Annotated in this window: 109 protein-coding genes, 2 tRNA genes, 2 rRNA genes, 1 other RNA gene and 4 pseudogenes (1 of these 118 running past the window's edge); 56 read left to right on the forward strand and 62 right to left on the reverse strand. The window is 60.5% G+C overall.

All coding sequences use genetic code 11. The features are described from left to right. The 4 genes from LPU83_RS38560 to LPU83_RS73925 form a co-directional block, all read left to right on the forward strand. Nucleotides 1–1,262: ribosomal RNA gene (locus tag LPU83_RS38560) — 23S ribosomal RNA — on the forward strand (it extends 1,640 nt beyond the left edge of the window). Between the two features lie 182 nt (nt 1,263–1,444). Further along, nucleotides 1,445–1,559: ribosomal RNA gene (gene rrf, locus LPU83_RS38565) — 5S ribosomal RNA — on the forward strand. A 135-nt stretch (nt 1,560–1,694) separates the two neighbouring features. Continuing rightward, nucleotides 1,695–1,771 (forward strand) — tRNA-Met (locus LPU83_RS38570). Between the two features lie 34 nt (nt 1,772–1,805). Then, nucleotides 1,806–2,033, forward strand: a complete 228-nt coding sequence (locus LPU83_RS73925; protein WP_225039765.1) for a substrate-binding domain-containing protein — start codon at nt 1,806–1,808, stop codon at nt 2,031–2,033. A gap of 368 nt (nt 2,034–2,401) precedes the next feature. Here the strand turns inward: LPU83_RS73925 and LPU83_RS38580 are convergent, their stop codons facing one another. Next, the gene (locus LPU83_RS38580) at nt 2,402–2,881 is read right to left on the reverse strand and encodes a GNAT family N-acetyltransferase (protein ID WP_024316213.1); all 480 of its coding nucleotides are present in this window, start codon (nt 2,879–2,881) and stop codon (nt 2,402–2,404) included. A 579-nt stretch (nt 2,882–3,460) separates the two neighbouring features. Between LPU83_RS38580 and LPU83_RS73930 the strand changes: the two are divergent. Further along, nucleotides 3,461–3,650, forward strand: a pseudogene (locus tag LPU83_RS73930) (hypothetical protein). A 635-nt stretch (nt 3,651–4,285) separates the two neighbouring features. On the opposite strand, the gene LPU83_RS38590 reads toward LPU83_RS73930, so the two are convergent. Then, a complete protein-coding gene (locus tag LPU83_RS38590; protein WP_024316214.1) occupies nt 4,286–5,992 on the reverse strand; it encodes an adenylate/guanylate cyclase domain-containing protein in 1,707 nt (568 codons plus the stop codon). Nucleotides 5,993–6,302: 310 nt separating this feature from the next. Between LPU83_RS38590 and LPU83_RS38595 the strand changes: the two genes are divergently transcribed. The 3 genes from LPU83_RS38595 to LPU83_RS38605 all read left to right on the forward strand — a co-directional run bounded on the left by LPU83_RS38595 (nt 6,303) and on the right by LPU83_RS38605 (nt 9,235). Further along, a complete protein-coding gene (locus LPU83_RS38595; RefSeq protein ID WP_024316215.1) occupies nt 6,303–6,596 on the forward strand; it encodes a hypothetical protein in 294 nt (97 codons plus the stop codon). 58 nt (nt 6,597–6,654) lie between these two features. Continuing rightward, entirely contained in the window at nt 6,655–7,764 is a 1,110-nt protein-coding gene (locus tag LPU83_RS38600) for an AI-2E family transporter (protein ID WP_065814340.1), read from the forward strand. A 586-nt stretch (nt 7,765–8,350) separates the two neighbouring features. Beyond that, nucleotides 8,351–9,235 (forward strand): DUF2971 domain-containing protein, encoded by an 885-nt coding sequence (locus LPU83_RS38605; RefSeq protein WP_024316217.1) that lies wholly within the window; start codon nt 8,351–8,353, stop codon nt 9,233–9,235. Nucleotides 9,236–9,595: 360 nt separating this feature from the next. Here LPU83_RS38605 and LPU83_RS38610 read toward each other — a convergent pair whose 3' ends face one another. After that, nucleotides 9,596–11,395: a diguanylate cyclase gene (locus LPU83_RS38610; protein ID WP_024316218.1), complete on the reverse strand. Its 1,800-nt coding sequence runs from the start codon at nt 11,393–11,395 to the stop codon at nt 9,596–9,598. A 276-nt stretch (nt 11,396–11,671) separates the two neighbouring features. On the opposite strand from LPU83_RS38610, the gene LPU83_RS38615 reads away from it, so the two are divergent. Together LPU83_RS38615 and LPU83_RS38620 are read left to right on the forward strand one after the other, a co-directional pair. Then, nucleotides 11,672–12,376 carry a GntR family transcriptional regulator gene (locus LPU83_RS38615; RefSeq protein ID WP_024316219.1) on the forward strand — a complete coding sequence of 235 codons (705 nt, stop codon included), beginning with the start codon at nt 11,672–11,674 and terminating at the stop codon, nt 12,374–12,376. A gap of 122 nt (nt 12,377–12,498) precedes the next feature. Then, complete coding sequence (locus tag LPU83_RS38620; RefSeq protein ID WP_024316220.1) at nt 12,499–13,461, forward strand: dihydrodipicolinate synthase family protein; 963 nt, start codon at nt 12,499–12,501, stop codon at nt 13,459–13,461. Nucleotides 13,462–13,508: 47 nt separating this feature from the next. On the opposite strand, the gene LPU83_RS38625 is transcribed toward LPU83_RS38620, so the two are convergent. Both LPU83_RS38625 and LPU83_RS38630 read right to left on the reverse strand, forming a co-directional pair. Further along, the gene (locus LPU83_RS38625) at nt 13,509–14,846 is read right to left on the reverse strand and encodes an IS4 family transposase (RefSeq protein WP_197901939.1); all 1,338 of its coding nucleotides are present in this window, start codon (nt 14,844–14,846) and stop codon (nt 13,509–13,511) included. Between the two features lie 94 nt (nt 14,847–14,940). Next, complete coding sequence (locus tag LPU83_RS38630; RefSeq protein WP_024316221.1) at nt 14,941–15,978, reverse strand: Ldh family oxidoreductase; 1,038 nt, start codon at nt 15,976–15,978, stop codon at nt 14,941–14,943. A gap of 150 nt (nt 15,979–16,128) precedes the next feature. Between LPU83_RS38630 and LPU83_RS38635 the strand changes: the two genes are divergently transcribed. From LPU83_RS38635 to LPU83_RS38670, 8 genes are all read left to right on the forward strand, one after another. Then, nucleotides 16,129–17,646, forward strand: a complete 1,518-nt coding sequence (locus LPU83_RS38635; RefSeq protein WP_024316222.1) for an aldehyde dehydrogenase (NADP(+)) — start codon at nt 16,129–16,131, stop codon at nt 17,644–17,646. 185 nt (nt 17,647–17,831) lie between these two features. Continuing rightward, a complete protein-coding gene (locus tag LPU83_RS38640) occupies nt 17,832–18,641 on the forward strand; it encodes an ABC transporter substrate-binding protein (protein WP_024316223.1) in 810 nt (269 codons plus the stop codon). A 68-nt stretch (nt 18,642–18,709) separates the two neighbouring features. Beyond that, complete coding sequence (locus tag LPU83_RS38645) at nt 18,710–19,375, forward strand: amino acid ABC transporter permease (RefSeq protein WP_024316224.1); 666 nt, start codon at nt 18,710–18,712, stop codon at nt 19,373–19,375. A 12-nt stretch (nt 19,376–19,387) separates the two neighbouring features. Then, nucleotides 19,388–20,041: an amino acid ABC transporter permease gene (locus tag LPU83_RS38650; RefSeq protein ID WP_024316225.1), complete on the forward strand. Its 654-nt coding sequence runs from the start codon at nt 19,388–19,390 to the stop codon at nt 20,039–20,041. Further along, nucleotides 20,034–20,756, forward strand: a complete 723-nt coding sequence (locus tag LPU83_RS38655; RefSeq protein WP_024316226.1) for an amino acid ABC transporter ATP-binding protein — start codon at nt 20,034–20,036, stop codon at nt 20,754–20,756. The genes LPU83_RS38650 and LPU83_RS38655 overlap by 8 nt, the downstream gene beginning before the upstream one ends. Beyond that, entirely contained in the window at nt 20,756–21,997 is a 1,242-nt protein-coding gene (locus LPU83_RS38660; RefSeq protein ID WP_024316227.1) for an NAD(P)/FAD-dependent oxidoreductase, read from the forward strand. Before LPU83_RS38655 ends, LPU83_RS38660 begins: the two co-directional genes overlap by 1 nt. A gap of 87 nt (nt 21,998–22,084) precedes the next feature. Beyond that, nucleotides 22,085–23,776 (forward strand): cis-3-hydroxy-L-proline dehydratase, encoded by a 1,692-nt coding sequence (gene lhpI / locus LPU83_RS38665; RefSeq protein ID WP_024316228.1) that lies wholly within the window; start codon nt 22,085–22,087, stop codon nt 23,774–23,776. Between the two features lie 9 nt (nt 23,777–23,785). Next, nucleotides 23,786–24,814, forward strand: a complete 1,029-nt coding sequence (locus LPU83_RS38670; RefSeq protein WP_024316229.1) for a trans-3-hydroxy-L-proline dehydratase — start codon at nt 23,786–23,788, stop codon at nt 24,812–24,814. 196 nt (nt 24,815–25,010) lie between these two features. Here the strand turns inward: LPU83_RS38670 and LPU83_RS38675 are convergent, their stop codons facing one another. The 11 genes from LPU83_RS38675 to LPU83_RS38725 form a co-directional block, all read right to left on the reverse strand. Continuing rightward, nucleotides 25,011–25,994 (reverse strand): ABC transporter ATP-binding protein, encoded by a 984-nt coding sequence (locus LPU83_RS38675; RefSeq protein ID WP_024316230.1) that lies wholly within the window; start codon nt 25,992–25,994, stop codon nt 25,011–25,013. Continuing rightward, nucleotides 25,987–26,994 carry an ABC transporter ATP-binding protein gene (locus LPU83_RS38680; RefSeq protein ID WP_024316231.1) on the reverse strand — a complete coding sequence of 336 codons (1,008 nt, stop codon included), beginning with the start codon at nt 26,992–26,994 and terminating at the stop codon, nt 25,987–25,989. The genes LPU83_RS38675 and LPU83_RS38680 overlap by 8 nt, the downstream gene beginning before the upstream one ends. Before the next feature lies 1 nt (nt 26,995). Next, complete coding sequence (locus tag LPU83_RS38685; protein WP_024316232.1) at nt 26,996–27,913, reverse strand: ABC transporter permease; 918 nt, start codon at nt 27,911–27,913, stop codon at nt 26,996–26,998. Next, nucleotides 27,910–28,833, reverse strand: coding sequence for an ABC transporter permease subunit (locus LPU83_RS38690; RefSeq protein WP_024316233.1), 924 nt, complete (start codon nt 28,831–28,833; stop codon nt 27,910–27,912). The genes LPU83_RS38685 and LPU83_RS38690 overlap by 4 nt, the downstream gene beginning before the upstream one ends. A 48-nt stretch (nt 28,834–28,881) precedes the next feature. After that, nucleotides 28,882–30,462, reverse strand: coding sequence for a peptide ABC transporter substrate-binding protein (locus tag LPU83_RS38695; RefSeq protein ID WP_024316234.1), 1,581 nt, complete (start codon nt 30,460–30,462; stop codon nt 28,882–28,884). 655 nt (nt 30,463–31,117) lie between these two features. Beyond that, nucleotides 31,118–32,347, reverse strand: a complete 1,230-nt coding sequence (locus LPU83_RS38700) for a class I SAM-dependent methyltransferase (protein ID WP_024316235.1) — start codon at nt 32,345–32,347, stop codon at nt 31,118–31,120. A 4-nt stretch (nt 32,348–32,351) separates the two neighbouring features. Next, nucleotides 32,352–33,422, reverse strand: a complete 1,071-nt coding sequence (gene rfbG / locus LPU83_RS38705; protein ID WP_024316236.1) for a CDP-glucose 4,6-dehydratase — start codon at nt 33,420–33,422, stop codon at nt 32,352–32,354. Next, nucleotides 33,419–34,186, reverse strand: a complete 768-nt coding sequence (gene rfbF / locus LPU83_RS38710) for a glucose-1-phosphate cytidylyltransferase (RefSeq protein ID WP_024316237.1) — start codon at nt 34,184–34,186, stop codon at nt 33,419–33,421. Before rfbF ends, rfbG begins: the two co-directional genes overlap by 4 nt. 40 nt (nt 34,187–34,226) lie before the next feature. After that, a complete protein-coding gene (locus LPU83_RS38715; RefSeq protein WP_082321159.1) occupies nt 34,227–35,012 on the reverse strand; it encodes a cephalosporin hydroxylase family protein in 786 nt (261 codons plus the stop codon). Further along, nucleotides 34,990–36,060, reverse strand: coding sequence for a class I SAM-dependent methyltransferase (locus tag LPU83_RS38720; RefSeq protein ID WP_225039769.1), 1,071 nt, complete (start codon nt 36,058–36,060; stop codon nt 34,990–34,992). Before LPU83_RS38720 ends, LPU83_RS38715 begins: the two co-directional genes overlap by 23 nt. 2 nt (nt 36,061–36,062) lie before the next feature. Next, on the reverse strand, nt 36,063–36,884 hold the full coding sequence (locus LPU83_RS38725) for an NAD-dependent epimerase/dehydratase family protein (RefSeq protein WP_024316240.1): 822 nt from the start codon (nt 36,882–36,884) through the stop codon (nt 36,063–36,065). 125 nt (nt 36,885–37,009) lie between these two features. Here LPU83_RS38725 and LPU83_RS38730 point away from each other — a divergent pair, with 125 nt between their 5' ends. Together LPU83_RS38730 and LPU83_RS38735 are read left to right on the forward strand one after the other, a co-directional pair. Further along, nucleotides 37,010–37,540 carry a dTDP-4-dehydrorhamnose 3,5-epimerase family protein gene (locus tag LPU83_RS38730; protein WP_024316241.1) on the forward strand — a complete coding sequence of 177 codons (531 nt, stop codon included), beginning with the start codon at nt 37,010–37,012 and terminating at the stop codon, nt 37,538–37,540. Between the two features lie 95 nt (nt 37,541–37,635). Then, nucleotides 37,636–38,091, forward strand: a complete 456-nt coding sequence (locus LPU83_RS38735; RefSeq protein ID WP_024316242.1) for a GFA family protein — start codon at nt 37,636–37,638, stop codon at nt 38,089–38,091. A gap of 65 nt (nt 38,092–38,156) precedes the next feature. Here LPU83_RS38735 and lepA read toward each other — a convergent pair whose 3' ends face one another. Continuing rightward, nucleotides 38,157–39,989 carry a translation elongation factor 4 gene (gene lepA / locus LPU83_RS38740; RefSeq protein WP_024316243.1) on the reverse strand — a complete coding sequence of 611 codons (1,833 nt, stop codon included), beginning with the start codon at nt 39,987–39,989 and terminating at the stop codon, nt 38,157–38,159. Nucleotides 39,990–40,131: 142 nt separating this feature from the next. Here lepA and LPU83_RS38745 point away from each other — a divergent pair, with 142 nt between their 5' ends. Together LPU83_RS38745 and LPU83_RS38750 are read left to right on the forward strand one after the other, a co-directional pair. After that, a complete protein-coding gene (locus tag LPU83_RS38745; RefSeq protein WP_024316244.1) occupies nt 40,132–40,698 on the forward strand; it encodes a helix-turn-helix domain-containing protein in 567 nt (188 codons plus the stop codon). Between the two features lie 22 nt (nt 40,699–40,720). Further along, the gene (locus LPU83_RS38750) at nt 40,721–41,239 is read left to right on the forward strand and encodes a GNAT family N-acetyltransferase (protein ID WP_024316245.1); all 519 of its coding nucleotides are present in this window, start codon (nt 40,721–40,723) and stop codon (nt 41,237–41,239) included. Nucleotides 41,240–41,248: 9 nt separating this feature from the next. Here the strand turns inward: LPU83_RS38750 and LPU83_RS38755 are convergent, their stop codons facing one another. The 4 genes and pseudogenes from LPU83_RS38755 to LPU83_RS38765 all read right to left on the reverse strand — a co-directional run. Next, complete coding sequence (locus LPU83_RS38755) at nt 41,249–41,716, reverse strand: group III truncated hemoglobin (protein WP_024316246.1); 468 nt, start codon at nt 41,714–41,716, stop codon at nt 41,249–41,251. A gap of 94 nt (nt 41,717–41,810) precedes the next feature. Then, nucleotides 41,811–42,293, reverse strand: coding sequence for a carbon-nitrogen hydrolase family protein (locus tag LPU83_RS73940; protein ID WP_244656131.1), 483 nt, complete (start codon nt 42,291–42,293; stop codon nt 41,811–41,813). 20 nt (nt 42,294–42,313) lie between these two features. Beyond that, on the reverse strand, nt 42,314–42,646 hold the full coding sequence (locus tag LPU83_RS73945) for a nitrilase-related carbon-nitrogen hydrolase (RefSeq protein WP_244656132.1): 333 nt from the start codon (nt 42,644–42,646) through the stop codon (nt 42,314–42,316). Nucleotides 42,647–42,745: 99 nt separating this feature from the next. Continuing rightward, a pseudogene (locus LPU83_RS38765) lies at nt 42,746–43,252 on the reverse strand (LssY C-terminal domain-containing protein); the annotation flags it as partial. Between the two features lie 401 nt (nt 43,253–43,653). On the opposite strand from LPU83_RS38765, the gene recF reads away from it, so the two are divergent. The 3 genes from recF to LPU83_RS38780 are packed head-to-tail and all read left to right on the forward strand — an operon-like array spanning nt 43,654 to nt 46,069. After that, nucleotides 43,654–44,778 (forward strand): DNA replication/repair protein RecF, encoded by a 1,125-nt coding sequence (gene recF, locus LPU83_RS38770; protein ID WP_024316247.1) that lies wholly within the window; start codon nt 43,654–43,656, stop codon nt 44,776–44,778. 47 nt (nt 44,779–44,825) lie between these two features. Beyond that, on the forward strand, nt 44,826–45,599 hold the full coding sequence (locus tag LPU83_RS38775; protein WP_051166695.1) for a molybdopterin-synthase adenylyltransferase MoeB: 774 nt from the start codon (nt 44,826–44,828) through the stop codon (nt 45,597–45,599). Beyond that, nucleotides 45,596–46,069: a GNAT family N-acetyltransferase gene (locus LPU83_RS38780; protein WP_024316249.1), complete on the forward strand. Its 474-nt coding sequence runs from the start codon at nt 45,596–45,598 to the stop codon at nt 46,067–46,069. Before LPU83_RS38775 ends, LPU83_RS38780 begins: the two co-directional genes overlap by 4 nt. On the opposite strand, the gene LPU83_RS38785 is transcribed toward LPU83_RS38780, so the two are convergent. After that, nucleotides 46,066–47,067: a 2-hydroxyacid dehydrogenase gene (locus LPU83_RS38785; RefSeq protein ID WP_024316250.1), complete on the reverse strand. Its 1,002-nt coding sequence runs from the start codon at nt 47,065–47,067 to the stop codon at nt 46,066–46,068. The genes LPU83_RS38780 and LPU83_RS38785 overlap by 4 nt on opposite strands. Before the next feature lie 181 nt (nt 47,068–47,248). Here LPU83_RS38785 and LPU83_RS38790 point away from each other — a divergent pair, with 181 nt between their 5' ends. Next, nucleotides 47,249–47,788 (forward strand): SH3 domain-containing protein, encoded by a 540-nt coding sequence (locus tag LPU83_RS38790; protein WP_024316251.1) that lies wholly within the window; start codon nt 47,249–47,251, stop codon nt 47,786–47,788. Here LPU83_RS38790 and LPU83_RS38795 read toward each other — a convergent pair. From LPU83_RS38795 to LPU83_RS38815, 4 genes are all read right to left on the reverse strand, one after another. Next, complete coding sequence (locus LPU83_RS38795) at nt 47,781–48,773, reverse strand: adenosine kinase (RefSeq protein WP_024316252.1); 993 nt, start codon at nt 48,771–48,773, stop codon at nt 47,781–47,783. The two genes, LPU83_RS38790 and LPU83_RS38795, sit on opposite strands and share 8 nt — an antisense overlap. A gap of 201 nt (nt 48,774–48,974) precedes the next feature. Beyond that, nucleotides 48,975–49,526 carry a hypothetical protein gene (locus tag LPU83_RS73950; protein ID WP_244656133.1) on the reverse strand — a complete coding sequence of 184 codons (552 nt, stop codon included), beginning with the start codon at nt 49,524–49,526 and terminating at the stop codon, nt 48,975–48,977. 691 nt (nt 49,527–50,217) lie between these two features. Beyond that, entirely contained in the window at nt 50,218–50,757 is a 540-nt protein-coding gene (locus LPU83_RS38810) for a hypothetical protein (RefSeq protein WP_024316254.1), read from the reverse strand. A 51-nt stretch (nt 50,758–50,808) separates the two neighbouring features. Then, nucleotides 50,809–51,018 carry a cold-shock protein gene (locus LPU83_RS38815; protein ID WP_024316255.1) on the reverse strand — a complete coding sequence of 70 codons (210 nt, stop codon included), beginning with the start codon at nt 51,016–51,018 and terminating at the stop codon, nt 50,809–50,811. Nucleotides 51,019–51,531: 513 nt separating this feature from the next. On the opposite strand from LPU83_RS38815, the gene LPU83_RS38820 reads away from it, so the two are divergent. Next, nucleotides 51,532–52,479, forward strand: a complete 948-nt coding sequence (locus LPU83_RS38820) for an AEC family transporter (protein WP_024316256.1) — start codon at nt 51,532–51,534, stop codon at nt 52,477–52,479. 57 nt (nt 52,480–52,536) lie between these two features. On the opposite strand, the gene LPU83_RS38825 is transcribed toward LPU83_RS38820, so the two are convergent. Then, nucleotides 52,537–53,112, reverse strand: coding sequence for a c-type cytochrome (locus LPU83_RS38825; RefSeq protein WP_024316257.1), 576 nt, complete (start codon nt 53,110–53,112; stop codon nt 52,537–52,539). A gap of 154 nt (nt 53,113–53,266) precedes the next feature. Here LPU83_RS38825 and LPU83_RS38830 point away from each other — a divergent pair, with 154 nt between their 5' ends. Further along, a complete protein-coding gene (locus LPU83_RS38830; protein WP_024316258.1) occupies nt 53,267–54,022 on the forward strand; it encodes a 3-deoxy-manno-octulosonate cytidylyltransferase in 756 nt (251 codons plus the stop codon). Between the two features lie 10 nt (nt 54,023–54,032). Continuing rightward, nucleotides 54,033–54,893 (forward strand): prephenate dehydratase, encoded by an 861-nt coding sequence (locus LPU83_RS38835; RefSeq protein ID WP_024316259.1) that lies wholly within the window; start codon nt 54,033–54,035, stop codon nt 54,891–54,893. Nucleotides 54,894–54,932: 39 nt separating this feature from the next. On the opposite strand, the gene LPU83_RS38840 is transcribed toward LPU83_RS38835, so the two are convergent. The 5 genes from LPU83_RS38840 to LPU83_RS38860 all read right to left on the reverse strand — a co-directional run bounded on the left by LPU83_RS38840 (nt 54,933) and on the right by LPU83_RS38860 (nt 57,780). Beyond that, nucleotides 54,933–55,301 (reverse strand): VOC family protein, encoded by a 369-nt coding sequence (locus tag LPU83_RS38840; protein WP_024316260.1) that lies wholly within the window; start codon nt 55,299–55,301, stop codon nt 54,933–54,935. Nucleotides 55,302–55,404: 103 nt separating this feature from the next. Further along, on the reverse strand, nt 55,405–55,629 hold the full coding sequence (locus LPU83_RS38845; RefSeq protein ID WP_231052202.1) for a hypothetical protein: 225 nt from the start codon (nt 55,627–55,629) through the stop codon (nt 55,405–55,407). Between the two features lie 72 nt (nt 55,630–55,701). Next, nucleotides 55,702–56,385, reverse strand: coding sequence for a helix-turn-helix transcriptional regulator (locus tag LPU83_RS38850; protein ID WP_024316262.1), 684 nt, complete (start codon nt 56,383–56,385; stop codon nt 55,702–55,704). Nucleotides 56,386–56,410: 25 nt separating this feature from the next. After that, a complete protein-coding gene (gene nudC / locus LPU83_RS38855) occupies nt 56,411–57,373 on the reverse strand; it encodes an NAD(+) diphosphatase (protein ID WP_024316263.1) in 963 nt (320 codons plus the stop codon). Then, entirely contained in the window at nt 57,370–57,780 is a 411-nt protein-coding gene (locus LPU83_RS38860; RefSeq protein ID WP_024316264.1) for an HIT domain-containing protein, read from the reverse strand. Before LPU83_RS38860 ends, nudC begins: the two co-directional genes overlap by 4 nt. An 88-nt stretch (nt 57,781–57,868) precedes the next feature. On the opposite strand from LPU83_RS38860, the gene ffs reads away from it, so the two are divergent. The 4 genes from ffs to LPU83_RS38880 all read left to right on the forward strand — a co-directional run bounded on the left by ffs (nt 57,869) and on the right by LPU83_RS38880 (nt 60,909). Beyond that, nucleotides 57,869–57,965, forward strand: an RNA gene (gene ffs / locus LPU83_RS38865) — signal recognition particle sRNA small type. 47 nt (nt 57,966–58,012) lie between these two features. Then, nucleotides 58,013–59,881 (forward strand): DNA polymerase III subunit gamma/tau, encoded by a 1,869-nt coding sequence (locus LPU83_RS38870; protein ID WP_024316265.1) that lies wholly within the window; start codon nt 58,013–58,015, stop codon nt 59,879–59,881. Nucleotides 59,882–59,903: 22 nt separating this feature from the next. Continuing rightward, complete coding sequence (locus LPU83_RS38875; protein ID WP_024316266.1) at nt 59,904–60,227, forward strand: YbaB/EbfC family nucleoid-associated protein; 324 nt, start codon at nt 59,904–59,906, stop codon at nt 60,225–60,227. Nucleotides 60,228–60,297: 70 nt separating this feature from the next. After that, nucleotides 60,298–60,909 carry a LysE family translocator gene (locus LPU83_RS38880; RefSeq protein WP_024316267.1) on the forward strand — a complete coding sequence of 204 codons (612 nt, stop codon included), beginning with the start codon at nt 60,298–60,300 and terminating at the stop codon, nt 60,907–60,909. Nucleotide 60,910: 1 nt separating this feature from the next. Here LPU83_RS38880 and LPU83_RS38885 read toward each other — a convergent pair whose 3' ends face one another. Then, nucleotides 60,911–61,438, reverse strand: a complete 528-nt coding sequence (locus LPU83_RS38885) for a DUF992 domain-containing protein (protein WP_024316268.1) — start codon at nt 61,436–61,438, stop codon at nt 60,911–60,913. Nucleotides 61,439–61,521: 83 nt separating this feature from the next. Further along, on the reverse strand, nt 61,522–62,004 hold the full coding sequence (locus tag LPU83_RS38890; protein WP_024316269.1) for an Lrp/AsnC family transcriptional regulator: 483 nt from the start codon (nt 62,002–62,004) through the stop codon (nt 61,522–61,524). Nucleotides 62,005–62,113: 109 nt separating this feature from the next. Between LPU83_RS38890 and LPU83_RS38895 the strand changes: the two genes are divergently transcribed. Then, the gene (locus LPU83_RS38895) at nt 62,114–62,650 is read left to right on the forward strand and encodes an RBBP9/YdeN family alpha/beta hydrolase (protein WP_024316270.1); all 537 of its coding nucleotides are present in this window, start codon (nt 62,114–62,116) and stop codon (nt 62,648–62,650) included. Here LPU83_RS38895 and LPU83_RS38900 read toward each other — a convergent pair. Next, on the reverse strand, nt 62,647–63,270 hold the full coding sequence (locus LPU83_RS38900; protein ID WP_024316271.1) for an MOSC domain-containing protein: 624 nt from the start codon (nt 63,268–63,270) through the stop codon (nt 62,647–62,649). The genes LPU83_RS38895 and LPU83_RS38900 overlap by 4 nt on opposite strands. A gap of 56 nt (nt 63,271–63,326) precedes the next feature. Between LPU83_RS38900 and recR the strand changes: the two genes are divergently transcribed. Continuing rightward, nucleotides 63,327–63,932, forward strand: a complete 606-nt coding sequence (recR, locus tag LPU83_RS38905) for a recombination mediator RecR (protein ID WP_024316272.1) — start codon at nt 63,327–63,329, stop codon at nt 63,930–63,932. Between the two features lie 8 nt (nt 63,933–63,940). Further along, a complete protein-coding gene (locus LPU83_RS38910; RefSeq protein ID WP_024316273.1) occupies nt 63,941–65,194 on the forward strand; it encodes a lytic murein transglycosylase in 1,254 nt (417 codons plus the stop codon). Between the two features lie 2 nt (nt 65,195–65,196). On the opposite strand, the gene LPU83_RS38915 is transcribed toward LPU83_RS38910, so the two are convergent. Both LPU83_RS38915 and LPU83_RS38920 read right to left on the reverse strand, forming a co-directional pair. Continuing rightward, nucleotides 65,197–65,652, reverse strand: coding sequence for a GNAT family N-acetyltransferase (locus LPU83_RS38915; RefSeq protein ID WP_024316274.1), 456 nt, complete (start codon nt 65,650–65,652; stop codon nt 65,197–65,199). 8 nt (nt 65,653–65,660) lie between these two features. Continuing rightward, the gene (locus tag LPU83_RS38920) at nt 65,661–67,292 is read right to left on the reverse strand and encodes an MFS transporter (protein ID WP_024316275.1); all 1,632 of its coding nucleotides are present in this window, start codon (nt 67,290–67,292) and stop codon (nt 65,661–65,663) included. Between the two features lie 225 nt (nt 67,293–67,517). Here LPU83_RS38920 and rimP point away from each other — a divergent pair, with 225 nt between their 5' ends. From rimP to LPU83_RS38970, 10 genes are all read left to right on the forward strand, one after another. Next, a complete protein-coding gene (gene rimP / locus LPU83_RS38925; protein ID WP_024316276.1) occupies nt 67,518–68,123 on the forward strand; it encodes a ribosome maturation factor RimP in 606 nt (201 codons plus the stop codon). 60 nt (nt 68,124–68,183) lie between these two features. Then, the gene (nusA, locus tag LPU83_RS38930; RefSeq protein ID WP_024316277.1) at nt 68,184–69,788 is read left to right on the forward strand and encodes a transcription termination factor NusA; all 1,605 of its coding nucleotides are present in this window, start codon (nt 68,184–68,186) and stop codon (nt 69,786–69,788) included. Next, a complete protein-coding gene (locus LPU83_RS38935) occupies nt 69,788–70,477 on the forward strand; it encodes an RNA-binding protein (protein ID WP_029710177.1) in 690 nt (229 codons plus the stop codon). The genes nusA and LPU83_RS38935 overlap by 1 nt, the downstream gene beginning before the upstream one ends. A gap of 100 nt (nt 70,478–70,577) precedes the next feature. Continuing rightward, entirely contained in the window at nt 70,578–73,316 is a 2,739-nt protein-coding gene (gene infB, locus LPU83_RS38940; protein WP_024316279.1) for a translation initiation factor IF-2, read from the forward strand. A 75-nt stretch (nt 73,317–73,391) separates the two neighbouring features. Next, nucleotides 73,392–73,802: a 30S ribosome-binding factor RbfA gene (gene rbfA, locus LPU83_RS38945; RefSeq protein WP_024316280.1), complete on the forward strand. Its 411-nt coding sequence runs from the start codon at nt 73,392–73,394 to the stop codon at nt 73,800–73,802. Nucleotides 73,803–73,814: 12 nt separating this feature from the next. Continuing rightward, nucleotides 73,815–74,747: a tRNA pseudouridine(55) synthase TruB gene (gene truB, locus LPU83_RS38950; RefSeq protein ID WP_024316281.1), complete on the forward strand. Its 933-nt coding sequence runs from the start codon at nt 73,815–73,817 to the stop codon at nt 74,745–74,747. A 129-nt stretch (nt 74,748–74,876) separates the two neighbouring features. Then, nucleotides 74,877–75,728 carry an alpha/beta fold hydrolase gene (locus LPU83_RS38955; RefSeq protein WP_024316282.1) on the forward strand — a complete coding sequence of 284 codons (852 nt, stop codon included), beginning with the start codon at nt 74,877–74,879 and terminating at the stop codon, nt 75,726–75,728. A gap of 157 nt (nt 75,729–75,885) precedes the next feature. Continuing rightward, nucleotides 75,886–76,155 (forward strand): 30S ribosomal protein S15, encoded by a 270-nt coding sequence (gene rpsO, locus LPU83_RS38960; RefSeq protein WP_016552226.1) that lies wholly within the window; start codon nt 75,886–75,888, stop codon nt 76,153–76,155. 319 nt (nt 76,156–76,474) lie between these two features. Then, nucleotides 76,475–78,616, forward strand: coding sequence for a polyribonucleotide nucleotidyltransferase (pnp, locus tag LPU83_RS38965; protein ID WP_024316283.1), 2,142 nt, complete (start codon nt 76,475–76,477; stop codon nt 78,614–78,616). 75 nt (nt 78,617–78,691) lie between these two features. Further along, nucleotides 78,692–79,708: a class I SAM-dependent methyltransferase gene (locus LPU83_RS38970; RefSeq protein WP_024316284.1), complete on the forward strand. Its 1,017-nt coding sequence runs from the start codon at nt 78,692–78,694 to the stop codon at nt 79,706–79,708. A 27-nt stretch (nt 79,709–79,735) separates the two neighbouring features. Here the strand turns inward: LPU83_RS38970 and LPU83_RS73370 are convergent, their stop codons facing one another. The 5 genes from LPU83_RS73370 to fabA form a co-directional block, all read right to left on the reverse strand. After that, on the reverse strand, nt 79,736–80,494 hold the full coding sequence (locus LPU83_RS73370; protein ID WP_197901941.1) for an IS4 family transposase: 759 nt from the start codon (nt 80,492–80,494) through the stop codon (nt 79,736–79,738). Beyond that, nucleotides 80,376–81,065 carry a transposase domain-containing protein gene (locus LPU83_RS73375; RefSeq protein WP_197901942.1) on the reverse strand — a complete coding sequence of 230 codons (690 nt, stop codon included), beginning with the start codon at nt 81,063–81,065 and terminating at the stop codon, nt 80,376–80,378. Before LPU83_RS73375 ends, LPU83_RS73370 begins: the two co-directional genes overlap by 119 nt. An 83-nt stretch (nt 81,066–81,148) precedes the next feature. Next, nucleotides 81,149–81,955 carry an enoyl-ACP reductase FabI gene (gene fabI, locus LPU83_RS38980; RefSeq protein WP_024313346.1) on the reverse strand — a complete coding sequence of 269 codons (807 nt, stop codon included), beginning with the start codon at nt 81,953–81,955 and terminating at the stop codon, nt 81,149–81,151. A 1-nt stretch (nt 81,956) separates the two neighbouring features. Further along, nucleotides 81,957–83,183, reverse strand: coding sequence for a beta-ketoacyl-ACP synthase I (gene fabB, locus LPU83_RS38985; RefSeq protein WP_024313347.1), 1,227 nt, complete (start codon nt 83,181–83,183; stop codon nt 81,957–81,959). Between the two features lie 59 nt (nt 83,184–83,242). After that, nucleotides 83,243–83,758: a 3-hydroxyacyl-[acyl-carrier-protein] dehydratase FabA gene (fabA, locus tag LPU83_RS38990; RefSeq protein ID WP_024313348.1), complete on the reverse strand. Its 516-nt coding sequence runs from the start codon at nt 83,756–83,758 to the stop codon at nt 83,243–83,245. 303 nt (nt 83,759–84,061) lie between these two features. Between fabA and irrA the strand changes: the two genes are divergently transcribed. Further along, a complete protein-coding gene (gene irrA, locus LPU83_RS38995; RefSeq protein ID WP_024313349.1) occupies nt 84,062–84,481 on the forward strand; it encodes an iron response transcriptional regulator IrrA in 420 nt (139 codons plus the stop codon). Nucleotides 84,482–84,483: 2 nt separating this feature from the next. Here the strand turns inward: irrA and LPU83_RS39000 are convergent, their stop codons facing one another. Next, nucleotides 84,484–85,119 carry a trimeric intracellular cation channel family protein gene (locus tag LPU83_RS39000; protein ID WP_024313350.1) on the reverse strand — a complete coding sequence of 212 codons (636 nt, stop codon included), beginning with the start codon at nt 85,117–85,119 and terminating at the stop codon, nt 84,484–84,486. A 125-nt stretch (nt 85,120–85,244) separates the two neighbouring features. Between LPU83_RS39000 and LPU83_RS39005 the strand changes: the two genes are divergently transcribed. Continuing rightward, nucleotides 85,245–85,727 (forward strand): hypothetical protein, encoded by a 483-nt coding sequence (locus tag LPU83_RS39005; protein ID WP_024313351.1) that lies wholly within the window; start codon nt 85,245–85,247, stop codon nt 85,725–85,727. 5 nt (nt 85,728–85,732) lie between these two features. Here the strand turns inward: LPU83_RS39005 and LPU83_RS39010 are convergent, their stop codons facing one another. The 3 genes from LPU83_RS39010 to LPU83_RS39020 all read right to left on the reverse strand — a co-directional run bounded on the left by LPU83_RS39010 (nt 85,733) and on the right by LPU83_RS39020 (nt 87,699). Then, the gene (locus LPU83_RS39010; protein WP_024313352.1) at nt 85,733–86,518 is read right to left on the reverse strand and encodes a YdcF family protein; all 786 of its coding nucleotides are present in this window, start codon (nt 86,516–86,518) and stop codon (nt 85,733–85,735) included. Nucleotides 86,519–86,582: 64 nt separating this feature from the next. Beyond that, entirely contained in the window at nt 86,583–87,293 is a 711-nt protein-coding gene (locus tag LPU83_RS39015; protein WP_024313353.1) for a YoaK family protein, read from the reverse strand. Between the two features lie 106 nt (nt 87,294–87,399). Beyond that, nucleotides 87,400–87,699: a hypothetical protein gene (locus LPU83_RS39020; protein ID WP_024313354.1), complete on the reverse strand. Its 300-nt coding sequence runs from the start codon at nt 87,697–87,699 to the stop codon at nt 87,400–87,402. Nucleotides 87,700–88,144: 445 nt separating this feature from the next. Between LPU83_RS39020 and LPU83_RS39025 the strand changes: the two genes are divergently transcribed. After that, complete coding sequence (locus LPU83_RS39025) at nt 88,145–88,333, forward strand: hypothetical protein (RefSeq protein WP_141652536.1); 189 nt, start codon at nt 88,145–88,147, stop codon at nt 88,331–88,333. A gap of 112 nt (nt 88,334–88,445) precedes the next feature. Here the strand turns inward: LPU83_RS39025 and LPU83_RS39030 are convergent, their stop codons facing one another. From LPU83_RS39030 to LPU83_RS39045, 4 genes are all read right to left on the reverse strand, one after another. Further along, complete coding sequence (locus tag LPU83_RS39030) at nt 88,446–88,886, reverse strand: GNAT family N-acetyltransferase (protein WP_225039781.1); 441 nt, start codon at nt 88,884–88,886, stop codon at nt 88,446–88,448. A gap of 75 nt (nt 88,887–88,961) precedes the next feature. Further along, entirely contained in the window at nt 88,962–89,237 is a 276-nt protein-coding gene (locus tag LPU83_RS39035) for a type II toxin-antitoxin system TacA family antitoxin (RefSeq protein ID WP_024313357.1), read from the reverse strand. Between the two features lie 318 nt (nt 89,238–89,555). Next, a tRNA-Ala gene (locus LPU83_RS39040) sits at nt 89,556–89,631 on the reverse strand. Nucleotides 89,632–89,779: 148 nt separating this feature from the next. Beyond that, nucleotides 89,780–90,169 carry a TIGR02300 family protein gene (locus LPU83_RS39045; protein ID WP_024313358.1) on the reverse strand — a complete coding sequence of 130 codons (390 nt, stop codon included), beginning with the start codon at nt 90,167–90,169 and terminating at the stop codon, nt 89,780–89,782. A gap of 239 nt (nt 90,170–90,408) precedes the next feature. On the opposite strand from LPU83_RS39045, the gene LPU83_RS39050 reads away from it, so the two are divergent. The 3 genes from LPU83_RS39050 to rpsA all read left to right on the forward strand — a co-directional run bounded on the left by LPU83_RS39050 (nt 90,409) and on the right by rpsA (nt 93,577). Further along, nucleotides 90,409–91,050, forward strand: a complete 642-nt coding sequence (locus LPU83_RS39050; RefSeq protein WP_024313359.1) for an FMN-binding negative transcriptional regulator — start codon at nt 90,409–90,411, stop codon at nt 91,048–91,050. Nucleotides 91,051–91,058: 8 nt separating this feature from the next. Next, nucleotides 91,059–91,706, forward strand: a complete 648-nt coding sequence (cmk, locus tag LPU83_RS39055) for a (d)CMP kinase (RefSeq protein ID WP_024313360.1) — start codon at nt 91,059–91,061, stop codon at nt 91,704–91,706. 167 nt (nt 91,707–91,873) lie between these two features. Continuing rightward, nucleotides 91,874–93,577 carry a 30S ribosomal protein S1 gene (gene rpsA, locus LPU83_RS39060; protein ID WP_007798943.1) on the forward strand — a complete coding sequence of 568 codons (1,704 nt, stop codon included), beginning with the start codon at nt 91,874–91,876 and terminating at the stop codon, nt 93,575–93,577. 90 nt (nt 93,578–93,667) lie between these two features. On the opposite strand, the gene LPU83_RS39065 is transcribed toward rpsA, so the two are convergent. The 3 genes from LPU83_RS39065 to LPU83_RS39075 all read right to left on the reverse strand — a co-directional run bounded on the left by LPU83_RS39065 (nt 93,668) and on the right by LPU83_RS39075 (nt 96,943). Then, on the reverse strand, nt 93,668–95,206 hold the full coding sequence (locus tag LPU83_RS39065; protein WP_024313361.1) for a hypothetical protein: 1,539 nt from the start codon (nt 95,204–95,206) through the stop codon (nt 93,668–93,670). A 229-nt stretch (nt 95,207–95,435) separates the two neighbouring features. Further along, entirely contained in the window at nt 95,436–96,062 is a 627-nt protein-coding gene (locus tag LPU83_RS39070; protein ID WP_024313362.1) for a ribonuclease D, read from the reverse strand. 74 nt (nt 96,063–96,136) lie between these two features. Continuing rightward, nucleotides 96,137–96,943, reverse strand: coding sequence for a MerR family transcriptional regulator (locus tag LPU83_RS39075; RefSeq protein ID WP_024313363.1), 807 nt, complete (start codon nt 96,941–96,943; stop codon nt 96,137–96,139). 194 nt (nt 96,944–97,137) lie between these two features. Between LPU83_RS39075 and LPU83_RS39080 the strand changes: the two genes are divergently transcribed. Both LPU83_RS39080 and LPU83_RS39085 read left to right on the forward strand, forming a co-directional pair. Then, on the forward strand, nt 97,138–98,415 hold the full coding sequence (locus LPU83_RS39080) for a 4-aminobutyrate--2-oxoglutarate transaminase (protein ID WP_024313364.1): 1,278 nt from the start codon (nt 97,138–97,140) through the stop codon (nt 98,413–98,415). 35 nt (nt 98,416–98,450) lie between these two features. Further along, nucleotides 98,451–99,932 carry an NAD-dependent succinate-semialdehyde dehydrogenase gene (locus LPU83_RS39085; protein WP_024313365.1) on the forward strand — a complete coding sequence of 494 codons (1,482 nt, stop codon included), beginning with the start codon at nt 98,451–98,453 and terminating at the stop codon, nt 99,930–99,932. Between the two features lie 83 nt (nt 99,933–100,015). On the opposite strand, the gene LPU83_RS39090 is transcribed toward LPU83_RS39085, so the two are convergent. Together LPU83_RS39090 and LPU83_RS39095 are read right to left on the reverse strand one after the other, a co-directional pair. After that, entirely contained in the window at nt 100,016–100,459 is a 444-nt protein-coding gene (locus LPU83_RS39090) for a PACE efflux transporter (RefSeq protein ID WP_024313366.1), read from the reverse strand. 115 nt (nt 100,460–100,574) lie between these two features. Next, nucleotides 100,575–100,784 (reverse strand): SlyX family protein, encoded by a 210-nt coding sequence (locus tag LPU83_RS39095; RefSeq protein WP_024313367.1) that lies wholly within the window; start codon nt 100,782–100,784, stop codon nt 100,575–100,577. Nucleotides 100,785–100,963: 179 nt separating this feature from the next. Here LPU83_RS39095 and uxaC point away from each other — a divergent pair, with 179 nt between their 5' ends. Both uxaC and LPU83_RS39105 read left to right on the forward strand, forming a co-directional pair. Next, nucleotides 100,964–102,379 carry a glucuronate isomerase gene (gene uxaC / locus LPU83_RS39100; RefSeq protein WP_024313368.1) on the forward strand — a complete coding sequence of 472 codons (1,416 nt, stop codon included), beginning with the start codon at nt 100,964–100,966 and terminating at the stop codon, nt 102,377–102,379. Then, nucleotides 102,376–103,830 carry a mannitol dehydrogenase family protein gene (locus tag LPU83_RS39105; RefSeq protein WP_024313369.1) on the forward strand — a complete coding sequence of 485 codons (1,455 nt, stop codon included), beginning with the start codon at nt 102,376–102,378 and terminating at the stop codon, nt 103,828–103,830. Before uxaC ends, LPU83_RS39105 begins: the two co-directional genes overlap by 4 nt. 136 nt (nt 103,831–103,966) lie before the next feature. Here the strand turns inward: LPU83_RS39105 and LPU83_RS39110 are convergent. The 7 genes and pseudogenes from LPU83_RS39110 to LPU83_RS39140 form a co-directional block, all read right to left on the reverse strand. Beyond that, nucleotides 103,967–105,625 (reverse strand): annotated as a pseudogene (locus LPU83_RS39110) (GcvT family protein); the annotation flags it as partial. Continuing rightward, a pseudogene (locus LPU83_RS39115) lies at nt 105,625–106,161 on the reverse strand (protein kinase family protein); the annotation flags it as partial. The pseudogenes LPU83_RS39115 and LPU83_RS39110, both read right to left, overlap by 1 nt. A 65-nt stretch (nt 106,162–106,226) precedes the next feature. Continuing rightward, nucleotides 106,227–107,306, reverse strand: a complete 1,080-nt coding sequence (locus LPU83_RS39120) for an ABC transporter ATP-binding protein (protein ID WP_024313372.1) — start codon at nt 107,304–107,306, stop codon at nt 106,227–106,229. 24 nt (nt 107,307–107,330) lie between these two features. Then, the gene (locus tag LPU83_RS39125) at nt 107,331–108,404 is read right to left on the reverse strand and encodes a Gfo/Idh/MocA family protein (protein ID WP_024313373.1); all 1,074 of its coding nucleotides are present in this window, start codon (nt 108,402–108,404) and stop codon (nt 107,331–107,333) included. A 22-nt stretch (nt 108,405–108,426) separates the two neighbouring features. Next, complete coding sequence (locus LPU83_RS39130; RefSeq protein WP_024313374.1) at nt 108,427–109,311, reverse strand: carbohydrate ABC transporter permease; 885 nt, start codon at nt 109,309–109,311, stop codon at nt 108,427–108,429. Then, entirely contained in the window at nt 109,304–110,260 is a 957-nt protein-coding gene (locus LPU83_RS39135; protein ID WP_024313375.1) for a carbohydrate ABC transporter permease, read from the reverse strand. Before LPU83_RS39135 ends, LPU83_RS39130 begins: the two co-directional genes overlap by 8 nt. A 5-nt stretch (nt 110,261–110,265) precedes the next feature. After that, complete coding sequence (locus tag LPU83_RS39140) at nt 110,266–111,552, reverse strand: ABC transporter substrate-binding protein (protein WP_024313376.1); 1,287 nt, start codon at nt 111,550–111,552, stop codon at nt 110,266–110,268. Nucleotides 111,553–111,688 lie beyond the last annotated feature (136 nt).

The following is a 111,688-nucleotide window of genomic DNA, read 5'->3' on the forward strand; positions in this document are numbered from 1 at the left end:
GTACCCGAAACCGACACAGGTGGTCAGGTAGAGTATACCAAGGCGCTTGAGAGAACTATGTTGAAGGAACTCGGCAAATTGCACGCGTAACTTCGGAAGAAGCGTGACCCCATGATACGCAAGTATGGTGGGGTGGCACAGACCAGGGGGTAGCGACTGTTTATCAAAAACACAGGGCTCTGCGAAGTCGCAAGACGACGTATAGGGTCTGACGCCTGCCCGGTGCTGGAAGGTTAAGAGGAGAGGTGCAAGCTTTGAATCGAAGCCCCAGTAAACGGCGGCCGTAACTATAACGGTCCTAAGGTAGCGAAATTCCTTGTCGGGTAAGTTCCGACCTGCACGAATGGCGTAACGACTTCCCCGCTGTCTCCAACATAGACTCAGTGAAATTGAATTCCCCGTGAAGATGCGGGGTTCCTGCGGTCAGACGGAAAGACCCCGTGCACCTTTACTATAGCTTTACACTGGCATTCGTGTCGGCATGTGTAGGATAGGTGGTAGGCTTTGAAGCGGGGACGCCAGTTTCCGTGGAGCCATCCTTGAAATACCACCCTTATCGTCATGGATGTCTAACCGCGGTCCGTTATCCGGATCCGGGACAGTGTATGGTGGGTAGTTTGACTGGGGCGGTCGCCTCCGAAAGAGTAACGGAGGCGCGCGATGGTGGGCTCAGACCGGTCGGAAATCGGTCGTCGAGTGCAATGGCATAAGCCCGCCTGACTGCGAGACTGACAAGTCGAGCAGAGACGAAAGTCGGTCATAGTGATCCGGTGGTCCCGCGTGGAAGGGCCATCGCTCAACGGATAAAAGGTACGCCGGGGATAACAGGCTGATGACCCCCAAGAGTCCATATCGACGGGGTTGTTTGGCACCTCGATGTCGGCTCATCGCATCCTGGGGCTGGAGCAGGTCCCAAGGGTTTGGCTGTTCGCCAATTAAAGCGGTACGTGAGCTGGGTTCAGAACGTCGTGAGACAGTTCGGTCCCTATCTGCCGTGGGTGTAGGAATATTGACAGGATCTGTCCCTAGTACGAGAGGACCGGGATGGACATATCTCTGGTGGACCTGTTGTCCTGCCAAGGGCATAGCAGGGTAGCTACATATGGAATGGATAACCGCTGAAGGCATCTAAGCGGGAAACCAACCTGAAAACGAGTATTCCCTATCAGAGCCGTGGAAGACGACCACGTTGATAGGCCGGGTGTGGAAGCGCAGCAATGTGTGAAGCTTACCGGTACTAATAGCTCGATTGGCTTGATCGTTCTCATTGACCATGCTCATCACAGGGCGAATGCAAAGCATTCGTCCCGACCCCGGCAAGCGCAAGGCGCTTGTCCGCTCAAGGTGATGTTAAGACGTGTTCACCCGGCGAACATCAAATGTTCGCCCGGAAAAAAGAGGTCGCAAGACCTCTGCCAGCTTCTCAATTGTTGCGCTTCGCTGACCTGGTGGTCATGGCGGGGCGGCTGCACCCGTTCCCATTCCGAACACGGCCGTGAAACGCCCCAGCGCCTATGGTACTTCGTCTTAAGACGCGGGAGAGTCGGTCGCTGCCAGGTCTGCTAAACGCAACATACAATCTTCTCATCACAACAAACGGCCCAAGCCGAAAACAAAGGGCCGCCCAAAGCGGTCCTTTCCGCTTTGAACACCATAACGCAGAGCGTATACTTCCGGGGACAACGTCCCCTTGGCGCGGGGTGGAGCAGCCCGGTAGCTCGTCAGGCTCATAACCTGAAGGCCGCAGGTTCAAATCCTGCCCCCGCAACCAAATCTTCCCAACCAACCAAAATAACCAGACCCAGATGCGCTGGCGATCCTGGCGCATCCGTCGTGCTCGATTCCGACTTCACGACTTCACGGCAGATGACCGTATCGAGGAATTTACGCGGCTGGGGATCAATGTTCCGGCAGACTTCGCCGTCCTCGGCTGCGGCAATGCAGAGGAAGGACTTTACTGCCAGCCACGCCTTTCGACCATCCGACCATCCGACCAGTGTGGCTCGCCTTGGAAGAGGTTGGGCGTTACTTGATCGAAGGGATTGCCTCTACGAAGCCACCCTTCCCAAGCGATTTTACGGAATTATGGATCGGACGGAGACATTTTCCGCTTGCGTCAAGAACGGACGTTCAGGTAATCAACGACCATAGCGGTTCGGTACGCTAGTAGCACTATCCAAATAGAGCATTTAACCCGAACGGGCAGGCAAACCACATAAGTCTGCCGTGTACGCAAAGCTATATTTTATCGGTAGCAAATGCGCCTTTCTCTGCTTTTATCCCTCTGCTTGATAGCTTGGCGATATGCACGATCAAAGGCTCCCCTTGGTTCCGACAAGCCAAATTATACTAGACGTAGCCATTAGAAGCAGAGCGCTGAGGCCAAGAAAAATAGAGAATTCTAGCCGCGGGCAAACGCCGCCAGCGTCTCTCCCGCCATCCGATAGCGGATCCATTCCTTCTGCGGCTCCGCGCCGATCGCCTCATAGACACGGATCGAAGATTCGTTCCAGTCGAGCACACTCCATTCAAAGCGGCCGCAGCTCTTCTCTAGCGCGATCTGTGCAAGACGCCGCAGCAGCGCCTTGCCGGCCCCCGAGCCGCGCGCGTCCGGTGTTACGTAGAGATCTTCCAGATAAAGGCCGTTCTTCGCCTGCCAAGTCGAATAGCTGAAGAAATAGACCGCCATGCCGATCGCTTGGCCTTCGCGTTCGCAGATCAGCGCATGCGTGACAGAACCGTCGCCGAAGATCGCCGCGCGTGTGCTCTCCTCGGTCGCCTCGACCTCGTGGATCGCCTTTTCATAGTCGGCCAATTCGCGGACGAATCGCAGGATCGTTGCCGCGTCTAAAGGCGTCGCGGGGCGTACGGTAACGGTCATGTGAGAAGGCTCCTGATCTGGCGCTCCAGATGAAAGAAACGTCCCGGCCTGTCAACTGCATGAAGTGCAGAGTGCATCTGTAGGCCTGCAGTTTTGTTCCCGCACTGCTCCACGGCAGCTCTGCGGTTCGATTCACGTCGAGGCGGTGTAGCATTCGATTGAAATGCCTTGGCTGGGTTCTCAAGCCACCGGCCAAAAATCGACGACTTCCTGTTCCGTCTTGCCCGCCTCAATGCCACGTACTCGTGCCCACTATCGAGGTTGCGATCAAGTCCCGAACGGCGTGAAGGTCCGTCAAAACGCAATCGCAGCGGCCAAGAACATCTGGAGTAGGCTAAACCAGATCAGGCACCATGATGATCATCGCTCCTGCGCTTGATGCCGAGAGAACCCCATTTCGGGAGTCCTCAAGGCAACGCATTCGGCAATGGGCAGATTGAGCCTGGGGGGCGGGATGGATGATTTCGGAATGCGGGGGCGGATTGCCTCGGAACCTGCATGATGACCTCCCGTGCACTTGGGAGGGCGTGATAGATTGCGCGCTCAGGGTAGGAAATCACCTCTCAAGGAGACGCATAGATAAACCGATTTCTGGCATTTCTAGCGGCTGGAGCGCTGATCGGTCTTTCTACCATCATTTCGGCCTGCACAACGCCTGCAAACCGTGGTCATCAAGGTTTTACTGCAGCATATCAACAGAGATTATCCGCTAAACCCAGCCTGCGCGGATGGATTCAGACCCAGTAACGGCCGCTCCTGCAGCTATTAAGGGCGCTCACCGAGAATTCCGCACGTGAGCGTTCAAGCCGATTTTGGTAACCTCGGACTTTCTGAGAGAACTCGTGCTTGGGCTATGGAAACGCCATAAGATGCTATCAGCCACAGGCTGAGTGCGACCGCACGGGGCACCGGCTGTTCACCCGACGCCCACCGGCGGCTCGTGAGTTCATCGACGCCAAAAAGCTCTGCGGCGACGCTTGCTGTCAGCCCAGTGACAGCAAGCGCCGCCCTGTATTCGGACGGAGTCATTTGATGCGTTCCCGGCGCGATTTGCGCGCGTTTTATTTCGTTACGCCGCACCTTAACTTTCATTTAATTTCGTGATATCTAATAGACGACATTTATTTGTCTTTTTACGACGCGCCGCCTTTAGCTCTGGTTTCGCGCGTCGAGACCCGGAAGACGCAAGAGGAAACGAGCCCGGTCACTAGACATCGATTGCCGCGCGGTTTGAAGGAGACAACCTTCTGCTTCGACATTGATAGTAAGTCATCCACGGATGACCGAAGCGTAATCGACAGGCTACTTTACACAAGTTGGATCCGAAACGAATTTCAGGGGAGCGCGCCATGCGCGCCGGTCCCATAGGAGACCTTTATCACTGTCACCACCACGGCGTGCCCGTCAGCAGACGGCGATTTTCGTCATAAGGCGACCCTGCATTAGGATATTCTTAAATTTTGCCACGCAGGCTAATCGTGTCGCAGAAGTAATAGGTCGCGACAGGCAACATCGACTAGGCTGAAATTGGTCCGTCTCTTTGGAGGCGGACCTTTTGCTTTGACAAGAGATCAAAAAGCCACAAGAGCCATGCCTCCCTCTGCCCAACGTTTCAGACCTATTCCCGCAGGCATAAGTCCCGCTTCCTGGCGGTCTGGGCAAGTTTCCGCAGGAAGCCGGCGTTACCCGCTGCCCGCTGGATGACCGTCCGGCGCTGCGCATGGATGATGGCAAAGTTAACTCGATCTGGCAAAGGTGAGGGCCAGCGACATCATCCCCGATCGCGCTGAACCGGCGCTGCATGACAAAGGTCCGCCCAGCGGCCAGATTGGCGGCGTAGTCGTCCGGCTCGAGTTGCAGGGCGATCGCACATTGGCGCTCCGCCTCCTCAAACTGTCCCCTGTATAGAAACAGCAGCGCCTTTCCGGCGTGGGCGCTGGCGAGGCCGGCATCGAGTTCGAGGGCGCGGTCGATTTCCGCTTCGCCCGTCTCGGTGCCACCGATGCTGCGCCTGAGGCGATTGAGCGTTTCGCCAAGAAGTGCCCAGGCACGCGCGTTGCCCGGTTCCAAGTCGGTCACGCGGCGGCAGAGCCGGATGATCAGCGGCAAGTGCCGCTCCGATCCCGTGATATTGTATTGCCGTGCCAGAAGAAACAGCTTGTACGCCTCGGGGTCGGTCGGGGCATAACGCTCGAGCGCCTGGCGTTCTGCGGGCAGCAGGCGAAGCCGGAGCGCCTCAACGACGGCCTTTGCGAGGTCTGACTGCAGCGCCAGGACGTCCTTGATATCCCGGTCGAAGCGCTCGGCCCAGACGGTCGCATCGTTTGTCCCGTCGACCAACTGCGCGGAAAGGCGGATTCGTTCACCTGCCTTGCGTACCTTGCCTTCGAGCACATAGGCTACATTCAGCTGCTGCGCGATCGCTCGCGCGCTCTGAGCCTTCATGCTGAAGGACGTCGCGCGGGAGATCACCGTGAGAGACGAGAGCTTGCTCAGATCGATGATGATGTCCTCGGTGACGCCTGCGCTGAAGTAGTCCTGCTCCGGATCGCCGCTGATATTGGCGAACGGCAAGACGCAGATCCCGATCCGCTCGCGACTGGATCTGGCCTCCGCCGGCGAATCACCCTGGATGGCGAAGACCCGGATGGGCCGCTCAATGTTCTTCAGCGACATTGGCCCGAGATCTTCAAGGGCAACGTTCAACTTTCCGCCTACGTGCTCGCGCACTGTCTCCGAGAGTATGATACCACCCGGCTGGGCGAGGGCCTGCAACCGCGCTGCGATGTTGACTCCTTCGCCGTAGAGATCGCCGTCCTCGACGATCACATCTCCCAGATTGAGGCCCATGCGGAAGCGAAGGGTTGGGTCGGTTGCCGAAGCCACGCTTTGCAGCGCGATAGCGCCCGCTGTCGCATCAACGGCGCTTGCGAACTCAATCAGGGCGCCGTCGCCCATGAGTTTGACGATGCGACCATGGTGTCGTTCTAGCACAGGATCGAATGCCGCAAACGCCGCCTTGACGCGGGCAAGCGTGCCAGCCTCGTCGCGCCCCATCAGCTTGCTGTAACTGGCGACATCGATGCAGAGAACAGCAGCCAGTTTGCGCATGCAACCATTCCTGTGAAGGTGAACGCTTGCGACGAAAGCTCGGATTTGCGTCTGGCCAGTCCATCACATTCTGACATCGGAAACAAGCGAGTGAACTTGATTGTCGGCCTGGCCTAGTGCGTGATGAATCCGGCGCTGATCGGTACCTATGATCAGCGAGATCGACCGCCTGCTGGTCAAGCCGATTGAGATCGGGCACGGAGATTTATAAACGGTCAAGTAGTAGATTCCGCTCATATACAGTGCTACGTTCCTGGTTGTATTCCAGGGGCCGCTGGTTCGGAGGACGCCATGTTCCGATTGGGCAAGGATGGGAAGCGCTGCCAATGCCGATGATGTGGGAGAATTGAAGCGACTGTTCTCTCCCGCGTTGACGCCCCGCCAGAACACCATTCTGACCCATCTGGCCAACTGGTACACCAATACCGAGGCATTGTGCATGGCGACGTCGGGCAATGCGGATCTTCTCGAGCTTTCAAGCCTGCGCACGCCGTATGCCGGAAAACTCGGCGTCATCGAAGAAGGCGCGTTCGCCGATATGCTAGTCTGGGACGGCAATCCGCTTGATTACCTTAGGACGATTGAAATCCGCAATGGAAGCTGAGTGTCGTCATCAAGGATGGACGGATCTTCAAGAATACACTCTAGGCGACGAGGAAACGATGCTGGCACGGAGAACGGTTCCTGCAACCCCGGTTCTGATTGCGGTGCTTCTCCTCGTTGCCATGCTCTCTATGGCAAAGACCGTTCTTGCTCCGTTGACATTTGCCCTCCTGGTGATTGCTCTTCTGTGGCCTATGCAGCGCCGCATGCAGAGGATTGTTCCGCGATATGTCGCGCTCCTCGTTAGCCTGTTCGTCGTCGTGATGGCCTTCGTGGTTTTCGCATGGATCGTGGCCTGGTCCTTCGGGCAGGTGGGGCGGTGGGTCATTGCCGACGCGTCGCGCTTCCAGCAGCATTACGAGGAAATCCGTCTATGGCTTGAGGACCACGGCATCGTCGTTGCGGTGCTTTCGGCCGACAGCTTCTCAACGGCTTCCATCCTGCGCGCCGTTCAGACCGTCAGCAGCCGCGTCAACAGCGCCTTCAGCTTCTGGCTGATCGCACTGACATACGTTCTGCTTGGAATAATGGAGGTCGAGGATTTCGAGCGCAGGATTGCCGGAATGCGAAGTCAGGTCGCGAGAAAACTCCTCCTGGACGGCAGCCGCCAAACGGCGCAGAAACTTCGACGCTATATGGCTATCAGGACGGTGATGAGCATCGCAACCGGGCTGCTTGTATGGCTTTTCGCACGCGCGGTCGGTCTGCCCCTCGCCGAGGAATGGGGTGCCATAGCATTCGCCCTGAACTATATCCCGTTTATTGGACCGCTGGTAGCAACGCTGTTCCCCACGATGTTTGCCCTCATTCAGTTCGACAGCTGGCAGTCGGTACTGGCGATCTTCCTGGGACTGAATCTCATACAATTTACGATCGGCAGCTACATCGAGCCACGTGTCTCGGGCAACGCGCTGTCCCTTTCGCCCGTCATCGTGCTGTTTTCCGTATTCGCCTGGGGTTACCTTTGGGGAATATTCGGTGCATTCATCGGCGTCCCGATCTCGATCGCCTTGCTGACGTTTTGCCGTCATCATCCATCCAGCCAATGGGTCGTTGAGCTGTTGGAGCCGGTGGCGAGGGCGACGCGGCACCACCACCGCCCTAGATCTGCGGCGCGATTCGGGCAGCCTCGACTGCCTTCAGCCTTCCGGAGTTTCCCCCGGGGCTGATAGTTGGGAAGTCGACCGGCCGGCAGCATTGCCAAGAGACCTCGATTTCGTGTTGATACGTAGCGCCTCTGCCCTCCCCTCGGGGTGGCATTTGTGTTCCCGATTACCGTCGCAAGTCGATCATTGCTTCTGACAAAGGTGATGCTATCGAGATTCACCTCGGACTGGATCTCGATCGGCAATGTCGTTTTCTGGCAATTGGCGCACGACTGCCGAACTGAGGAGGCCCACCAGCAACGCCCTGCAACGGCAGTGCCGACATAGGAAATTTTGCAGTCACGAAAAGGGTCTGGAAGTTCCGTACACACTTCTCCCTTACAATCTCGGCAAGCCTGACAGCATTCAACGAATGTTTCTTGTCCTGGTTGTGGGACGATAGTCTCTTAGAGTAGAGTATCCTTTACAACAGGTAAGTGAAATGCCGGAAGGCGGTTCCTCGGTATGGGCAAGCAATCCTGTCTGGGAATGTCGGGATCGCCACATGTTGATCGGGAAAATTAAACCAGGTCGCTTCGCCGATAAGAGGCGGACGCACATTCCGACCCGGGACGAGTAGAGTGGTTCTGCCCCCAACGGAGCTCGACCGATGCCAAACCTGATTGATAATCACCTGTCCCTTTTGCCGACATCGCCCGGCAGGGTTAGTGCGACAAGGCGGCCGCGGCTTTTCCACTACACAACGCTTCAAGGGTTTCTGGGTATTGTCGGCTCGAAAGTGATATGGGCGACAAATATCCATTATCTGAATGATTCAGAGGAGTTCGCCTACGGCCTCGGCTATCTAAGGACAGAAGCGGAAGCCCGCGCAAAAAACGCATCCTCAGGACATCAGGCCATATTGCTTCGGGTTGCCTCTCTCGTTGATTACTTCAAGCAGGGATATGTCTACACAGCGTCGTTTGCGGAGGACGATGACCTCCTGAGCCAGTGGAGGGGCTATGGTGCCGGAGGGGGTGTATGCCTGGGGTTTGTTGTCGGTGACCTGCAAAGGATTGCGAATAGGTCGGGTTTCCGCCTGATTAAGTGCATCTATGAGCAAAGCCAAAAAGCAGCACTCGCTAAGGAATTCATAGTTCATTCTTTGACGACGATCGATGCCACCACCACGTTGGACGATGAGCGGGTCGAGGAGTTTGCAAACCAGATCGTCACCCGCTACCAGCAACTGGCATGTGCCTTTAAGGATCCGTCCTTTCGCGAGGAATGCGAATGGCGCATCATTTCGAAGTTTGTGCCGCTTGACCATCCGTCTGTAAAAGTCCGTGGGACGGTAACGATGCTGGTGCCGTACTTCGAGGTCGACCTCGATCTGGGTCAAGATAGCCAGGGACGGACGAACATTGGGATTGATACCCTGGTCATCGGCCCCAGCCTGCAGAAGGAGCGAATTCTCCAGGCAGCTTCGATCGCCACTAAGCACTTGACCATTGAAGCTTCAAGGCCATCCGAGATCCCATACCGATCGCTATAGCAGCGCCTTTCGGACGGGCGCGAAGCTTGGCGACGAACTGCCGACTTAGACTAATGTCCGCCGCGCTGCAGCGGATGGTTTCATTAGGAGACACTCGCGCTCCAAGCACCCGCTGAACGTCCCCTTTTTATGACGGCGGCGACAGGCTCGTTGAGGTTCGCGATGTGGGAGGGCGCGGTTTCGCGATGATTTCAGTAACGAGGAAATTGGTTACACCTGAAATCTGGCGCGCCGGGCAAGCAGTATCGCAGGCTGAGTCGGCCTCAAGGTCTTGCGCTCTGGCATCGGGCTTGCAGCAGCGGTGCCGCCTTCAGTGGAAGGCGGAGGTGTGTGCTTGCCGCAGCGGACGGCCGTGAAGGCCTACCCGGCAAGGCGGTGATTGGGTGATCCGTCGGACCCGTCGACGAGAGTAATGTTTCTGCCCTCCGATTTCGCCCGAAGCAGGGCAGCGTCTGCTCTTTGCAGCAGAGTGGCGGCTGGCTTGCCATCTTCCGTCGAGGCAATCCCGATTGACACGGTCACAGTCCCCAGCGGCCGCCCCTGATAGGTGACGGGCGCGGCCTCGACTGCGCTACGAAGCTTCTCTGCAATATCGATGGCAGACCTCCCCGTTGCCTCGGGCAGAACAATCGTGAACTCCTCGCCGCCGAAGCGGTAGACCGAACCTGACTTGCCGGCCGTGTCGGCCATGAGTGTCGCGACCTGCCGCATCACATGATCGCCGGCATCGTGTCCGAACTCGTCATTGAAGCGCTTGAAGTGATCGATGTCGACCATCAAGCAGGCCGTCGGGCGATCCACGGTGTCTCGGCGTAGCCGGTTCATTTCGTCGTCCAGCGAGCGGCGGTTCAGAAGACCTGTGAGGGGATCTCTTATGGCAAGATGTGTCAGTCGGTCTCTAAGCTGCAGATTAGCGATCGCCAGTCCGATATTCTCCGCGATGATTTCGATGTAGAGCCTTGCAGTCACCATGGCCTTGCCGCCATCCGTTCCCTCGAAATAGAGGAGCCCGACCGTATCGCCGTGGGCGGACAGCGGTATGCAGATGCACGCATCGTCCCCCTCCTCCAGATGCTGGCAGGGTACATCGTCGCGAGAATGGTCGCTGACATGGGGTCTGCCGCGTCTCAATCCCCAGCATTCCGCCGGCGCCAACACGTCGTGCGACCGGCTGGGCTGAAGCCAACGGCTGGCGGAGGTCAGTGCCGACCGACCGCCGTTCATGAGGTACAAGTGTCCGGCGAGGTGCGGAAAGATCTGGGGCGCGAAAAGGGAAACGACCTCGGCAAGTTCTTCCTGCTGCTGGCAGGCCTGAAGCCGATGCATCAAGTGAAGGATGTGATCCTTCGTCTTCTGGTCACGCCGCCGCTCGGCATCCAGGCGCTCTCGTTCCAGGCCATTGTCTCGGAAGATCTGGATCGCCTCGTTCATCTCGCCGATTTCGTCGCGGCGACTGTCGGGAAGCACCTCGACGTCGTAATCCTGTTTCGCCAGTCGATTGACGATCCCGGTCATTCGGAGCAGTGGCGTTGCCACCCGACGCTTCAAGACAAAATACAGGACGCCGATGAAGACGGCGGCGGTCAGCCCTAACATGGACTTGGCTATGGTATCCCAGAGATCGGTTCGCGCTCTTGCGCCAGCGAACTCGTCGTCGGCGCGGGTCGCGACAAGATCGATAAAATGCTGAACACTGGCGAGGAGGTCGGTCTGCAAGCGTTCGTGCTCCGGTCCAAAAAGGGTTTGCCGCGCACCGTCGCGATTGCCGTTTGCGTAGTCGGCAATCGCTTTTTCCTCGATCTGGTCCAGTGCTTCCGCATCACTTTCCAGCCGGCGTAGCGCAACGAGCTCCTGTGGCGACAGGTCGGTCGACTTCAAGCCCTTGATTGCGTGTTCGCGAGCGCGTTCCTCTCCTTCAGCGCTGCGAAATGCCTGAAGATGGCGCTCCTCTCCTCGCATCACGAACAAACGAGCGTCTTCGGTGGTCTGTTCGGCTGCTACGGCCAGCTCATCAACAAGCTCGTCGAGCTGCCGGCGGGTCTCGACCGCGGTTCGTTCGCGAACGGCGCTATGGGCGGACAAAATGAACGCTCCGCCTGAGAGAATGGTGAGCATAACCGTGACGGCGTATGCCCAGTTGGTGATCGTACTGATCCGCATCCTGTCTCTACTCCGCGACACATGGTTCGCCTGAGTGGGCGTCCTGCGATGCTAAACTAGGGCGATAAATGAGCACTTAAATCAGACTATCCAGCCGAAACGCAAGGCTGGCACCAACGAAAGCGTCGCTGGCAGTCTATCACGTTGTCAATGGGTGCCGCGGCCCCTTTTGTCTATTTCCCGTGACGTCGTGCCCATTCACTCGCCGGGGTTGCCGGCGCTATTGATCCCGCGCGCGAGAAAAAGTATTCCTTTTGTCGACAAGAGGATTCTAGGATGACTGATACCGACACGAATTCCACTCCCGAACGCAAGCGCGGCTCCGGCGTCAAGATGGTCTACGACCTCTTGCGTGATGAGATCCTTGACTTGGTTTTGCCGCCCGGCAGCCCGATCGATGAGGTGCAACTGGCCGAGCGGTTCAAGATGTCGCGCACGCCGATCCGTGAGGCGCTGGTGCGACTGGCGGGCGAAGGGCTGATCGACACGCTGCCCAATCGTTCGACCATGGTCTCGAGCATTGATTTCCTCAACATGCACACCTTCTTCGATGCCTTGGTACTAATGTATCGCGTGACCACACGCCTGGCCGCCCAGTATCACCGCGCCGAGGATTTGCAGGTGATCCGCGCGCATCAGGCCGACTTCGCCGCCGCCGTGGCGGCGCAGGATGCTTTGGCGATGATTGCCACCAACGCCGCCTTCCATTCGGCCATCGCCGAGGCCGGACGCAACGCCTATTTCACCGGCCTCTTCAATCGCCTTCTCGATGAGGGGCGGCGCATCCTGCGGCTCTACTACCAATCCTATGAGGATCGCCTGCCACAGCGTTTTGTTGATGAGCATGAGGACATTATCGCCGTCATCGCCGCGCGCGACAGCGAAGCCGCCGATCGCTTGGCAACGATCCATGCCGAGCAGATCGTACAGCAAATACAGAAGCTTTTTGCCCGCGGCGGAAAGCTGGATATCACCCTTTGATAGGCTGCATAATTTTTGTCGACAAATAATATGCAAGTGCTATAACGGCTCTCGAAGACGCGGGGACCGGCGCCAGTGGCGCGTCGATCCCTGTCCGTCCGCCAGGCAACAGGAGTTTCGCAATGAAGGCCAAGATTTTCTCCGGTGTGATTCCGGCTCTGATGACCCCCTGCAAGGAGGATCGTACCCCCGACTTCGATGCCCTCGTCCGCAAGGGACAAGAGCTGATTGCGCAGGGTATGTCGGCCGTCGTTTACTGCGGCTCCATGGGTGACTGGCCGCTCCTGACCGACGCGCAGCGCATGGAAGGCGTCGAGCGCCTGGTAAAGGCCGGCATCCCGGTCATCGTTGGTACCGGCGCCGTCAACAGCGCCTCTGCTGTTGCGCACGCGGCCCATGCCCAGAAGGTTGGGGCGCAGGGCCTGATGGTCATCCCACGCGTCCTGTCGCGTGGCTCGGTGATTGCGGCCCAGAAGGCGCATTTCAAGGCGATCCTGTCGGCTGCGCCTGATCTTCCGGCGGTCATCTACAACAGCCCTTACTATGGCTTCGCCACGCGCGCGGATCTGTTTTTCGCGCTGCGTGCCGAGCATCCGAACCTCGTCGGCTTCAAGGAATTCGGCGGCGCCGCTGACATGCGTTATGCCGCAGAAAACATCACCAGCCGAGATGATGGCGTTTCGTTGATGATCGGCGTCGACACGGCCGTCTTCCACGGCTTCGTAAACTGCGGTGCGACGGGTGCCATCACTGGCATCGGCAACGTCCTGCCGAAGGAAGTGCTGCATCTCTGCAACCTCGCCAAAGCCGCCGCTGCCGGCAATGCCGATGCCCGCCAGCGGGCGCTGGAGCTCGAGCAAGCGCTTGCCGTTCTCTCCTCGTTTGACGAAGGTCCGGACCTCGTGCTGTTCTTCAAACACATGATGGTGCTGAAGGGAGACAAGGAATACACACTGCACTTCAACGAAACCGACGTCCTGACGGACAGCCAGCGTGGCTACGTCGAGGCGCAACTCAAGCTCTTCAACACCTGGTATGCTGAATGGAGCAAGCTTTCCGGTGCTGTTGAGAAATACAAGGCCTGATTTCAAAGGCTCTCAACTGAAAGGCCCCGCTTACGCAGTAATGCAGTTCACTTAGGTTTGCTTACGGCTCTTATCGGGTATCTGGCAGGCAGTTTTTTGACGACACGGGGGCATGATCGCCCCCGTTTTTCTGTCAGCAGCAAGTCTGCCAATCTGTTTCTCAATCTGGTGAGGTGGGCGGGGATTTTGCCGGGTGCTTCGATCGCCATCCATCCCCATTCGTGACGCAGGTAATGCAGGGCTGTGATAAAGCTTAGTCGGGTTGGCTCGACTTGGGCTTCGGTCGCGACCTCTGCCATTTCGAGCCGCACCAGATTGTAGGCCAGCAACGCGCCCCAGACCTCCTGATAGACAGTCTCCGGCGTGCCGCTTCGCAGGGTCAGTTCGCTACCGAGAAGCTCCTGCTTGAGTTCGCGATAACTTGTCTCGATGCGCCATCGCTCTTCATACTGATGGACGATTTCGCTTGCCGGATAAGTTTGTCTGTCCATCAGCGATGTCAACAATATGCGCTTTTTGCCATGGCTGGTGGTCGTCTCGATGGCCCTGACCTCCCAGAAGGCCGGCAAGTCCGGTTCTGCCTGCCGCGCCTGGGGCGAGACCTTCATGCGCACCCGATAATCGGTGGGGTGCGGATCCAGTCGTTCCCATGTGCTGTTGGCTTTGGCCGGAATCAGCCAGTGACGCTCATGTCCCTTCGTCTGCAATTGCAAGAGAAGGCTGGCACTGAAGAAGCCCTTGTCGAAGACCGTCAGCGAATGGTCCGGAACCCGGTCGAGCAGGCTTTTGGCATAGAGCATCTCGTTTGTGCCATAGGCTCCGAACACCGCATCACGCACCAGATGCGTCGCCAGCGCCGTCAGCGTCAGCAGCCGCAATTGCGGATAGCTTGCGACAACGCCAGACGCGTAGGCCTGCGCTCCAAAATGCGCCCGGTTCTCCGGGCTGTCGGACGTCCGCAGCGTGCTGCCGTCCACGGCATAACGACAAAGACCCCGCCAGGCACGCCCGGATTGGTGGCGTTCATCCCAGCATGATGCACTCATTGCAAACAACTGCGCCAACGGTGCCTGACCCAAGCGCTGCCGTGCCTGTGTCAACGCGCTCTTGGCAATATCCGCGTTGACCTCATCGGGCAAAACCAGATCAAGATGGGCCACCACCTCCGGGATCGACTGATGACGATAAAGGGCCAACGCAATCACCAGCCAGACGACCTGCTCGGCTGGCAGCTTGCGCTTGCGGACGCTCGCCTTGCCTGTCGTGGCGAGAGCCTGAGCGATCCAGTCCGGGTCGATCGCCTGCGAAAGAGCCGATAATTCGGCCGAATGTCCAAGGGTGCGTGACATCACAAACAAAAACAGGATGGGAAAACGAATCCCCATCCTGAACCATCAAACTTGCCCGCAGCTCACTAAGTGAACTGCATTACTCCGTTTGGAGGGCCTTTTTGCATCGTCGGCAGTGTGAAGCCGTGGCTCAGGCCACCGCCTCCAAGCCGAGTGCGAACAACCGCTCGAGCTGCTTGATTTCGGCGTCGGTGAGCGTAATGCCATCGGCTTCGGATTTTGCGCGCGCCACATAGCGGCGCTGCGAGGGCAGGCGGGCGCCCTGGCCGACGATCGCCTCGAACAGTGTCTCTGCCCGCGCAAATGGATTGCCTGGCCGGCCGGCGGCGAAGGCTTCGGGGGAGAAGGCGATGATCAACTCGCCGTGGAAAGGGGCAAGCGTCGTCGTGCCGAGATAGTCGAGCACCTCGGGGCTCGTCAGGTCGCCGATCATGATGCCGGCCAGCAGCTCGATCATCGTGCCGATGGCTGACCCCTTGTGTCCGCCGAAGGGGAGCATGGCGCCGGCCAGTGCGGCTTCCGGATCGGTCGTCGGATTGCCGTCGGCATCGATCGCCCAGCCCTCAGGCAACGGCTTGCCGGCCCGCCGGTGCAGTTCGATCTCCCCGCGTGCGGCGACCGAGGTTGCAAAATCGAAGACATAGGGCGACTGGCCGACGCGCGGCCAGGCAAAGGCGAAGGGGTTGGTGCCAAGCAGCGGTTTGTTGCCGCCGGTCGGTGCAACGGTTGCATAGCTCGGGCACATGACCAGGCCGGCAAGTCCCTGTTCGGTCAGTCCTTCAGCTTCCGACCAGAGCGCGGAGAAATGCGTGCAGTCGTTGATGACGAGTGCTGCAAGTCCGCAGGAGCCGGCACGCTCCACGAGTGCCGGCAGGCCGAGTTCGAAGGCCGGATTGGCAAAGCCGCCCTTAGCATTGACCTTCACAATCGCCGAGCCTTCCTGCAGCAGCAGTTCCGGCACCGCATCCGGCTTCACCTTGCCCGCCTTCACGGTGCGCAGCGCACCCTCGATCCGGTAGATGCCGTGCGATTTGCAGGCATCCCGTTCGCCGGCCACGATCACGCGAGCGAGTGCGCCGGCTTGGATCTCGTTGAGGCCGGCCTTGCGGAAGATCGCATCGACCCGCTCCTGCAGTGCCGCGACGGTCAGGGTGGTGTTATCGCTCATCTTGTGTCCCTCATGGATGGCCCGGCCGCCAAAGGCGATCGAGTGTTGATGTTATAAATACATAGAGTATACAAAGATCCGACGCGTGCAATTCGCCTGCGGATGGATTTTCGCGTAAAGCACCCCGGGCTCTCAAGAAAGGAATCGCAGATGGTCTTCACTCCCAATGGAAAACACCTCGTCGCTGGCGAATGGCTCGACGGAGTTGGTACTTTTGCATCCGCGCCGGCGCATGGTCCAGTGCATCGGTTCGCCGTCGGCACGGTAGACCTGGTGAATCGCGCATGTGAAGCTGCCGAAGATGCATTCTGGAGCTACGGCTACTCCACTCGTGCGGAGCGAGCGGCGTTCCTGCGTGCCATTGCTGACGAGATCGAGGCTCGCGCCGAGGCGATCACAGAGATCGGTAGCCAGGAAACCGGTCTGCCGGAAGCGCGCCTGCAGGGCGAACGGGGTCGCACAACCGGCCAGTTACGGCTTTTCGCCGATCATATTGAAAAGGGCGAATATCTCGATCGCCGTCTCGATGCCGCGCTGCCCGACCGACAACCCGCGCCGCGGCCGGAGATCCGGCTCATCCAGCGCCCGATCGGCCCGGTTGGCGTCTTCGGCGCCTCGAACTTCCCGCTCGCCTTTTCAACTGCTGGTGGCGATACCGCGGCCGCGCTGGCGGCAGGTTGCCCTGTCGTCGTCAAGGGCCATTCGGCGCATCCAGGGACCGGTGAGATTGTCGCGCAGGCCATCGAGGTGGCCATCCGCAAGACGGGTGTCCATCCGGGCGTATTCTCGCTGATCCAGGGCGGCAGCCGCGAAGTTGGCCATGCGCTGGTGCAGCACCCACGGATCAAGGCGGTCGGCTTCACCGGCTCACTCGCCGGCGGCCGCGCCCTCTTCAATCTCTGCGCCACGCGACCGGAACCGATCCCGTTCTTTGGCGAGCTCGGTTCTGTCAATCCAATGTTTCTGCTGCCCGAAGCGTTGAGGGCGCGTGCCGAGACGCTCGGCCAGGGCTGGGCGGCGTCGCTGACGATGGGCGCCGGTCAGTTCTGCACCAACCCTGGGATCGCTGTAGTGACCGAGAGTGCCGACGCCGATCGCTTCGTAGCCGCGACGGTCGAGGCACTCGGCAAGGTGGCGCCGCAGACGATGCTGACGGATGGGATCGCGAAGGCCTATCAGGATGGGAAGGCGCGCTTTGCAACCCGCAATACGGTCAAGCCGCTGTTCGTCGGCGAAACCTCCAACCGTTCTGCCGCCCCGAACCTATTCGAGACGACGGGCGCGCAGTTCCTCGCCGATCACGCTCTGGGCGAAGAGGTCTTCGGACCGCTCGGTCTCGTGGTGCGCGTGGAGACAATCGATGAGATGGAGCAGCTTGCGCGCGGCTTCGAAGGCCAGTTGACGGCCACGATCCATATGGATGCGGGCGATCTTGCTGACGCGCGCCGCCTGCGTCCCGTGCTGGAGCGCAAGGCCGGACGCGTGCTGGTTAACGGGTTCCCCACTGGGGTCGAGGTGGTCGATTCCATGGTCCATGGCGGGCCCTATCCGGCGTCGACCAACTTTGGGGCCACCAGCGTCGGCACGATGTCGATCCGGCGTTTCCTGCGACCGGTCTCGTACCAGAACATGTCCGAAGAGCTTCTGCCGGAAGATTTTCTCGGCTGATCCCTACTGCCGATAGAAATAGCAAGGGCGGCCACGATTTGGCCGCCCTTTTTTGTCGACATGAATATCGATAATCTTATACTTTTTGTATACTGCATGTATTTTGATATTGATTTGCGCGCGCTGACGGGGAATAGTGCGCCTCATCCGCCAATGGACAATCCAACTCTGGGAGAGAGAAAAAGATGAAATCCTCGGTCCTCGCCTTCGGCCTTCTGGCCGCCACCACCCTTCTGACCAGCCCGGCCAAGGCTGACAAGTTGGACGATATCATCGGTTCGGGCACGCTGCGTTGCGCTGTCGTGTTGGACTTCCCGCCGATGGGTTCGCGCGACGAGAACAACAATCCGATCGGCTTCGACGTGGACTACTGCAACGATCTGGCCAAGGCGCTGGGCGTAACTGCCGAAATCGTTGAGACCCCGTTCCCTGAACGTATTCCGGCGTTGATGTCCGGCCGCGTCGACGTGGGCGTTGCCTCCACGTCCGACACCCTCGAACGCGCCAAGACCGTCGGCATGACGGTTCCCTACTTTGCTTTCGAGATGGCTGTTACCGCCAATGAGAAGTCGGGCGTGAAGTCCTTCGAAGACATGAAGGGCAAGGTCGTCGGCGCCACGGCCGGCACCTATGAAGCGATCGCACTCGAGCAGCAGGTCAAGGCTTGGGGTACCGGCGAGTTCCGTCCTTACCAGACCCAGGCCGACGTATTCCTGGCGCTGAGCCAAGGTCAGCTCGATGCCACCGTTTCCACCTCGACCGTGGCGCAAGCGAACGTCAAGACCGGCAAGTTCGCGGGTATCTCAGTGGTCGGCAAGGCGCCCTTCGACATCGACTACGTCGCGCTCTTCACCAACCGTGAGGAATACGGCCTCATCAACTACCTGAACCTGTTCGTCAACCAGCAGGTTCGCACCGGCCGCTACGACGAACTCTACAAGAAGTGGGTCGGCGGCGAGGTACCGTCTCTCGCGGTCAATGGCGTATACCGCTGATCTGACCGTTTCTCCCGCGGCGCGAGGCGATCCCTCGCGCCGCAGCTTTACAAAAAGGTGAGACGGTCATGTTCAACTACACCTTCCACTGGAACCAAGCCCTCAAAGCATTGCCGCAGATGCTTGATGGTGCGCTGGTCACGCTGCAGATTGCGCTCTTGTCCATGGTCATCGGACTGGCTTGCGCGATCGCGCTGACCTTGTTCCGGCTATCCGGCAACCGCATCCTTGGCGGCTTCACCATGGCCTGGGTCGAGATCGCCCGAAATACGCCTGCGCTGTTCCAGATTTACATGGCCCATTTTGGCCTTGGCAATTTCGGCATTCACCTCACTCCATCGACCGCGCTCTTGGTGGGCATTGCCTTCAACAACGGCGGCTACCTGGCTGAAAATTTTCGCGGCGCACTGAAGGCGATCCCAGACACGCAGACCCGGGCCGGGCGCTCGCTTGGCATGACGTCGATGCAGACCTTTCGCCTGATCGTCTTGCCACAGATGCTGCGCGTGGCCTTTCTGCCGGCGACCAACCAAATGGTCTGGGCAGTTCTAATGACGTCGCTCGGCGTGACCGTCGGCATGAACACCGACCTTGCCGGCGTGACCCAGGAACTGAATGCGCGCTCCTTCCGCACCTTTGAATTCTTCGCCTTGGCTGCCGTGATCTATTACGTCATCGCCAAGGTTCTGACCCTTGCTACCCGGGCGCTCGCCTGGCGTATGTTTCGCTACTGAGAGAGGTGAGAGATGTTCAATACTGCCCTCACCTGGGGTGATCTGGCCTTCCTGGCGCAAGGCGCGGGGATGACGCTTGCGGTCACAGCCGTTTCGGTCGCTGCCGGCACCCTCCTCGGAATCCTTTTCGGAATGATCCGCGTCGAACTCGGGCCCTACTGGTCCGCACCGCTGACCTTCGCGCTCGACGTCTTCCGCTCGGTGCCTTTGTTGATCCAGCTTGTGCTTGGCAATGCACTCCAGTCGATCATGCGGCTTGGCTGGCCTCCGTTCACGACCTCCTGCGTGGTGCTGTCGCTCTATACCGCCGCCTATTGCACGGAGATCGTGCGCGGCGGCATTTCCTCGGTGCCACCAACCACGCGTCGTGCGGCTCGCTCGCTCGGCATGACCTGGTGGCAGGATATGCGCTATATCGTTACGCCTCTTGCCACCCGCGTTTCGCTGCCGTCCTGGATTGGTCTGACGCTCGGCGTCATGAAGGATTCCGCGCTGGTGCTCTGGCTTGGCCTTATCGAGTTGCTGCGCGCCTCGCAGATTCTCGTTACCCGGCTGCAGGAGCCGCTGTTCATCTTGATGATCTGCGGCGCCGTCTACTTCATCATCAGCTTCCCCATCGCCCGGATTGGCGGGTATCTCGAAAAACGGTGGTCCCCCAATGATTGAGATTGAAAACGTTCGCAAATCCTTTGGCCCGTTGGAGGTTCTGAAAGGCATCGACCTCATCGTCCAAAAAGGCGAAGTGGTCACCGTCATCGGCGGTTCCGGTTCGGGCAAGTCGACGCTGCTCACCTGCATCAACGGGCTGGAGCCTATCGATTCGGGGCGCGTCGTAATCGACGGCACCGAGGTTCATGCCAAGAGCACCGACCTCAACAAGCTTCGTCGCAAGGTCGGGATCGTCTTCCAGCAGTGGAACGCCTTCCCGCATCTGACCGTACTGGAAAACGTCATGCTGGCGCCCCGCAAGGTTCTCGGCCTGTCGAAGGACAAAGCCGAGGAGATTGCCGTCAAGCAGTTGACGCATGTTGGCCTCGGCGAGAAGCTGGAGGTCTATCCGAACCGCATGTCGGGCGGCCAGCAGCAGCGCATGGCGATTGCCCGTGCGCTTGCCATGTCGCCGGAATACATGTTGTTCGACGAGGTGACGTCAGCGCTGGATCCCATGCTCGTTGGCGAAGTGCTGGACACACTGAAGATGCTCGCCGAAGAGGGAATGACGATGATCTGCGTCACCCACGAGATGGCCTTTGCTCGGGACGTATCCAAGCGTGTTGCCTTCTTCCATCAGGGCATTATGACCGAGATCGGTACGCCCGATCAGATTTTCGGCGCGCCGCAGCATCCTGAAACGCAGAAGTTCCTGGCGAGCGTGCGCTGATGGCCGGACCTGATGTCATCGTGGTCGGCGCGGGGGTCGTTGGCCTATCGGCGGCGATCGCAGCACAGGCAAGAGGGCTTTCGGTGGTCGTACTCGACCGAGAGGGTCCCGCTGCTGGAGCATCGGCAGGCAATGCCGGCGCCTTCGCCTTCACCGACATCTTGCCGCTTGCCTCGCCTGGCATTCTGAAGAAAGCGCCGAAGTGGCTTCTCGATCCGCTCGGTCCACTGTCGGTCCCGCCTGCCTATGCCTTGCAGATCGCGCCCTGGATGTTCCGGTTCTGGCGTGCCTGTGCGCCGGGCCGTGTCGCACATTCCACAGCGGCGCAAACCGCGCTGATGGATCTTTCGAAGGCAGAGCTCGAGCCGTTTCTGCAGCAGACCGGCACCGCAGCCATGCTGCGCAAGGACGGCAATCTCCAGGTTTACGAGGGCGAAGCGGAGCTGAACGCATCGCTTCCCGGCTGGAAGGCGCGGGAAGCGCACGGCGTTGAGTTCCATCACCTCGATGCTGTCGGCATGGCTGAGATCCAGCCCGGCCTCGCGCCGCGCTTTACCCATGGCACCTTCACGCCGGGCTGGCACTCCATCGCAGATCCCAAGCTCTATACCCTTGCCTTGGCGGGCCACTTCCGCGCCATGGGCGGCACCATCAAGCGCGCGGAGGTAACGGCGTTGCGTCCCGTAGAGGGCGGCGTCGATGTTGTGAGCACCGGCGGCGGTTCGCGACGTGCCGCGCGCGTGGTCCTGTCGGCAGGCGCCTATTCCCATCAAGTAGCCCGCACCATCGGCGAGAACATTCCGCTGGAAACGGAGAGGGGCTACAACACCACCCTTCCTCCCGAGGCTTTCGACTTGCGCACCCAGGTTACCTTCGGCGGTCACGGCTTCGTCGTTACCCGGCTATCGACGGGTATCCGTATCGGCGGTGCCGTCGAGCTCGGGGGGCTCAAGCTCGCGCCGAACTTCCGTCGCTCGGAAGCGATGCTGGAGAAGGCCGGGAGTTTCCTGCCCGGCCTGAAGCCGCAAGGTGGCGTTCAGTGGATGGGCTTCCGCCCATCCTTGCCCGACAGCTTGCCCGCCATCGGCCATGCCCGCGACAGCCACCGGGTTGTCTATGCTTTCGGTCACGGCCATCTCGGCCTCACTCAGTCGGCAGGGACCGCGCGGATCGTCGCGGATCTGCTGACAGGCAAGAACCCCGCCATCGACATCGCGTTCTTCTCGCCGCAAAGATTCTGATGGAGGCCCACAGCGTGCCAACCGCGATGTTGGTTCGCAACGCCCCCGTTGGTGACCGTCATCTCTCCGCTCAAGGATTCGCGTGAAATGAAAAAATCAGCACTCGATCGCAGCATTCTCGGAGGCTCCGCCAAAGGTCCCGTCATCGCCACCAAGGAGGCCTTGAGCTTCTGGGGTGGGGTCGATCCGGCGACCGGCAGCGTGATCGACGTGCACCACCCGCTTCACGGGACCTGCCTGACGGACGGCATCCTGATGATGCCGTCGAGCCGCGGGTCCTGCACGGGTTCCGGCGTGCTCCTTGACCTCGTCCTGACAGGGCGTGCACCGGCAGCCTTGGTTTTTTCCGAGGCTGAGGATGTGCTGACGCTCGGCGCGCTAATCGCATCCGAAATGTTCGGCAAGCCGTTGCCTGTCCTGAGGCTCGGGCCGGAAGCCTTTGCGGCGCTCTCCCGCGCGAAGACGGCTGAGATCCGCGATACGGCGGTTGTGGCGGACGGGCTGGAGATTTCGATGGCTCCTCCGGCGACCGCTGCGCTCGACCTCACCGAAGCCGATCGCGCCATGCTTGACGGACGGCAAGGTATCGCCGTGCAGCAGGCCATGCGCATCATATGCGCCATGGCGGCGCAGCAAGGTGCGCATGGGCTCGTGGATGTCACGCAGGGCCATATTGACGGCTGTATCTACGCCAGCCCGGCAAATCTAACCTTTGCGGAGAGGATGGCGGATATGGGGGCGCTGGTTTGCGTGCCGACGACCATGAACGCCATTTCCGTGGATCGCGCCAATTGGCAAGCGCAGGGCGTACCGTCGACCTTCGGCGACCCGGCCGCGCGGCTTGCCGATGCCTATGTCCGCATGGGCTGTCGGCCGACGTTCACCTGCTCTCCCTACCTGCTCGACAGCGCGCCAAAGGCAGGCGAATCCATTGCATGGGCGGAATCTAACGCGGTGATCTTCGCCAACACGGTCCTCGGGGCGAGGACGGCAAAGCACCCCGACTTCCTCGATCTCTGCATAGCGCTGACGGCCCGCGCACCGCTATCTGGTGTCTATCTCGACGAGCACCGCAAGGCGCGGCGTATCGTCGATGTCGAACTGCCTGAGAACGTCGATGACGCCTTCTGGCCGCTGATCGGCTATCTCGCCGGTCGCGCAGCACCGGACCGCATTCCGCTTCTGCGCGGTCTCAGTCCCGCGCAGCCTTCGCAGGACGATCTCAAGGCCCTTTGCGCCGCTTTTGGCACCACGTCCGCAGCACCCATGCTGCATGTGGAGGGCGTCACTCCTGAGGCCACCGACGCGGCACCCGATAGCGCCGATCGCGCCTTCATCTCGCGCGCCGACATGGCCGCGGCCTGGACGGTTCTCAATGAAGGGCCGGAGGAAGTAGAACTCGTCGCCATCGGCAGCCCTCATGCCTCTCTGAGCGAATGTCGTGCCTTGGCAGATATGCTTGCTGACCGCATCCGGCACTCCGATGTCACGGTGATCGTCACCGCCGGTCGGCAAGTCATCAGCGCGGCGCGCAACGAAGGCTTACTAAGCAGATTGGAGGACGCAGGCGTACAGGTGTTGCCCGATCTCTGCTGGTGTTCGATTTCCGAGCCGGTGTTCCCGACGCGCACCCGCGCCCTGATGACGAATTCGGGCAAGTATGCCCACTACGGCCCCGGCCTTTCCGGTCGCGCCGTTCGCTTCGGCAGTCTTGCCGATTGCGTTACCGCGGCTCTGACTGGGCGTGTTCCGGCACAGTTGCCAGATTGGCTTTCCTGAGGAGGTATCATGCGCAGTACCAAGACCATCCATGTGATTTCCGCCCATGCCGAAGGTGAGGTGGGAGATGTCATCGTCGGCGGCGTGACGCCGCCGCCCGGCGAAACGATCTGGGAGCAAAGCCGCTGGATCGCCCGTGACCAGACGCTGCGCAATTTCGTGCTGAACGAACCGCGCGGCGGCGTCTTCCGTCACGTCAACCTGTTGGTGCCCCCGAAGCATCCCGATGCCGATGCCGCCTTCATCATCATGGAGCCGGAAGACACGCCACCCATGTCCGGCTCGAATTCGATCTGCGTGTCCACGGTGTTGCTGGACAGCGGAATCCTGCCAATGCGGGAGCCGGTCACTGAAATCACTCTGGAGGCTCCCGGTGGCCTGGTTCGTGTGCGCGCCGAGTGCCGCAACGGCAAGGCCGAGCGCATCTTCGTCCAGAACCTGCCGAGCTTCGCAGAACGGCTGGATGCAAAGCTGGAAGTCGAGGGACTGGGCACATTGACCGTCGATACGGCCTATGGCGGCGATAGTTTCGTTATCGTCGACGCCGCAGCCATGGGCTTCCGCCTGTCACCGGACGAGGCGCATGACATTGCGCGGCTCGGTGTACGGATCACCAACGCGGCCAATGCCGCACTCGGATTCCATCACCCCGAGAACCCGGATTGGAAGCACTTCTCCTTCTGCCTCTTCGCCGGCCCCGTGGAGTTCACAACGGAAGGCCTCCGTGCCGGCGCTGCTGTCGCGATTCAGCCCGGCAAGGTCGACCGCTCGCCCACCGGCACGGCGCTGTCGGCGCGCATGGCGGTGCTGCACGCCCGCGGGCAATTGGCCCTCGAGGACAGACTGACCGCCGTTTCGCTGATCGGCTCCACCTTCACTGGCCGCATTCTCGGCACCACCGAAGTCGGCGGTCATCCGGCGATCCTGCCGGAAATCTCCGGTCGCGCCTGGATCACCGGCACGCACCAGCACATGCTCGACCCCTCCGACCCCTGGCCGGAAGGCTACCGCCTCACCGACACCTGGGGCGCCCGCTGATTGCCCAATCGGCTTTGAGCGGTGCGGATAGGATCCGCTCAAGGCCCCTTCGAGCACCTTTGCTTGTGCGCTAGGAGTGATACGCTCGAAGCACACCCGCCAAGAACTAACAGGTGGCGGTTTTGGTGTGCCGGATAAATGCCGAACGGCCCGCTGGACAATCAGCGGGCCGTTCGGGATTTTCGTTGGTACCGGCTTAGCGGTCCATGTGGTAGCAAGCGGCGGACTGTCCTGGCCGAACCTGTTCGGTCGGCGGCATTTCCGTGCGGCAAACATCCGTGGCCTTCCAGCAGCGCGGAGAAAACACGCAGCCTGGCGGCGGATTGAGCGGCGAGGGTGGGTCGCCCTGCAGCCGGATGCGCTGCCGGTTGCGTGCGAGCTTCGGATCGGGTACCGGCGCGGCCGAAAAAAGGGCCTGCGTGTAGGGATGCGCCGGGCGGTCGAACACGGTGGCGCAATCCCCGGCCTCGACCACCTTGCCGAGATAGAGCACCAGAACGTCGTCAGAGATCAGCCGGACGACCGAAAGATCGTGGCTGATGAAGATCAGCGTCAGCCCGAATTCCTTCCGGAGCTTGCGCAAGAGCGTGATCACCTGCCCCTGGATCGACACGTCGAGCGCCGAGACGGGCTCGTCGCAGATGATCAGCTTCGGTCGCGTCACGACCGCGCGGGCGATGCCGATGCGCTGTGCCTGGCCGCCCGAGAATTCGTGCGGATAGCGGTTGATCATTTCGGGCACCAGGCCGACGGCCGCCATGATCTCCCGGACGCGTGTCAGTCGTTCCGCTTTCGTAAGCTTCGGCTCGAAGACGGTGAGGGGTTCGGCAATGATGTCGCCTACGGTCATGCGCGGATTAAGTGAGGCGATCGGATCCTGGAAGATGATCTGCATGTCGCGGCGGGCCGCACGCATTTCCTCGTCCGATAGGTCGAGCAGATTCCGCCCCTGCCACAGGATGCGGCCTTTCTGCGACTTGAGGAGACGTAAAATCGAACGGCCGAGCGTCGACTTGCCGCAACCCGACTCGCCGACGATGCCTAGTGTGCGGCCTTCTCTCAGGTCGAAGCTGACATTGCTGACGGCAGTCAACAGCATCGGCGGCTTGAAGAAGCCCTTCGACGGCAGCTCGAACTGGGTGGTGAGGTTCTCGACTCTCAAAAGGGATCGCTCAGCCATGGTTCAAAACCTCCTCACGGCGCGGGAAGGGATGGAAGCAGGCTGCGGAATGACGTTCTGCCAGAATCTCGAGCTTCGGTGACACGTCGATGCAATCGTTCTGGACCATGGGACAGCGCGGCGAGAAGCTACAGCCCTTTGGCAGGTGTTGCAGATTGGGTGGGCGACCGGGGATGACGGCGAGCTGATCGACGTCCTGGTCGGGCCGCGGGATGGAGGCGTGCAGCGCCGCTGTATAGGGATGCGCGGGCACTTCGAAGAGTTCGTCGACCGGTGCTTCCTCGACAATCCGCCCGGCATACATGACGGCGACGCGGTCCGCGAGGCCCGCAACGACACCCAAATCATGGGTGATCATGACAAGTGCCGTGTTCATTTCCGCCGTCAGGTCATTGAAGAGATCAAGGATTTGCGCCTGGATCGTCACGTCGAGCGCCGTCGTCGGCTCGTCGGCGATGAGAAGCTTCGGTTTGGTCAGTAGCGCCATGGCGATAACGATGCGCTGGCGCATGCCGCCCGAAAGCTCGTGCGGGTAGAGGTTGAAGCGTCGCGACGGGTCGGGGATGCCGACACGTTTGAGCATGTCCAGGGCCTCGGCAGAGGCTGCCCGCGCCGTGAAGCCTCGGTGGACTTCCAGCTGTTCCGTCAGTTGTCGGGAAATCCGCAGCGACGGATTGAGGGCCGTCATGGGGTCCTGGAACACCATAGCCATGTCCTTTCCGCGGACATGGTCGAGTTCGCGTGACTTCAGCGCCAGCACGTCCCTTCCCTCGAGTAGTGCCTGGCCGCTGGTGCGGCCGTTCTTGGCAAGCAGACCCATAACACCGAGGAAGGTCTGACTCTTGCCGGATCCGGATTCACCGACGATCGCGACGCGCTCGCCGCGCCGGACCGAAAGGTTCATGTTGGAGACGGCCTTCACCTCGCCATCCGGCGTCGCAAAGGTGATCGAATAGTCTCTCAGTTCGAGAAGCGCGTCGTTTTTTGTTTCTGGGTGCATTCTATCGATCCTTCGGGTCGAACGCGTCGCGCAGGCCATCGCCGATGAACAGCAGGCTCATCAGCAGGGCAACGAGGAAGCAGGCCGGGAAGGTCAGCAGCCACGGCATGCTTTCCATGGCGTCGGTGCCCTCAGCAATCAGCGTGCCGAGCGAGGTGAGCGGTTCCTGAACGCCGAAGCCAAGGTAGGACAGAAAGCTCTCGGTCGCGATGATTTCCGGGACGGTCAGCGCAGCAAAGATCACCACCGGCCCGACGAGGTTCGGGATAATGTGCTTGAGGATGATCTTGAACGGCTTCTGGCCGGACGCGCGTGCCGCTTCGATGAATTCGCGTTGCTTGATCGAGAGCGTTTGTCCCCGCACGATGCGGGCCATCGTCAGCCATTCCAGCGCACCGATTGCTGCAAACAGCAGGTAGACATTGCGGCCGAACACCACCATCAGCAGGATCACGAAGAGAATGTAGGGCAGGGCATACATAATATCGACAAAGCGCATCATGATCGCATCGAGCCTGCCGCCAATGTAGCCGGAAATCGCGCCATATAGTACGCCGATTACCACGGACACGATGGTCGCCGTCGCGGCGACGGCGAGCGAGACGCGGGTGCCGTAAAGAACACGCGCAAGCAGGTCGCGGCCGTTCGGATCGGTTCCGAAATAGTGGCCGCTCTCCATATCAGGGGGCATCCGGAAAGCCGCCCAATCCGGTTCCTCATAGTCGAACGGAATGAGGTACGGGCCGAGGAATGCGGCCAGGATCAGGAGAAGGAGCACAACGATGGCAACGACGGCTGCCTTGTTGCGGGAAAGACGACGCAGAGCATCGCCGGTCAGCGAGCGGCTCTTGTGCGAAAGCCCTTCAGCCTCCAGAAGTTCAGCCGCGAGCAGCTCTCTCTTTGCGGGATTGAGGATCATCGGTTTCTCACTTTCGGATCGAGCCACGCATAGGCAATGTCGACGAGAAGGTTCAGAAAGACGATCAGGACCATGTAGAAGATGACCGTGCCGAGAACCATGCCGTAGTCGCGGTTCAGCGCCGCGTTGACAAAATAGCGGCCGATGCCGGGCAATCCGAAGATGCTCTCGACAACGAGCGAGCCGGTGAGAAGGTAGCTCGCCGCCGGGCCGAGATAGGAAACGACCGGCATCATGGCAGGCTTCAGCGCGTGGCGCATGACGGTCAGCCGCGGACCGATGCCCTTGGCCTTGGCGGTGCGGATGTAATTCTGGTTCATCACCTCGATCATCGAGCCGCGGGTCATGCGTGAGATGCGGCCCGCATGCGGCAATGCCAGCACGACGATCGGGATGACGAGATACCTGAACGAGCCGTCACCCCATCCCCCGACAGGCAGCCAGCCGAGATGGATGCCGAAAATCAGCTGTAGGATGGGCGCGATCAGAAAGTTCGGAAGAACCAGGCCGACGAGAATGACCAAGCCGAGGAGGTAGTCAGGCGCCTTATTCTGATAAAGCGCCCCAAGACAGCCGACTGTCACACCGATGAGGATGGCAAGGATGAAGGCGAGGCCACCAATCGTGAACGTGTAGGGCAGGCCGATCATGATCTGCTGGCCGACGGTAAAGTCTTCATTGGCGAAGGAAGGACCAAGGTCGCCCTTCAACACGTCGTAGATGTAGATCAGGTATTGGTCGATAAGCGGCTTGTCGAGATTGTAGTGAGCCGCGAGGTTCTTCAGGATCACCGGCGGCAATGGCCGCTCGCCATCGAATGGGCCGCCGGGAGCAAGGCGCAAGACAAAAAAGCTGAGTGTCACGGCGATCCACATGACGGGGATCGTCGACAGCAGGCGACGGAGTGCATATTTGATCATGGTCGTGGATCGGCCCTTCCTGCAGCGGGCGGGAAGGGCCGGTGTTCCTTATTCTTTGATCGAGAGCCAGCGCGTACGGTGGATGTCCTGAATATTGTCTTCGAAGCCCTGGACCTTCGGCGAGACGACGTTCTTCGAGACGTAATAGTACAGCGGAATGGCGGCACTGTCGTCGAGCGCGAGCTGTTCAGCCTTCTTGAAGATTTCCGCGCGCGTCTTCAGGTCGGTCTGGGCGTTCGCTTCCTTGACCAGCTTGTCGTAATCGGCGTTGCTCCAACGGCCGTAGTTCATCGAAACGCCGGAAACGAGCAGGCCGAGGAAGTTGTCCGGATCGTTGTAGTCGGCGATCCAGCCGGCGCGGCCGATTTCGACCTGACCATGCTGCATTTCGTCGTAATGCACCTTGGTTTCGGTGTTGTAGAGCTCGATCTGGACACCGAGCGGCTTCCACATCGAGGCGATGGCGACTGCCACGCGCTTGTGGTTGTCGTTGGTGTTGTAGCGAAGCTGTGCCTTCAGTGGGTGGTCGGGTCCGAAACCTGCTTCCTTGAGCAGCTTCTTCGCCTCTTCCACCTTCTCCTTGTAGGGCATGTCCTTCCAGCTGACATAGGCCGGATCGCCGTAGTTGGCAGTGCCCGGCGGAACCCACGAATAGGCTGGAAGTTCGCCGGTGCCGAGGATCTTCGGACCGATCACGTCGCGGTTGACGGCCATCGACAGCGCCTGGCGGACGCGCTTGTCGTTGAACGGCGGCTTCTGGGCGTTGAGGACGTAGTAGTAGCTGGCCAGGAACGGCGTCACGTGCGCCTGACCCGGCAGGTTCTTCTTCATCCACTCGTATTGATCGGTCGGGAAGTCGGTCATGATGTCGAACTCGCCGGCGCGATAACGCTTGAGAGCCGCTTCCTGGTCTTCGAGCGTGAAGAACTTGACGCCGTCGATCTTCAGGTCCTTCTCGCCGTAGTACTGGTCGTTCTTGACGGTTGTGACGGACGCACCTGGGATCCATTCGGTCGGCTTGTACGGACCGTTGGTGACGATGTTGCCGATCTTGACCCAGTCAGTGCCCTTCGCCTCAACCACATGCTTCGGCAGTGGGTAGGCGGTGTAATGCATCAGCGCGTTAATGAAGTAGGGGGTTGGGTTCTCCAGCGTGATCTCGAGCGTCTTGTCGTCGATCGCCTTGACGCCGAGCTGGCTGAAATCGGTGATCTCGCCCTTGTTGATCTTCTCCGCGTTCTTGATGGTGAACTGCAGATAGGCGTATTCGGCGGCATTCTTCGGATCGAGAAGGCGCTGGAAGGCGAAAACAAAATCCCCTGCGGTCACCGGCTGGCCGTCCGACCACTTGATGCCGTCGCGCAGCTTAAAGGTATAGACCTTGCCATCAGGCGAGACAGTCCAGCTTTCGGCCTGCCCCGGGATCGGATCGTCCTTCGGGTCTTCCGTTACGAGGCCCTCGAAGATGTCGCCTGCAATGCGGTTCTCATAGTCGCTCGATAGCTTCTGTGGGTCGAGCGACTGCGGGTCGCCGCCATTGTGGATGTTGAGCGTCGCTGCGTGCGCCGACACGGCCAGCAGCGAGCCAAACACTGCTGAAGCCAGGAATTTTTTCGTAAGAAAGCTCATATGGGGGCCACCTTTCTAGGCTTTGCGCCTTTTATTAGTCGTTTGTTCCCGTGACCAGTTACGTTCAGGTCAATGCGCAACCTATCGTAAAGGTCTGGCGTTGCAAGCCCCCAAATGAAACAGCGAGCGACGCTTCCTGAGGCCGTGATTTTTTGGCCTCCATTCTATCACCAGGCTACGGAATGGGCGATTTTTTGCGGCTGCGAGGGCGTTTCGATCAAATGGGCATGCCGCGCCACAGTCAATCACTGGTTGAATAAACTGACTCTAGCCGGCTCAAATTTCGACGCGTTTGCGGTGAATTGCGTTGATAAATCAATGGCTCCTGCGTCCGTTTGGTGTCTGTTTGCGACATGTGGTCGCCATCGATTTTTGAAATGTTGCGTTGTCTCCGGAGGTCCCGCGAAGACCGGGCCAGATCACGCAAAGGGACCCAGAGAAGCGCGAAAGGCAGATTGTGGGGGCACATCATGATCCGAACAAAGCACCGCTTGTCTGTGAAACAGGCGCCGCCCGAACGATATCCACACCTGAACTCCACGAGTCCACGACCTCCACGTCGTTGACCGCAGCTTTACCAAGCACCTCCGCAGGACAGGCGTGCGACCCCAGAAAACGGAGCGATGCCAACCAGCATCGCTCTACTTCATCAATCTCAAAGAATCCGTAGCGTCGGGATCGCCACGACGAAACGTCCGTCCCATGCCCGGATATACTGGTTCGACTTGACGATCTCGTCGGTCAGATTCCACGGCAGGATGACGAGATAGTCCGGCTTCGCGGCTTCGATATGGCTCGGCGCATAGACGGGAATATGGCTTCCCGGTAGCAACTTGCCTTGCTTGATGTCGCTGCGGTCGACGACGAAGACGATGTCGTCGGCGTTAACGCGGCAGACGTTCAGGAAGGTGTTGCCCTTGGCTGCGGCGCCATAGGCGGCGACCGTTTTGCCTGCGACCTTGGCTTGACGTAGGAAGGCCTTGAACGCTTCGCACACGCCTTCGATCCGCGTCCCGAACCGTTCGTAGGTCGCCATCTCCTTGAGGCCGAAGGCCTCTTCCTTTGCGCGGAGCGCAAGCAGCCTGTCTGTCACAGCGCGGGCGCCTTCCGCCTTCTGTGCGAAGACGCGCAACGATCCGCCATGCGTCGGAATCTCCTCGACATCGAAGACCTTCAGCCCGCAAGCGCCGAAAATGCGCTCGACCGCGAGCAGCGACATGTAAGAGTAGTGTTCGTGATAGATCGTGTCGAACTGGATGCCATCGATCATCGTCAGAAGATGTGGGAATTCGAATGTCGAAACGCCGTCCGGCTTTAATAGGATGGCAAAGCCACTGACGAAATCGGCGATATCTGGCACATGCGCAAGGACGTTGTTGGCGGCCGTCACGTCGGCGCGCACGCCGCTCTCGACCAGCGCCTGGGCGGTCTGCCTGCCGAAGAACGCCACCTTGGTCGCCACGCCGCGGCTTTGCGCGATCTTTGCTGCATTTGCGGCCGGTTCCACGCCGAGCACCTGGATGCCCTTGGCTGCGAAATATTGCAGGAGATAGCCGTCATTCGAGGCGACTTCGACCACTGTCGAAGCTGCCGAAAGTCCGAAGCCCTCGGTCATCATCTCGGCGTAGCGCTTGGCATGTTCGAGCCAGCTGGTCGAGAACGATGAGAGGTAGGCATAGTCGGCGTTGAAAATTGCGTCCGCCGGCACGTTCTCGGTCGTTTGAACCAGGAAACACTCCGCGCAAACCATGACCTTCAACGGAAAGGAGCGCTCCTTGGCGATCGCGGCTGCATCTGGTAGAAAGGAGTTCGACCACGGTGTCGATCCAAGATCTGCGACAACGGTCGTCAGCGGCGCTGAGCAGAAACGGCATTGGTGAGACATGCGGTTAGGAGCCTTTCGTGAAAGCATCAATCTGGCCAGCGACGAGCGAGAGCGCATCTTCGCCCCGGCGCCATTGATCGTACCAGCGTGCAGCCCAGTCTATCGCTTCGGTCTGGCTCAGCTTTGCCCGCCAGGAGAGGCAACGATAGGCTTCGCCAGGATCGAGACCAAGCGCGTGCATCTCGCGCGGCTTGTCGACCGCCGACGTATCCTGCCAGGTTTGCCCGAGCCCCATGGCTGCTTGGACCGAGGAGGCAACAAAACCGACGGGAATTTGCGCTTCGTCAGGGGATGGCCCAAAGTTCAGCGCTTCCACCGACGCAGTCCCGTTGTACAGCGCCTCGCAGAACAGGAAATAGCCGTTCAGGCAGTCGAGCACATGCTGCCAGGGACGCGTCGCAAGCGGGTTGCGGATATCAAGAATCTGCCCGGCTATGGCAGCGCGGACGATGTCGGGAACCAGGCGGTCCTCCGAAAAGTCGCCGCCACCGAGCACGTTTCCGCCGCGCGCGGTGCCGACATGCACGCCCTTCGGACGGAAAAAGGAGTCCCTGTAGGTCGCCGTTGCGATCTCGGCTGCGGCCTTCGAGCCGGAGTAGGGGTCATGTCCGCCAAGCCGATCGGTTTCGACGAAATGCCGGCCGCTTTCGTCGTTGCTATAGACCTTATCTGTCGTCACGACGAGAATGGCTTTGAGCGCTTCCAGCGGCCGCGCCGCCTCCAGCAAACGGATCGTCCCCATGACGTTGACATCGAACGTGTCAACCGGTTCGAGATAGCTGCGGCGCACCAGCGACTGCGCCGCCATGTGCAGGATGATATCGGGATCGCACACGCGAAGCGCATCCGCAAGGGCGGACCCGCTGCGGATATCGGCGATCGTCTCGGCAGCCATCCCGGAGGTGCCCGCAAGGGCGTGCAGCGTTGGCGTCGTCGCTGGCGAGAGCGCGTAGCCGGTCACCTCAGCGCCGAGCCGCGAAAGCCATATTCGCGCCCACGTCCCCTTGAAGCCGGTATGGCCTGTCAGGAAGACGCGTTTGCCTGACCAGAAACGCTGATCCGGCAGCTGGCTCATGACCAGACTTTCCACGGTGCATGGCCGCTCTGCCAGAGTTCTTCGAGCTGGTTCTTGTCGCGCAGCGTATCCATCGGACGCCAGAAGCCGTCATGGGGGAAGGCCATCAGCTGGCCGTCGCTGGCAAGTCCTTCCAGTGGTGCTCCCTCGAATGGCGTGGAGTCCCCCTCGATACGATCCAGCACCGACCGGCTGAGCACGAAGAAGCCGCCATTGATGCGTCCGTTGTCGCCCGCCGGTTTCTCGGTAAAGCTCATGACCTGCTGATCTTCGGTCATCAATGCGCCATAGCGCCCGGGCGGTACCACGCTGGTCACCGTCGCCTCGCGTCCATGGCTTTGGTGAAATTCGGTCAACGCCTTGATGTCGACATCGGCAACGCCGTCGCCGTAGGTGAGGCAAAACGTGTCGTCGAGATAGTTCGCGACGCGTTTCAGGCGCCCGCCGGTCATCGAACCTTCGCCCGTTTCGACAAGCGTCACGCGCCACGGCTCCGCTTTCGTGGCATGGTACGTCGTCTCGCCGCGCTCCATGTCGAAGGTGACATCCGCGGAGTGCAGGATGTAGTTGGCGAAATATTCCTTGATCATGTAGCCGCGATAGCCGAGGCAGATCACGAAGTCGTTGAAGCCGAAATGGCTGTAGATCTTCATGATGTGCCAGAGAATCGGACGACCCCCGATCTCGATCATCGGCTTTGGCCGCAGGTGGCTCTCTTCGGAGATGCGGGTGCCGTATCCACCCGCGAGAATGACGATTTTCATATGGTATTTCCCGGGCTAAGAACTCTGATTCCAGAGAGTTCTATCTGTGTCGCTTCAGAAAGCCGTCTGGTGCCACGGTGATCATAAGCTTTTGGTCGATCGATCGGTCGATCTCGAATTCGGGATGCGTTTCGAGATACTTCCACACAGCCGTTTTGGGGTTGTCACCCGGTCCCCACGACCGGTCAGGATAAGCCTCCGCGGGCATGTCTTCGATCAGGGTGTCGAAAACGACGCAATAGCTGCCGACCGAAGTCAGGGGCGCGTAGGCTTCAAGCTCGGCCAGTACATGATCGTGCGTGTGGTTGCTATCCAGGCACACCAGAACGCGTTTGAACGGCTTGGCGATCTGATGGACTTGATCGATGACGCCCCGATCTATACTCGACCCTTGAATCATCTGAATGCGCGACGCCATCGGGTGCGCTTCGATGGCGGCCCTGTTATGCGCCCGGATATCGATATCGATGCCGAGAACACGCCGATTCGAGGTGCGGGGGTCCAAGGTAACGCCAGCTTCCATCGCGTCTGCCATATCAAGGAGAGCAAGCATGGACGCGCTCAGGATCAGTGAGCCGCCATGCGCGATCCCTGTCTCAATGATCAGGTCCGGACGCGTCTCCCAGATGATCTCCTGCATGGCGACCATGTCCTGGGGGTACTGGATAATCGGGCGACCCATCCAGAAGTAGTTGTAGGAGTACTTCGGTTCGACGGACTTGCGCAGGAAATCGGAAGCGCTTCTTTTGAAGTCTTCGTTGCCTTGGATCGCGACAATACGGTCGGCCACTTCGCTCTTGAAATCAACCACGGTCAACCTCGACATAGTTGTAGGCGTTGTTCGACATTTTCTTGATCTCTTCAGAATAATTGCGGTTCATCACGTAGATATCGGAGCCTGGCGGCAGTTCCGGCAGAACCTCGCTCGGGGATTGAACTTTCAATCCAGTCAAAGGCAGGAACTTGCCTTGCTTTGAAGGATTGATGTCAATCACAGCCGTGACGGGACGGCCCTTTCGCTGTCTCAGAAGCGAAAATATGACGCCCTTCGAGGCACCACCCCAGACCACTGCCGTTTGCGTTTCGCCAGGGCTGATGCTTTCCAGCTTCGCGACGAAATCGTCGGGGATATTTACGCGGTCGTTCTGGTCAATCGTCGGATCACGCAATGTCGCCAGATCGGCGACAACGTAGAGGTACTGACCGCCGAAGATCCGACCGCTCGCGACAACCGTCCCGAACATTCGGTGGAAATCCGAAAGTCTGAAATAGTTGACGTGTTCGTAGAAGACGTCAAACCATGCCCGCTGCTCGCAGATCCAATCAAAACAGGGAACTTCGATATAGATGTGTCCACGCCCGCCGTTGGCTTCCTTCAGTTGCCCAAGGAATGCGACTGGGTCCGGAATGTGTTCCAGAACATGCCGGAGGATCAGGCCATCGCTTTCAATCCCGCTGCCAGGTTGGAAATACTCTTGGCGAATTCGGCGGTTTGTTCCCTCATAGGCAGGGTCGAAGCCGGTGATTTCGACACCGCGCTCTTCCAGCATCTCCAGGAAAAGCCCCTTGCCACAGCCAACCTCGACAAGGTTCTTCCGGCCCATGTTCGTCGTGATGATCGCAGCGACCTCGTCCAGATGGCGACGAAACATCGGACTGAGGCCCTGCTCGTTCTGGTAGGATGTATCATAGATCATCAAATCGGGCTGAAACGCAGCATTGCGAACGAGACCCGTGCGGAGATCTTCCACCAAACATATGTCGCCTCGCGGCGAGGCCAGCGCGTCCTCCAAGGTGTCATACATTCGATTCTGAAAGATCGGCAGGCCCCGCTGCTCGTAAAGCACGCGGACATCCGTTGGTGCTGTATCCAAGACTATGGCACTCCCAAGACGAAGGGCGGATCGACAAGATTATCGGGCCGCGCTCCAAAGTTTAAAAGATCTCGTCGACCATACTGATCGGCGATTCGCTCTGCGAGCTCCCGCACGGTCACAGGAACACCGGAGCAAACGTTGATAGCGCCCGTGGCTTTTCCGAAGGTGACCTCGCATATGCGAGCGGCTGCATCGCGGACGTCCATGAAGTCGCGAACCTGCCTTCCTTCGGTGAGATCGGCCCGTTGCCCCGCTTCCAGCGATTTCCGAAGATACGGCACGAAGCGACGCTCATCTTCGCCTTCGCCATAGAGATAGAAAAGTCGGCACCACGCAAACTCCACGCTTTGCGCCGGCAACCACTGCGACAGGGCGATGAAGGCCGCTGCTTTGGCCGCTGCGTAGGGGGTAAGGGGCTTCAATGGGGTTTCTATTGAGAGCTTTCCGAAGCTGACGTCGTATTCGAAGCACGTGCCGACCCCGACAAAGCGGCGTACGCTTACCGTTGCTGCAGCCTTCGCCATCGTCAGCGTGCCGGTGAGGCAGTCCAGATTTTCCGGCGCCGTCAAATATTTTCCAGGTTCCGCGTACCACGCCAGGTGGACGATTGTATCGATCCCGCTAAGAGCATCAGCCCACCAGGTTTCGCTCTCGGAAAAAGGCGAAGGGCTCTCTACAACCTCAATCGCTGCGACGGTCTGCACCTTTTCGACTGCATTCGGCCGAAGGACGGCACGCACATCGGCTCCCTGTGCTACAAGTGCGCGCAGGAGGTGTCGGCCTACAAATCCGGAGGCTCCGGTGATAAGTACTTTGCCCAAATCAGTGCTCTCGAACAGTGGTTGCTAATGAGCCCTTTTTCAATGTCAGGTCAAGTTTGCGTCGACCGAAACAAGTCGATAAAGCGTTCCGCCGGGCTATCTTGAAAACATTCCGATCGAGTTCCATGTCCCGTTTCACCCGCATCCCCACTGCCCTCAGCAACCTCCTCGTCATCGAGCGTCAGCGGCTTGGCGATGAGCGCGGCTTCTTCTCACGCTTCTTCTGCACCGAGGAGCTTGCCGATTTCGGCATCGGCCGCATCGCGCAGATCAATCACACGATGACACAGGCAAAGGGGGCCATTCGCGGCATGCATTTCCAACGGCCCCCGGATGACGAAGCGAAGTTCGTTTCCTGTCTCGCCGGAGCCGTCTTCGACGTCGCCGTCGATCTCAGGCCGCAGTCGTCAACCTATCTCAGGTGGCATGGTGAGGTTCTTTCCGCCGAGAATGCGCGTTCGATGATGATCCCGCCAAGCTTCGCCCATGGCTTCCAGACGCTGACGGAAAACTGCGAATTGATCTATCTGCACGACAAGCCTTACGCGCCCGGAGCCGAAGGCGGAGTCAACGCGCTCGATCCCAGGATCTCGATCGCCTGGCCGCTGCCCGTCGCGCAGATGTCAGAGCGAGATCGTAACTTCCCGATGCTCTAAGGCCACGCCGCCGCCGGCTTGTGTGCGGTCGGAAGCCGGCGGTTTGACGGCGCGCCGCCCTCCACTAGATTGAGCATGATGAAAGGGAGGCCGTGATGACCGAAGTAGATCTGCCTTGGGAGGGTGGCTGCCGATGCGGACGTGTGCGATTGAAGATCAACGCCAAGCCGCTGCTGACCATGGCCTGCCATTGCACGGGCTGCCAGAAGATGTCGTCGAGCGCCTATTCGCTGAGTGCCGCCATTCCAGCGGAAGGCTTCGAGATCACCGAGGGGGAGCCGGTGATCGGCGGTCTGCACGGTGCTGAGGCGCACCACTATTTTTGCGGCCACTGCATGACCTGGATGTTCACACGGTCCGAGGGGATGGACTGGTTCGTCAATTTGCGTCCGACGATGTTGGACGATCCGCGCTGGTTCCGGCCATTCATCGAGACCTGGACGCGCGAGAAGCTGCCCTTCGCAGAGACCGGCGCAGCCCGCAGCTATGAGGCGCTGCCGGAGATGGACGCCTATGAAGGGCTGGTGAAGGAATATATGGCCTGCAGCTGAAGCAGAGCGGTATCCAGATAGCAGCCCGGCCATGCGTCGCGTGCCGGCCGGGCCAAAATGATGCTTTACTCGTCGCCCATCTTGAGTGCGGCGATGAAGGCTTCCTGCGGAATCTCCACCTTGCCGAACTGGCGCATGCGTTTCTTGCCTTCCTTCTGCTTGTCCAGAAGTTTGCGCTTACGGGTGGCGTCGCCGCCGTAGCACTTCGCCGTTACGTCCTTGCGCAGTGCCGAGATGGTCTCGCGGGCAATGACGTTGCCGCCGATCGCGGCCTGGATCGGGATCTTGAACATGTGCTTCGGGATTAGTTCCTTCAACCGCTCGCACATGTCGCGGCCACGCTTCTCGGCGGCGGCGCGGTGTACCAGCATCGACAGCGCATCGACCGGCTCGCCATTGACGAGGATCGACATTTTCACAAGGTTGCCGGCGCGGTAGCCTTCGAGGTGATAGTCGAAGGAGGCGTAACCCTTCGAAATTGACTTCAGCCGGTCATAGAAATCGAAGACGACTTCGTTCAGTGGCAGTTCGTAGGTCACCATCGCGCGGGTACCGACATAGGTGAGTTCGGTCTGGATACCGCGGCGGTCCTGGCAGAGCTTGAGGATGCCGCCGAGATAGTCGTCCGGGGTCATGATCGTCGCCTTGATCCAGGGCTCGCGGATCTCGTCGATCTTGACGACATCGGGCATATCGGCCGGGTTGTGCAGTTCGCGCTCGCTACCGTCAGTCATCGTCAGCTGGTAGACGACCGAAGGCGCCGTCGCGATCAGATCGAGGTTGAATTCACGCTCCAGACGCTCCTGGATGATTTCGAGATGCAGCAGCCCGAGGAAGCCGCAGCGGAAGCCGAAGCCGAGGGCGGCTGACGATTCCATCTCGAAGGAGAAGGAGGCGTCATTTAGGCGGAGCTTGCCCATCGCAGCGCGCAGATCTTCAAAATCGGCCGCGTCGACCGGGAAGAGGCCGCAGAAAACCACCGGCTGCGCCGGCTTGAAGCCGGGAAGGGCCTGCGCCGTCGGGCGCTTGTCCTCGGTGATCGTATCGCCGACGCGGGTATCGGCGACTTCCTTGATCGAAGCGGTGATGAAGCCGATCTCGCCGGGGCCGAGGCTGTCGGCATTGACCATCTTCGGCGTCAGCACGCCAACGCGCTCCACCTGGTACTTGGCGTCCGTACCCATCATGCGGATCGTCTGACCCTTGGTCAGCACGCCGTCGATGACGCGCACAAGAACCATGACGCCAAGATAGGTGTCGTACCAGCTATCGACGAGCAATGCCTTCAGCGGTGCCTTTTCACCGCCCGGGCTCTTCGGCGCCGGCAGCCTCTGCACGATCGCTTCCAGAACATCGGGAATGCCGAGGCCGGTCTTCGCCGAAATCAGCACCGCTTCGGACGCATCGATGCCGATCACTTCCTCGATCTGTTCCTTGATGCGGTCGGGCTCGGCCGCCGGTAGGTCGATCTTGTTGAGAACGGTGACCAGCTCGTGGTTGTTGTCGATCGCCTGGTAGACATTGGCAAGCGTCTGAGCCTCGACGCCTTGGCTGGCGTCAACGACGAGCAGCGAACCTTCGCAGGCCGAGAGCGAGCGTGAGACTTCATAGGCGAAGTCGACGTGCCCGGGCGTGTCGATCAGGTTCAGGATATAGGTCTCGCCGTCCTTGGCCATGTAGTGCAGGCGCACCGTCTGGGCCTTGATGGTGATGCCCCGCTCGCGCTCGATATCCATGTTGTCAAGCACCTGCTCGGACATCTCGCGCTCGGCCAGCCCGCCGGTCGATTGGATCAGGCGGTCAGCAAGCGTCGATTTGCCGTGGTCGATGTGGGCCACGATCGAGAAGTTGCGGATATGGGAAAGCGGAGTCGTTGGATTGGTGCTCATGCGCGCCATATAGCAGCGCCGCCCCTTGCCGCAAAGCGGAAAAGCAGGGATTCGTTTACGATAAATCGCTGTTTCGTAGGCCTAAACATAGCGCTTGATTCCATCACCAGAGTGTGCATTTTCTATTATAGTGGAATTATTGGATCGGATGATGGAACAGGAACTGGAAACGGCGATTGGCCTTCGCATCCGCAAGCTCCGGATCGAGAAGAATTTGACGCTGGATGATCTTGCCAACGCCTCCGGCGTCAGCCGGGCTATGATTTCGCGGATCGAGCGTGGCGAAGCGAGCCCGACGGCGTCGCTGCTTGCCAGGGTTTGTGCAGCGCTCGGCCTGTCGCTCTCGGCCTTCTTTGCCGAGGAGGGCGAGGTCTCGCCGCTGTCGCGCCGGCACGATCAGCAGGTCTGGCGGGATCCGGAGACGGGTTACATGCGCCGCTCCGTCTCACCGCCCGGAACCGCCTCGGATGTCGATATCGTCGACGTCGAATTCCCGGCCGGTGCCCGCGTCAGTTTCCCTCCGCATGCGGCAAGCAACGGCATGACCCAGCATATCTGGCTTTTCGACGGCGAGATGGAAATGACGACGGGCGACACGGTCCACCGACTCCTGCCGGGTGACTGCTTGTTCATGCCCGTCAGCGAGGGTCACGTTTTTCACAACCGCGGCAACATACCCGCTCGCTACTGCGTCGTGCTCGACCGCCGCGGGCGCTAATTCACTTCAGGAGAGAATGATGATAGCCACGATCCGCCTTCTCGACGCGGCAGAAGCCCGCGCGGCAATTCCCGACCTTTGCGAGGTGCTGACCGATTGCGTGAATGGCGGCGCATCGGTCGGCTTCATGCAGCCCTATGGCAATGCCGATGCCGCGCCTTACTGGTACGTCGTCGCCGATGCCGTCGCATCTGGCGCAACGCTGCTTCTCGTGGCCGAGATTGACGGTCGGGCCGTCGGCACAGTGCAGGTCGGTGCGGCGCAGATGCCGAACCAGCCGCATCGCGGCGATCTGAAGAAGTTGCTGGTGCATCGCTCGGCTCGCGGCAAGGGGCTAGCGCGGTTGCTGATGGATGCCGCCGAGCGCGAAGCTGCCGCCCGCGGCAAGATGATCCTGGTGCTCGACACGGCAACCGGCAGCGACGCCGAGGCGATCTATCCACGGCTTGGCTGGGAGCGGGTCGGTGTGATCCCGGACTACGCGCTGTGGCCGGAAGGCGGCCTCTGCGACACCACGCTTTTCTACAAGCGGGTTGCTTGATGAAATAGCTTAGGCCGGCTTGCGCATCGGATCGTCGAGCGCCGGATTGTAGAAGAGCGACAGCGTCAGGCTCGTGGCAATGCGTTCGGCGGTCGCCATGAACCAAGCCTTGGCTTCCGGGTTCGGGGCGATGTCACTGAGCGTCTCCGAAAACAGCGCCAGCCATTGCGGGAAGAGATCGGGCGACATGTTCGCGACGCCTGTATGCGCCTGTACCGGCTTTCCGCCATAGGCGCCGCTGCGGAAGGCGACTGATGACCAGAAGCTCTTCATCTTCTGCATATGCTCGGGCCAGCGGCCGGAGAGCCGGGCGTCGAACACCGGTCCGAGCGCCGGATGCTGGAGCACGCGACCGTAGAACGTCTCGACCAGTCGATCGATGAACGCCTCGTCGATCCCCATCGCCTTCATTTCGGCTTCAGCGCGCTCGCGAATGGCGGCCACATGCACCGCGCGGCCCTGTATTTCCGTATCCATCGTCAACTCCGGCACGTCGCAATCCGCGACCGTTCTCATATAGGCCGTCAACGCCGCAAGATGAAGCCGCTGCGACGCAGGGCAGCATTGCGCCTCAATAATCGCTTCTGTTTTCGCTTCTGGCGTTATCGACCATCCTCTCGCGATAGATGTCACCCTGTCGGGCCTTCAGTCGCCACGGGCGGGCCTTCTGCAGCGGAATGTCATAGACTGGGTCGTCGCGATCTAGCACCGCGGTTGCCAGGCTTGGTTCGGGTACCGCCGGACATTGCGTCACCCAGTTTCCATCCGGGCCGATAATGCCGGCCGGCCCCTTTGTGGCCTTCTGCACCGGCGTTGCAGCGCCGATCCAGATGCAGTTCAATCCCGCATGCGCGCGCAGCGCAATCTGGAAATAGTCGGGAGTGCCGTATGAGGAGAAGAGCACGGCATCGACGCCAAGCCTCTCATATTCCCCGAAGATCTCCGGAAACTGCGATTCGATGCAGATCGCGCAGCCGAAACGATAGCCGTCGACGTCGAAGGTGATCGGCGCGGTGCCGGGTGAGTACCAGCCGCCAAGCTCGCTGTTCGACAAAAACCTCTTGTCGTAGCGGGTCAGCAGTGCCCGGTATCGGAAAACACATAGAGACTGTTGTGCGGCGGGTAACCCTCGGATCGCCGGTGCGCTCCGCCGATCACCGCGAAGATGCGAAGCTCGCCGCAGAGATTGGCGATTGCACGAAGCTCGGCCTCCTGCTGCTGCCAATCGAAACCGGCCCAATCATCGGGATGCATCATCTGCAATTTCGAATATCCCGAAAGCGCGCCTTCGCAGAAGTTGACGACCCGCGCGCCATTGGCAGCCGCGGCCGCAATCATGCTCCGGATTGCGCTGCCGTTCCCGGCAATGTCAGGCGAAACGATGGTCTGTGCTGCGGCTATCTTCAACGGCGCACCTCTCGTGATTCGGTCCGTGTCTTTGACCGATTCGACGCGGTGTGGAACCGCAAAACGGCAACGATGAAGATACGTGAAGCGAAGCCGGCGTTAAGAAGTGGCGAGGCCGCGCAGCACTCCGATCATTGCTTTCCCATCGCTGAAATAGGGATCGCCGCCCCCATTGCGGCCGGTCTTGGGGGCGCCGATGCCGGGGATCTCGTAAGTCGACGACAGTTGCCCGGCCTTCTGAAGATCGGCGATGATCAGATCCCGGTCAGCGTCGACGTCGGGCGCGATGTGATGGGTGATTTGGCCGGTGTCGTGGCTGAAGCCGACACCACGATCAAAACTCGCCGAGCCGAGCCAAAGCGGACGCCCGTCCGCACCGGTGCTCCTAGTTAGCCAAAAACGTACATGGTGGCGCTCGTCGGCGCTCTTGCCCACTGCCCTTTCAAACGCCAGATCCTGCTTGCGCCCCTCAAACAGCAGGGCGCTCACCGGAGCGTCGAGGTCGGGTCGATCGAGCACGACGCTCAAGCCGATTTCGGCCGACGTACGTAGCGTAATCTTGTCGGCTGGATCCCATCCGGCCGATGCGAATGCCCGGAGCACGTCCTCCTTCGAGCCACGAACAGGACATTCCTGGCGACCCGATCAATGTTGGGCTTGTGGGACGGTGGTTGTGACCATTGGGCCAAATTCCCCAATGCGGCCGCGATGAATCCATATTTCCGGAATGAAGAAATAAGCGACGAGCAGATACGCAACCAACATGGCCGCCACACCGCCTATCGCCATCCGTGTTTTCGTCAAGCGTCGCACCCTACTCGCCCCCCGGTCTCGGCTGTATCATACGATCCTGCTGTGATCGGCGCCAGCTTCCGCCGTTTCTATCGCGTCGATGGCAAGTCGAGGTGTACGCCCATGTGCGTCCTCGGTGTCCGTATCGCGCCTCTCACCCTTGCCATCCGCCCTCGTTGCGCTTAGCTCTCGGGCACCACGAATCCGGATCTCGTATGCCGCACAAGGTCTCCCTGTCCCGTCTAAAGCTGACCGACTTTCGCAACTACGCGTCAGTCTCGCTGTCGCTCGACGGCCGGCATGTGGTGTTGACAGGAGACAATGGTGCCGGCAAGACCAATCTGATGGAAGCCGTTTCCCTGCTGTCGCCGGGCCGCGGTTTGCGCCGCGCCACATATGGCGATATCACTCGCGTCGGTGCGAGCGGCGGGTTTGCGATCTTCGCTGAACTCGACGGAATGGAGGGCGAGGTGGAGATCGGCACCGGCGTCGACACCACCGATGACAGTGCCTCTCGGCGTTTGCGCATCAATGCCACGCCGGCGAAATCGGCCGATGAACTGACCGATCATCTGCGCCTCCTGTGGCTGACGCCGTCGATGGATGGCCTCTTCACCGGTGGCTCGTCCGAGCGCCGTCGTTTTCTCGACCGGCTCGTGCTCTCGCTTGATCCGGCTCATGGTCGCCGCGCCAGCGATTTCGAGCGCGCCATGCGCAGTCGCAACAAGCTGCTCGACGAGCGCCGCTTCGATCCCGCTTGGCTTTCCGGCATCGAGCAGCAGATGGCGAGCCTTGGCATTGCCATGGCAATGGCGCGCCAGGAAATGCTCGGCCTCCTCGCCCGGCTCATCGAGGAAACGCACGATACCTCGCCATTTCCGGCTGCCGCGCTCGAACTCGCTGGCTTTATCGACGGCCAGTTCTCGCGCCCCGCTGTCGATCTCGAGGACGAGTACGCCGCCATGCTTGCCGAAAGCCGTTATCGCGATGCCGCGGCCGGCCGTACGCTCGTCGGTCCGCATCGCGCCGATCTCATCGTCCGCCACCGGCAAAAGCAGATGGAAGCAGCGCGCTGTTCGACGGGCGAGCAGAAGGCGTTGCTGGTCGGACTGATCCTTGCCCATGCCCGGCTGGTCGCCAATCTCACCGGCCACGCGCCGATCCTGCTGCTCGATGAGATTGCCGCGCATCTTGACGAAGGCAGGCGTGCCGCCCTTTTCGACCTCATCGACGCGCTGGGCGGTCAGGCCTTCATGACGGGTACGGACCGCGCCATGTTCTGCGCGCTCGGTGAGCGCGCGCAATTCTTCACCGTTGCCGACGGAAAGGTTTTCGAGTGAGCGATGCCGCTTCCCCCACAACCAAAGGCCGTGGTAGCATCGCGCCCATGGAACCACTGAGCCCGGAAGAAATCGCGCGATATCAGCGTCATATCCTGCTTCCCGAGATCGGCGGTGCAGGCCAGCAGAAGCTGAAGGCCGCGCATGTGCTGGTGATCGGGGCCGGCGGGCTGGGCGCGCCGGTCCTGCAATATCTCGCGGCCGCGGGCGTCGGCACGCTCGGCATTGCCGATGACGACCGCGTTTCGCTTTCCAACCTGCAGCGGCAGGTGATTCACGATTCCGGCACGATCGGCGAGCTGAAGACGGGAAGTGCAGCCTTTGCAATCGCCAGATTGAACCCGCACGTCAATGTGATTCGCTTCGAGGAACGCTTTTCGCCGGACTCGGCCCGCCGTCACCTCTCAGGCTTCGACCTCCTGATCGATGGCTCCGACAATTTCGATACCCGCTATACCGCAGCCGATGCCGCCGAGACGGCGCAAATCCCGTTGGTGACGGGCGCCGTCGGCCGCTTCGATGGCTCCGTCACAGTGCTGAAGCCCTACGAGACGGCGGAAGATGGCACACCGAACCCGACCTATCGCGATCTCTTTCCCGAGAAGCCGCCGGCTGGCCTGATCCCGGCCTGTGCGGAAACCGGCATCATTGGTGCGCTGACCGGCGTGATCGGCACGCTGATGGCGATGGAAGCGATCAAACTGATCACCGGCACCGGTGAACCGCTAATCGGCCGACTGCTGCTCTACGATGCGCTTGCCGCCCGCTTCGATACGATTCGCTACAAGCGACGGCGCCAAAGGCAAAGCCACGCGTCATGAAGATCGTTCGCATCGATGAAGGTTTTCAGCGGTGGGACGAGCTGCTGGCGCTGATCCTGTCGTCCTTCGCCTATATGAACGACCGCATCGATCCACCATCTTCGGCCCTGAAACTGACGCTGCCAAGCCTTGCCGACAAGGCGCGTTTAGAAATCGTTTATGCGGCTACGGAAGGCGAAGTCCTGCGCGGCTGCGTCTTCCTGCGGCCGGAGAATGACTGCCTTTATATCGGCAAGCTGGCGATTTCCCCGGATGCTCAGGGTCGGGGGATCGGCCGCCAGCTCCTGGCGGTTGCGGAAGAGGTGGCGCGGTCTCGCGCGCTAGCGTCGCTGAGGCTCGAGACGCGCGTCGAGCTCGTCGAAAACCATCGCGTCTTCGTGCGCTGGGGATTCGAGAAGACCGCCGAAAACACGCATCCGGGCTTCACACGCACGACGTCGATCGAGATGCGCAAGCCGGTCTCGGTTTAGCGGCCGGGCAGCACGCGGTTCGGCGGGCGATGTCCGTCGATGAATGTGCGGATGTTGATGATCACCTTGTCGCCCATGTCGATACGGCCTTCGATCGTCGCCGAACTCATGTGCGGCAGAAGTACGACCTTACCTTCGTTGGCGAGCTTGACGAGCTTCGGATTGACCGCCGGCTCATTCTCGAAGACGTCGAGACCAGCGCCCGCCAGCTTGCCCTCCCGCAGGCTCTTGATCAGCGCGGCCTCGTCGACCACGTCGCCGCGGGCGGTGTTGACGAGGTAGGCGGTCGGCTGCAGCAGCGCGAGACGGCGGGCCGAAAGCAGATGGAAGGTCGCCGGCGTCGACGGGCAGTTGACCGAAACGATGTCGACACGAGCGAGCATCTGGTCGAGGCTCTCCCAATAGGTCGCCTCCAGCTCGTCTTCGGTCGCCGGGTTCACCCGCTTGCGGTTGTGGTAGTGGATCGAGAGGCCAAAGGCCTTGGCGCGGCGGGCGACGGCGGTGCCGATCCGGCCCATGCCGACGATACCGATGCGTTTGCCGTGGATGCGCCGCCCGAGCATCCAGGTCGGTGACCATCCGGCCCACTCACCCGGTTGATCGGTCAGCACGCGCGCACCTTCCCCCAGCCGGCGCGGCACGGCGAGGATCAGCGCCATGGTCATGTCAGCAGTGTCCTCGGTCAGCACATTCGGCGTGTTCGTGACGGTGATGCCCTTGCGGGCCGCAGCCTCCACGTCGATGTGGTCGGTGCCGTTCGAGAAGCTGGCGATCAGCTTCAGCTGCGGCCCGGCCTCCTCGATCAGGGCTGCGTCGATCCGGTCGGTGACCGTCGGAACCAACACGTCGGCGCTTTTGACGGCGGCAATCAGCTCGGCTTTGGAGCGTGGCATATCGTCGATATTCAGTTCCGCATCGAAGAGTTCGCGCATGCGCGTCTCGACCGCGTCGGGCAGCTTCCGCGTGATGTAGACCTTCGGTTTTTTCTTCGTCGTCATGTGCGCCGGCGCTAACTTGTTCAGAGGTCCTTAACCAAGACGCGGGATAATTTTCCCGTTCCGGGCAATTTCTACCAGACCCGCACGCGAAGACAAACAAAACTCGTCCAGCGTGCGCAGGAATGTCAAATTCCCGGAATCAGGCAGCAGTCCTGCCCTCATCTGAGCAAACGGAAGTCCCATGCATAGCAAAGTCCTGAAATCTTGCCTCGCCCTTGCGATCGGTTTCGTGCTTTCGGCGGGAACGGTCGAAATGGCCTCCGCGCAGGCGGCAAAGGGACCGAGCGGCCTGCCGCTGCCGCGTTTCGTCACGCTGAAGTCCAAGCGCGTCAACCTGCGCATCGGCCCGGGCACGGACTATGCGGCCTCTTGGATGTATCTGAAGGCCGGCCTGCCCGTCGAGATCATCCAGGAATACGACAACTGGCGCCAGATTCGCGATGCCGACGGCACCGAGGGCTGGGTCAACCAATCGCTGCTGTCAGGCTCGCGTGCGGCGATCGCTGCCCCGTGGATGAAGGGCAAGGGCAAGTCCGTCTATGTCAACATGCGCCGTGATGCCCTGCCCTCGGCAAGCATTATTGCCAAGCTGGAGCCCGGCGTCATGATGAACATCGGTGAATGCAATGGCGATTGGTGCTTCGCCAAGAGCGACGGCGCCGAAGGTTGGGTGGCGCAGTCGGAAATCTGGGGCGCGTATCCAGGCGAGGCCTTTAAATAAGCCCAGCCTGCTTGCCGGCTTCAGCCAGCGACTTCATCGGCCGCGGGCCGATTTGCTGGATCACGATGCCGGCCGCGAGGCAGCCAAGCTTGCCGCAATCTTCCAATGTCCGGCCCTGCGTATAGCCGTAGAGGAAGCCGGATGCGAAGAGATCGCCGGCGCCCGTCGTATCGACCAGCTCCCTGATCTTGATGGCATCGACGTAGAAGCGTTCCGTGTCTTTCAGGATCACGGCGCCGTCCTCGCTCATCGTCACGGCTGCGATCTTGCAGTCCTTGGCAATGCTGTTGAGCGCCGCCTCGAAGTCGTCGGTTTCATAGAGCGCCAGCACTTCCTGGCGATTGGCGAAGACGATATCGACAGTGCCGGAGCGCATCAGATCGAGGAATTCGCCGCGGTAGCGGTCGACGCAGAAGCTGTCGGAGAGCGTCATCGACATCTCGCGGCCGTTCTCGTGGGCGATACGGGCGCATTCGCGGATCGCTTCCTTGGCGCGCGGCGGATCCCAGAGGTAGCCCTCGAAATAGGTGACCTTGGACTCGGCGACGACGTCGGCCTCGACGTCCTCGGGCCCGAGCTCGACGCAGGCGCCGAGATAAGTGTTCATCGAGCGTTCGCCGTCGTGGGTCACGAAGATCATTGAGCGCGCGGTTGGCGGGAACGTACCCTTCGGCTGCGTCTGATAGTGAACGCCCTGTGCGCGGATGTCATGGGCGAAGATCTCGCCGAGCTGATCTTCGGCGACCTTGCCGAAATAGGCGGCCTTGCCGCCGAAGCTCGCGACACCGGCTGCCGTATTACCGGCGCTGCCGCCGGAGGCTTCCACCGCCGGCCCCATGCGTGCATAGAGAAGTTCGGCGCGCTCAGCATCGATGAGGTTCATCGCCGCCTTGGTGATCTTATTGTCAATGAGGAACTGGTCGTCGCAACGCGCGATGATATCGACGATAGCGTTGCCGACAGTCAGAACATCGAATTTGGTCATGAAAGGGAAGGTCCCGATTTTTGGTGATAGCCGGTGATCGGTCTTAGCGAATTTTCGCCGCATGGGAAGCGGAAATGCCGTTTGAGCCTATCTATGCCTTCGCAAAGTGCTCTGCTGCTGCGGATCAAATGCCACGAGGCGTTGGTCAAGACGGTGATGGTTCATCAAGCTGTGCTTCAAGCAACGGCCGCATAGATGAGGTCAGGTACGACAAGCCACTCGTTCTTGCGCAAAGGCGGACACATCGAGCCTGCCGCGTCGATCGCGGCGGGCAATGCCGACGAAACGATAGCGGCTGCCTCGAATGTCGACCACGCGAGCCGGGATCGGTCTGCCATCGATATGGCCGATAACCGGCCCGTCGCAACGGGAGCCGTTGAGGAAAAAATATTCGTGGGGGAGGTTCCTGCTCACCATCCTATTGCCATTCGTCGTTTGGTCGTGCGCCCAGCGCAAGTTCATTGCGGACGCGCTTCCCATCGCGGTTGGCCTTCTCCAAAGGAACGTCGCTTTTTGATGGCAGCCTTGAAAAACACGGCGCGTTTTCTTGATCTCCGCGACAAATAGCTTCCTTTGAGAACGCATGTATGGGTTCTGGTGGTTGGCGAGACGGTCAGCTGAGTATGCAATCAACCTGACCGAGCGGTCCGAAATCGGCCGCCAAATGTTGACCAGGCAAGCCAAACGACGGCCCCCAGAGGATGTCCAAGAATTGCCGGCGAACACGGTGTCACCGAAAAGGAAGACGTTCACCTCGATATCTGCCAGGCGATCAAGATCAATCGCGTCTACGCAGGGTCCGCAGGGCGTGGCGACATGCGGCCCAAAGTCGACAATGGCCGCAATTGTTCCCGACAAAGCTCTGACCTGTGCGCCGGCCGAGGATGCCGATGGCGGGATGACAGCCCACTACGGCGCTCGCCACCGATGCCCGGTCAACCGCTTCGCCTGCCTCGGGGGAAAGGTCGCAAGTATGCTAAACACAAACTCGCATTGAGCACCGATGGCGCCCGGCGGCAGCCTGAATTGCTTTATTCCCATGATCAGGGCTGACGCCCGAATTTCGGAAACGACCGGCTTGGTCAAACCGAGGATGCGCCTGGATTCGCGACTGCCGACAAGTGCATAGCCTTTGCGCTCGAAGCCCCGAGCGAATCCTCGGCAATTGCCTGAATGCCGTATGCCTCGTCCTCCGAGGAGATTAGATCGAGCGGAAGATCGCACAGTTGCTCCCGTCTCCGGCACCGGGCGAGAACGTCAGCTGTCTTATCCTTGAGTTCGAAGTACATTGCTGTTCTCCGTGCCTTGGTTCCGCGGCGCTCGTGGCGCCTCGTCATAAGGATGGGGGAACGGTGATAGGCATTCCATATCGGACGCCGCGCTTCCGGCGTTAATATCTCATAGCGCCTAAAGGCGCGAGCCGACGGAGCGTCTCGTTTCGCGCCTAATGTTCGATCTGCTGCTCTGCCACGGCACTGGCGATAATCTGATCAGAACCCTTTGCGTAGAGCGGAAGCGTCAGGGTGATCGCTTCGCTGCGCCCGTTGATGCTGGCTGTATATCGCTTGTAGACGCGATCCTGCCCTTGCTCTTCACCTGCCGAGACTGCGTTCACCTTCTCGACCAATGCCTTTTCGAAGACGGCTGCGTCGACGTCGCCCAATGCCACCGTGCAGCCTTCGACGATCTTGCCTCCGACATTCGCCCGGGAGACCACCAGTGCTTGAAAGCTTTCGCTTTCGCCGCCACTGATAATCCACCCTTCCAGCGCTTCCGGGTTTTCCATCGGCGTGAAGGTCAGCGCCAGATCCTGTGCCATCGAAGGCCATTCGTCCGTTTTCGCACGCTCGGACGTGCGCTCGAAGTCTGGGCCGGAGGAAACGCAGCTATCGTAGAAGAACGCAAGCTTGGAGCTCGCGTCATCGGCGAACGACGGCCCGGCGGCCGCAAGCAGGAAGAGCCAGACAGCAAAGCTACGCTTCATATTGTCTCCGAGCGGCAAAGTCAGTGCGGCCTTTCGGCCGCACGGATCACTTCAAACCTGCCGCACATTGTCGGCAGAGGTTCTGCCGGTTCGTCGGTCCTGTGCGACTTCGAACGCTACATCCATGCCTTCCTTCACGGTGTCGATTCCGCCTCTTTGAGCGGCCGTGATGTGCAGAAAGATATCGGTACCTCCGTCATCCGGCGTGATGAACCCAAAGCCCTTGTCCTGGTTGAACCACTTGACTTTACCTGTTGGCAAAATTTACCCCCATGTTGGTCTCCCCAGCCGACATGGGACATCGCATGATTTTGGCGGCGGGCACAAGAGCCGTTGAAGGCAGGGGTGGGGCGGTGGCGCTGACAGCGCGAATCGCCAGTCCGCATTTTCACCGGCCCAAATGCCGGTGACGCTGGTACGATTCGAAACCACATGCGCCACAATCGGCCGCTTGCGGGTTGCCTCGGCTCTTCGCAAAAATGCCGTCCAGACGTCATCCCCGTGTCATTTTCCTGTCCTATAAACAACGTCAACGAGATTGGCATCAGCGGCTCGCGGGCCGCGCCCAATACAGAAGGGAATGATACCCTTCGACGATACCGGAGCGACGCTGACCACGGATGGACTGGCAGCATCGCAAGCCGGCTATCCGGCAAGACCGGATGCGGAAAAGCGGGCGAGGCCCGCTTTTTTTGTTTTTGTGTCGCGCATGTTTGTCATCCCGGCCGATTTGCTGCTACGCATGCATATTCCCTCGCAAGGCAGCCGCACTGAATGTCAGCCATCATCTTCGACGTCCTTCCCATCTTCATCATGATCCTTATCGGCTGGCTGACCGTGAAACTGCGGGTGATGAAGGCGGAGATCGGCGATGCGCTGAGCGAATTCGTCTTCAAGATCGCCGTGCCGCTCTTGTTGTTCCGTACGATCGCGGCGGCAGAGTTTCACGGGGCGTCGCCGTTCAGGCTCTGGATCGCCTACTTCTCCGGTGTTGCAGTGACCTGGATCGCCGCCCATATCGCCGCGACGCGCTTCTTCGGGCGCGATGATCGCATCGGCGTGCTCGCCGGCGTGTCGTCAGCCTTCGCCAACACCATCTTCATCGGCCTGCCGCTCGTGCAGCGAACGGTTGGCGACAAGGGGCTCGTGCCGCTCTCGATCCTGATTGCGGTCCATCTGCCTGTCATGATGATTATCGGTACCATCATGATGGAGCGCGCCGAACACAAGATCTCCGGCAAGCAGGAGCGGAGCATCGCCAAAGTGGCCCGCCAGATTGCCCAGAACCTCGTGCGAAACCCGCTGGTGATCGGCTTGGCCGGAGGCTCTGCCATGCATCTTCTCGGCCTCACGATGCCCGGGCCGGTGGAATCCATCGTCGATCAGATTGCCGGCGTCGCCGGACCGGTTGCGTTGATCTCGCTCGGCATGGCGCTCGAGAAATACGGGATATCCGGCAATGCTGGCATCGCAAGCGTCACCTCGGGCTTCAAGCTCCTGCTGTTGCCGGCCTGCGTCTGGACGGCCAGCCATCTGGTGGGGCTCGCCAGCGACTGGACGGCGGCCCTGGTGCTGATTTCGTCGGTTCCGACGGGCGTCAACGCCTGGCTGATCGCCAATCGTTTCGGCGTCGGCCACAGCCTGGCGGCATCGACGATCACGCTAACGACGGCACTCGGCGCCATCTCCGTGTCGTTCTGGGCCTTGCTGCTTGGCGTCTAGCGCAAAGAAAAAGCCCGGCGCAGGCCGGGCTTCTATTCTCTCAGCAAACGAGCACGCTTACTGCGTCGCGCTATCCGGTGCGTTCGGATCCGGAAGCGGAACCGGCGACTCGGCGAGGGTGTGAAGGTAGAGGATGACGTTGGCGCGGTCCGTGTCCTTCGGAAGACCTGCAAAGCCCATCGCCGTGCCCGCAACATATTTCTTCGGCGCTGCCAGGAAGTGGTTCAGATGATCGAAGGTCCACTTTTCGCTGCCGCCCTTGGAGAAGTCCTTCATGGCCGACGAATAGGCAAAGCCCTCGTGCGTGCCGATCGGACGATCGACGAGACCATAGAGGTTCGGGCCAACTTTGTTCGGCCCCCCCTTGGTCGCGTCATGACAGGCCTGACACTTCTTGAAGACAGCTTCGCCAGCCTTGGCGTCTGCCTTCGAAAGCAGCTGCGCGATCGGAACGGCTGCAGCCGGTGCGGCCTCGCCGCCACCAGAGGCGGGTGCCTCTTCGGCTACGATCGCGAAACCTTCCTTCTCCGGCTTCTCCGAATGAAAGATTCCCTCCGACGCGATGGAGACGGACATCAGAACGAAAACCGTCCCGAGCAGTGCCCCCACAGCCGTATTCACGTATGAATTCATCTGCAATGCTCCCCTTGCAGCCGGCAGACATAAAACCGGACCATCTTGAAATCGCGCGGAACCTATGTCTTTTGGCTATTCGTTGCAACAGTCTAAATGGGCTGCTGCGTGAGACTTTTTGACACCTTTCCGCCCGGATTAGAAGGCCCGAACAATGACCAGTCCAAATTTAGATCACGTGCTCGTGCTGATCCCGGCCCGCATGGCATCGACCCGTCTTCCGGGTAAGCCGCTTGCCGATATTTGCGGTCTGCCGATGATCGTGCAGGTGGCGTTGCGGGCGAAGGAAGCCGAGATTGGCCGCGTCGTCGTCGCCGTCGATGACCAGCGGGTCTTTGATGTCGTTGCCGAGGCGGGCTTCGAGGTCGTCATGACGAGCAAGGATCATCAGTCCGGTTCGGACCGCATTTACGAAGCGCTCAGGAAGGTGGATCCGGAAGGGCAGGCCAAGTTCATCGTCAACGTGCAGGGCGATCTGCCGACGATTGAACCGGAGACGGTTCGCGCCGCACTGCGCCCTCTGGAAGACCCGAGCGTCGATATCGCAACACTAACGATCGCAATCGATAACGAGGCGGACAAGACTGCACCGCATATCGTCAAGGTCGTCGGTTCACCGCTCTCCGAAAGCCGTCTGAAGGCTCTCTACTTCACGCGCGCGACGGCACCTTACGGCGATGGACCACTCTATCACCATATCGGCCTCTATGCTTATCGCCGGTCGGCCCTGGAGCGTTTCGTAACGCTTGGACCATCGGTCCTGGAAAAGCGCGAGTCGCTGGAGCAACTGCGTGCGCTGGAGGCCGGCATGCGCATCGATGTCGAGATCGTTGACACGGTTCCGCTCGGTGTCGATACTCCCGCCGACCTTGAGAAGGCGCGGCACATTCTCTCCGCTAGAACGAAGTGACGGATTTTCCATGAACATCAAGACCGACAGGATCGCCTTCCAGGGCGAGTTCGGCGCGAACTCCGACATGGCGTGCCGCGACATGTTTCCGACCATGGAACCGCTGCCATGCCAGACGTTCGAGGATGCCTTCGTGGCGGTCGAGAACGGCGATGCCGATATCGGGATGATCCCGATCGAGAACACGATCGCCGGTCGCGTCGCCGACATTCATCACCTGCTGCCGGAGTCCCGCCTTCACATCATCGGCGAATATTTCATGCCGATCCGCTTCCAGCTGATGGTGCTTCCTGGCGTGACAAAGGATGAGATCCGCACGGTTCACAGCCATATCCATGCACTTGGCCAGTGCCGCAAGATCGTGCGCTCGCACGGCTGGAAGCCGGTAATCGCCGGCGACACGGCAGGTGCTGCAAGGCTCGTCCAGGAGACCGGTGATCGCTCGATGGCCGCGCTGGCGCCGCGTCTTGCTGCGGATCTCTATGGTCTCGACATCGTGGCGGAGAACGTCGAGGACACCGAGGACAACGTCACCCGCTTCGTCGTCCTCTCGCGCGACGAGGAATGGGCGCATCGCAATTCCGATGAGGAGAAGCTCGTTACGACGTTTGTCTTCAACGTCCGAAACATTCCGGCCGCGCTCTACAAGGCGCTCGGCGGTTTTGCGACGAACACCATCAACATGACCAAACTGGAGAGCTATCAGCTCGGCGGCAAGTTTGTCGCAACGCAGTTCTATGCCGATATCGAGGGACATCCGAACGATCCGAACGTCCGGCGGGCACTGGAGGAACTTCGGTTTTTCTCCGAGAAGGTCCGTATTCTCGGCGTCTACAAGGGCCACCCGATGCGGGGGCAGTTGCAGAAATGAGAAGGGCGCCTCCGGGCGGGCGCTCTTTTCCGTTATAGCTTACTTATCCGGCTCACAGACACGCAAGCGATGGCCGTCCGGGTCGAGAACGACGAAGGTTGGACCGAAATCCATATCCGTCAGATCTTGCGCGATGGGTAGCTGGCGTTTGCGCCAGTCTTCGTAAAGCGTTGACACGCCGTTCTCGCCGGGAACCATGAAGGCGATCTCGGCGCGGCTACCGGTGGCAGAGGGCTGCGGCGCGACCTTGCTCAGCCGCCAGAGGCCGAGCGTGAAGCCGCCGTCGAGCGCGAAAGCGACGAAGTTCGGAGCTTCGGCCACCGGCTCGCGGCCAAGCAGCGATCGGTAGAAACCGGCGCTTTCGGCCGGGTCCTTGACGTAGAGAATGATGAGGTTCGGGCTGTTCATCGATGGTCCTCGTTGTGAGATGGTGGCAGGCGAAGGAACGCCGCTGCGCTCATCGGCAGCGGCGGCGGTCGTTTACGCGTCTTGGGAGTTGCGCTGTCGCGGTCTATCCTTCGTGGCAGGGGCGGCCCCAGTCCACGAAGCCGAGATCGCGTTTCATCGTCTCGGGCATGGTCTCTGGATCGAGGCGCGGATACTTGCTCCGTGCCATGTGGCGCGACGCGTTCAGCATCATCCGCAGGAGCGTGGATTGCGGGTATCCTGCATGAGCGGCGGTGTCCTCGACAGGATGATCGCCACGCGTCGATCGGGTGAGTCTCAGGCTCGTCATCATCGGTCCTCCTGTTGGATTGATACCGATAATAGCGCTAACCACTGTCAGTTTATGGCAGTAGCGTCGAGGTCAGGGTGCAATCTCTTGCTGGTCCCGCCATTCCTTGAGTAGCACTGCGCGCCGGCGCGGATAGCGCCCGTCCTGGGGGGTCATTTCGACGATCCGATCCGTGCGGAAGTGACGGTAATCCCGACGCAATTCGCACCAGGCAACAACAACGCGCACATGCTCGAAATAACTCAGTGCGAAAGGCCAGATATTGCGGACGGAGACGGTTCCACTTTCGTCCGAATAGGTGAGCTTGAGGATTCGTTCGCTGCGGATCGCCTTGCGAATGGCGCTGAGATCGGCCTTGTCGGCAACGGGCGGTCGCAGATGCACGAGCAGCGGCGATGTCTCGATTTCGTCGCGCATCTCTTGCGGCAGCACATCCGCGATCTTCGCCAGCGCGTCGGCGCCGGCGGCGGCAAGTCGCGGATCGGCGGCGCGCGCCACCCAGCGCGAACCGAGAACGAGCGCCTCGATTTCGTCTAGCGAGAACATCATCGGCGGCAGCATGAAGCCCGGCTTCAGTACATAGCCGAGGCCAGGCTCTCCTTCGATCAAAGCCCCTTGTGCCTGCAGGCTGGCGATATCGCGGTAAAGCGTGCGGATGCTGACGCCCGTCTCTGTTGCCAGCACCGCGCCGCTGACCGGCCGGCGATAGCGCCGCAGGGTTTGCAGCAGCGTCAAAAGGCGTTCGGAGCGTGCCATATCAGGGGCCTCGTTCTGTCAGGCCTTATTGCCTTTTCCACTCTACCCAATCGCGCATCAGTCGATGGGCGATCGCGCCCTTGGGTGGCGGGGCTTTGCCGGTCGCGCCGGGGCGTTCGAGCATCTCAAGCGTTTCTGCACGCGTGAACCAGCGGCAGTCCTCCAGCTCCTGGCTGTCGAACTTCACGTGCTCGGACCTGGCTTCGGCGTAGCAGCCGATCATCAGTGAATGCGGCATCGGCCAGGGTTGCGAGGCGTGGTAGCGGATCCTTCCCGTGTGGATTCCGGATTCCTCCAACGTCTCGCGCCGCACGGCGTTCTCGATCGTCTCACCCGGCTCGACGAAACCGGCGAGACAGGAATACATACCCGGCGCAAAATGCGGGCTGCGGCCGAGCAGGCAGAGATCGCGTTCCTCGTCGATCGTCAGCATGATGACGACGGGATCGGTGCGCGGGAAGATTTCGTGTCCGCAGGCCCAGCAGACGCGCTTGTACCCGCCGATATGGATTTCCATGGTCGAGCCGCAGCGGCCGCAGAACTTGTTGTCCCGGTTCCAACGGATGAGGCTTGCGCCCTGGGCGAACTCACCGAGAAGGACTTCATCAAGCAGCATCTCGCGAAATAGCGAGCGTCCGTCCGAGGGCTTGTATTGGCTAGCCAATTCCTCTTCCGCGACGCCGACGGGAACCGCAAGCCGGGGCTCGCCGGTCTTGCGATAGCCGAGCAGCACTGTTTCGTCCCAGTTCGGCTGCAGGTCTTTCAGTTCGTAACGGGCAAACAGCGGATCGAGCACCTGTCCGTCGTGCTTCAATACCAATTTGTCGCCCGCAAAAGCGAAGATATGCGTTCCTTCCTTCGCAAGTGCCTTGTCGACGGAAGTCTCGTCGCGATGTTCGGAATCGCGGATCAGGTCGTTGGCAGCGAAGGCAGTCAGGCTGCTGGGTTCCGGATGCGGAACATCCGAATCGAAAAGCGAACGGCTCATGATGAAAGGGCTTCCCGCAACTTCTCTATAAGGTCGTCTCTCTTATCCGCCGCATAGGGTTCAGCCTTGCCAAATCCCCAAACCGGATTTGGCCAATTGGCATCGCCTTCGAAGCGGGCAATGACATGAACATGCAGCTGACGGACGATGTTGCCAAGGGCCCCGATATTGATTTTTGCGGCGCCGGTGATCTTCTTCAGGGCGGAGGCGACCATCTCCGTCTCGAATGTCAGCAACACCTGATCGAGCGGGGTCAGTTCGAAGACTTCGGTGACATCCGTCCTGCGCGGTACGAGAATCAGCCACGGCCAACGGGCGTCCTTCGACAGCCTGAGATCGCAGAGCCCCGTCTGCATAACTCTGTCGCTATCGCTTTCCAACCGACGGTCGAGCTTGAAATCGTCCAACAGGCATTCCTCCATGTTTTCTTGAGGCTAGCAGTTTTTTTTAAGCTTGGCTTGCTTTTGATGGCGATATTGCCGATATGTGCATCCGGGAGGTTGGTGGTGGACGAGCCACTCGCCAACCGGGTCAGGTCCGGAAGGAAGCAGCCCTAACGAGCCCGGCACGGGTCATCGTGCCAGCCTCCCACCCTTCTCTCCATCCTTTGCCCGATGAGTCCGGGCGCTAAGCAGGGCGATGAGCGACACCGAGCGACAATCAAAAGATGCCGCCTCGACGGGCACCGGATACCGGGTGCTGGCACGCAAATACCGCCCCAAGGATTTCACGGATCTGATGGTCGGCCAGGAGCCGATGGTCCAGACCCTGACCAACGCTTTCGAGACCGGCCGCATTGCGCAGGCCTACATGCTGACCGGTGTTCGCGGGGTCGGCAAGACGACGACGGCCCGCATCCTTGCCCGCGCCCTGAACTACAAGACCTCAGAGGTCGACAAGCCGACGATCGATCTGCGCATTCCCGGCGAGCACTGCCAGGCGATCATGGAAGGCCGGCATGTCGACGTCATCGAGATGGACGCCGCCTCTCATACCGGTATCGACGATATCCGCGAGATCATCGAGCAGGTGCGCTACCGTCCGGTTTCGGCGCGCTACAAGGTCTACATCATCGACGAAGTGCACATGCTTTCGACGCAGGCCTTCAACGGCCTGCTGAAGACGCTCGAAGAGCCGCCCGAGCATGTGAAATTCATCTTCGCCACCACCGAAATCCGTAAGGTGCCGATCACGGTCCTGTCGCGCTGCCAGCGCTTTGACCTGCGCCGCATCAGCGCCTCGGATCTCGTTGGCCTCTTCACCACGATCGCATCGAAGGAAGGCATCGAGGCAGAGCCCGATGCGCTGGCGATGATCGCCCGCGCCGCCGAAGGCTCGGCACGTGACGGTCTGTCGCTGCTTGATCAGGCAATCGCCCATGGCGGCGGCGCCGTTTTGACCGAAGCCGTACGCGGCATGCTCGGCCTTGCCGACCGCGCTCGCATCGTCGATCTCTTTCATTACATCGTCAAAGGTGATGTTGCTGCGGCGCTGGGCGAATTCGAAAGCCAGTACGAAGCTGGTGCCAATCCGGTTGCGGTGCTGACCGATCTTGCCGATTTCACGCATCTTGTGACGCGGCTGAAGTATGTGCCGGACGCGGCGAACGACCCTTCGCTCAGCGAGATCGAACGCACAAAGGCTGCGGAATTCGCCCAGGGCGTGGCGGTGACGGCGCTGTCGCGCATCTGGCAGATGCTGTTGAAGGGCATTCCGGAAGCCGAAGGCTCCTCGCGCCCGGCCGGCGCCGCCGAGATGGTGCTGATCCGACTGGCGCATGCCGCGCATCTACCGGCACCTGAGGATGCTGCCCGTCGCCTCGCGGAGTTTTCCGAGACGAACGGTGGAAGCCGTCCGTCTGCGCCGTCGGGCAACAGCGGTGGCGGCGCAACGGTGAACTATCAGGGCAATCTGGCGGCGCGATCGACGGACCCGATACCGCGTCCGCAGCCCGTGGGGCCGACCGCCATGCTGCATGCGGTTCCCAATCCCGATCCGCATTACGTGCCGGTCGGGCGTGTCGAGACGAAGCCCACCGAGGCGCCGAAGCCATTGGTGCCGGTCAATTCCATCGCCGATCTCGCCAATCTAGCAGGTGACAAGCGCGATGCGAAGATCAAGGCGCTGGTGCGCAACTTCGTCCGTCCCGTTCGCATCGAACCCGGTCGCCTCGACGTCACTCTGACCGAAGGCGCCCCCGGCACGCTTCTCAACGAACTGGCGGTCAAGCTCAAGGACTGGACGGGCATCCATTGGATCGTCAGCCTCAGCCGCGAGCAGGGCCAGCCGACAATCGTCGAGGCCGAAGCCAGCGCCAAGGCGCAGCAGGTGAGCGACGCCCGGCAGGACCCGGATGTGGCGGCGATCCTCGCGCAGTTTCCGGGCGCCAAGATCATCGACGTGCGCGTGCGGGCACCGGAGCCGGACGAGGAAGAGGAGGTCAAGGCGCCCGCCGCTGCCGAATCCGATGAAGGCGACATCCTGCCCGGCGACGACATAATATTCTGAGATATCGAGAAGGAGCGAGACGATGCGCGACATCATGGGCATGATGGGCAAAGTCAAGGAAATGCAGGCCAAGATGGAGAAGATGCAGGCGGAAATCGCCGAACTCCATGCGGAAGGCAAGTCGGGTGGCGGCCTCGTTACCGTGGTCCTCAACGGCAAGGGCGAGATGCAGAGCCTGAAGATCGACCCGTCGCTATTCAAGGAAGACGATGTCGAGATTCTCGAAGACCTGATCGTTGCCGCTCACAAGGATGCCAAGGACAAGGCGGAAGCCGCCGCGGCTGAGAAGACCAAGGCGCTGACCGCTGGCCTGCCGATCCCGCCCGGCTTCAAGATGCCGTTCTGATCGGCCAGTAGACCGAAGGAGCGGTGCCGGCCGAACCTGGCACCGCTTCCGTCATGTGAGGGGGATTCGGATGACATTGACCAGCCTGTTCGTCTTTGCCTGCGCGCTGTTCGTGGCTGCCGGCTCTCCGGGGCCGAGTGTTGCTGCCCTCGTCGCCCGTGTGATCTCCAAGGGCGCGCGTGACGTTCTTCCCTTCCTGGCGGCTATGTGGCTCGGCGAGGCGATCTGGCTGACCTGCGCCGTTGCCGGTCTCGCCGCGATTGCCGAAACCTTCCATTACGCCTTCGTTGCCATGAGGTGGCTCGGCGTCTGCTATCTGCTCTATCTCGCCTGGAAGATGTGGTTTGCCTCGCCGGACCGTGAGGCTGAATCGCTACCCGACACGCAATCGCCGCTAAAGCTTTTCCTCGCTGGCATGACGGTGACGCTCGGCAACCCGAAGATCATGATGTTCTATATGGCGCTGCTGCCCTCGATCATCAACATCCGCGCCGTGACCATGGTCGGCTGGGCCGAACTCGTCGGGACGATGCTTCTGGTGCTGGTCGTCATCGATATCAGTTGGGCGCTGCTCGCGGCGAAGGCGAGAGGCTTCCTGAAAAGCCGCCGCGCTATTCGTGTGGCCAATAGGGCCAGCGCCGGAACGATGGCCGGCGCTGCGGTCGCGATCGCGATGCGCTAGGCTATCGCTGTGAGATATGCCGCTTGGGAGCCCGTGGCGGTGGTGCCGGCGGCACCCAGGTCAGAATCATGTTAGCAACGCCTGCCGCGATATTGAGACCGGACGTGCCCTCCGCCGAGACCGGCTGCAACGCAATCGAGCCTTCGAAACCGCCGATAAGGACATTAGCCCCGACACCGAGGCCGACAGTCGCATTGGCTGCGACGCCGGAGTAGCTTCCCTGCAGAGCGCCGTCCAGCCGGTTGGTCGGTGCATAGACGAGCCAAATCATTCCGCCGCCCGCCAGAGTGCCGATATCAATGCCAAGCTTGGTGATTGTACCGGTATAGCGTTCGCTCGGCCGTCCCGGCGAAGACGGGGTGAATATGCAGTTGAGCGTCCGTTTCGAACCGATGATCACGCCAAATCCGGGAGATATGTCACAGCCAAGCGAGCCGACCTTGACGCGGGCGGCCGCCGGCGTCGCTGATAGGAAGGTGGTGGCCGTTGCGGCGATGACTGCCGCCGCGATAAGTCTTGCGATGGACATGCGAGCCTCCTTCGATCTACACTCCGTGCGTGAAAAACTAGGAGCGTCGGCCTCGTCAGCAAGTGGCAGTGGTTGAAATCACGTCAGAGGTGGTGTCGCGCCAGTTTCACCAGTTCGCGGCCGATCGGCTTCATCGGTTCGCCGCGCAATACGAGGGAGGTCGTCACTGCGCCGTAGCGCGCGATGCTGTCGACGATGATTTCAAGCTCGGACGGCGAGGGGACCAGGACCTTCAACACGAAGCAATCCTCTCCCGTCAGCCTGAGAACCTCGACAATCTGTGGCATTTCCGAGAATTGCTTGAGACAGCTGCGGATATGTTCGTGGCTCGTACGCAGCCGAACGACGGCCATCATGCCCAGCCCGAGGGCCGCGGCATTGACGCGGGCGCCGTAACCCTCGATGATTCCCCGTTCTTCCAGGCGTTTCAGCCGCTCGGACGCAGCCGGTTGCGACAGACCGACCTTGCGCCCGAGTTCGGAAACAGAGATGCGCCCGTCCGCCTGCATGATCTCGACGATCAGCATGTCGGTCGGGTCGAGTTGTCGGCTCATGAAACCAGCCATCATTATTCGCCTTTAATTCATCGGTTGAACGATGATTTTTCCGATGATTTCCTATGTCGTTTGCAGACTATCTCACGCAGCTTATGCGTCGAGCAACAGGAAGGAAGCGATGCGAGATATCATCATGGTGCCGGGCATTGGCGGGTCTGGCGAAGCACACTGGCAGTCCCGATGGGAGGCGGCCGATCCCCGCATGCGGCGGTTTTCGCCCTCAAACTGGGATCAGCCCGACCTCGAGGATTGGATCGCCGCGCTGGACCGGGCTGCCGGACAATCGGAGAACGAACCATTTCTCGTCGCCCATAGCCTCTCCTGCCTTCTGGTTGCCCATTGGGCGCGGCGGGCCACGTATCGCGCCAGCGGCGCCTTGCTGGTCGCGCCACCGGACCCACGCTCGCCGGCTTTCCCCCCGGAGGCTGCCGGCTTTGCCGATCCACCTGTCACGGCCCTTCCGTTCCTGTCGCTTGTCATAGCCAGTAGCGACGACCCTTTCGGTTCGCTCGACTATGCGCGTACCAAGGCCGATGCTTGGGGTAGCGAATTCATGGGTATCGGTGCCCGCGGTCACATCAATGAGAAGAGCGGGCTCGGCGAGTGGCCGGAGGGAAGGGCGGCATTGGCGGCCTTTGAGGCGCGCCTGCGCTAGGCGCCTGAATGCACTGCCAAGATATCGCGCAGTTTATAGTGGATCGGTGCTGCGAGATAGCGGCTGCGATCCTGCGCCGCGAGTGTCTTGCCGAAGGTCGCGATCATCTCCGGCATCGTGACCTTCTCGCCGTCATAGGGCAGATAGTCGACCGTCATTCCGGTTGCGATTGCCCCACCGTGAAGAACGCGGCAATAGATGCCTGGCCGCGCTGCCTGCGTGTAGCGCTTGATGAACAGCGGGTCGCCCATCCGGGCGGCAAAAGTGGCGCAAGGAATGCGTGCGCTGGTGACCTCCAGAACAAGATCGCCGGCTATGAATTTATCGCCCACCGAGACAATGCCGTTATCGAGATCGTCGATCACCATGTTCTCTCCGAACGTGCCCGGCTCGATTGGCCGCCCAAGCTCCTTTGACCACCAGTCGAGCGTCAGCGAACCCTCGAGATAGACGGCCTGGTCGACGCCACCATGGTGTTTCTGGTTACAAATGGCGTCGCCGACAAGCCCCTCGGCATCGACGAGCACGTTGCCGCCGACGGGATGCTTGTAGATGCCGGTCTTGTAGCTCTTGCCGGGTAGCCGCTCGGCACTGCCAATGCAGATGGCGAGGATTTTCATCGAGCGGCGCTCCCAAGCTGTTTCCGTTTTTGCAACATATGGGCTAATAACCGCTCATGGCAAAGCGAGTCACCGGCCCCGAGATCGAAAAACTGATTCAGCTTCTGGCGAAGGTGCCCGGCCTCGGTCCGCGGTCCGCGCGCCGGGCTGCCCTGCACCTCATCAAGAAGAAAGACCAGCTGCTCGGCCCCCTGTCGAATGCGATGGGCGAGGCCTATGACAAGGTCAAGATCTGCTCCCATTGCGGCAATGTCGATACGGTTGATCCTTGCACGGTCTGCACGGACGACCGGCGCGACCAATCCGTCATCATCGTCGTCGAGGATGTCTCTGACCTCTGGGCGCTGGAGCGTGCCGGCGCCTTGAACGCGACCTATCATGTACTCGGCGGCACCCTCTCACCGCTGGATGGCGTCGGGCCTGATGACCTCAACATTCGCGGCCTGATCGAGCGCGCCAGCGCCGGCGGCATCCGCGAACTAATCATCGCGGTCAATGCGACCGTCGAGGGGCAGACGACAGCACACTATATAACCGACCAGCTGAGCGGGCTGGACGTGAAGATCACGCGCCTCGCCCACGGCGTCCCGGTCGGCGGCGAGCTCGACTATCTCGACGAAGGAACACTGCAAGCGGCGCTCCGAGCACGTACGGCAATCTAGGGGGAAGCATGAACAGGAGCATTTTCGGCCGCCTCGTGATCGCAACGGTGGCGCTGCTGACGCTGTCATGCTCGTCGGTTCTTTCCGCTTCGCAAGCAGATGTCGAAGCGCAATTCGAGAGATGGGTGCAGGCTGATCTCTGGCCGGAGGCGCAGAAGAACGGTATTTCGGAGCGGGCGTTTCGCGCGTCCTTCGCGGGCGTCGAACTCAACTGGAGCCTGACCGATCTTGCCCCTCCCGGCTTCCCGCCGCCGAAGCAACAGAAGCAGACGCAGGCTGAATTCTCCTCCCCGGCGCCCTATTTCAACGAGGATCGGCTGAAGCGGCTGGGGGGCACCGGCCGCGGTTTTGCATCGCAATATGCCTCGACGCTGAAGAAGATCGAAAGAACCTACGGGGTCCCCGGTTCGATCGTGCTTGCCGTCTGGGGGCGCGAAACGGGTTTCGGGGCGGCCAAGATCCCCAACTCGGCGATCGAGGTGCTGGCAACGAAGGCTTTCATGTCGACACGCAAGGAGATGTTCCGCACTGAACTGCTCGCTGCCCTGCACATCATCGATCGCGGCGACGCGACACCAGCCGAATTCAAAGGCTCATCGGCCGGCGCGCTTGGCCAGCCGCAGTTCATGCCGACCAGTTATCTGAAATATGCCGTCGATTTCGACGGTGACGGCCACCCCAATATCTGGACATCGGTTCCCGACACGCTTGCCTCGATCGCCAATTTCCTCGTCCAGAAGGGCTGGCAGCGCGGTCGTGGCTGGGGATATGAAGTGACGATTCCCGATCAGGTTTCCTGCGCGCAAGAAGGGCCGGATCTCGCCAAGCCCATATCGCACTGGGCCTCGCTCGGCATCGCGCGCATATCCGGCAAGGCCTTCCCTTCCGACGAAGGCAAGGCATCCGGCATAATGCTTGTACCGGCCGGCCGTGACGGGCCGGAATTCGTCGTCACGCCGAACTTCTACGTGATCAAGGAATACAACAACTCCGACCTGTACGCGCTCTATATCGGCAACCTCGCCGATCGCATTGCGTACGGCTCCGGCGCCTTCCAAGGGGCATGGGGCGATGTCGGCAAGATGCTGCGATCCGACGTCGCGGCCATGCAGAAAGCATTGGAGAAGAAGGGATACGATGTCGGCGGCTCCGACGGGCTGCCGGGCTACAAGACGCGCCGGTCCATCGGCCAGTGGCAGGAAAAGAACGGCATGAAGCCGACCTGCTATCCCGAGGCAACGATGATCGGCAAGTTGAAGTAAGCCTAGAGGTTGCGCTTCAAGCCCTCGTGGCTCGCAACGAACCCCAGCTTCGCGTAGAAGCGGATTGAATCCCTCCGCGATTTGTCGCACGTCAATTGCACCAGACCACAGCCGCGTTCGGCGCAGCGCGCAACAGCCCATTCGATGAAATCGGAGCCAAGGCCCAGGCCACGCGCGTCTCTGGCAACACGCACGCTCTCGATCTGCCCGCGCCACATGCCCGTTCGGGACAAGCCGGGTATAAACGTCAGCTGCAGGCAGCCGATGACACGATCGTCCTCGTCCACCGCGACGGCCAGCAGTTGGTTTGCATCGGCTTCGATTGCCTCGAATGCGGTAACATACCTTGTCTCTGGCGGATCCGAGATGATCTCGCGGGTGGCGCCGAGATCGTCATCAGAGAGCAGGACGATGATTGCCGTCAGATCGGAAGGACGGGCGGGGCGAAAGGAATGCATGTCTTGCCTCAATGGTGCAGATCGATCGGTGTCTTGTAGAAGACGTCGCTGTCGGGCGGAATGGCCTGGCGCTCGATCAGCCGGTGGACCTGCGGCAGTTGTTCGCCGTGGTGAAGCGCCCGAAGCCGTTCGATGTTTTCCGCATCGGCCTGCGTTCGGCGCTGATTGTGTCTGATGTATTCGACCCAGGTCGGCGTGTGGTAGGTCTCCGTCCATCGCCCCGGCTTTTCGAGATCGCGCATCAGCGCCCAATTGCGGGCGCCATCGCGAATTCTGATACGCCGCCGCTCGCCCATCAGAGCCAGGAACTCGGGAACATCCGCATCGGCGATTTCGTAATCGATTTGGACGACGATCGGACCGCTGCGCGGCGCAATATCGAGGCCAAGCGCCGGCTCGATGAAGCGGTTGAGCGGGTCGAGATTGAGCGAGGCAAAGGCCGGCATGGCAAAGCGCAGCCCGACGACGATGCCAAAGAGCATGACGACGGCGGAGATCAACAAGGTGTCCGAGACGCCGTAGCGATCGGCCGCCACGCCCCATAGCCAGCTGCCGCCGGCGATGCCGCCGAAGGTCACCGTCTGATAGAGCGACAAAGCGCGGCCGACGACCCAGCGCGGCGTCGACAACTGGACGATCGTGTTGAACAGCGAAAGTGCCAGCACCCAGCATGCCCCTGATATCACCAGCCCGGCACAGGTCAGTGCGGCAATCGGGCTGAAAGAGGCAATCGCGGCGCTCAGCGCAAAGCCGGCGAAGGAAATCCGCACGATCGTTTCACTGGAGAAGCGTTCGCGCAGCCGATCATTCAGCATCGCGCCGCCGATCGCACCGATGCCGAAGGAGCCGAGCATGAGACCGTAGGTCAGCGGGCCGCCGACGACGAGGTCGATCGCCACGATCGGCAGCAATGCGAGAATCGAGCTGGCGCTGATCCCGAAGATGAGCCCGCGCAGCAGCACCTTCTGCAGGTTGGGCGACATTGACACATAGCGAAGGCCCGCAAACACTGCGCTGCCAAGCGTTTCCCGTGGCAGGGTGGAGGCCGGGGGGCCCGGCTTCCAGCGAATTAGCGCATAGATCAGCGCGAAGTAGCTCAGCGTGTTGACGGCAAAGGCCGCTGCCGCGCCGGCGGCAGCGACGATAACGCCGCCGATCGCGGGGCCAACGCTGCGGGTGATGTTGAAGCCGACGCTGTTCAACGTGACCGCGCCCGGCAGGTCGCTGCGTGGCACCATGTCGCCGACCGAAGCCTGCCACGACGGATTGTTCAACGCAGTGCCGCAGCCGATCAGGAACGTGAAGAAGAGGAGCAGCCAGGGCGAAAGCCAGTCGAAGTAGGCCGATATGCTGAGCAGCGCCGAAACCGCAAGCATGAAATACTGCGCGGTCAGCATCACCCGGCGGCGGTCAAAGCTGTCGGCAAGGGCGCCCGATACGAGCGAGAAGAGCATGATCGGCAGCGCCGTCGATGTCTGCACCAGCGCGACCATATTTTCCGATGCCGTGATAGTTGTCATCATCCAGGCGGCGCCAACCGCCTGGATCAGCCCGCCGAAGTTCGAAGCGAGGCTTGCAAACCAGATCGTCCGGTAGGTTTCGTGCCGCAACGGCGCCAGTGTCGACGAAGTGTATGGCACGATCCCTCCCGATGCCGGTCCCTCTGAGCCAATATATGGCGAAAGATGCCGCTGGCTAGCGCGGGAGCTCATTGGAAGGTTAGCGACGGAGCTTGCAATTTCGTAAAAACGGGCCTATATGGCTCTCAAATCTTGATCGCATTGATGAAGAGTGGGCCGCAAGGACCCGCTCTTTTTTATTACCGCGATCACCCAAAATGCATGACATTGCTAGGAGCGCATCGCTTGTCGGATCCGACGAAAGCAGACAATGAACTTGAGCCGCGGCTCATCACGGAGACTGGTCTCGATCAGCGCCTTGCCGACATTATCGAGCCCGTGCTTGTTGACCTTGGTTACCGTCTGGTCCGTGTGCGCATGCTCAACCAGAACGGCGCCACCATGCAGATCATGGCCGAGCGCAACGATGGAACGATGGACGTCGAAGGCTGCGAAGAGGTCTCGATGGCCGTTTCTCCGGTTCTCGATGTGGAAGATCCTATCGATAGAGAGTATCATCTGGAAGTGTCTTCGCCGGGTATCGACCGCCCGATGGTGCGGAAGTCCGATTTCGTGCGCTGGCAGGGACATCTTCTGAAGTGCGAAACGTCGATCATGGTCGGCAACCGTAAGCGCTTCCGTGGTAAGATCGTTGCGACCGACGCCGACGGTTTCACGCTCGAGCGTGACCAGGTTTCCGAGGGCGAAGAACAGAATATCGTTATTCCGTTCACGGCCCTCGCTGATGCAAAGCTCATTCTGACCGACGATCTGATCCGTGATGCACTGCGCGCCGACAAGCTGGCGAAGGCAGAGGCCGCGAACCAGAACGAAGCGGAAGACGAAGAATAACCGATCAACTTGTGGCTCCAGGGACGGGAACCCCGGACGCCTAGACGGAGAGAAAAGACAATGGCAGTCAGTGCGAACCGGCTCGAACTTCTGCAGATCGCAGATGCAGTGGCGCGCGAAAAGGTCATCGACCGCGAGATCGTGCTTGCCGCAATGGCAGACGCGATCCAGAAGGCAGCGCGCTCTCGCTACGGCACTGAGTCCAACATTCGGGCCGACATCAACCCGAAGACCGGCGAAATCCGCCTTCAGCGCCTGCTCGAAGTTGTCGACAAGGCCGAAGACTATTCGACCCAGATCCCGCTCGAGCTGGCCCGCGACCGCAACCCGGATGCAGCCCTTGGCGATTTCATCGCCGATCCGCTGCCGCCGATGGATTTCGGCCGTATCGCGGCTCAGTCCGCAAAGCAGGTTATCGTTCAGAAGGTTCGCGAAGCCGAGCGTGATCGCCAGTTCGACGAGTTCAAGGATCGCGTCGGCGAGATCGTCAACGGCACCGTCAAGCGCGTCGAATACGGCAACGTCATCGTCGATCTCGGCCGTGGCGAAGGCATCATCCGTCGCGACGAAATGATCCCGCGCGAAAACGTCCGCTATGGCGATCGCGTCCGTGCCTACGTATATGATGTTCGCAGAGAGCAGCGCGGCCCGCAGATCTTCCTGTCGCGCACACATCCGCAGTTCATGGTGAAGCTGTTCACTATGGAAGTGCCTGAAATTTACGACGGCATTATCCAGGTGAAGTCGGTTGCCCGCGATCCGGGTTCGCGCGCCAAGATTGCCGTGATTTCGAACGACAGCTCGATCGATCCGGTCGGCGCCTGTGTCGGTATGCGCGGTTCGCGCGTTCAGGCCGTTGTCGGCGAGCTTCAGGGCGAAAAGATCGACATCATTCCGTGGTCGCAGGATCCGGCAACCTTCGTCGTCAACGCTCTGCAGCCGGCTGAAGTGGCCAAGGTCGTTCTCGACGAAGATGCAGAGCGCATCGAAGTCGTGGTCCCGGACGAGCAGCTGTCGCTGGCCATCGGCCGCCGCGGCCAGAACGTCCGTCTGGCGTCGCAGCTGACCGGCTGGGACATCGACATCATGACGGAGGCCGAAGAATCCGAGCGCCGCCAGAAGGAATTCAACGAGCGGACCAACCTGTTCATGGACTCGCTCGACGTTGACGAGATGGTCGGCCAGGTACTGGCCTCGGAAGGCTTCGCAGCGGTCGAAGAGCTGGCTTACGTCGATCTCGACGAAATCACCTCGATCGACGGTTTCGACGAAGACACGGCACAGGAAATCCAGACCCGTGCCCGCGAATACCTGGAGCGCCTGGAAGCCGAAATGGACGAAAAGCGCAAGGCGCTTGGCGTTTCCGACGAACTGCGCCAGATCGACGGCATAACCGCTCAGATGATGGTCGCGCTCGGCGAAGACGGCATTAAGACGATCGAGGACTTCGCCGGCTGCGCCGCTGACGATCTCGTCGGCTGGAGCGAACGCAAGAACGGCGAGACCAAGAAGTTCGAAGGTCTGTTCTCCAAGTTCGACGTTTCGCGCGTCGAAGCCGAGCAGATGGTCGTTCAGGCTCGCCTCGCGGCTGGCTGGATCACCGAAGAAGATCTCGCCAAGGACGCGGAAGCTGAAGAAGCTCCCGAGGCCGAGCAGGAAGTATAATGTCCGCGCGGGAGCCGACCGTTTCTCCTGAGGACGACGATCTTGCAGGATATGACGTGAATGGTCGCATGTGCATCGTGACGCGCGAAAGCGGATCGCCGGATGAGCTGATCCGCTTCGTCGCCGCTCCCGATGGGACTGTGGTCGCCGATCTGAAGCGCCAGCTTCCGGGACGCGGCTGTTGGGTCAAGATCGATCGCTCGCTGGTCGACAAGGCCGTGGCGAAGAGGCTCTTCGCCCGCGCTTTGAAAGCGGATGTGAAGGCGGCAGCCGATCTCGGCCAAACCGTTGAGACGCTGCTCGAACAGCAGTTGATGCAGATGATGAACATGGCCCGCAAGGCGGGGCAGTTCGTTACGGGCTCCGCGAAAGTGGACGCCGCAGTCAGGAGTGGAGCGGCGATTGCCGTGTTCCACGCGACGAATGCCGCCGAAGATGGCGTGAGAAAAATCGACCAGGCTCGCAAGGCCTGGCACCTCGGAATGGAGACCGAGGAGGAAATACCTTCCTACCGTCTCTTCTCGGAGAGCGAAATGGAAGGCCTGATGGGCCAGAACGCTTTTATCCATGCTGCAGTGCTTGCAGGGCAGGCGGGTGAGGGTGTAGTGAAGCGCGCAAAGATGCTCGAACAGTACCGCAATGGCGGTCAGTCCCGGGCAGCGGGCGGCGCTGGCCGGCAAAAACAATGATACGGTCACCGGCTTGTCCGGTCCCAACATCATTGATCGACATATTTGATTGACAGGGCCTGATGACGTCATCGCTCCCTGTCCGAAGGAACGGGAACGAATGACCGATAGCAATGACGACAAGACACTGAACGGACCGGGCAAGAAGACTCTGACCCTGAAGCCGTCGGGAATGAGCCAGGGCACCGTGCGCCAGGACATGGGCCGCGGTCGCACCAAGGCGGTCGTTGTCGAGACCCGAAAGCGGCGTCCGATGCGTCCGGAAGACGAACGCCCGATCACATCTGCGGCGCCGGTAGCGCCTCTTCGCGCCGCCGAACCCGCCCGTTCTCCGGCACCCGCGGCACCGGTGCAGGCGCGCGGTCCGCAGGTACCACAGCCGCGCGTCCATCAGCCGGGTGGACAGCAGCAGCGTCCGCAGCAGCCTTCATCGCAATCGTCGCGTCCTCAAGATCGTCCGCGGCCGGTGGTCCTGAACCACCTGTCCCCGGAAGAAATGGACGCCCGTCGTCGTGCGCTTGCCATGGCGCAGGTTCGTGATGCGGAAGATGCCGTTCGCCGCGCCGAGGAAGAAAAGCGCCGTGCTGCAGAGGACGCCGCGCGTCAGGCTGCCGAAGCTGAAGAAGCCAAGCAGCGTGCAGAGGAGGAAGCGGTACGCGCGGCTGCAACCGCATCCGCCGCGGTAGAGGCAGAGGCACCAGCTGCGCCGGCAGACGCTCCCCGCGTCCAGCCGGCTACGCCGGCAGTACGTCGTCCAGACGCGGCTGCTTCGCCGACCCAGGCACGTCCGGCCCCGGGCGGCGTCGCTGCCCCGGCCGTTCGCGGCCGCCGTGAAAACGAGGAAGAAGATCGTGGGGCACCCCGTGGCGTTCCCGCTCGTGGTCGCGTCGTGCGCCCCGAGCCGGCAAAGCCGGTCACGACACGTCCGAAGACGGACGACGAACGTCGCCGTGGCAAGCTGACGATCGGCACTGCCGGCGTCGACGACGACGGCACGGCACGCGGTCGCTCTATGGCTGCCATGCGCCGACGCCAGGAAAAATTCCGCCGCAGCCAGATGCAGGAAACCCGCGAAAAGGTTGTTCGCGAAGTCATTCTACCTGAAACCATCACCATTCAGGAACTGTCGCAGCGTATGTCCGAACGTGCGGTCGACGTCATCAAGTACCTGATGAAGGAAGGCCAGATGATGAAGCCGGGCGACGTCATCGACGCCGACCTTGCGGAACTCATTGCCGGCGAATTCGGCCATACCGTCAAGCGTGTCTCCGAATCCGACGTTGAGCTTGGCATCTTCAATGTTGCCGACCAGGAAGGCGATCGCGTTTCGCGTCCGCCGGTTGTGACGATCATGGGTCACGTCGACCATGGCAAGACCTCATTGCTCGACGCAATCCGTCATGCCAACGTGGTTGCCGGCGAAGCCGGTGGTATCACGCAGCATATCGGCGCCTACCAGGTCGAACAGAACGGTCAGAAGATCACCTTCATCGACACCCCCGGCCACGCCGCCTTCACGGCAATGCGTGCCCGTGGTGCGCAGGCGACCGACATCGCGATCCTGGTCGTTGCAGCTGACGACAGTGTCATGCCGCAGACGATTGAATCGATCAACCATGCCAAGGCGGCCGGTGTTCCGATCATTGTGGCGATCAACAAGGTCGACAAGCCGAGCGCCGATCCGCAGAAGGTTCGTACGCAGCTCCTGCAGCACGAAGTCTTCGTAGAATCGATGGGTGGTGAAGTTCTCGACGTCGAAGTTTCGGCGAAGACGGGCTTGAACCTCGACAAGCTGCTGGAAGCCATCCTGCTGCAGTCCGAAATCCTCGACCTCAAGGCCAATCCGAACCGCACGGCGGAAGGTACGGTCATCGAAGCCCAGCTCGACCGCGGCCGCGGTTCGGTTGCCACGGTTCTCGTCCAGAACGGCACGCTGAAGCCCGGCCAGATCATCGTCGCTGGCGATGTCTGGGGTCGTGTTCGCGCGCTCGTCACCGACAAGGGCGAACATGTCAAGGAAGCCCCGCCGGCCATGCCGGTCGAGGTGCTCGGCCTCTCCGGCACGCCGCAGGCGGGTGACAAGTTCGCGGTCGTCGAAAACGAAGGCCGTGCTCGAGAGATCTCGGAATACCGCCAGCGTCTCGCCCGCGACAAGGCTGCCGCCCGCCATTCGGGCCAGCGCGGCTCGCTGGAACAGATGATGACGCAGCTGCAGTCCGCCGGTGTCAAGGAGTTCCCGCTGGTCATCAAGGGCGACGTGCAGGGTTCGATCGAAGCGATCGCCGGTGCTCTCGAAAAGCTCGGTACGGACGAAGTCCGCGCCCGCATCGTTCACTCGGCCGTCGGCGGTGTTACGGAATCGGATATCTCGCTTGCCGAGGCATCGGGCGCCGCGATCATCGGCTTCAACGTCCGTGCAAACGCGCAGGCTCGCACTCTGGCCGAACGTCAGGGCATCGAAATTCGCTACTACAACATTATCTACGACCTCGTGGATGACGTGAAGGCGGCGATGTCGGGTCTGCTCTCGCCGGAGCGCCGCGAAACCTTCCTCGGCAACGCCGAGATCCTCGAGGTGTTCAACATCACGAAGGTCGGCAAGGTCGCGGGCTGCCGCGTCACCGAAGGCAAGGTCGAGCGTGGCGTCGGCGTCCGCCTCATCCGCGACAACGTCGTCATCCACGAAGGCAAGCTCAAGACGCTCAAGCGCTTCAAGGACGAAGTCTCGGAAGTGCATTCCGGCCAGGAATGCGGTATGGCTTTCGAGAACTACGAAGACATCCGCGCCGGCGACACGATCGAGTGCTTCCGCGTCGAACACATCACCCGTACGCTCTGATCGTGTGATATTGGAAATTTGGACGGGCGCCGGATCATGTGAGGCCGGCGCCCGAACCTTTTGAGGCAAAGAAAAATGGCAACAAGACCAACAACCTCCGCACCTTCGCAGCGCATGCTGCGCGTCGGCGAGCAGGTTCGCGCCGCCATCACGCAGGTTCTGCAGCGCGGCGAAGTGCGCGATGACGTGATCGAGAAGACCGTGATTTCCATCTCCGAAGTCCGAATGTCGCCCGACCTGAAGATCGCGACGGCGTTTGTGACGCCGCTCGGCGTGACGGATCATGATGCGGTGATCGGCGCGCTGAACCGCAATGCGAAATACATTCGCGGTCGCCTCGGCCCGCAGCTTCGGCAGATGAAGTACATGCCGGAAGTCCGCTTCCGCGACGATACGAGCTTCGACAATTACAAGAAGATCGACGAGTTGCTGCGCTCGCCCGAGGTCCAGCGCGATCTCGACCAAGGCGATACTGAAGAAGAATAGTAGAAGAGACTGATGTCCAAACCACGTAAACCGAAGGGCCGCCCGATCTCCGGTTGGCTGATCCTTGATAAGCCGGTCGATTTCGGCTCCACCGAAGCCGTTTCCAAGATCAAGTGGCTGTTCAAGGCGCAGAAGTGCGGTCACGCCGGCACGCTTGACCCGCTGGCTTCGGGCATGCTGCCGATTGCGCTCGGTGATGCGACGAAGACCGTTCCCTACGTGATGGACGGCCGCAAGATCTACGAATTCACAGTGACCTGGGGCGAGGAACGCGCAACCGACGATCTCGAGGGCGATGTGACCCAGAGCTCCGATGCGCGCCCGAGCGAGCAACAGATCCGCGATCTCCTGCCGAAGTATACCGGCGTTATCAGTCAGGTTCCGCCGCAGTTCTCCGCGATCAAGATTGCCGGCGAGCGCGCCTATGATCTGGCCCGTGACGGCGAGGCCGTCGACATCCCCTCCCGTGAGGTTGAAATCTTCCGTCTCACGCTGCTTGCCTGCCCGGATGCCAATACAGCGCATTTCGAAGTCGAATGCGGCAAGGGCACCTATGTCCGGGCGCTGGCTCGCGACTTTGGCCGCGAACTCCGCAGCTATGGCCACATCTCCGGCCTGCGCCGCAGTTTTGTTGCGCCCTTTGCCGAAGAAACAATGGTGCCGCTCGCCGATCTCGTCGCGCTCGAGGCAATCGAGGACGCGGACGAGCGACTTGCTGCACTGGACGCCCTTCTGATCGACACGAGCGAAGCGCTTTCTTCGCTGCCGCATCTCGTCGTCAACGACGACCAGGCACACCGGCTGAAGATGGGCAATCCGATCCTCGTGCGTGGCCGGGATGCGCCGGTTGCCGAAAGCGAAGCCTACGCCACAGCCCGTGGCAAGCTGATCGCAATCGGCGAGATTGGCCAGGGCGAGTTCCGTCCGAAGCGCGTCTTCGGCTGAGTTTTCAGTAACCTCTGGTTTCTGCCGGATAAGGGCGGACCTAACTATAGGTCGCAATTGTCAACCTTTGCCATTGGGATATGCTTCCCTGATCTGGGCCGTGGGGCCGTTCAGGTCAGGGAGAAAGTCATGTGCAGAGTTGCAGCCGGCATCCTGATGTTCTTCTCGGCGGTCTTGATGGCCGCCAATGTCCACTCCGCGGAACGCTGGGCGAAGTTGCCAGCCTTTCCGCCGATGCCTCCGGCAAAGACGAGCGGCATGGCTCCCGTCAACGACATCAAAATGTACTATGCAGAGTACGGCGAAGGTGAGCCGATCCTGTTCATCCACGGTGGGCTCGGCAGCGCCGATGTCTGGGGCTATCAGGTCGCCGATTTCGCGAAGGATCACCGGGTGATCGTTGCTGACAGCCGAGGACACGGTCGTTCGACGCGCAGCGAGCAGCCTTTCGGTTATGACCTGATGACCTCAGATTATGTCGCGTTGCTCGATTATCTGAAGCTCGACAAGGTGACACTGGTCGGCTGGTCGGATGGCGGCATCATCGGCATCGATATGGCGATGAAGAACCCGGAAAAGCTGACATACGTCGTTGCGCAGGCCGCGAACGTGACGACCGACGGCGTCAAGTCTGACGCCACGGACAACAAGACGTTCAAGGAGTACATAAAAGCCGCAGGCGAGGCCTACAGGAAGCTGTCGCCGACGCCAAACGGCTATAGCGCCTTCTTCAAGCAGATGATGGCGATGTGGGGGAGCCAACCTGCCTGGACAGCCGACGACCTCGACAAGATCAAGGTGCCCGTCACCCTGGCGATCGGCGATCACGACGAGGCTGTCAAGCGCGACCATACCGAGATGATGGCCAAACAGATTCCAGGGTCGAAGCTGGTGATCCTCAAGGACGCGAGCCACTTCGCCATGTTGCAGGACCCCGAGGGTTATAATGCGATGATCCGGGATGCAATGACCGGAAAGTGACGAATCAGCCGTCTGCGGCCATGCCTCTTTCCATCGCGACACATTTGGTTTATACGCAGCGCCAGCATCAGGCAGGGCTTGAATGCATTCGCGGCCAAAGCTGGACGACATCCCGGCTTTTGGCGACCTTATCTCCTCTCATCGAAAGGATTATCCGATGTCGATTACTGCTGAGCGCAAGACGGCTCTGATCAAGGAATACGCAACGTTCGAAGGCGACACCGGTTCACCGGAAGTACAGGTTGCCATCCTGACCGAGCGTATCAACAACCTGACCGGCCACTTCAAGGACCACAAGAAGGATAACCATTCCCGCCGTGGTCTGCTGACGATGGTTTCCAGCCGCCGCTCGCTTCTTGATTACCTCAAGAAGAAGGACGAAGGCCGCTACACCAAGCTGATCGGCAGCCTGGGTATCCGCCGCTAATGATTTTTTCGGCGGGCGCTCCCATTGGGACGCCCGCCGGATTTTTTCGGGAAGCCTTTTCCCGATTCCGCCACACGTGGCGGATTGCCCGGCAGACCCGGATGGGCCGGTTCTGCCAAACCAACCGTTGACCTGTCATGGGGCAGGATTGCCGGATGCTTTCGGCCAGAGCTTCAGGAGCTTTGGCCCGGTCTCTTCCGGGGCCGTCGATGCAAAGCCTCCCGTTGTCTTGCCCATGATGCGTCACACTGATTGCGGTTGACCGTGCGCGGTGCCTTGGAAGGCGAGGCGCATGTTCCCGCATTGAAGGACAAGACATATGTTCGATACTCACAGTGTTGAAATCGAGTGGGCAGGCCGCCCGCTAAAGCTCGAAACCGGCAAGATCGCCCGCCAGGCTGATGGCGCTGTTCTCGCAACCTACGGCGAGACCGTGGTCCTCGCTACCGTCGTTTCCGCCAAGGCGCCGAAGCCGGGGCAGGACTTCTTCCCGCTCACCGTCAACTACCAGGAAAAGACCTACGCAGCCGGCAAGATCCCCGGCGGCTATTTCAAGCGCGAAGGTCGCCCGTCCGAAAACGAAACCCTCGTTTCCCGCCTGATCGACCGCCCGATCCGCCCGCTCTTCCCGGAGGGCTACAAGAACGACACGCAGGTCGTTGTCACCGTCATCCAGCATGACCTTGAAAACAACCCCGACATCCTGTCGATGGTTGCGACCTCGGCAGCCCTGACGCTCTCCGGCGTTCCCTTCATGGGCCCGGTCGGCGGCGCGCGCGTCGGCTATATCAACGGCGAATACGTCCTCAACCCGCATCTCGACGAGATGGACGAGTCGGTGCTCGACCTCGTCGTTGCCGGTACGCACGACGCCGTTCTGATGGTTGAATCCGAAGCCAAGGAACTCAACGAGGAAGTCATGCTCGGCGCCGTCATGTTCGGCCACCGCGGCTTCCAGCCGGTTCTCGACGCGATCATCAAGCTCGCTGAAGTGGCTGCCAAAGAACCGCGCGACTTCCAGCCGGAAGACTATTCCGAACTCGAAGGCGAAATGCTGAAGCATTTCGAAGCCGAGCTTCGCACCGCCTACAAGAACACGCAGAAGGCTGAGCGCTACGCTGCCGTCGACGCTGTCAAGGCGAAGGTCAAGGCGCACTTCCTGCCTGAGGAAGGCGAAGCCAAGTACACTGCCGAAGAAGTCGGCGCGATCTTTAAGCACCTTCAGGCGAAGATCGTTCGTTGGAACATCCTCGACACCAAGAGCCGCATCGACGGCCGCGACCTCGAAACCGTTCGTCCGATTGTTTCGGAAGTCGGTCTCCTGCCGCGCACGCATGGTTCGGCGCTCTTCACCCGCGGTGAAACGCAGGCGATCGTCGTTGCCACCCTCGGCACCGGCGAAGACGAGCAGTATGTCGACTCGCTCACCGGCATGTACAAGGAGCGCTTCCTGCTCCACTACAACTTCCCTCCTTACTCCGTTGGCGAAACCGGCCGCATGGGCTCCCCGGGCCGCCGCGAAATCGGCCACGGCAAGCTCGCATGGCGCGCTATCCGCCCGATGCTGCCGACTGCCGAGCAATTCCCCTACACGCTGCGCGTCGTCTCCGAGATCACCGAGTCGAACGGCTCCTCCTCGATGGCCACCGTCTGCGGCACGTCGCTTGCTCTGATGGACGCTGGCGTTCCGCTCGCAAAGCCGGTTGCCGGTATTGCCATGGGCCTGATCCTCGAAGGCGATCGCTTCGCGGTCCTCTCCGATATTCTCGGTGACGAAGACCACCTCGGCGACATGGACTTCAAGGTCGCTGGTACGGCCGACGGCATCACCTCGCTGCAGATGGACATCAAGATCGCCGGCATCACCGAAGAGATCATGAAGGTCGCTCTCGGCCAGGCACAGGGCGGCCGCAAGCACATCCTCGGCGAGATGGCAAAGGCCATCACCGAGAGCCGCGGCCAGCTCGGCGAATTCGCACCGCGCATCGAAGTCATGAACATTCCGGTCGACAAGATCCGTGAAGTCATCGGCTCCGGCGGCAAGGTCATCCGCGAAATCGTCGAAAAGACCGGCGCGAAGATCAACATCGAAGACGACGGCACCGTTAAGATCGCCTCTTCCTCGGCCAAGGAAATCGAAGCTGCCCGCAAGTGGATCCACTCGATCGTTGCAGAACCGGAGGTTGGCCAGATCTACGAAGGCACGGTCGTCAAGACCGCCGACTTCGGCGCGTTCGTCAACTTCTTCGGCGCCCGTGATGGTCTCGTCCACATCTCGCAGCTCGCTTCCGAGCGCGTTGCCAAGACGCAGGACGTCGTCAAGGAAGGCCAGAAGGTCTGGGTCAAGCTCCTCGGCTTCGACGAGCGTGGCAAGGTCCGCCTGTCGATGAAGGTTGTCGACCAGGCAACCGGCCAAGAAATCCCTGCTGACAAGAAGAAGGAAGAGGCAGCAGCCGAGTAAGCTGCGCCTTCCCAAGTCTTCATGGGCGCGGGATCTTTTCCGCGCCCTTTTTGTATCCGAGAATGAGACGAGACCATGAGCCGCGAAACCTTGAAGACCCTGTTCCATCCCTTTGCAAGCGGCACCGTCGAAGCGCCCGGCGAGGGCGAGCGCGTGCTCTTCCTTGGCGCCGAGGCAGGCTTTGCCGTGCCGGAGGGCTTTGCCGCCTCGCTATGCGCCGTACAGGGCTTCCGGCCGCTGTACCGGCAGCTTCTCTCCCAGCGCATCGAAACCAACCCTGAGATCGAAGGCGTGGACTACGATGCCGCGCTGGTCCTCTGCAACAAGCACAAGGGCGAGAACGAGGCCAACATCGCTGCGGCACTTGAGCGCGTGAAGGCAGGCGGCTTGATCGTCATCGCCGGCGGCAAGGAGGATGGCATCCAGTCGCTCCGCAAGCGCATGGAGGGCTTCGGCCTCGAGATCGAGCATATGCCGAAGTATCACGGCGTTGCGCTGTGGTTCGCACGGCCGGCCGATGTCAGCGAGATCGTTGCCAAGTTCGCCAAGCCATCCGTGCGCGTCGATGGCCGCTTCTTGGCCGCCGCCGGCATGTTCTCGCATGACCGCATCGATGACGGCTCGGAACTGCTCGCCTCGCGGCTGCCTGCGGATTTCACCGGCGATGTTGCCGATTTCGGCGCTGGCTGGGGCTATCTCTCCGTCGAACTGGCAGAGCGCTCGCCCGGTGTCGGCCGCCTCGACCTTTACGAGGCCAACCACGCGGCCCTGGAGGCAGCCAAGGCAAATCTGGCGGAGAACTGCCCTGATGTGCCTGCGCGCTTCTTCTGGGCCGATCTGGCGGGCGAGCCGGTCAAGGACAAGTACGACCTCGTCATCATGAATCCGCCCTTCCACGAAGGCCATGCGGCGGAACCGTCGCTCGGCCAGGCGATGATCAAGACTGCCGCCTCGGCGCTGCGCGGCGGCGGACGCCTGCTTCTCGTTGCCAATCGCGGATTGCCCTACGAGCCGGTGCTGGCTGCGAACTTCAAGGAAAGCGGCGAAACCTGCCGCAATGCCCGCTTCAAGGTGCTGTGGGCGAAGAAATAGAAAAGGCGGCCATCGGCCTAATGCAGTTCACTTAGGTTTGCTTACGGCTCTTATCGGGTATCTGGCAGGCAGTTTTTTGACGACACGGGGGCATGATCGCCCCCGTTTTTCTGTCAGCAGCAAGTCTGCCAATCTGTTTCTCAATCTGGTGAGGTGGGCGGGGATTTTGCCGGGTGCTTCGATCGCCATCCATCCCCATTCGTGACGCAGGTAATGCAGGGCTGTGATAAAGCTTAGTCGGGTTGGCTCGACTTGGGCTTCGGTCGCGACCTCTGCCATTTCGAGCCGCACCAGATTGTAGGCCAGCAACGCGCCCCAGACCTCCTGATAGACAGTCTCCGGCGTGCCGCTTCGCAGGGTCAGTTCGCTACCGAGAAGCTCCTGCTTGAGTTCGCGATAACTTGTCTCGATGCGCCATCGCTCTTCATACTGATGGACGATTTCGCTTGCCGGATAAGTTTGTCTGTCCATCAGCGATGTCAACAATATGCGCTTTTTGCCATGGCTGGTGGTCGTCTCGATGGCCCTGACCTCCCAGAAGGCCGGCAAGTCCGGTTCTGCCTGCCGCGCCTGGGGCGAGACCTTCATGCGCACCCGATAATCGGTGGGGTGCGGATCCAGTCGTTCCCATGTGCTGTTGGCTTTGGCCGGAATCAGCCAGTGACGCTCATGTCCCTTCGTCTGCAATTGCAAGAGAAGGCTGGCACTGAAGAAGCCCTTGTCGAAGACCGTCAGCGAATGGTCCGGAACCCGGTCGAGCAGGCTTTTGGCATAGAGCTGTGCCATAGGCTCCGAACACCGCATCACGCACCAGATGCGTCGCCAGCGCCGTCAGCGTCAGCAGCCGCAATTGCGGATAGCTTGCGACAACACCAGACGCGTAGGCCTGCGCTCCAAAATGCGCCCGGTTCTCCGGGCTGTCGGACGTCCGCAGCGTGCTGCCGTCCACGGCATAACGACAAAGACCCCGCCAGGCACGCCCGGATTGGTGGCGTTCATCCCAGCATGATGCACTCATTGCAAACAACTGCGCCAACGGTGCCTGACCCAAGCGCTGCCGTGCCTGTGTCAACGCGCTCTTGGCAATATCCGCGTTGACCTCATCGGGCAAAACCAGATCAAGATGGGCCACCACCTCCGGGATTGACTGATGACGATAAAGGGCCAACGCAATCACCAGCCAGACGACCTGCTCGGCTGGCAGCTTGCGCTTGCGGATGCTCGCCTTGCCTGTCGTGGCGAGAGCCTGAGCGATCCAGTCCGGGTCGATCGCCTGCGAAAGAGCCGATAATTCGGCCGAATGTCCAAGGGTGCGTGACATCACAAACAAAAACAGGATGGGAAAACGAATCCCCATCCTGAACCATCAAACTTGCCCGCAGCTCACTAAGTGAACTGCATTAGGCCATCGGCCGCCCTTTTTGTCGCTTCAGTTGATGCTCACTCGACGTCTGCCCTGCGCAGCGCTTCGAGCGTCGGCATCGACGTGATGTTGAAACCGGCATCGACGAAATGGATTTCGCCGGTAACACCAGCGGCAAGGTCCGACAGGAGGTAAAGGGCGGAATTGCCCACCTGATCGATCGTCACCGTTTTGCGCAGCGGCGAGTTGCGCTGGTTCCAGGAGAGGATCGCGCGCGCATCGGAAATACCGGCACCGGCGAGGGTGCGGATCGGGCCTGCGGAGATCGCGTTGACGCGAACACCCTTGGGACCGTAATCCGCAGCCAGATACCGCACAGACGCCTCGAGAGCCGCCTTGGCGACGCCCATGACGTTGTAGTTCGGGATGACGCGCGTCGAACCGTTATAGGTCAGAGTCAGCATCGAGCCGCCTTCGTTCATCAGCGGCGCACAGCGCTTGGCGATCTCGGTGAAGGAGAAACAGGAGATAACCATCGTGCGGCTGAAGTTTTCGCGCGTGGTGTCGGCGTAGAGGCCCTTCAGCTCGTTCTTGTCCGAGAAGCCGATGGCGTGGACGACGAAGTCGAGCGCGCCCCAGCGCTCCTTGATGGCATCGACGGTGGTGTCGACAGATGCGATATCCTCGACATCGCACGGCAGGACGAAGTCGGAACCGACTTCTGCCGCCAGCGGCTTGACGCGCTTGCCGAGCGCGTCGCCCTGATAGGTGAAGGCGAGCTCAGCTCCCTGCGCTGCCAGTGCTTTCGAAATTCCCCAGGCGATGGAATGGTTGTTCGCGACGCCCATGATGAGGCCGCGCTTACCCTGCATGATTCCCGTCATATTATTGTCCGTTGTAGCGCTGGAAGACGAGCGTGGCGTTGGTGCCGCCGAAGCCGAAGGAGTTGGAAAGCGCGATATCGATCTTGGCGTCGTCGATGCGCTTACGAACGATCGGAACGCCGTCGAATTCGGGATCAAGCTCGGTGATATGTGCGCTTTCACCGATGAAGCCGGCTTGCATCATCAACAGGGAGTAGATCGATTCCTGCACGCCGGCGGCACCCAGCGAGTGGCCCGTCAGCGACTTGGTCGACTGGATGTGCGGGATCTTGTCGCCAAAGACTTCGCGGATCGCGCCGATTTCCTTGCTGTCGCCAACCGGGGTCGAGGTTCCGTGCGTGTTGACGTAGTCGACGTCGCCCTTGACGGTGGCAAGCGCCTGACGCATGCAGCGGATCGCGCCTTCGCCCGATGGTGCAACCATGTCGTAGCCGTCGGACGTCGCGCCGTAGCCGACGATTTCGGCATAGATCTTCGCGCCACGTGCCTTTGCGCGCTCAAGCTCTTCGAGAACGAGGACACCGGCGCCACCGGCGATCACGAAACCGTCGCGGCTGACGTCATAGGCACGCGAGGCCGTTGCCGGCGTGTCGTTGTATTTGGAAGACATGGCGCCCATGGCATCGAAGAGGTTCGACATCGTCCAGTCGAGGTCCTCGTGGCCGCCGGCGAACATGATGTCCTGCTTGCCCCACTGGATCATTTCCGCAGCATTGCCGATGCAGTGCGCCGAGGTTGAGCAGGCCGACGAGATTGAGTAGTTGACGCCGTGGATCTTGAACCAGGTGGCAAGCGTCGCCGATGCGGTCGAGGACATCGCCTTCGGCACGGCAAACGGGCCGATGCGCTTCGGGCTGTTGTTCTTGATGGTGATGTCGGCCGCTTCGATCAGCGTGCGCGTCGACGGGCCGCCGGAGCCCATGATGATGCCGGTGCGCTCGTTACTGCTGATGTCACTCTCTTCCAGACCGGAATCGGCAATCGCCTGCTTCATGGCGACATGGTTCCAGGCGCCGCCCTGCGACAGGAACCGCATGGCGCGACGATCGACCAGGTCGGTCGGATCCAGTGTCGGGCGCCCCCAGACTTGGCACTTGAAGCCGTGTTCTGCGAAATCGTTGGAAAAGGAAATGCCGGACTTGGCATCGCGCAGCGAGGCAGTGACCTCGGCGGCATCATTGCCGATCGAGGAAACAACGCCCAGACCCGTGACAACTACCCGTCTCATGTGTTTCGACCTTTTCGTTTTTTCTAACTTGGAAAGCCGGGCAAGCGTGCCCGGCGCAATCAGGCGGCCTTGTCCTTAGACAGTCCCACGCGCAGGTCGCTTGCCTGATAGATGACCTCGCCGTCGGCCTTGAGCCAGCCGTCGGCGGTGCCGAGTACGAGGCGGCCACGCATGACGCGCTTGAAATCGATGCCGTACTCAAGGAGCTTCGTCGTCGGACGAATCATGCCCTTGAACTTCACCTCGCCGGTCGAAAGGGCCATGCCGCGCCCCTGTTCACCCAGCCAACCCAGAAAGAAGCCAGTCAACTGCCACATGCCGTCGAGGCCAAGGCAGCCTGGCATGATTGGGTTGCCGGCGAAGTGGCAGGGAAAATACCAGTCGTCAGGCTTCACGTCATATTCCGCGCGAATGTAGCCCTTGTCGAAGCTGCCACCCGTTTCGGAAATGTCTGTAATGCGATGAACCATCAACATCGGCGGGAGGGGGAGCTGCGCATTGCCCTGGCCGAACAGTTCGCCGCGGCCGCAGGCCAGAATTTCCTCGTAGTTGAAGCTGGATTGTTTCGTCGCCATGAAAACTCTAATTCCCCCCGCAACTCTGCCGATGGATGTGAACGTTTAGTCCAAGTTCAGCGGAAAATGAAGCATAAGCATGACTGAGCTTCACCCACCTTCGGAGGACCGGCTGCGCGCCTTATTTGGTGGTCGCATACAGGAAGGCCAAGCCCCCGGCCAGCACTAATTGCGCCAAAAGCCCGATTTTGCGGCGCTTTCGCACTCTTTGTCCCCATTGAAACTATTGAAACGCTTTTGCGCAAAAGTTATATGGCTACTGAAACCTGATTACTTGACGCTAGATTAACCGGAGTTTGACGGATGGTGGCAGAGGCCCCGCTTACCATTGAGGTACGGCTGAGAAGCGCCGGCCTGCGTCCGACGCGCCAGCGTGTCGCGCTCGGCGACCTGCTCTTTGCCAAGGGCGATCGGCATCTGACCGTCGAGGAGCTCCACGAGGAGGCGGTGCAGGCGGGCGTGCCGGTGTCGCTGGCAACTGTCTACAACACGCTGCACCAGTTCACCGAAGCGGGCATGATCCGGGTTCTCGCGGTGGAAAGCGCCAAAACCTATTTCGACACCAACGTCTCCGACCACCACCACTTCTTCGTCGAAGGCGAAAATGACGTGCTGGATATTCCGGTCAGCAATCTGACCATCGGCAATCTGCCGGAGCCACCGGAAGGCCTGGAAATCGCGCATGTCGACGTGGTGATCCGCCTGCGCCCGAAGCGGCGCTGATTTCACATCACATCATCAGGGTGCCGGCCGGGCTTGGCTTTGTAAGTTGGAAAGGTCCAGCCAAAATACAGCGCGCCGCCGCGCACTGAGAATGCCGCGATCACGCCGACCGCAGAGGCTGCATAAAGTGGCAGGTCGAGTGCGTGTGCAGCCGTAAATATGCCGCTGCCGACGAGTGCTGCCGTGATGTAGATTTCAGGCCGCAACAGCACAGACGGTTCATTTGCCAGGAGATCGCGCAGGATGCCGCCGAAGGTCGCCGTCAGTGTCCCGGTGACGATGCCGATCGTTGGCGATCCCGTGGCGGCGAGGCCCTTCGCCGCACCCATCACGCAATAGGCGGAGAGCCCGACGGCATCCAGCCAGATCAGCAGGCGATAACGCGACTCGACAAGGTGGGCGGTAAAGAACACCAGGATGCCGACGGCGCAGCAGACGATGACGTAGGTGGGATTCAGAACCCAGAATACCGGCACGCGACCAAGGACAATGTCACGCACCGTGCCACCGCCGGTGCCGGTAACGATCGCAAAGAAGAGAAAGCCGATCAGGTCGAGCTGCTTGCGTGAGGCCGCGAGCGCTCCCGTTGCCGCAAAGAGCGCAACGCCGGCATAATCCACGTAGACGAACAGCGGCATGCAGTCCTCCAGAGCCGACACGTATCTTTGCGAAATATGAATCACGGCGGCAAGGGCGGCGCAAGGCGGATCACGCAAACTGTTCGGCCAACAGCGTCCTTATCCGACCAAAAGAGAAGCCCCTCGTGAAAACGCTCCTGATCGCTTTGAACATTGCCGCGCTGCTCGCCGCTCCCGTTGCGGCTTTTGCCCAGCAATCCCTTATCTCGGACCCGGAGATCTATGAGAAGAAGCACTTCCAGGAGCAGTGCACCAAGGCCGAATTCTCGGATGGCTTCGTCATCCGCCAGGATATCAACAATGACGGCCTGATCGATGCCGTCGTGAACGAGGGCGAGCTGACCTGCGACGGCGAGAAGGGCCCACAGTGCAATGATGACGGCTGCACCTACAATTTCTATCTGCAGGTCGCCGAAGGTGGCTACTTCATGATCGCGACCGCCCAGGTCTATGGCTACGACTTCGTGAAGCGCTTCGGCAACATGGTGCTGGCAATGAAAATGCATCCGCGCTTCTGTGATCGGCCGGATGCCGACAAGGGGAAGGAGCCCTGCATCGTCACAGCCCGTGTGCGCGGCACCAAGTTCGTGACGATCTCCAAGAAATAGCTCGTTCAGCCGGGATAGAGCTCTGAGGTACGGCCGGCAAGGTAGTAGCCGACAAGCCCGAACCATTCGCGGATAGCCGTCGCCAGGTTCTGCGAATTCCGGCTCGGTTGCGTGAAGTCGAGGCCAAGCCTCTCCCGCCCGTCGGTGCGGTAGTCTGTCGGCCATGGCATCACGTCGATACCAAGCTTGCGGAAGATGCCGACCGAGCGCGGCATATGATAGCCGGAGGTGATCAGCAGGCAGTTCGAAAGGCCTTGGCTCGCCAGAAGATCCTTGGTGTTCATGGCGTTTTCGAAGGTCGTCCGTGACGTCGTTTCTTCAACCAGGCGTTCCCTAGTGATGCCGAACATCGGGAAGAAACGCGCCGATATCACCGCGTCGCCTTCATAGATGCCGGAGATCGATCCATCGCCGCCTGAAATCAGGATTCGCGCCTGCGGATATTTCTGTGCCAGGCGCAGCGCCTCGACGAAGCGATCGGCGCCGGCATTGAGCTCTATACCATGGCGCGCGGTATTCACTTCATTCTCGAAAGCGCCGCCCAGCACGATCATGCACTGCAGGCTGGCCGGATCCTGCGGTTTTACAAACCGACCCTCCAGACCCTGCAGAAGGTAGTTGCCGACGGTCGTGTAGAGCGTGACGAACAGGATGAAGCCCGCAATCGCGGAGGAAGCGAGGCTTGTCGAGCGCCAGCGGACAAGGCCCGCCACCAAGGCAAGCACGACGAAAAGAAAAGCGAGCGACAAAGGTTGCCCGAACACCCAGACGAACTTTGAAAAGAGAAACAAGGATGCCTTCCTCCAGCGGTTTCCACGCGCCTCTATCTGAACCGGTGGGGCTTTATTGCGACCGTCACTTCATGCGCGTTGCCGAACGTGGCGCGGCGTTGAACCGGCGTTGCGTACGTTTCGGAATCAAGAGGGTAGCGAGCGCAACCAACATCGCAAAAACAGCAATCAGCCACAGCGCCGCTGCCCCCGCGATCTGTGTCAGCAGCGCCCCAACGATAGCTCCAGCCAGCATGCCGACCCAAGGCACGATCTGGATGGTCCAGTCCACTCGCCTGTCGCCGACGATCCAGCGTCCGAGACCGCGTCCGAAACGCGAGAGAGCTCCTGTCACATAAGTCAGTCCGATCGGTAACCCTTCGATCTGCTCTACCGCCGCGTTCACCATCCCCATCGAGGCAACGACGAGATAGAAACGCGGAATCGCCAGGCTCTCGCCCGCCATGAGGGAGGCCGTTGCGAGCACGATGCTGACGCATGAAAGCACAACAAACGTACGACGGTCGGCAAAATAACCGAGCACGATGCCGGCGGCATTTCCAAGCACGAAGACTACGATCGCCAAAAGAAGAATGGTTGCATGTCGCAGGTTGCCATCACCGAGTGACAAGGCAGCGCGCGTCGTGTTGCCCGTCATGAACGACACGAAGTCTCCTGTCAGTGCGAGGCCCGTCGCATCCGTCATACCAGCCAGAAAGGAGATCGCGCCGGCAAGGGTCAGGCCCGTTGCCGTTCTGCGCGTATGAATGATCCGCCGCCGTTTTTCTCGTGTCATTGAACCAAGGCTCCGCTCCGCCGGACAAGGCGGCATCGAAACCATAGCGGGTGTTGCTAAAGAATTGGCAAAGCAATGGCGCGCGAAGCGCTACGGAACCTGTTGTTCAGTTGACGGTGGCTGGCGATCTCGCGACATCCGGCGTGCTCAGCACATAGGTCTGCTCCATCAGGTCGCGATGGCGCTTCGGCCAAGCGAAGCCGGTGGGGGCCGGGAGGTAGGTCTTGGGAAGAAAAATGTCTTCGCTGTCTTTGCGATTCAGCATACCCACCAATTCATCGCCTTCCTCGGCGGTAACCATATCCATGACAAACCCGTCGAGCACGGCTTTTTGGCCGGTGACGTCGTCAAACACTGTCCAATAGATGTTGAGGTTCTTGTGCAGGCTATATCTCTGGGCTTCCATGGGAGAATCCTCCAGCTTACCGAAATCGCCAGGCTTCTGCGCAGAATTGGATGGTGGCGCAGTACCTTTGAACACCCTGATAGAAGACCATGATCGCTCCGCGAAATGAATCGCACAGACATATAGACAGCCTATCCATTCGGATAGGATCTGGTGGACCTTTGCCAGACGCGCATTCCGACACAGGCGTTTCAATGGAATATGACGAGGCGGTACTCGATGTTCGGAAGATTCTGCTGGCTTCTGGGAGATAGCCCACGAGATTGAGGCACTAAAGGAGCCCAGCCTAAGAGGCTTCGCCTTCGAGGCGAGGAAACGCGCCAGCGAGGATCTGGAACATCGGCACCTTTATACTGCTCTCGCTGACTCTGCCGTGGACCGTTTGGAGCTGCTGAAGAGGCAGAAGACAGGGAAGGGCATCTGGTATGCTGTCTTGGAGGTCATCATGACGCGCCCGGAGGGATTTTCGGAAACCATACAAGTCTTGCATGAGCGATGTGATGGACGAGACGCCGCGGTTGTTGTCACTCGAAAACTGCTGGTTCGCCACGCCGAGATATTCAACGACTACACTGATCTGGAAGTCAGCGTGATGACCGACTTAGAGTGGGAAGTGCGCGCCTTTCCGGAGTAAGGCCGCCGTTAGCTCGCCGATTGCTTGGGCTCCGATAATGTAGGTTTTCGGAAGTCAGAAACGTGCCCAGATCACCAACTAGGGATAGAAGGGGTGCGCCTTCTGCGTGGTGTTAGCCTGTGGCCTCGTACAAGGAAGCTGCAATGTCCTTAGTCGGCAGAATGAGACGCCGCTCCATGTTCTTCGTCTCCTGGAAGCCGAATTTTTTATAGAAAGTGACGGCATCATCATCGAGAGCGTGGATTATCACGGCGCGAAAAGCGGCTACTTGCGCGGCGGATACCACACTCATGAGCGCGTTTTTGAGGAGTGCTTTGCCAAGGCCCTTACCGTGATGATCGGCATCAACCGCAAGTCGGGCTAGAACGGCAATCGGAATCTCGGTGGGAGATTTAGACCCTTTCACCGATCGGGAAACATCGTTTCGGTGTATCATGCCTGCACAAACCGAATGGTAACCTACGACTTTGAAGTTTTCGTCCGCAATTACAAATGTACGGGTGTATCCCTGCTCCTGATTATGTAAGGCCATTTCCTTTAGCCACGAATCCAAGGAGGGCTTCCCCGACGAGAAGCCCTCAATGATGTGCTGATTTGTAATAGGGCAAGGCTTCCGATACGGCAAACGTCAGTCCATCCAATCTACTTTGGTCTGAAAAAGCTTGACCAAGTTGTCTCTGGCTACGCCTGGAGCGGCAAGCTGCTCACTTACAGCTTCAAACACGTCAGCGGAAACGCCTATGAATCGTTGATCTAGCAACTCTTCTTGCGCGGTATATACAGAGGCTTCGGTCATGAACGCAGTTATGCTCTTTCCACAAACCTCAGCAGCACGTGCAATTAGATCATGCGTTTCCGGTTCAATCCGAAGATTGACGGTTTTGGTTTTCCTAGGAGCGGACATCATACTTCTCCATCAATCGCACAGTTGATTTTGGTTTGTGCGACGTACTCGATGAATGTTCGAATACGACCGTGTGTAGTTAATGTAAATACGCTTCTATAATTTTCAATTACTGAAAAGGTTGCATTTCCGCTATTGCGCTGAATCCATTTCCGGATTTTTGTCATTGCGTAGGTTGGTGCGCCGACCCTATGAGCGCAGAGGAGGATACTGATTTCAGAAATCAGCGCTCGTACTTCCCTGGTGCTTCCCCGGAACGAAGTCAATTTCGTCACGACCGAAGCCAATCAATATGAAATTGATTTTGCAGGGAAAATTTGGTGGAGCTAAGCGGGATCGAACCGCTGACCTCTTGCATGCCATGCAAGCGCTCTCCCAGCTGAGCTATAGCCCCATCAAGGCGGTCCGGCGTGGCCGGTCCTGGGATGCTTCGCGAAGGCTTGCCTCGCGGAGTGGCGGCTTATTACTTCCGGTTTTTGGAGATAGCAAGCCAAAAAGATCGGCCCGGCGAAATTTTCTCGTCCGGGCCGAGACTTATCGGATCAGACTTCGTCTTCGTCGCCGGTGACGCCGATGATATCGCTCATGTCGTCATCGTCGTCGTCTTCGTCGGCTTCGAGGAAGGTGTCGTCGTCATCATCGCCTTCGATTTCGACGTCGTCATCGCCCATATCTGGAATGTCGTCGCCAGATGCGCCCTCATCAGCGTCCTCGAGCGAAACCAGTTCGACTTCCGTGGTTTCGGTATCGACTTCCGCCACTTCCTCTTCATCCTGGACTTCAGCCGCTGCGGCAGCAGAGGTTTCCTCGAAGAAGGAGAGGGGATAGGACTTGCCGGTGTAAGGAGAAACAATCGGATCCCGGTTCAGGTCGTAGAACTTCTTGCCGGTTTCCGGGTCGGTACGCTTCGTTCCAAGTTCAGCTTTCGCCACTGTAAGCCTCGTGAGAATGGCCGAATCACGATTCGGCAAATGCCGTGAAAACCGGCGTGCTATTCGGAATTTATAAGCCGGTCCCCATAATCGTTGCAGCACTGCATGTCAAAGCCAAACTTCATGCATCGCTCATGCGCGCCGGATGACCGGCGCCGCCATTTGTGGTAGTGAGCCGGCGATTGTTCATTTGCAGGGCAGATCGGCGTGCGGCCGGCTGCCGGAATGGGTGTCAGACAATGTACCAGCCGCCGCATTTTCGTGAGGAAGACTTAGGTGTTCAGCACGCCTTGATCCGGGCGCATCCGCTCGGCTTGCTGATCACGGCGGGCGCAACGGGCCTGATGGCCAATTCGGTTCCCTTCCATCTGGATGCCGCTGCATCCGAGAAGGGGATCTTGCGTCTTCACCTCGCCAAGGCCAATCCGCAGTGGCGCGATATCGAGGCGGGCGCCGATGTGCTTGCCGTCTTCCAGGGCGCCGATGCCTATATTACGCCGTCCTGGTACCAGACGAAGCAGGAGACCGGCAAAGTCGTGCCGACCTGGAATTACGCCATCGTGCAGGTGAGGGGCAAGGCGCGCGTCATCGACGATGCCGCCTGGCTGCTAGCGCAGATCAACGCAATCACCACGCAACAGGAAGGACCGCGTGACAGGCCCTGGGCGGTCGGCGACGCGCCGGATGATTTCATTCGCGCGCAGCTGAAAGGCATCATCGGCGTGGAAATCGAGATTGCCGCGATCGAAGGCAAGTGGAAGGTAAGCCAGAACCGACCGGTTGCCGATCGCGAGGGGGTTGCTGCCGGTCTCGGCGAAGGGGCCGGTCAGGCCGATATGGTCGATCTCGTTCGTCGCTACGGCGGGCTGACGGAGAAATGAACGGACAGATGACCTCTAGACACTTTACGATCGCCATCGATGGGCCGGCCGCTGCAGGCAAGGGTACACTCTCGCGCCGCATAGCGGAGACCTACGATTTCCATCATCTCGATACGGGCCTTACCTACCGCGCCACGGCAAAGGCATTGCTTGACGCCGGCCTGACGCTCGACGACGAGGCGGTGGCGGAAAAGATGGCTCGCGAGGTTGAACTGGCCGGTCTCGATCGCGATATACTCTCGAAGCACGAGATCGGCGAGGCGGCCTCGAAGATCGCGGTGATGCCTGCGGTGCGGCGTGCACTGGTGGAGGCACAGCGGCGATTCTCGAAAAAGGCGCCCGGAACGGTGCTGGACGGCCGTGATATCGGTACCGTCGTGTGCCCGGCGGCGCCGGTGAAGCTCTATGTGACGGCAAGTCCCGAGGTTCGGGCGAAGCGCCGCTACGACGAGATAAGAGGCAAGGGAGGCATTGCCGATTTCGATGCCATTTTCGAAGACGTCAAGCGTCGCGACGAACGCGACATGGGGCGGGCCGACAGCCCTTTGAAACCAGCGGAAGACGCGCACTTGCTTGATACGTCGGAAATGAGTATAGAGGCGGCGTTTCAAGCTGCGAAATCGATCATCGATGCAGCTTTGAGCCGAAATACCTGAATTCGAGCGGCTTGCCCAAGCTCTGCCTGGGTCGCTTTTGAAGACTAAGCCTGAAATTCCGTCCAAGCGCCGGATTGCCTCCAGACAGGAGGCGGACTGGGTTCAGGCCCGTTCAACACGAACCAACCGGCGCACACGTATCCGGATTCGGATATGCAGGAGATTACATGTCAGTAGCTACTCCCTCTCGCGAAGATTTCGCGGCTCTTCTCGAAGAGTCCTTTGCCAAGCACGACCTGGCTGAAGGCTATGTCACCAAGGGCATCGTAACGGCAATCGAGAAGGATTCTGCCGTTGTCGACGTCGGCCTCAAGGTCGAAGGTCGCATCCTACTCAAGGAATTCGGCGCCAAGGCCAAGGACGGCTCGCTCAAGGTCGGCGACGAAGTCGAAGTTTACGTTGAGCGCATCGAAAACGCTCTCGGCGAAGCTGTTCTGTCGCGCGAGAAGGCTCGCCGCGAAGAAAGCTGGATCAAGCTCGAAGCCAAGTTCGAAGCTGGTGAGCGCGTTGAAGGCGTCATCTTCAACCAGGTCAAGGGCGGCTTCACGGTCGACCTCGACGGCGCGATCGCCTTCCTGCCGCGTTCGCAGGTCGACATCCGTCCGATCCGCGACGTTACCCCGTTGATGCACAACCCGCAGCCCTTCGAAATCCTCAAGATGGACAAGCGCCGCGGCAACATCGTCGTATCGCGTCGTACGGTCCTGGAAGAATCCCGTGCCGAGCAGCGTTCTGAAATCGTTCAGAACCTCGAAGAAGGCCAGGTTGTTGACGGCGTCGTCAAGAACATCACCGATTACGGTGCGTTCGTTGACCTCGGCGGCATCGACGGCCTGCTGCACGTCACCGACATGGCATGGCGCCGTGTGAACCATCCGTCGGAAATCCTGTCCATTGGCCAGCAGGTCAAGGTTCAGATCATCCGCATCAACCAGGAAACCCACCGCATCTCGCTCGGCATGAAGCAGCTCGAGTCGGATCCGTGGGATGGCATCCAGGCCAAGTATCCGGAAGGCAAGAAGATTTCCGGTACCGTCACGAACATCACCGACTACGGTGCGTTCGTCGAGCTGGAGCCGGGTATCGAAGGCCTGATCCACATCTCGGAAATGTCCTGGACCAAGAAGAACGTTCACCCCGGCAAGATCCTGTCCACGAGCCAGGAAGTCGAAGTCGTCGTTCTCGAAGTCGATCCGTCCAAGCGTCGTATTTCGCTCGGCCTCAAGCAGACGCTGGAAAATCCGTGGGCAGCCTTCGCTCGCAATCATCCGGCTGGCACTGAAGTCGAAGGCGAAGTCAAGAACAAGACCGAATTCGGCCTGTTCATCGGCCTTGACGGCGACGTTGACGGCATGGTGCACCTCTCCGACCTCGACTGGAACCGTCCAGGCGAACAGGTCATCGAAGAGTTCAACAAGGGCGACGTCGTCAAGGCTGTCGTTCTCGATGTTGATGTCGAAAAGGAGCGCATCTCGCTCGGCATCAAGCAGCTCGGCAAGGATGCTGTCGGCGAAGCAGCAGCTTCCGGTGACCTGCGCAAGAATGCAGTCGTTTCCTGCGAAGTCATCGCAGTCAACGACGGCGGCATCGAAGTGAAGCTCGTCGACCACGAAGACATCACTTCGTTCATCCGCCGCGCAGACCTGTCGCGCGATCGCGACGAACAGCGTCCGGAACGCTTCTCGGTTGGCCAGGTTGTCGACGCTCGCGTCACCAACTTCTCCAAGAAGGACCGCAAGATCATGCTGTCCATCAAGGCTCTGGAAATCGCGGAAGAGAAGGAAGCTGTCGCTCAGTTCGGTTCGTCCGATTCCGGCGCTTCGCTCGGCGACATCCTCGGCGCGGCTCTGAAGAACCGCGGCGGCGAATAATCACTAGCCTCAGGCTTGAAGACGAAAAGAACCCGCCGGAGCGATCCGGCGGGTTCTTTGCTTTTGTGCTGGTGTTGTCGCGGTCTCTGGTTATTCCCAGTCGACCTTGCGCCGGTAGAGCGTATAGGCTTCGTCCATGCTCGCAGCCATTGGTAGGGCCGGTGCCGGACGGTGAGGCAGTGTCCCAGCCTTGATCTGGCTTTCCCGGGCGGCCATCGCGGCGGCTTCATCATCCGTGACGATATCGGCCTCGCTATCATTCGGGGGATCGCCTTGCTCGGCATCCTCCTCCGACGGCTCGCCGCCGTTGTGGTCTTCGCGATACATCTCACGGGCGCCGCTGTCGTCGGCCTCGTCCCTCGAGAATTCGTAGGGCTGCATCGCGTAAGGCACGCCCTCGACGATCTTCATGAGCACCGGTACATAGGTTTCATCGATCGCCTGCTGCACCATCAATGGCACCGGCACTGCCGGTGCAGAGTGTTTCTTCGCGGCGGTGGCGGCTGTTTCGGTCGCCGGTTGTTCTGCGACAAGTGGCGATTGATGCGCCACGCCATCCAGCGGCGCGTGCCGATCGGGGAGGGTGGCCAATTCCTCCGGGAGATCAGCAGGGACCGTCTCGCCGAGGATGATGTCGATTTCGACTGCGGGATCTGGATCGGCAGCCTCCAGCAACGCTTCCGTTTCCTGGTCCTGAATGATTGCAACGATCAGCCTTGTCGTGTCGTCCGAGAGTGAGGCTGGTATCGCCGGCCAGCTCTTCGGAATGATGGGATCGCCCTTGGACGCTGCCCGCGGTGTGTCCGCTTGTGCGGTTGCGTGCGCAAAATCCGCGGCTTCCTCGGGCGGTATGGCCTCTTGCAAATCCTGGCCGAACTCGGTGCGCGCCTCTTCAGGGGGCACCTCGACAGTCAAGTTCGCGATCGGCTCGTCAACGACTGCAGATTCTTTGATGAGTTGGACCTGCTCGCCGTCGGCACCGATATAGGCAGCTGCAACAAGTGATGCCGGCGGCCGTGGAGCTTCCGGTTCCTGCTTCGTCGTCAGAGGGCGTGCCGCTCCGGCGAGACTGTCGCGCTGGATGCTGATTTCAGTCCGCTGCTCCTGGCGTAGCGGAGAGGCGTCGTTCTGGCCGTAGGAGCGAACAACGGCGCGGGCTGCGAGATCGTGATCCTTGTAGCGGATGGTTTCGAGATAGGTGGCGATGCGGGCGGCTTCCGGTCCGTCCGGATTCCGAAGCGCGGCTGCGAGCAGGCGCACAGGAACCGCTTGGCCTTGCATCGCAAGCCGACGCTCGACTTGCTCTATCTTCGCCGGCGGCAACTTCTGAATTGCAGCGGCCAGCCGGGAGGTAAACGCAAGGGCAGTTTCGTCGTCCTCACGCCGGATTGAAAGCGCCTCGCCCGTGGCATTGAGTACATCGAGAAGGGCGTCGACCATGCGCGCCCGCACAGCCAGCAGGAGAATGTTGAGCTTGCCGGCAACGGCAGAATTGAGATCCGCGCCCTGAATCTGATGCACGGGAGCGACTGCACTGGCAGCACCCACGAGGCCGTCGGCGCTGACCGCCGCAGTCTGGCCCTGGGAGGAAAAGCTCGCATTTGACGCTGAACGAACCGGAGTCAACATGTCATGCTCCTTCTTTCGTAAAGTGTGGTGAAAGCAGGTTACAGGAGGGCCGCGCTCATCCGGCCTTTCGCATTCCCCAGCAGTTCCTCCTGCCTGACTCGGTGCTCCATCGCACCGTCGAATGCATAAAAATTAATGAGTATCCTAGCGAAACGGCGTTAAAGAATCGCTAATGGCCGGCGCGCGGCACGCCGCGCCCGGTCCAAATCGGGCAAGATCCGGGAACGTTTCAGCTGTGCGCGAAGATGTCGGCTTCTTCCCAGCCGAGCAGGTCGAGCTTGGCGCGTGTCGGTAGGAACTCGAAGCAGGCGATGGCGTGGTCGATGCGACCGTCGCGCACCAGCCGCTCGGTCAACTTGTCGCGCAGTGCGTGCAGGTAGAGCACGTCGGAGGCGGCGTATTCCAGCTGCGCCGGCGACAGCGTCGCGGCTGCCCAGTCGGAAGACTGCTGCGCCTTGGAAATATCGACGTCCAACATTTCCTTGAGATTATCCTTTAGGCCGTGCCGATCGGTATATGTGCGGCAAAGGCGCGAGGCGATCTTGGTGCAGAAGACCGGCTGCGTGGTGACGCCGAAGGCGTGGAACAGAACGGCGATATCGAAGCGGCCGTAGTGGAAAATCTTCTGGCGGGAGGTATCGGCGAGCATGGAGACGAGGTTCGGCGCTTCCTTTTGGCCGGCAGCGATGCGGATCACGTCGGCCGAGCCGTCGCCTGCGGAAAGCTGCACGACGCAGAGTCGGTCGCGGCGCGGCACAAGGCCCAGCGTCTCGGTGTCGATGGCAATCGCTCCGGTGTAGCGGGCGGCATCTGCCGCGGAAATATCGCCTTCATGGTAACGTATGGTGGCTGCCATCTGCCTCGTCTCTCATCCGAAGTGTCTGTCAGGGCGCTATAGCGCAAAGACATGGCCGGCGATACCGTTAAGGATCAGAATGTCGGCGGTGTATTGATCCAGATCAGGATCGTCTCGCCATCGTGGCGATTGCGCCAGGAGTGATAGCGGCGGCTTTCGAAATAAAGCGAATCGCCAGGCCCGAGGTCGAAGAACTGGTCGGAATCGAGAATCAGTTCCAGCCGCCCCGAGAGCACATGCATGAACTCCTCGCCATCGTGCCGGTAAGCGCCTTCGCTCGCCGCACCGGGTGCCAGCACGAAACGGTGGCAGTCCATCATCGTACGACCCTCGGCCAAAAGTTGTACGGTGACACCCGGCGTCGTTTCCGGCCAAGTGCGCCAAGCCCCGGCGCGGACGACCTCGGGCACGGCATCGCGTTCCTCGCCGGAAAGCCGGGAAACCGTCGTGCTATAATATTCCGCAAGATCGTGCAGCGTCTTGAAGCTCACACCCTGGGATGTGCGCTCGAGCGTCGACAGCGTCGATGCGGCAATGCCGACATCGCCTGCGACCTGGTCCAGTGTCTTGCCGGCGGCATGGCGCAGACTGCGCAGCCGCCGTCCGAGATCGGAGGCATCCGCTGCATCGGAACTGTCCGAGGGCTCTTCGCTTTCCAACGCCTCGCGAATGGCCGCCGGATTGAGCCCGCGCGCAGTTCGATACCAGGCTATCTTCTTTATCCGTGCCACGTCTTCGGCGCTGTATTGTCGGTGTCCGGTCGCCGACCGATCCGGAACGACGAGGCCCTGGCTTTCCCAAAGGCGCAAGGTCGATGCGGAAACACCTGCCGATTTTGCCGCCTCGGCTACCTTGTAGCGCACGGGCGTCCCATTGCTCATAAGCCAAATATTCCCGGTTCGTTTGAGGCCGTATCGGCCCTCGTTTTCTTGAGCGACCATCGCCGAAAATGGCGACGGTTTGAAGCAGAAAATGGCGCTTGCATTCTTGCAGGAAAAATGTAGGTATTTTCTATACACCTTGCAGAATTTATGCAAGATCGCTTCGATTCATTCCAGAGCGCAGGAGCGCACCGATGACCGCGACCACCCTTACAGACCGGAAGAATGCTGCAATTTCCCGCGGCGTCGGAATGACCACGCAGATCTATGCCGATCGCGCCGAAAACGCCGAGATCTGGGATAAGGAAGGTCGCCGCTATATCGACTTCGCGGCCGGCATCGCCGTCCTCAATACCGGCCATCGCCATCCGCGAGTGATCGCTGCCGTGAAGGATCAGCTCGATCACTTCACCCACACCTGCCATCAGGTCGTTCCCTATGAGAGCTACGTGCATCTGGCGGAGCGGCTGAACGCGCTGACGCCCGGCGATTTCGCCAAGAAGACGATCTTCGTCACAACAGGTGCCGAAGCCGTCGAGAATGCCGTGAAGGTCGCGCGGGCGGCGACCGGCCGTTCTGCCGTCATCGCCTTCGGGGGCGGCTTTCATGGCCGCACCTTCATGGGCATGGCTCTCACCGGCAAGGTCGTGCCTTACAAGGTCGGTTTCGGCGCGATGCCGGGCGATGTCTTCCATGTGCCGTTCCCGGTGGAGCTCCATGGCGTAACGCCTGAGCAATCGCTTGCAGCCTTGAAGAAGCTGTTTGCCGCCGATGTCGATCCGCAACGCGTTGCCGCAATCATCATCGAGCCGGTGCAGGGCGAGGGTGGCTTCTATGCGGCGCCGGTTTCGTTCATGAAGGCACTGCGCGAACTCTGCGACCAGCACGGCATCCTCCTGATCGCCGATGAGGTCCAGACCGGCTTTGCGCGCACCGGCAAGATGTTCGCGATGGATCATCATGAGGTCGCACCCGACCTGATGACCATGGCCAAGAGCCTCGCCGGCGGCTTCCCGCTGGCAGCCGTCACCGGCCGCGCCGACATCATGGATGCGCCGGGACCGGGCGGCCTTGGCGGCACCTATGGCGGTAATCCGCTTGGTGTCGCCGCTGCTCACGCGGTTCTCGATGTCATCAAGGACGAAGATCTCTGCAACCGCGCCAATCAGCTTGGTAGCCGCTTGAAGCAGCGTCTGGAATCGTTGCGCGAGAGGGCGCCTGAGATCGTTGATATCCGTGGCCCGGGCTTCATGAATGCCGTCGAATTCAACGACAGAACGACGAAGCTGCCGAGCCCCGAATTCGCCAACAAGGTCCGCCTGACCGCGCTTGAGAAGGGCCTGATCCTGCTGACCTGTGGTGTCCATGGCAACGTCATCCGCTTCCTTGCCCCGATTACCATCCAGGACAGTGTCTTTGGTGAAGCGCTGGACATTCTGGAAGCCTCGATCCTCGAAGCAAGTGGCAAGTAGGCGCGCCGACCCTCTCTGCCCTGGAGTTACATGACATGGCATTCACGACTGCACTGACAAAGCACGTACCCTTCTCCTCGCCCTTCCTGCGCGATGCCGGTTACATCAATGGCACCTGGACAGCCGGTGGCGCCAGCAAGACCTTCGATGTCCTCAATCCTGCGACCGGTGAGGTTCTGGCCTCGCTGCCCGACATGGGTGCCGCCGAAACGCGGGAAGCGATCGATGCCGCCTATGCCGCGCAGCCGGCCTGGGCCGCGCGCCCTGCCAAGGAACGCGCCGGGATCCTGCGCAAATGGTTCGATCTGATGGTCGCCCATGCCGATGAGCTGGCTGCCATCCTCACCGCTGAAATGGGCAAGCCTTTCGCGGAGGCCCGTGGCGAGATTCTTTACGCCGCCGCCTATGTCGAATGGTACGCGGAGGAAGCCAAGCGCATCTATGGCGAAACGATCCCGGCGCCGTCGAACGACAAGCGCATGATCGTCATCAAGCAGCCCGTCGGCGTCGTCGGCACGATCACGCCCTGGAATTTTCCGGCAGCGATGATCACCCGCAAGATCGCACCGGCGCTAGCCGTCGGCTGCGCGGTTGTCTCCAAGCCGGCCGAGCAGACGCCGCTGTCGGCACTGGCACTTGCAGTTCTTGCCGAGCAGGCCGGCATGCCGGCCGGCGTCTTCAACGTCATCGTCGGCGAGGACGGCCCGGCGATCGGCAAGGAACTCTGCGGCAACGAGAAGGTGCGCAAGATCAGCTTCACCGGATCGACCGAGGTTGGCCGCATTCTGATGCGCCAGTGCGCCGATCAGATCAAGAAGATCAGCCTCGAGCTCGGCGGCAACGCGCCGTTCATCGTCTTTGACGATGCCGATCTTGATGCGGCGGTCGAGGGTGCGTTGGCGTCGAAGTATCGCAATGCGGGCCAGACCTGCGTCTGCGCCAACCGCCTCTATGTCCAGTCCGGCGTCTACGACGCCTTTGCCGCCAAGCTTTCGGCGAAGGTCGAGACGATGGCGGTCGGTGACGGCTTCAAGGCAGGCGTGACGATCGGCCCGCTGATTGATGAGCAGGGGCTGGCGAAGGTCGAAAGCCATGTGGCGGATGCCGTCTCGAAGGGGGCCAGGATCCTGACGGGCGGAAAGCGCGTCGAAGGTGCCGGCACCTTCTTCACGCCGACCGTGCTCACCGGCGTTACCCGCGAGATGAAGGTCGCGCGTGAGGAGACGTTCGGTCCCGTCGCGCCGCTCTTCCGCTTCGATACGGTCGAGGATGTCATCGCCCAGGCCAACGACACCGAGTTCGGTCTCGCCGCCTATTTCTTCGCCGGTGACCTCAAGAAAGTCTGGCGCGTCGCCGAGGCGCTCGAATACGGGATGGTGGGCATCAACACTGGTCTGATGTCGACGGAAACGGCGCCTTTCGGTGGCATCAAGCAATCCGGACTTGGCCGCGAGGGCTCGCGTCACGGTGCCGAGGACTATCTCGAGATGAAATATCTCTGCATGGGCAATGTCTGAGCGACATCTGGCTCAGATGCTTTGAGACAATACTCAAGGGATCGCCGGCAGCGGCGGTCCCCTTTTCTTCGGTTGCGTGATGCCTAGCTTTGCGATGCTTGCGCTGCGGGCTGCCAATCCGGCAGCGGGAAGACACGGTCATAGGCCCAGTTGACGACCAAGGCGTAGACCATGTAGAAAAGCGCGAACGACACGTCCATCATCAGGGCCTGAATGACACTGACACCGAGGTACCAGGCGATCATCGGCAGCAGCGCCAGCAGCAACCCCACCTCGAACATGACCGCGTGCGCCACGCGGATGCCGACGCTCTTGCGCGTACTGCCGGTCAGACGCTGCATCGAATGATCGAAGCCGAGATTGTAAATATAGTTCCACATCGTCGCCAGCGTCGCGCCGACCACGCCGACCACGCCGATATCGGCAATCGGCATGCCGAAGGCGAGCGCGCCGAGCGGCGTGACGAGCGCGAGTCCGATGAGTTCGAAGCTGATGGCGTGACGGATACGATCTGCGGCTCTACGCATATTTACCCCCGGCGGGAATGTTCGGGTCGTCCCGAGGTGATGCCCGTAGAGGGGAGGTCGTCCTCACCGCCCTTTAATAGGTATTCCGGCCGCCGAAAACAAGGGCGGAGCTTGCTCAGTAGTGCGGCGGCTGCGTAATTGCTGGGGCTTCCAACGATTGCTCCTCGAGCGACAGGAAGCGTTCCGTCAACCGGTCAAGCTTGGCGCGCGTCTGTTCCATGACCTTCCATTGCTCGGCCAGCTGCTCGGACAATTCCTCGATCGTCTTTGCCTGATGGGCGACGATTTCCTCGAGTTTCGTCATGCGGCTCGTCTCTTCGGACATGGAACCTCCTTGCCGCAACCGGCCAATGTCATCTGCACCTGAAAAGCGGAAATAGTCCGTGCGGTCAATCATTTCGAGAGGGAAGTGCGATTTTCAGAAGTGAACCGTTTAGTTACTAAAAGCCCTTGCCGCGTTCCAAGTTGTGGGGTAGGCCGGTAACCCTTCAGGGAGGAATTCTCATGGATGTTGGAAACGGCTTTCTTCATCCGGACCGGCTCTTTCCGGCCGATCCGACAACACGCACGATCGCGCGGGACCTTTACGAGACCGTCCGGACGCTGCCGATCGTAAGCCCGCACGGCCATACAGAACCCTCGTGGTTTGCCGACGACAAGCCTTTCGACGATGCATCCTCGCTCCTCGTCATTCCGGATCACTATCTCTTCCGCATGCTGCATAGTGTTGGCGTCAAGCTCGACGATCTCGGCGTACCGCGCCTCGACGGTAAGCCGGTCGCCAAGGGCCGTGACATCTGGCGCGCTTTCGCTGCGCAGTACCATCTCTTCCGCTGCACGCCCTCCAGCCTGTGGGTCGATCACGCGATGTCGGCCGTGCTTGGTTGCGAGGAACCGCTGACGCCTGACAATGCCGATGCGCTCTACGACCACATCAACGCGCAGCTGGCGCTTCCGGAGTTCCGTCCGCGCGCCCTGCATAAACGTTTCGGCATCGAGACGATCGCCACGACCGAAGGCGCACTTGACCCACTGGTTCACCACCAGAAAATGGCGGAAGACGGCTGGATCGGCCGCGTCCGCACCACGTACCGCCCGGATGGCGTCACCGACCCGGATGCCGTCGGCTTCCGCGAAAACCTGGTGCGGCTTGGCGAACTGACCGATTGCGACGTGACGAAGTGGGACGGGCTGATCGAGGCTCACCGCAAACGCCGTGCCTATTTCCGCCAGTACGGCGCAACCGCCACAGACCACGGCGTTCCGGCGGCGTTTACCGCCGACCTGCCACTGGCCGATAAGCAGCGGCTGCTCGACAAGGCGCACAAGGGCACGCTGAGCACTGAGGATGCGGAGCTCTTCCGTGGCCAGATGCTGACCGAAATGGCCGGGCTTTCGGCCGAAGACGGCATGACGATGCAGATCCATGCCGGCTCGCGTCGTAATACCGACCGCGAGCTGTTCCAGACCCGCGGCCCGAACATGGGCGCCGATATCCCGATGCCGACGGATTGGGTCGGCGGGCTCGCTGCGATGCTTGCAAAGTATGGTCACGCCCCTAGCCTGCGCGTGCTCCTGTTCACGCTCGACGAGACGACCTATGCCCGCGAGCTGGCGCCGATGGCGGGCCATTGGCCGTGCCTGATGATCGGTCCGCCCTGGTGGTTCCACGACAGCCCGAACGGCATCCGCCGCTATCTCGACCAGGTGGTCGAGACGGCCGGTTTTGCCAATCTGGCCGGCTTCAACGACGACACACGCGCGCTTCTGTCGATCCCGGCACGCCACGATGTCTGGCGCCGCGAGGTCTGCCGCTTCCTGGCCCAGTTCGTGACGGAACACCGGATGTCCCGAAAGGAAGCAGAAATCGTCGCCGGCGAACTCTCCTATGGAAACGCGAAGAAGGCATACAAGCTGTGACCGAACGACTGACGAGCCTTTCCGGCCTCGCGCCGACAGCCAAGCTTCCCCACTATGATCGCGATGCGTTGAAGCCGGGCATCCTGCATCTCGGTCCCGGCGCATTCTTTCGCGCGCACTTCGCCCCCTTCACCGATGGCGCGATTGCGGCGGCCGGCGGCGACTGGGGCATTGAGGTGGCGAGCCTGCGCACAGCCGACGTTGCCGATCACCTGAACGAGCAGAGCGGGCTCTACACCATGCTCGTGCGCGATACCGCGGGCACGACGGCGCACGTCATCGCCCCGATCCTGCGCGCCCATGTCGCGACCCGCAATCCTGGCGATCTGCTCGCCAAGCTTGAGGATCCCGCCATCCGCATCGTCAGCTTGACGGTCACCGAGAAAGCCTACGGCTTCGATTCCGCCACCGGTGGGTTGGACCTGAAGCATCCCGACATTGCCGCCGACCTCGCCGACCGCCATGCGCCGCGCGGAGTCGTCGGCTATCTGGTCGAAGGTCTTTCTCGCCGCCGCGCCAAGGGCATCCCACCCTTCACGCCGCTTAGCTGCGATAACCTACCAAGCAATGGCGCCGTTTTGAAGCGGCTGGTGCTCGACTTCGCCGAACGAGTCGATCCGGACCTTCGGCAGTGGATCGAGGACAACGTTCCCTTCCCGTCGACTATGGTCGATCGCATCACGCCGGCAAGCACGGATGCCACCTATCGCGATGCCGAAAGGCTGACGGGCAGGCGGGATATGGCAGCGATCGAGACCGAACCTTTCACCCAATGGGTGATCGAGGACCACTTTGCCAATGGCCGCCCGGATTGGGAGCAGGCCGGCGCTCTGATGGTCGAAGACGTCTCCGCTTATGAAAAGATGAAGCTGCGCATGTTGAACGGCGCGCATTCGCTGCTCGCTTATCTCGGCTATATCGGCGGCTATGAATTTATCCGCGACGTCATGGATGATGTCGGCCTGGCAGCCCTTGCGCGCCGTCACATGAACGCCGCTGCCGCAACCTTGGATCCGGTGCCTGGCATCGCTCTTGAGGCCTATGCTGACGAGCTGATTGCACGCTTTGCAAACAAGGCGATCGCCCACCGCACCTACCAGATTGCCATGGACGGCACACAAAAGTTGCCCCAGCGCCTTCTCGAACCCGCCTCCGAAGCTGTGGCTGACGGCGGCAAGGCAGAGACCTATGCGATCGCGGTGGCCGCCTGGATGCGCTACGCACTTGGCGCTGACCGGAACGGTGAAAGCTACGAACTGCGCGACCCGCGCGCCGCCGAGATAGCAGCGCTGCTGGCCGACGTGCCGCGCAATGGGGGCGCTGTATCGAAAGCTCTGTTCGGGCTGCCGGGCCTTTTCCCGGCTGCGCTGACCGACAACCTCGGCTGGACGGAGGATGTGGCGAACAAGCTGGAGATCTTGATCCAGGACAACAGGTTGCCGTTGTTTTGATGGCGCACGTCATCCCTTCGCAGCAGAAGACTCCCCACCGCACAAAAAGAGTCTTTTCGCCTCGCAGACGTGCGTCGGCTGGATTCTTGTGACAAGCACAGCAATTCGAGTCTCAGGCCGTCCTTCTATTGCCTTGTCACGCCTTTGCGCGGGCCATCTCAGGATCGTAGAGGGGCTCGAGCGATGCCCGGTAGGGCACGCGCTCGCGCGCCACGTCAAGTTCGTAGCGGCCGGACAGCACGAAGTCTTCGGTCACGCCTTCCGGATTGCGGACATAGCCGTAGCCGATCGGCTTGCCGATCGTGTAACCGAAGCCGCCGCTGGATAGCCAGCCGACACGCTTGCCGTCGCGATAGATGGTCTCGCGGCCGAGCAGAACGACATCTGTGTCCTCTGGTACGAAGCATGCAAACATCTTCTTGACGCCCGAAGCCAACTGCCGCTCGATCGCCTCGCGGCCGCGAAACGATGTGGTCTTTCTGGTCTTCACCGCCCAGCCAAGCCCGGCCTCGATGGGCGTATGATCCGGCCCGATATCGGAGCCCCAGGCGCGATAGCCCTTCTCTAGGCGGCAGCTTTCGATGGCGCGGTAGCCGGCATTCATGAGCTGCAACGGACCGCCCGCCGCCATCAGCGCGTCATAGACGGTTGTTGCGTATTCGACCGGCACATGCAGTTCGTAGCCGAGCTCGCCGACATAGGTGATGCGCAGCGCCCGTACCGGGCAGCCGGCGATGCCGATGGTCTTGACGCGGCCGAAGGGGAAGGCAGTGTTGGAAACGTCGTTGCTTGTGACCGTCTCCAGCACTGCGCGAGCGTTTGGTCCCATCAGCGACAACACCGAATAGGCGGAGGTGACGTCAACGAGTTCGGCATGCATTCCATCTGGAATATTGCGTGCGATCCAATCGAAGTCATGCGTCGCGAAACCGGTGCCGGTGACGATGTAGTATTCGTCGTCGGCCATGCGGGCGCAGGTGAGGTCGCACTCAATGCCGCCCTTGTCGTTCAGCATCTGCGTATAGATCAGCGAGCCGACCGGTTTTGTCACATCGTTGGAGGCGATCCACGACAGAGCCGCCTCGGCATCGCGTCCCTTCAGCACGAATTTGGCAAACGATGTCTGGTCGAAGATGACGGCCGCCTCGCGCACTGCCTTGTGCTCGCGGCCAACGGCATCGAACCAGTTCTGGCGGCTATAGGTGTAGATATCCTTCGGCTCCTCGTTGGCGAAGAGATCGGCAAACCAGTTGGGCCGCTCCCATCCAAGCTTTTCACCGAAGCAAGCACCTTGCGCCTTCAGCCGGTCGTAGAGCGGCGATTTACGGCAGGGCCGGCCACTTGAATACTCTTCGAGGGGGAAAGCCAATGTGTAGTGCTTGCCGTAAGCTTCCAGCGTGCGGGTGCGCACCCAATCGGTATCGAAATGCGGGCGGCCGAAGCGGCGAATATCGACCGGCCAGAGATCGTAGGGCGGTTCGCCGTTAGCGACCCATTCGGCGAGGGCCATGCCGGCGCCACCGCCGGACGCGATGCCGAAGGCATTGAAGCCGGCGCCGACGAAGAAGTTCTTCAACTCCGGTGCTTCGCCGAGAATGAAGTTGCCGTCAGGCGTGAAGCTTTCCGGGCCGTTCAGCAGCTGTTTCACGCCGACGTTTTCGAGCGCCGGGACACGTCCGAGAGCCTGTTCCATGATCTGCTCGAAATGCTCGAAATTGCTATCGAGCAGTGTGTAGTGGAAGCCCTCGGGAATCCCGGCTTTCGCCCACGGTATCGGGTTGGGTTCGTAACCTCCAGCATGTCGTTATGACCGAAGGCGATCTCGAACGGACCGCCAGCCGCTTCCAGCCGTTCGGCCTTTGCCAGCAGGTCCGGGAAAAGTTGACGATAGGGGCTGTTGGCTGCTTCCAGATTGGCGATGTAATCGCGAATGACATGAAAGACCCAGAAGATCGCCGCCGCGCCGCGAAATTCACGGGCGATATCGTGGTGGCAGGCGCGCACCAGCGGTATGACACGCTCCAACATCTCTGAGCGTCGCAGGTCGTCAGGCAAAAGCGCCTTCGACTCGATGTAGTCGAGAACAAGCACGCCCGGCGCATGATGGATAACAGCCGGCGAAAGCCCCGCTGCATGTGCGGCCTGGCTGGCGGCAAGCTCGTTCTGGCGGCTGATATGGTGAACGGGGATATCTTCCCCCAGCCGGACCACGCGACGCACCGCACGATCCCGCACGAGATAGTTCCGGTTGGTGATGCCGCCGGCGATCGGCACAATTTCAATCGGACCCTGCCAGATGCCGAGCGCATGAATCCGATCTTCAGGCGTCACGCTTTTCCCTTTCGTGGCCTATCCTATTGAAATCATGGCCAGAGCGGGATCGGCTGTCAAGCGCGCTAGATGGCGGCGCCTGATGCGTCGAAGACGTGGCACCGCGCCGGGTCGAAGGAGGCCTTTACGTTCGTCCCGCGCTCCACCTTCTGCTGTCCGTCGAGCGCGATCGTCATCTGCTGGCCGTCCGGCGTCTTCGCGTAGAGCATGGTTGCGCCGCCGAGGTTTTCAACGAGGTCGATATTCACGGTCGCAAGCGTGATGCCGCTGTTCTCGAGGACCGAAAGATGCTCCGGACGAATGCCGAAGGTGACGTTCTGGCCGGCTTCTGCCTTCAGCCGCCGAGGCAGGCGAACGGAGTTGCCGCAGACGTTGATGGTCGTCTCGGCCTCCCCGGGCTGCTCCACGCGCGCCTGTAGGAAGTTCATCTTCGGGCTACCGATGAAGCCTGCCACGAAGCGGTTGGTCGGATTGTTGTAGAGGTCGAGCGGCGCGCCGATCTGCTCGATGCGGCCTGCGTTCAGCACGACGATCTTGTCGGCCATGGTCATGGCCTCCACCTGGTCGTGGGTGACGTAGATCATCGTATTGCCGAGACTGCGGTGCAGACGGGAAATCTCTACGCGCATCTGCACGCGCAATTCCGCGTCGAGGTTGGAAAGTGGCTCGTCGAACAGGAAGATGCGCGGCTCGCGCACGATCGCGCGGCCGATCGCCACGCGCTGGCGTTGGCCACCGGAAAGCGCCTTCGGCTTGCGTTCCAGTAGTTTCTCGATCTGGAGGATTTCAGCCGCGCGTTTCACCTTTGGCTGGATCTCGGTCTTCTTGTAGCCGGCCGTCTCAAGCCCGAAGGCAAGATTCTTGTAGACCGACATATGCGGATAAAGCGCATAGGATTGGAATACCATCGCGATGCCGCGCTTGGCCGGCGCCACCTCGTTCATTCGCTCGTTGTCGAGCAGAAGCGCGCCGCCGGTGATTTCTTCAAGCCCGGCTATCATGCGCAGCAGCGTGGACTTACCGCAGCCGGAGGGGCCGACGAAGACCGCGAACTCACCGGGATCGATCTTCAGGTCGATGCCGTGGATGACGTCCAGGGCGCCGTAGCGCTTCTCGACTTTCTGGAGAACGACGCTTGTTGCCATGATCTCAGGATCCTCCCTGGTCCGTTATTTCGTGCGGGCACGCCAGTCGGCGTACTTGGGGCTGTCCGATCCGATCGGCAGGCTGACTTCGCGGCCGGTATCGGACGATTGATAGATCGCAGTGACGAGTTCCAGTGCGCGGCGCGCATCCTGGGTCGTCACCGGCAGCGGTCCGTTGCCGCTGAGATAGGTATGAAAATGCTCCATCTGCGTGGTGAAGCGCGGTGCGACCGGCTGCCAGTTGCCGATGACGGCGTCGATGCGCGCCTGCACATCATCATTCTGGACGATGATCTTCCAAGGGTCCCTACCCGGCGAGTAGGGCTCGTGATTGCTCTCGAAGGTCACGTTCTCAAAGTGCAGCCGCAAGCGACTGATCTGCTCCTGCGAGCCCAGCGTGCAGGAGAGCGACACGAAGGCGCCGTTCTTCATCAGCAGGCTCGCCGAGGCGCAGTCCTCCACCTCGATGTCGTTGACGCGGGTCGCAACGCGGCCGAACACCTTCGAGACCGGCCCCATCAGATGCAGCAGCATATCGTGCAGGTGCAACGCGTGGGTCACCAGCACGCCACCAAGCTCGGTCGCCCATTTTCCGCGCCATGGAACCGAATAGTATTCGGGCGTGCGCAGCCAGAAGGTTTCGACCGAGCCCATGTAGGGCTTGCCGGCGATGCCGGCGTCGATGATCCGTTTCGCCTTCTCGATGCCGTCGCCATAGCGATATTGGAAGATCGGCATCAGCGTGCCTTTGGCCGTCTTTTCCGCTTCCATGATCGTGTCGACGCCCGAGAGCGAGCCGGTCAGCGGCTTCTCGCAGATGACGTGCTTGCCGGCTGCCAGCGCCGCCACCACTTGCTCGAGGTGGATGCCGGGCGGCGTGCAGATGTCGACGATATCGACGCTCTCGTCGCCAAGCACATCGGCAAACGAGGTCGTGCGCTTGGCGATGTCGAACTCATCGCCGATCTCGCGCAGGCGCTCCTCGTTCAGGTCGCAGATCGCTACGACCTTGAACTTGTCGGGATGCGGCACGTAGCCTTCAACGATGTGGGAGCGGCCGATGCCGCAACCCACGATCGCAACTCTCTTGATACTCATATGACCTGTACCCGTAGCTGCATCAGCGCTTCATGCCTGTCGTGGCGATGCCTTCGATCAGCAGACGCTGGAAGAATAGGAAGAACAAGAACACCGGCACCAGCGTCAGCGTCGACATGGCGAACAATCCGCCCCAGTCCGATGCACTGGTCGAGTCGACGAAGGTGCGCAGGCCGAGCTGGATCGTGTAGGTGTTCATGTCATTGAGGTAGATTAGCGGACCGAAGAAATCGTCCCAGGTCCAGATGAAGGAGAAGATCGCGGCGGTCGCCAGGACCGGCAGCGACAGCGGCAGCATGATCTTCCAGTAGATGCGCCAGGCGCTGCAGCCGTCCATCATCGCCGCTTCATCGAGTTCGCGCGGAATGCCGCGGAAGAACTGCACCATCAGGAAAATGAAGAAGGCGTCGCTTGCCAGGAACTTCGGCACCACGAGCGGCAGGATGGTGTTCACCCAGCCGAGATTGAGAAACAGCACATACTGCGGTATCAGCGTCACGTGGTATGGGATCATCAGCGTGCCGAGCATGATCGCGAACCAGAAGTTCCGGCCAGCAAAGTGCAGGCGCGCAAAGGCATAGGCTGCCAGCGAACAGGCAACGACATTGCCGATGACCGTCAGGACCGAAATGACGAGCGAATTCCAGAAAAAGCGCCCGAAGGTGATGTCGAGCCCCGTCCAACCACGCAGGTAGGGGGAGAAGTCAATCGACGACGGAATGAGCGAGGTCGACGAGAAGATCTCGTTTTCCGGGCGAACCGAGGCGGACACCATCCACAGCAGCGGATAGAGCATCAGCAGCGAGCCTAAGATCAGCAGCGTATGGATCGCAAGCGACGCCGGAAGGCTGCGCTTGGTGATGTCGGATGGCGGCGCCGTGACGGCGGTGGTGATCCCGTTAGTCATCGTAGTGCACCCAGTAACGCGAGGTCAGGAAGGAGAAGGCCGTGAAGATCGCGATGATCAGCACGAGGATCCAGGCAAGCGCCGAAGCGTAGCCCATGCGGAAGTTTCCGAAAGCCTCCTGATAGAGATAAAGCGTGTAGAACAGCGTCGAGTTGATCGGCCCGCCCGTTCCGCCGGATATGATGAAGGCCGGTGTGAAGGCCTTGAAGGCGTCGATCGTCTGGACGACGGCGTTGAAGAAGATCACCGGCGTCAATAGCGGCAGGGTGATCTTGTAGAACTGCCGGAATTTGGATGCGCCATCGAGGCTGGCGGCCTCATACATGTCGGTCGGAATCTGGCGCAGGCCGGCGAGGAAGATGATCATCGGCGAGCCGAACTGCCAGACGCTGAGCGCGACCAGCGTGTAGATCGAGTAGCTCGGGTGAGAGATCCAGCTCGGGCCTTCGATCCCGAAATGCGCAAGCGCGGCATTGACCAGACCGTCGCCGGCAAAGAGCTGTCGCCAGAGGACAGCAATCGCCACGCTGCCGCCGAGCAGCGACGGCAGGTAGAAGATCGCGCGGTAGAGCGGCAGGCCGCGAACGCCTTTATTGAGCGCCATCGCGACCAGCAGCGCGAAGGTGAGCTTGAAGGGCACTGACAACACGACATAAGTCAGGGTGACCTTCATCGCCGCTGCAAATTTCGGGTCGGCGGTTGCGATGCGCACGTAGTTTGCTGCTCCCACCCACTCGGCCGACTGGATCATGTCGAAATCCGTGAACGAGAGGTAGAGCGAGATGACGGCCGGTCCGAGCGTCAGCCCGAAAAAGCCGATCAGCCACGGCAAGAGAAAGAGATAGCCTGGGGCATTGGCGGTCCAGAGGCGTTTGAAACGCCCCTGGGTCGCCGCCCCATATTCGCTCTTGATGGCGTCCGAGGCGGTCGTGCGCATCACTTCACTCATTCGCGTCAGCCTTTGGCGAGCAGGCGGCTGATCTCATCGACCAGCTGCTTGCCGCCGTCGCTGGCAGAAAGCTGGCCGAAAGCGACCTGCTCGGCGATGGTGCGCAGCACCACCTGGCCTTCACCGGCGCCCGAAGGTGGCGGCGGCGGCAGCTTGCCTGCGAGGTCGCCGAGACCGCTGACGTAGTTGAGCGGGACCTTGCCCGTCTCGTCGAGCTTGGCGGCCACGACGTCGCGCATCGCCTTCGATTCGGGAATGCCGCGTTCGACGTCGAGCGCCAGAGCCGCATCGGGGTTGGTGACGAAGAAGTTGACGTAGTCGACCGCCTGGTCGAGCACCTTCGACTGCGAGGACACCGAGAAGAACATCGAAGGCTTGCGATAGTGGCCGCCCTTCGAATCCGGCTTGATGCGCATGTAGTTGGTCAGCGCCAGCTTGTCCTTGCTGATAGCCTGGAAGCCGACAAACTGGTTGCTGTGCGCGTAGTCGGCCGCGGCCTTACCAAGGGTGAGCGGGCTGGAGTCGATCGTGTCCTTGTAGAGCGCCTGAACGTCAGGCGGTACGCAGGCGCTCGCTTCGCGGAATTTGCTCCACATGTCGAACCATTCGGAAGCCTCTTCGGCGCCGAAGGCGATCTTGGAATCGGCCGTATAGAGCGCTTTGCCGCGCTGCCTGAGATAGTTTTCCAGCAGCGGTTCGTTGCCGCTTCCATCGGCAAAACCAAAGAAGCCCTTGCGCTTGCCGGCCTTGGTGATCTCGGCGCCGATCTTGCCAAATTCCTCCCAGGTGGTTGCTTGCGTCGGCAGGTCGACACCGGCTTCCTGGAATGCGGTCGTATTCAAGACCGTTGATGCGGCGTTGGCGCCGAGGCTGACGCCGTAGAAATGCCCGTCGACGCTGCCGCCCTCGATCTGCGCTGGATCGAAATCGCCAAGATTGAGCTTGGACGGCATGTAGGATTCGAGCGGGGCAAGTGCGCCGCGCCGCGCATATTCGACGATATAGCGGTAGTCCATCTGGATGACGTCGGGCGCATTGCGGCCGGCAACCTGTGTTGCCAGGCGGGGCCAATAGTCCCCCCATCCAAGGAATTCGCCGGTGATCGACGTTCCCGCATTCTTCGTCTGGTAGAGTTGCGAGACCTTGTTGGTGCGGTCGGCACGCGGCTGCGAGCCCCACCACAGAAGCCGCAGGCGGGCATCGGCGGCAAAGGCCTTCGATCCAAGTGCGGACATCGAAAGAAGCGTTGCTCCTCCCGCAACGAAATTACGTCTGCTTACCCGAAGTGTCATCTGTTCTCCTCCTCCCTTGGGGAGCGCCTCCACACGCTCCTTGCTGGTTTCTCTTGCAACAAATAACTAATTGGTTACAAGCTATGAAGAAGCGTTGAGGCTGTCAAGCGCTGATATGACGGTGCTCCTCACGCTT

Origin of the sequence: Rhizobium favelukesii, from assembly GCF_000577275.2 — a bacterium.
GTDB classification, from domain to species: Bacteria; Pseudomonadota; Alphaproteobacteria; order Rhizobiales; family Rhizobiaceae; genus Rhizobium; species Rhizobium favelukesii.

Excerpts from the sequence above, each read along its gene's own strand:
- LPU83_RS73925 (WP_225039765.1), top strand. The coding sequence starts at position 1,806 with ATGCGCTGGCGATCCTGGCGCATCCGTCGTGCTCGATTCCGACTTCAC.
- LPU83_RS38580 (WP_024316213.1), bottom strand. The coding sequence starts at position 2,881 with ATGACCGTTACCGTACGCCCCGCGACGCCTTTAGACGCGGCAACGATC.
- LPU83_RS38590 (WP_024316214.1), bottom strand. The coding sequence starts at position 5,992 with ATGCGCAAACTGGCTGCTGTTCTCTGCATCGATGTCGCCAGTTACAGC.
- LPU83_RS38595 (WP_024316215.1), top strand. The coding sequence starts at position 6,303 with ATGGGAAGCGCTGCCAATGCCGATGATGTGGGAGAATTGAAGCGACTG.
- LPU83_RS38600 (WP_065814340.1), top strand. The coding sequence starts at position 6,655 with ATGCTGGCACGGAGAACGGTTCCTGCAACCCCGGTTCTGATTGCGGTG.
- LPU83_RS38605 (WP_024316217.1), top strand. The coding sequence starts at position 8,351 with ATGCCAAACCTGATTGATAATCACCTGTCCCTTTTGCCGACATCGCCC.
- LPU83_RS38610 (WP_024316218.1), bottom strand. The coding sequence starts at position 11,395 with ATGCGGATCAGTACGATCACCAACTGGGCATACGCCGTCACGGTTATG.
- LPU83_RS38615 (WP_024316219.1), top strand. The coding sequence starts at position 11,672 with ATGACTGATACCGACACGAATTCCACTCCCGAACGCAAGCGCGGCTCC.
- LPU83_RS38620 (WP_024316220.1), top strand. The coding sequence starts at position 12,499 with ATGAAGGCCAAGATTTTCTCCGGTGTGATTCCGGCTCTGATGACCCCC.
- LPU83_RS38625 (WP_197901939.1), bottom strand. The coding sequence starts at position 14,846 with ATGGGGATTCGTTTTCCCATCCTGTTTTTGTTTGTGATGTCACGCACC.
- LPU83_RS38630 (WP_024316221.1), bottom strand. The coding sequence starts at position 15,978 with ATGAGCGATAACACCACCCTGACCGTCGCGGCACTGCAGGAGCGGGTC.
- LPU83_RS38635 (WP_024316222.1), top strand. The coding sequence starts at position 16,129 with ATGGTCTTCACTCCCAATGGAAAACACCTCGTCGCTGGCGAATGGCTC.
- LPU83_RS38640 (WP_024316223.1), top strand. The coding sequence starts at position 17,832 with ATGAAATCCTCGGTCCTCGCCTTCGGCCTTCTGGCCGCCACCACCCTT.
- LPU83_RS38645 (WP_024316224.1), top strand. The coding sequence starts at position 18,710 with ATGTTCAACTACACCTTCCACTGGAACCAAGCCCTCAAAGCATTGCCG.
- LPU83_RS38650 (WP_024316225.1), top strand. The coding sequence starts at position 19,388 with ATGTTCAATACTGCCCTCACCTGGGGTGATCTGGCCTTCCTGGCGCAA.
- LPU83_RS38655 (WP_024316226.1), top strand. The coding sequence starts at position 20,034 with ATGATTGAGATTGAAAACGTTCGCAAATCCTTTGGCCCGTTGGAGGTT.
- LPU83_RS38660 (WP_024316227.1), top strand. The coding sequence starts at position 20,756 with ATGGCCGGACCTGATGTCATCGTGGTCGGCGCGGGGGTCGTTGGCCTA.
- lhpI (WP_024316228.1), top strand. The coding sequence starts at position 22,085 with ATGAAAAAATCAGCACTCGATCGCAGCATTCTCGGAGGCTCCGCCAAA.
- LPU83_RS38670 (WP_024316229.1), top strand. The coding sequence starts at position 23,786 with ATGCGCAGTACCAAGACCATCCATGTGATTTCCGCCCATGCCGAAGGT.
- LPU83_RS38675 (WP_024316230.1), bottom strand. The coding sequence starts at position 25,994 with ATGGCTGAGCGATCCCTTTTGAGAGTCGAGAACCTCACCACCCAGTTC.
- LPU83_RS38680 (WP_024316231.1), bottom strand. The coding sequence starts at position 26,994 with ATGCACCCAGAAACAAAAAACGACGCGCTTCTCGAACTGAGAGACTAT.
- LPU83_RS38685 (WP_024316232.1), bottom strand. The coding sequence starts at position 27,913 with ATGATCCTCAATCCCGCAAAGAGAGAGCTGCTCGCGGCTGAACTTCTG.
- LPU83_RS38690 (WP_024316233.1), bottom strand. The coding sequence starts at position 28,833 with ATGATCAAATATGCACTCCGTCGCCTGCTGTCGACGATCCCCGTCATG.
- LPU83_RS38695 (WP_024316234.1), bottom strand. The coding sequence starts at position 30,462 with ATGAGCTTTCTTACGAAAAAATTCCTGGCTTCAGCAGTGTTTGGCTCG.
- LPU83_RS38700 (WP_024316235.1), bottom strand. The coding sequence starts at position 32,347 with ATGTCTCACCAATGCCGTTTCTGCTCAGCGCCGCTGACGACCGTTGTC.
- rfbG (WP_024316236.1), bottom strand. The coding sequence starts at position 33,422 with ATGAGCCAGCTGCCGGATCAGCGTTTCTGGTCAGGCAAACGCGTCTTC.
- rfbF (WP_024316237.1), bottom strand. The coding sequence starts at position 34,186 with ATGAAAATCGTCATTCTCGCGGGTGGATACGGCACCCGCATCTCCGAA.
- LPU83_RS38715 (WP_082321159.1), bottom strand. The coding sequence starts at position 35,012 with ATGTCGAGGTTGACCGTGGTTGATTTCAAGAGCGAAGTGGCCGACCGT.
- LPU83_RS38730 (WP_024316241.1), top strand. The coding sequence starts at position 37,010 with ATGTCCCGTTTCACCCGCATCCCCACTGCCCTCAGCAACCTCCTCGTC.
- LPU83_RS38735 (WP_024316242.1), top strand. The coding sequence starts at position 37,636 with ATGACCGAAGTAGATCTGCCTTGGGAGGGTGGCTGCCGATGCGGACGT.
- lepA (WP_024316243.1), bottom strand. The coding sequence starts at position 39,989 with ATGGCGCGCATGAGCACCAATCCAACGACTCCGCTTTCCCATATCCGC.
- LPU83_RS38745 (WP_024316244.1), top strand. The coding sequence starts at position 40,132 with ATGGAACAGGAACTGGAAACGGCGATTGGCCTTCGCATCCGCAAGCTC.
- LPU83_RS38755 (WP_024316246.1), bottom strand. The coding sequence starts at position 41,716 with ATGGATACGGAAATACAGGGCCGCGCGGTGCATGTGGCCGCCATTCGC.
- recF (WP_024316247.1), top strand. The coding sequence starts at position 43,654 with ATGCCGCACAAGGTCTCCCTGTCCCGTCTAAAGCTGACCGACTTTCGC.
- LPU83_RS38775 (WP_051166695.1), top strand. The coding sequence starts at position 44,826 with ATGGAACCACTGAGCCCGGAAGAAATCGCGCGATATCAGCGTCATATC.
- LPU83_RS38780 (WP_024316249.1), top strand. The coding sequence starts at position 45,596 with ATGAAGATCGTTCGCATCGATGAAGGTTTTCAGCGGTGGGACGAGCTG.
- LPU83_RS38785 (WP_024316250.1), bottom strand. The coding sequence starts at position 47,067 with ATGACGACGAAGAAAAAACCGAAGGTCTACATCACGCGGAAGCTGCCC.
- LPU83_RS38790 (WP_024316251.1), top strand. The coding sequence starts at position 47,249 with ATGCATAGCAAAGTCCTGAAATCTTGCCTCGCCCTTGCGATCGGTTTC.
- LPU83_RS38795 (WP_024316252.1), bottom strand. The coding sequence starts at position 48,773 with ATGACCAAATTCGATGTTCTGACTGTCGGCAACGCTATCGTCGATATC.
- LPU83_RS38810 (WP_024316254.1), bottom strand. The coding sequence starts at position 50,757 with ATGAAGCGTAGCTTTGCTGTCTGGCTCTTCCTGCTTGCGGCCGCCGGG.
- LPU83_RS38820 (WP_024316256.1), top strand. The coding sequence starts at position 51,532 with ATGTCAGCCATCATCTTCGACGTCCTTCCCATCTTCATCATGATCCTT.
- LPU83_RS38825 (WP_024316257.1), bottom strand. The coding sequence starts at position 53,112 with ATGAATTCATACGTGAATACGGCTGTGGGGGCACTGCTCGGGACGGTT.
- LPU83_RS38830 (WP_024316258.1), top strand. The coding sequence starts at position 53,267 with ATGACCAGTCCAAATTTAGATCACGTGCTCGTGCTGATCCCGGCCCGC.
- LPU83_RS38835 (WP_024316259.1), top strand. The coding sequence starts at position 54,033 with ATGAACATCAAGACCGACAGGATCGCCTTCCAGGGCGAGTTCGGCGCG.
- LPU83_RS38840 (WP_024316260.1), bottom strand. The coding sequence starts at position 55,301 with ATGAACAGCCCGAACCTCATCATTCTCTACGTCAAGGACCCGGCCGAA.
- LPU83_RS38845 (WP_231052202.1), bottom strand. The coding sequence starts at position 55,629 with ATGACGAGCCTGAGACTCACCCGATCGACGCGTGGCGATCATCCTGTC.
- LPU83_RS38850 (WP_024316262.1), bottom strand. The coding sequence starts at position 56,385 with ATGGCACGCTCCGAACGCCTTTTGACGCTGCTGCAAACCCTGCGGCGC.
- nudC (WP_024316263.1), bottom strand. The coding sequence starts at position 57,373 with ATGAGCCGTTCGCTTTTCGATTCGGATGTTCCGCATCCGGAACCCAGC.
- LPU83_RS38870 (WP_024316265.1), top strand. The coding sequence starts at position 58,013 with ATGAGCGACACCGAGCGACAATCAAAAGATGCCGCCTCGACGGGCACC.
- LPU83_RS38875 (WP_024316266.1), top strand. The coding sequence starts at position 59,904 with ATGCGCGACATCATGGGCATGATGGGCAAAGTCAAGGAAATGCAGGCC.
- LPU83_RS38880 (WP_024316267.1), top strand. The coding sequence starts at position 60,298 with ATGACATTGACCAGCCTGTTCGTCTTTGCCTGCGCGCTGTTCGTGGCT.
- LPU83_RS38885 (WP_024316268.1), bottom strand. The coding sequence starts at position 61,438 with ATGTCCATCGCAAGACTTATCGCGGCGGCAGTCATCGCCGCAACGGCC.
- LPU83_RS38890 (WP_024316269.1), bottom strand. The coding sequence starts at position 62,004 with ATGGCTGGTTTCATGAGCCGACAACTCGACCCGACCGACATGCTGATC.
- LPU83_RS38895 (WP_024316270.1), top strand. The coding sequence starts at position 62,114 with ATGCGAGATATCATCATGGTGCCGGGCATTGGCGGGTCTGGCGAAGCA.
- LPU83_RS38900 (WP_024316271.1), bottom strand. The coding sequence starts at position 63,270 with ATGAAAATCCTCGCCATCTGCATTGGCAGTGCCGAGCGGCTACCCGGC.
- recR (WP_024316272.1), top strand. The coding sequence starts at position 63,327 with ATGGCAAAGCGAGTCACCGGCCCCGAGATCGAAAAACTGATTCAGCTT.
- LPU83_RS38910 (WP_024316273.1), top strand. The coding sequence starts at position 63,941 with ATGAACAGGAGCATTTTCGGCCGCCTCGTGATCGCAACGGTGGCGCTG.
- LPU83_RS38915 (WP_024316274.1), bottom strand. The coding sequence starts at position 65,652 with ATGCATTCCTTTCGCCCCGCCCGTCCTTCCGATCTGACGGCAATCATC.
- nusA (WP_024316277.1), top strand. The coding sequence starts at position 68,184 with ATGGCAGTCAGTGCGAACCGGCTCGAACTTCTGCAGATCGCAGATGCA.
- LPU83_RS38935 (WP_029710177.1), top strand. The coding sequence starts at position 69,788 with ATGTCCGCGCGGGAGCCGACCGTTTCTCCTGAGGACGACGATCTTGCA.
- infB (WP_024316279.1), top strand. The coding sequence starts at position 70,578 with ATGACCGATAGCAATGACGACAAGACACTGAACGGACCGGGCAAGAAG.
- rbfA (WP_024316280.1), top strand. The coding sequence starts at position 73,392 with ATGGCAACAAGACCAACAACCTCCGCACCTTCGCAGCGCATGCTGCGC.
- truB (WP_024316281.1), top strand. The coding sequence starts at position 73,815 with ATGTCCAAACCACGTAAACCGAAGGGCCGCCCGATCTCCGGTTGGCTG.
- LPU83_RS38955 (WP_024316282.1), top strand. The coding sequence starts at position 74,877 with ATGTGCAGAGTTGCAGCCGGCATCCTGATGTTCTTCTCGGCGGTCTTG.
- rpsO (WP_016552226.1), top strand. The coding sequence starts at position 75,886 with ATGTCGATTACTGCTGAGCGCAAGACGGCTCTGATCAAGGAATACGCA.
- pnp (WP_024316283.1), top strand. The coding sequence starts at position 76,475 with ATGTTCGATACTCACAGTGTTGAAATCGAGTGGGCAGGCCGCCCGCTA.
- LPU83_RS38970 (WP_024316284.1), top strand. The coding sequence starts at position 78,692 with ATGAGCCGCGAAACCTTGAAGACCCTGTTCCATCCCTTTGCAAGCGGC.
- LPU83_RS73370 (WP_197901941.1), bottom strand. The coding sequence starts at position 80,494 with ATGGCACAGCTCTATGCCAAAAGCCTGCTCGACCGGGTTCCGGACCAT.
- LPU83_RS73375 (WP_197901942.1), bottom strand. The coding sequence starts at position 81,065 with ATGGGGATTCGTTTTCCCATCCTGTTTTTGTTTGTGATGTCACGCACC.
- fabI (WP_024313346.1), bottom strand. The coding sequence starts at position 81,955 with ATGACGGGAATCATGCAGGGTAAGCGCGGCCTCATCATGGGCGTCGCG.
- fabB (WP_024313347.1), bottom strand. The coding sequence starts at position 83,183 with ATGAGACGGGTAGTTGTCACGGGTCTGGGCGTTGTTTCCTCGATCGGC.
- fabA (WP_024313348.1), bottom strand. The coding sequence starts at position 83,758 with ATGGCGACGAAACAATCCAGCTTCAACTACGAGGAAATTCTGGCCTGC.
- irrA (WP_024313349.1), top strand. The coding sequence starts at position 84,062 with ATGGTGGCAGAGGCCCCGCTTACCATTGAGGTACGGCTGAGAAGCGCC.
- LPU83_RS39000 (WP_024313350.1), bottom strand. The coding sequence starts at position 85,119 with ATGCCGCTGTTCGTCTACGTGGATTATGCCGGCGTTGCGCTCTTTGCG.
- LPU83_RS39015 (WP_024313353.1), bottom strand. The coding sequence starts at position 87,293 with ATGACACGAGAAAAACGGCGGCGGATCATTCATACGCGCAGAACGGCA.
- LPU83_RS39020 (WP_024313354.1), bottom strand. The coding sequence starts at position 87,699 with ATGGAAGCCCAGAGATATAGCCTGCACAAGAACCTCAACATCTATTGG.
- LPU83_RS39025 (WP_141652536.1), top strand. The coding sequence starts at position 88,145 with ATGACGCGCCCGGAGGGATTTTCGGAAACCATACAAGTCTTGCATGAG.
- LPU83_RS39035 (WP_024313357.1), bottom strand. The coding sequence starts at position 89,237 with ATGTCCGCTCCTAGGAAAACCAAAACCGTCAATCTTCGGATTGAACCG.
- LPU83_RS39050 (WP_024313359.1), top strand. The coding sequence starts at position 90,409 with ATGTACCAGCCGCCGCATTTTCGTGAGGAAGACTTAGGTGTTCAGCAC.
- cmk (WP_024313360.1), top strand. The coding sequence starts at position 91,059 with ATGACCTCTAGACACTTTACGATCGCCATCGATGGGCCGGCCGCTGCA.
- rpsA (WP_007798943.1), top strand. The coding sequence starts at position 91,874 with ATGTCAGTAGCTACTCCCTCTCGCGAAGATTTCGCGGCTCTTCTCGAA.
- LPU83_RS39065 (WP_024313361.1), bottom strand. The coding sequence starts at position 95,206 with ATGTTGACTCCGGTTCGTTCAGCGTCAAATGCGAGCTTTTCCTCCCAG.
- LPU83_RS39070 (WP_024313362.1), bottom strand. The coding sequence starts at position 96,062 with ATGGCAGCCACCATACGTTACCATGAAGGCGATATTTCCGCGGCAGAT.
- LPU83_RS39075 (WP_024313363.1), bottom strand. The coding sequence starts at position 96,943 with ATGAGCAATGGGACGCCCGTGCGCTACAAGGTAGCCGAGGCGGCAAAA.
- LPU83_RS39080 (WP_024313364.1), top strand. The coding sequence starts at position 97,138 with ATGACCGCGACCACCCTTACAGACCGGAAGAATGCTGCAATTTCCCGC.
- LPU83_RS39085 (WP_024313365.1), top strand. The coding sequence starts at position 98,451 with ATGGCATTCACGACTGCACTGACAAAGCACGTACCCTTCTCCTCGCCC.
- LPU83_RS39090 (WP_024313366.1), bottom strand. The coding sequence starts at position 100,459 with ATGCGTAGAGCCGCAGATCGTATCCGTCACGCCATCAGCTTCGAACTC.
- LPU83_RS39095 (WP_024313367.1), bottom strand. The coding sequence starts at position 100,784 with ATGTCCGAAGAGACGAGCCGCATGACGAAACTCGAGGAAATCGTCGCC.
- uxaC (WP_024313368.1), top strand. The coding sequence starts at position 100,964 with ATGGATGTTGGAAACGGCTTTCTTCATCCGGACCGGCTCTTTCCGGCC.
- LPU83_RS39120 (WP_024313372.1), bottom strand. The coding sequence starts at position 107,306 with ATGGCAACAAGCGTCGTTCTCCAGAAAGTCGAGAAGCGCTACGGCGCC.
- LPU83_RS39125 (WP_024313373.1), bottom strand. The coding sequence starts at position 108,404 with ATGAGTATCAAGAGAGTTGCGATCGTGGGTTGCGGCATCGGCCGCTCC.
- LPU83_RS39130 (WP_024313374.1), bottom strand. The coding sequence starts at position 109,311 with ATGACTAACGGGATCACCACCGCCGTCACGGCGCCGCCATCCGACATC.
- LPU83_RS39135 (WP_024313375.1), bottom strand. The coding sequence starts at position 110,260 with ATGAGTGAAGTGATGCGCACGACCGCCTCGGACGCCATCAAGAGCGAA.
- LPU83_RS39140 (WP_024313376.1), bottom strand. The coding sequence starts at position 111,552 with ATGACACTTCGGGTAAGCAGACGTAATTTCGTTGCGGGAGGAGCAACG.